General features: G+C 73.2%; 99 protein-coding genes and 3 pseudogenes (1 of these 102 cut by a window edge). 47 read left to right on the top strand and 55 right to left on the bottom strand.

The features are described 5' to 3' along the window. The 13 genes from cobN to cobC form a co-directional block, all read left to right on the top strand. Positions 1-149: the end of a cobaltochelatase subunit CobN gene (cobN, locus tag IQ279_RS02565; protein WP_206346572.1), read on the top strand. It extends 3,550 nt beyond the left edge of the window; 149 of the gene's 3,699 nt are visible here — the last part of the coding sequence; its start codon lies off the left edge, out of view; it ends in the stop codon at positions 147-149. Positions 150-241: 92 nt separating this feature from the next. Beyond that, the gene (locus IQ279_RS02560) at positions 242-2,287 is read left to right on the top strand and encodes a putative cobaltochelatase (RefSeq protein ID WP_206346684.1); all 2,046 of its coding nucleotides are present in this window, start codon (positions 242-244) and stop codon (positions 2,285-2,287) included. Then, complete coding sequence (cobO, locus tag IQ279_RS02555; protein WP_206346571.1) at positions 2,287-2,883, top strand: cob(I)yrinic acid a,c-diamide adenosyltransferase; 597 nt, start codon at positions 2,287-2,289, stop codon at positions 2,881-2,883. The genes IQ279_RS02560 and cobO overlap by 1 nt, the downstream gene beginning before the upstream one ends. Positions 2,884-2,890: 7 nt before the next feature. After that, the gene (locus tag IQ279_RS02550) at positions 2,891-4,309 is read left to right on the top strand and encodes a cobyrinic acid a,c-diamide synthase CobB (RefSeq protein WP_206346570.1); all 1,419 of its coding nucleotides are present in this window, start codon (positions 2,891-2,893) and stop codon (positions 4,307-4,309) included. An 8-nt stretch (positions 4,310-4,317) separates the two neighbouring features. Beyond that, on the top strand, positions 4,318-5,109 hold the full coding sequence (gene cobI, locus IQ279_RS02545; protein ID WP_206346683.1) for a precorrin-2 C(20)-methyltransferase: 792 nt from the start codon (positions 4,318-4,320) through the stop codon (positions 5,107-5,109). A 128-nt stretch (positions 5,110-5,237) separates the two neighbouring features. After that, positions 5,238-6,128 (top strand): precorrin-4 C(11)-methyltransferase, encoded by an 891-nt coding sequence (gene cobM / locus IQ279_RS02540; protein WP_206346682.1) that lies wholly within the window; start codon positions 5,238-5,240, stop codon positions 6,126-6,128. Next, positions 6,121-7,296 carry a cobalt-precorrin-5B (C(1))-methyltransferase gene (locus IQ279_RS02535; protein WP_307792050.1) on the top strand — a complete coding sequence of 392 codons (1,176 nt, stop codon included), beginning with the start codon at positions 6,121-6,123 and terminating at the stop codon, positions 7,294-7,296. The genes cobM and IQ279_RS02535 overlap by 8 nt, the downstream gene beginning before the upstream one ends. Continuing rightward, a complete protein-coding gene (gene cbiE, locus IQ279_RS02530) occupies positions 7,293-8,564 on the top strand; it encodes a precorrin-6y C5,15-methyltransferase (decarboxylating) subunit CbiE (RefSeq protein WP_206346568.1) in 1,272 nt (423 codons plus the stop codon). The genes IQ279_RS02535 and cbiE overlap by 4 nt, the downstream gene beginning before the upstream one ends. Before the next feature lie 23 nt (positions 8,565-8,587). Then, entirely contained in the window at positions 8,588-10,381 is a 1,794-nt protein-coding gene (gene cobJ / locus IQ279_RS02525; RefSeq protein ID WP_206346681.1) for a precorrin-3B C(17)-methyltransferase, read from the top strand. Next, positions 10,378-10,617, top strand: coding sequence for a DUF362 domain-containing protein (locus IQ279_RS02520; protein ID WP_307792048.1), 240 nt, complete (start codon positions 10,378-10,380; stop codon positions 10,615-10,617). Before cobJ ends, IQ279_RS02520 begins: the two co-directional genes overlap by 4 nt. Beyond that, positions 10,614-11,261 carry a precorrin-8X methylmutase gene (locus IQ279_RS02515; protein ID WP_206346567.1) on the top strand — a complete coding sequence of 216 codons (648 nt, stop codon included), beginning with the start codon at positions 10,614-10,616 and terminating at the stop codon, positions 11,259-11,261. Before IQ279_RS02520 ends, IQ279_RS02515 begins: the two co-directional genes overlap by 4 nt. After that, positions 11,258-12,190: a sirohydrochlorin chelatase gene (locus IQ279_RS02510; protein ID WP_206346566.1), complete on the top strand. Its 933-nt coding sequence runs from the start codon at positions 11,258-11,260 to the stop codon at positions 12,188-12,190. The genes IQ279_RS02515 and IQ279_RS02510 overlap by 4 nt, the downstream gene beginning before the upstream one ends. After that, entirely contained in the window at positions 12,174-13,289 is a 1,116-nt protein-coding gene (gene cobC / locus IQ279_RS02505) for an Rv2231c family histidinol phosphate aminotransferase CobC (protein ID WP_241027392.1), read from the top strand. The genes IQ279_RS02510 and cobC overlap by 17 nt, the downstream gene beginning before the upstream one ends. 94 nt (positions 13,290-13,383) lie before the next feature. Here cobC and IQ279_RS02500 read toward each other — a convergent pair whose 3' ends face one another. Then, positions 13,384-14,424, bottom strand: coding sequence for an SCO1860 family LAETG-anchored protein (locus tag IQ279_RS02500; RefSeq protein WP_307792046.1), 1,041 nt, complete (start codon positions 14,422-14,424; stop codon positions 13,384-13,386). Positions 14,425-14,673: 249 nt separating this feature from the next. Beyond that, complete coding sequence (locus IQ279_RS02495; protein ID WP_206346564.1) at positions 14,674-15,771, bottom strand: amidohydrolase family protein; 1,098 nt, start codon at positions 15,769-15,771, stop codon at positions 14,674-14,676. Positions 15,772-15,866: 95 nt separating this feature from the next. On the opposite strand from IQ279_RS02495, the gene IQ279_RS02490 reads away from it, so the two are divergent. The 5 genes from IQ279_RS02490 (at position 15,867) to thpD (ending at position 20,302) form a co-directional block, all read left to right on the top strand. Further along, positions 15,867-16,469, top strand: coding sequence for a SigE family RNA polymerase sigma factor (locus IQ279_RS02490; protein WP_206346563.1), 603 nt, complete (start codon positions 15,867-15,869; stop codon positions 16,467-16,469). Between the two features lie 372 nt (positions 16,470-16,841). Further along, positions 16,842-17,378: a diaminobutyrate acetyltransferase gene (gene ectA / locus IQ279_RS02485; RefSeq protein ID WP_206346562.1), complete on the top strand. Its 537-nt coding sequence runs from the start codon at positions 16,842-16,844 to the stop codon at positions 17,376-17,378. A 79-nt stretch (positions 17,379-17,457) separates the two neighbouring features. Further along, positions 17,458-18,726, top strand: a complete 1,269-nt coding sequence (gene ectB, locus IQ279_RS02480; protein ID WP_206346561.1) for a diaminobutyrate--2-oxoglutarate transaminase — start codon at positions 17,458-17,460, stop codon at positions 18,724-18,726. Positions 18,727-18,860: 134 nt separating this feature from the next. Further along, complete coding sequence (locus tag IQ279_RS02475; RefSeq protein WP_093655460.1) at positions 18,861-19,265, top strand: ectoine synthase; 405 nt, start codon at positions 18,861-18,863, stop codon at positions 19,263-19,265. A 137-nt stretch (positions 19,266-19,402) separates the two neighbouring features. Then, complete coding sequence (thpD, locus tag IQ279_RS02470; protein ID WP_206346560.1) at positions 19,403-20,302, top strand: ectoine hydroxylase; 900 nt, start codon at positions 19,403-19,405, stop codon at positions 20,300-20,302. Between the two features lie 184 nt (positions 20,303-20,486). Here the strand turns inward: thpD and IQ279_RS02465 are convergent. Both IQ279_RS02465 and IQ279_RS02460 read right to left on the bottom strand, forming a co-directional pair. After that, positions 20,487-21,512: pseudogene (locus IQ279_RS02465) on the bottom strand (glycoside hydrolase family 53 protein); the annotation flags it as partial. A 251-nt stretch (positions 21,513-21,763) separates the two neighbouring features. After that, positions 21,764-23,770 (bottom strand): beta-galactosidase, encoded by a 2,007-nt coding sequence (locus IQ279_RS02460; protein ID WP_206346558.1) that lies wholly within the window; start codon positions 23,768-23,770, stop codon positions 21,764-21,766. A 175-nt stretch (positions 23,771-23,945) separates the two neighbouring features. On the opposite strand from IQ279_RS02460, the pseudogene IQ279_RS02455 reads away from it, so the two are divergent. The 3 genes and pseudogenes from IQ279_RS02455 (at position 23,946) to IQ279_RS02445 (ending at position 27,223) form a co-directional block, all read left to right on the top strand. Then, positions 23,946-25,237 (top strand): annotated as a pseudogene (locus tag IQ279_RS02455) (ABC transporter substrate-binding protein). Further along, entirely contained in the window at positions 25,234-26,112 is an 879-nt protein-coding gene (locus tag IQ279_RS02450; RefSeq protein WP_206346557.1) for an ABC transporter permease subunit, read from the top strand. The pseudogene IQ279_RS02455 and the gene IQ279_RS02450 overlap by 4 nt, the downstream one beginning before the upstream one ends. A gap of 79 nt (positions 26,113-26,191) precedes the next feature. Next, positions 26,192-27,223: a LacI family DNA-binding transcriptional regulator gene (locus tag IQ279_RS02445; RefSeq protein WP_206346556.1), complete on the top strand. Its 1,032-nt coding sequence runs from the start codon at positions 26,192-26,194 to the stop codon at positions 27,221-27,223. A 94-nt stretch (positions 27,224-27,317) separates the two neighbouring features. Here IQ279_RS02445 and IQ279_RS02440 read toward each other — a convergent pair whose 3' ends face one another. Then, positions 27,318-28,421 carry an aminotransferase class V-fold PLP-dependent enzyme gene (locus IQ279_RS02440; RefSeq protein WP_206346555.1) on the bottom strand — a complete coding sequence of 368 codons (1,104 nt, stop codon included), beginning with the start codon at positions 28,419-28,421 and terminating at the stop codon, positions 27,318-27,320. Positions 28,422-28,597: 176 nt separating this feature from the next. Then, positions 28,598-30,127 (bottom strand): aldehyde dehydrogenase (NADP(+)), encoded by a 1,530-nt coding sequence (locus IQ279_RS02435; protein WP_307792043.1) that lies wholly within the window; start codon positions 30,125-30,127, stop codon positions 28,598-28,600. A 194-nt stretch (positions 30,128-30,321) separates the two neighbouring features. Here IQ279_RS02435 and IQ279_RS02430 point away from each other — a divergent pair, with 194 nt between their 5' ends. The 5 genes from IQ279_RS02430 (at position 30,322) to IQ279_RS02415 (ending at position 33,918) form a co-directional block, all read left to right on the top strand. Further along, entirely contained in the window at positions 30,322-31,119 is a 798-nt protein-coding gene (locus IQ279_RS02430; protein ID WP_206346554.1) for an IclR family transcriptional regulator, read from the top strand. Between the two features lie 94 nt (positions 31,120-31,213). Beyond that, complete coding sequence (locus tag IQ279_RS02425) at positions 31,214-31,939, top strand: hypothetical protein (protein ID WP_241027391.1); 726 nt, start codon at positions 31,214-31,216, stop codon at positions 31,937-31,939. A 40-nt stretch (positions 31,940-31,979) separates the two neighbouring features. After that, a complete protein-coding gene (locus tag IQ279_RS28610) occupies positions 31,980-32,663 on the top strand; it encodes a hypothetical protein (protein WP_307792041.1) in 684 nt (227 codons plus the stop codon). A gap of 5 nt (positions 32,664-32,668) precedes the next feature. Continuing rightward, entirely contained in the window at positions 32,669-33,247 is a 579-nt protein-coding gene (locus IQ279_RS28605; protein WP_307792094.1) for a sensor histidine kinase, read from the top strand. A 47-nt stretch (positions 33,248-33,294) separates the two neighbouring features. Continuing rightward, a complete protein-coding gene (locus tag IQ279_RS02415) occupies positions 33,295-33,918 on the top strand; it encodes a response regulator (RefSeq protein ID WP_241027514.1) in 624 nt (207 codons plus the stop codon). Between the two features lie 94 nt (positions 33,919-34,012). Here the strand turns inward: IQ279_RS02415 and IQ279_RS02410 are convergent, their stop codons facing one another. From IQ279_RS02410 to IQ279_RS02360, 11 genes are all read right to left on the bottom strand, one after another. Next, a complete protein-coding gene (locus tag IQ279_RS02410) occupies positions 34,013-35,359 on the bottom strand; it encodes a pectate lyase family protein (RefSeq protein WP_206346553.1) in 1,347 nt (448 codons plus the stop codon). A 180-nt stretch (positions 35,360-35,539) separates the two neighbouring features. Continuing rightward, complete coding sequence (locus tag IQ279_RS02405; protein WP_206346552.1) at positions 35,540-36,886, bottom strand: ABC transporter substrate-binding protein; 1,347 nt, start codon at positions 36,884-36,886, stop codon at positions 35,540-35,542. Positions 36,887-37,020: 134 nt separating this feature from the next. Further along, positions 37,021-38,556, bottom strand: a complete 1,536-nt coding sequence (locus IQ279_RS02400; RefSeq protein WP_206346551.1) for a glycoside hydrolase family 43 protein — start codon at positions 38,554-38,556, stop codon at positions 37,021-37,023. Beyond that, the gene (locus tag IQ279_RS02395) at positions 38,553-39,488 is read right to left on the bottom strand and encodes a DUF6807 domain-containing protein (protein WP_206346550.1); all 936 of its coding nucleotides are present in this window, start codon (positions 39,486-39,488) and stop codon (positions 38,553-38,555) included. Before IQ279_RS02395 ends, IQ279_RS02400 begins: the two co-directional genes overlap by 4 nt. Further along, positions 39,485-40,753: a Gfo/Idh/MocA family protein gene (locus tag IQ279_RS02390; protein WP_241027390.1), complete on the bottom strand. Its 1,269-nt coding sequence runs from the start codon at positions 40,751-40,753 to the stop codon at positions 39,485-39,487. The genes IQ279_RS02395 and IQ279_RS02390 overlap by 4 nt, the downstream gene beginning before the upstream one ends. Continuing rightward, positions 40,753-41,661, bottom strand: coding sequence for a carbohydrate ABC transporter permease (locus IQ279_RS02385; RefSeq protein WP_206346548.1), 909 nt, complete (start codon positions 41,659-41,661; stop codon positions 40,753-40,755). Before IQ279_RS02385 ends, IQ279_RS02390 begins: the two co-directional genes overlap by 1 nt. After that, entirely contained in the window at positions 41,658-42,545 is an 888-nt protein-coding gene (locus IQ279_RS02380) for a carbohydrate ABC transporter permease (protein WP_206346547.1), read from the bottom strand. Before IQ279_RS02380 ends, IQ279_RS02385 begins: the two co-directional genes overlap by 4 nt. 195 nt (positions 42,546-42,740) lie before the next feature. Continuing rightward, positions 42,741-44,534, bottom strand: a complete 1,794-nt coding sequence (gene araD / locus IQ279_RS02375) for an L-arabinonate dehydratase (protein ID WP_206346546.1) — start codon at positions 44,532-44,534, stop codon at positions 42,741-42,743. Further along, positions 44,531-45,448: a dihydrodipicolinate synthase family protein gene (locus tag IQ279_RS02370; RefSeq protein ID WP_206346545.1), complete on the bottom strand. Its 918-nt coding sequence runs from the start codon at positions 45,446-45,448 to the stop codon at positions 44,531-44,533. The genes araD and IQ279_RS02370 overlap by 4 nt, the downstream gene beginning before the upstream one ends. Further along, on the bottom strand, positions 45,445-46,122 hold the full coding sequence (locus tag IQ279_RS02365) for a GntR family transcriptional regulator (RefSeq protein ID WP_206346544.1): 678 nt from the start codon (positions 46,120-46,122) through the stop codon (positions 45,445-45,447). The genes IQ279_RS02370 and IQ279_RS02365 overlap by 4 nt, the downstream gene beginning before the upstream one ends. 307 nt (positions 46,123-46,429) lie before the next feature. Next, positions 46,430-47,650, bottom strand: coding sequence for a hypothetical protein (locus IQ279_RS02360; RefSeq protein ID WP_206346543.1), 1,221 nt, complete (start codon positions 47,648-47,650; stop codon positions 46,430-46,432). A 464-nt stretch (positions 47,651-48,114) separates the two neighbouring features. On the opposite strand from IQ279_RS02360, the gene IQ279_RS02355 reads away from it, so the two are divergent. The 3 genes from IQ279_RS02355 to IQ279_RS02345 all read left to right on the top strand — a co-directional run bounded on the left by IQ279_RS02355 (position 48,115) and on the right by IQ279_RS02345 (position 50,189). Further along, positions 48,115-48,387 carry a GlsB/YeaQ/YmgE family stress response membrane protein gene (locus tag IQ279_RS02355; RefSeq protein WP_206346542.1) on the top strand — a complete coding sequence of 91 codons (273 nt, stop codon included), beginning with the start codon at positions 48,115-48,117 and terminating at the stop codon, positions 48,385-48,387. 106 nt (positions 48,388-48,493) lie between these two features. Further along, the gene (locus tag IQ279_RS02350; RefSeq protein ID WP_206346676.1) at positions 48,494-49,675 is read left to right on the top strand and encodes a TerD family protein; all 1,182 of its coding nucleotides are present in this window, start codon (positions 48,494-48,496) and stop codon (positions 49,673-49,675) included. A gap of 322 nt (positions 49,676-49,997) precedes the next feature. Further along, positions 49,998-50,189 carry a hypothetical protein gene (locus IQ279_RS02345; protein WP_206346541.1) on the top strand — a complete coding sequence of 64 codons (192 nt, stop codon included), beginning with the start codon at positions 49,998-50,000 and terminating at the stop codon, positions 50,187-50,189. Between the two features lie 140 nt (positions 50,190-50,329). On the opposite strand, the gene IQ279_RS02340 is transcribed toward IQ279_RS02345, so the two are convergent. Both IQ279_RS02340 and IQ279_RS02335 read right to left on the bottom strand, forming a co-directional pair. After that, on the bottom strand, positions 50,330-51,808 hold the full coding sequence (locus tag IQ279_RS02340) for an alkaline phosphatase PhoX (RefSeq protein WP_206346540.1): 1,479 nt from the start codon (positions 51,806-51,808) through the stop codon (positions 50,330-50,332). A 93-nt stretch (positions 51,809-51,901) separates the two neighbouring features. Next, positions 51,902-53,437, bottom strand: coding sequence for a hypothetical protein (locus IQ279_RS02335; RefSeq protein WP_206346539.1), 1,536 nt, complete (start codon positions 53,435-53,437; stop codon positions 51,902-51,904). A gap of 274 nt (positions 53,438-53,711) precedes the next feature. Between IQ279_RS02335 and IQ279_RS02330 the strand changes: the two genes are divergently transcribed. From IQ279_RS02330 to dapA, 3 genes are read left to right on the top strand one after another with little or no spacing between them, the layout of a single operon-like run. Continuing rightward, entirely contained in the window at positions 53,712-55,538 is a 1,827-nt protein-coding gene (locus tag IQ279_RS02330) for a DUF8508 domain-containing protein (RefSeq protein ID WP_206346538.1), read from the top strand. Between the two features lie 27 nt (positions 55,539-55,565). Next, on the top strand, positions 55,566-55,835 hold the full coding sequence (locus IQ279_RS02325) for a Uma2 family endonuclease (RefSeq protein WP_206346537.1): 270 nt from the start codon (positions 55,566-55,568) through the stop codon (positions 55,833-55,835). Positions 55,836-55,894: 59 nt separating this feature from the next. Then, positions 55,895-56,788 (top strand): 4-hydroxy-tetrahydrodipicolinate synthase, encoded by an 894-nt coding sequence (dapA, locus tag IQ279_RS02320; protein WP_206346536.1) that lies wholly within the window; start codon positions 55,895-55,897, stop codon positions 56,786-56,788. A 25-nt stretch (positions 56,789-56,813) separates the two neighbouring features. Here the strand turns inward: dapA and IQ279_RS02315 are convergent, their stop codons facing one another. The 13 genes from IQ279_RS02315 to IQ279_RS02255 form a co-directional block, all read right to left on the bottom strand. Beyond that, positions 56,814-57,662 (bottom strand): EI24 domain-containing protein, encoded by an 849-nt coding sequence (locus IQ279_RS02315; RefSeq protein ID WP_206346535.1) that lies wholly within the window; start codon positions 57,660-57,662, stop codon positions 56,814-56,816. An 85-nt stretch (positions 57,663-57,747) separates the two neighbouring features. Continuing rightward, complete coding sequence (dapD, locus tag IQ279_RS02310) at positions 57,748-58,746, bottom strand: 2,3,4,5-tetrahydropyridine-2,6-dicarboxylate N-succinyltransferase (protein ID WP_206346534.1); 999 nt, start codon at positions 58,744-58,746, stop codon at positions 57,748-57,750. Positions 58,747-58,988: 242 nt separating this feature from the next. Next, a complete protein-coding gene (locus IQ279_RS02305; RefSeq protein ID WP_206346533.1) occupies positions 58,989-59,975 on the bottom strand; it encodes a CU044_5270 family protein in 987 nt (328 codons plus the stop codon). Next, complete coding sequence (locus IQ279_RS02300) at positions 59,968-60,570, bottom strand: RNA polymerase sigma factor (RefSeq protein WP_206346532.1); 603 nt, start codon at positions 60,568-60,570, stop codon at positions 59,968-59,970. The genes IQ279_RS02305 and IQ279_RS02300 overlap by 8 nt, the downstream gene beginning before the upstream one ends. A 113-nt stretch (positions 60,571-60,683) precedes the next feature. After that, a complete protein-coding gene (locus tag IQ279_RS02295) occupies positions 60,684-61,004 on the bottom strand; it encodes a DMT family transporter (protein WP_206346531.1) in 321 nt (106 codons plus the stop codon). A 169-nt stretch (positions 61,005-61,173) separates the two neighbouring features. Further along, positions 61,174-61,509, bottom strand: coding sequence for a metal-sulfur cluster assembly factor (locus tag IQ279_RS02290; protein ID WP_206346530.1), 336 nt, complete (start codon positions 61,507-61,509; stop codon positions 61,174-61,176). Continuing rightward, positions 61,506-62,006 carry a Fe-S cluster assembly sulfur transfer protein SufU gene (gene sufU, locus IQ279_RS02285; RefSeq protein ID WP_206346529.1) on the bottom strand — a complete coding sequence of 167 codons (501 nt, stop codon included), beginning with the start codon at positions 62,004-62,006 and terminating at the stop codon, positions 61,506-61,508. Before sufU ends, IQ279_RS02290 begins: the two co-directional genes overlap by 4 nt. Before the next feature lie 46 nt (positions 62,007-62,052). Next, positions 62,053-63,309, bottom strand: a complete 1,257-nt coding sequence (locus IQ279_RS02280; protein ID WP_206346528.1) for a cysteine desulfurase — start codon at positions 63,307-63,309, stop codon at positions 62,053-62,055. Between the two features lie 124 nt (positions 63,310-63,433). After that, the gene (gene sufC / locus IQ279_RS02275) at positions 63,434-64,198 is read right to left on the bottom strand and encodes a Fe-S cluster assembly ATPase SufC (RefSeq protein WP_206346527.1); all 765 of its coding nucleotides are present in this window, start codon (positions 64,196-64,198) and stop codon (positions 63,434-63,436) included. Between the two features lie 6 nt (positions 64,199-64,204). Further along, positions 64,205-64,564, bottom strand: coding sequence for a non-heme iron oxygenase ferredoxin subunit (locus tag IQ279_RS02270; RefSeq protein WP_206346526.1), 360 nt, complete (start codon positions 64,562-64,564; stop codon positions 64,205-64,207). Continuing rightward, positions 64,561-65,742, bottom strand: a complete 1,182-nt coding sequence (gene sufD, locus IQ279_RS02265) for a Fe-S cluster assembly protein SufD (RefSeq protein ID WP_206346525.1) — start codon at positions 65,740-65,742, stop codon at positions 64,561-64,563. The genes IQ279_RS02270 and sufD overlap by 4 nt, the downstream gene beginning before the upstream one ends. A gap of 111 nt (positions 65,743-65,853) precedes the next feature. After that, positions 65,854-67,275 carry a Fe-S cluster assembly protein SufB gene (gene sufB / locus IQ279_RS02260; protein WP_206346524.1) on the bottom strand — a complete coding sequence of 474 codons (1,422 nt, stop codon included), beginning with the start codon at positions 67,273-67,275 and terminating at the stop codon, positions 65,854-65,856. Then, positions 67,272-68,063 carry a helix-turn-helix transcriptional regulator gene (locus IQ279_RS02255; RefSeq protein WP_206346523.1) on the bottom strand — a complete coding sequence of 264 codons (792 nt, stop codon included), beginning with the start codon at positions 68,061-68,063 and terminating at the stop codon, positions 67,272-67,274. Before IQ279_RS02255 ends, sufB begins: the two co-directional genes overlap by 4 nt. A gap of 258 nt (positions 68,064-68,321) precedes the next feature. Between IQ279_RS02255 and IQ279_RS02250 the strand changes: the two genes are divergently transcribed. The 3 genes from IQ279_RS02250 to IQ279_RS02240 all read left to right on the top strand — a co-directional run bounded on the left by IQ279_RS02250 (position 68,322) and on the right by IQ279_RS02240 (position 71,253). Next, positions 68,322-69,248 carry an ABC transporter ATP-binding protein gene (locus IQ279_RS02250; protein WP_206346522.1) on the top strand — a complete coding sequence of 309 codons (927 nt, stop codon included), beginning with the start codon at positions 68,322-68,324 and terminating at the stop codon, positions 69,246-69,248. Between the two features lie 151 nt (positions 69,249-69,399). Next, positions 69,400-70,131, top strand: coding sequence for an ABC transporter permease (locus IQ279_RS02245; protein WP_206346675.1), 732 nt, complete (start codon positions 69,400-69,402; stop codon positions 70,129-70,131). A gap of 102 nt (positions 70,132-70,233) precedes the next feature. Then, entirely contained in the window at positions 70,234-71,253 is a 1,020-nt protein-coding gene (locus tag IQ279_RS02240) for a COX15/CtaA family protein (RefSeq protein ID WP_206346674.1), read from the top strand. Positions 71,254-71,653: 400 nt separating this feature from the next. Here IQ279_RS02240 and IQ279_RS02235 read toward each other — a convergent pair whose 3' ends face one another. Beyond that, positions 71,654-72,004 carry a hypothetical protein gene (locus tag IQ279_RS02235; protein WP_206346521.1) on the bottom strand — a complete coding sequence of 117 codons (351 nt, stop codon included), beginning with the start codon at positions 72,002-72,004 and terminating at the stop codon, positions 71,654-71,656. A 114-nt stretch (positions 72,005-72,118) separates the two neighbouring features. Further along, positions 72,119-73,093: a heme o synthase gene (locus IQ279_RS02230; protein WP_206346520.1), complete on the bottom strand. Its 975-nt coding sequence runs from the start codon at positions 73,091-73,093 to the stop codon at positions 72,119-72,121. Positions 73,094-73,515: 422 nt separating this feature from the next. Here IQ279_RS02230 and tkt point away from each other — a divergent pair, with 422 nt between their 5' ends. The 5 genes and pseudogenes from tkt (at position 73,516) to IQ279_RS28745 (ending at position 80,104) form a co-directional block, all read left to right on the top strand. Continuing rightward, a complete protein-coding gene (tkt, locus tag IQ279_RS02225; protein WP_206346519.1) occupies positions 73,516-75,609 on the top strand; it encodes a transketolase in 2,094 nt (697 codons plus the stop codon). A gap of 36 nt (positions 75,610-75,645) precedes the next feature. Next, the gene (tal, locus tag IQ279_RS02220) at positions 75,646-76,764 is read left to right on the top strand and encodes a transaldolase (RefSeq protein ID WP_206346518.1); all 1,119 of its coding nucleotides are present in this window, start codon (positions 75,646-75,648) and stop codon (positions 76,762-76,764) included. Between the two features lie 5 nt (positions 76,765-76,769). Continuing rightward, positions 76,770-78,296, top strand: a complete 1,527-nt coding sequence (gene zwf, locus IQ279_RS02215) for a glucose-6-phosphate dehydrogenase (RefSeq protein ID WP_206346517.1) — start codon at positions 76,770-76,772, stop codon at positions 78,294-78,296. Further along, positions 78,293-79,211: pseudogene (gene opcA, locus IQ279_RS28750) on the top strand (glucose-6-phosphate dehydrogenase assembly protein OpcA); the annotation flags it as partial. The gene zwf and the pseudogene opcA, both read left to right, overlap by 4 nt. 20 nt (positions 79,212-79,231) lie before the next feature. Continuing rightward, positions 79,232-80,104, top strand: coding sequence for a 6-phosphogluconolactonase (locus IQ279_RS28745; RefSeq protein WP_372445063.1), 873 nt, complete (start codon positions 79,232-79,234; stop codon positions 80,102-80,104). Positions 80,105-80,228: 124 nt separating this feature from the next. Here the strand turns inward: IQ279_RS28745 and pgi are convergent, their stop codons facing one another. The 12 genes from pgi to IQ279_RS02150 form a co-directional block, all read right to left on the bottom strand. After that, a complete protein-coding gene (gene pgi, locus IQ279_RS02205) occupies positions 80,229-81,884 on the bottom strand; it encodes a glucose-6-phosphate isomerase (RefSeq protein WP_206346515.1) in 1,656 nt (551 codons plus the stop codon). 134 nt (positions 81,885-82,018) lie between these two features. After that, complete coding sequence (locus IQ279_RS02200) at positions 82,019-82,354, bottom strand: RNA polymerase-binding protein RbpA (RefSeq protein WP_076971064.1); 336 nt, start codon at positions 82,352-82,354, stop codon at positions 82,019-82,021. A 218-nt stretch (positions 82,355-82,572) separates the two neighbouring features. Then, complete coding sequence (secG, locus tag IQ279_RS02195) at positions 82,573-82,809, bottom strand: preprotein translocase subunit SecG (RefSeq protein ID WP_206346514.1); 237 nt, start codon at positions 82,807-82,809, stop codon at positions 82,573-82,575. 150 nt (positions 82,810-82,959) lie between these two features. After that, positions 82,960-83,736 (bottom strand): triose-phosphate isomerase, encoded by a 777-nt coding sequence (tpiA, locus tag IQ279_RS02190; protein WP_206346513.1) that lies wholly within the window; start codon positions 83,734-83,736, stop codon positions 82,960-82,962. 148 nt (positions 83,737-83,884) lie between these two features. Further along, a complete protein-coding gene (locus IQ279_RS02185) occupies positions 83,885-85,087 on the bottom strand; it encodes a phosphoglycerate kinase (protein WP_206346512.1) in 1,203 nt (400 codons plus the stop codon). A gap of 146 nt (positions 85,088-85,233) precedes the next feature. Next, positions 85,234-86,238 carry a type I glyceraldehyde-3-phosphate dehydrogenase gene (gene gap, locus IQ279_RS02180; protein WP_093655368.1) on the bottom strand — a complete coding sequence of 335 codons (1,005 nt, stop codon included), beginning with the start codon at positions 86,236-86,238 and terminating at the stop codon, positions 85,234-85,236. A gap of 263 nt (positions 86,239-86,501) precedes the next feature. Next, positions 86,502-87,479 (bottom strand): DNA-binding protein WhiA, encoded by a 978-nt coding sequence (whiA, locus tag IQ279_RS02175; RefSeq protein WP_093655366.1) that lies wholly within the window; start codon positions 87,477-87,479, stop codon positions 86,502-86,504. Then, complete coding sequence (locus IQ279_RS02170) at positions 87,470-88,489, bottom strand: gluconeogenesis factor YvcK family protein (RefSeq protein WP_206346511.1); 1,020 nt, start codon at positions 88,487-88,489, stop codon at positions 87,470-87,472. The genes whiA and IQ279_RS02170 overlap by 10 nt, the downstream gene beginning before the upstream one ends. Further along, positions 88,486-89,442, bottom strand: a complete 957-nt coding sequence (rapZ, locus tag IQ279_RS02165) for an RNase adapter RapZ (RefSeq protein WP_206346510.1) — start codon at positions 89,440-89,442, stop codon at positions 88,486-88,488. The genes IQ279_RS02170 and rapZ overlap by 4 nt, the downstream gene beginning before the upstream one ends. Positions 89,443-89,492: 50 nt before the next feature. After that, the gene (uvrC, locus tag IQ279_RS02160; RefSeq protein ID WP_206346509.1) at positions 89,493-91,550 is read right to left on the bottom strand and encodes an excinuclease ABC subunit UvrC; all 2,058 of its coding nucleotides are present in this window, start codon (positions 91,548-91,550) and stop codon (positions 89,493-89,495) included. 72 nt (positions 91,551-91,622) lie between these two features. Further along, on the bottom strand, positions 91,623-92,279 hold the full coding sequence (locus IQ279_RS02155) for an MBL fold metallo-hydrolase (RefSeq protein WP_206346508.1): 657 nt from the start codon (positions 92,277-92,279) through the stop codon (positions 91,623-91,625). A gap of 48 nt (positions 92,280-92,327) precedes the next feature. Next, a complete protein-coding gene (locus IQ279_RS02150) occupies positions 92,328-93,062 on the bottom strand; it encodes a maleylpyruvate isomerase family mycothiol-dependent enzyme (protein ID WP_206346507.1) in 735 nt (244 codons plus the stop codon). Between the two features lie 188 nt (positions 93,063-93,250). Between IQ279_RS02150 and uvrA the strand changes: the two genes are divergently transcribed. From uvrA to IQ279_RS02135, 3 genes are all read left to right on the top strand, one after another. Next, positions 93,251-96,097 carry an excinuclease ABC subunit UvrA gene (gene uvrA / locus IQ279_RS02145; protein ID WP_307792037.1) on the top strand — a complete coding sequence of 949 codons (2,847 nt, stop codon included), beginning with the start codon at positions 93,251-93,253 and terminating at the stop codon, positions 96,095-96,097. A 23-nt stretch (positions 96,098-96,120) separates the two neighbouring features. Beyond that, positions 96,121-96,552, top strand: a complete 432-nt coding sequence (locus tag IQ279_RS02140; RefSeq protein WP_206346506.1) for a Rieske (2Fe-2S) protein — start codon at positions 96,121-96,123, stop codon at positions 96,550-96,552. A 239-nt stretch (positions 96,553-96,791) separates the two neighbouring features. Then, complete coding sequence (locus IQ279_RS02135; RefSeq protein WP_372445061.1) at positions 96,792-100,235, top strand: phosphodiester glycosidase family protein; 3,444 nt, start codon at positions 96,792-96,794, stop codon at positions 100,233-100,235. A 62-nt stretch (positions 100,236-100,297) separates the two neighbouring features. Here the strand turns inward: IQ279_RS02135 and IQ279_RS02130 are convergent, their stop codons facing one another. The 4 genes from IQ279_RS02130 to uvrB form a co-directional block, all read right to left on the bottom strand. Beyond that, positions 100,298-101,284, bottom strand: coding sequence for a TerC family protein (locus tag IQ279_RS02130; protein ID WP_206346504.1), 987 nt, complete (start codon positions 101,282-101,284; stop codon positions 100,298-100,300). A 201-nt stretch (positions 101,285-101,485) separates the two neighbouring features. Next, positions 101,486-103,459: a TerD family protein gene (locus tag IQ279_RS02125; protein ID WP_206346503.1), complete on the bottom strand. Its 1,974-nt coding sequence runs from the start codon at positions 103,457-103,459 to the stop codon at positions 101,486-101,488. 87 nt (positions 103,460-103,546) lie between these two features. Further along, positions 103,547-104,125: a TerD family protein gene (locus tag IQ279_RS02120; RefSeq protein ID WP_206346502.1), complete on the bottom strand. Its 579-nt coding sequence runs from the start codon at positions 104,123-104,125 to the stop codon at positions 103,547-103,549. Positions 104,126-104,282: 157 nt separating this feature from the next. Beyond that, positions 104,283-106,439 carry an excinuclease ABC subunit UvrB gene (gene uvrB / locus IQ279_RS02115; protein WP_206346501.1) on the bottom strand — a complete coding sequence of 719 codons (2,157 nt, stop codon included), beginning with the start codon at positions 106,437-106,439 and terminating at the stop codon, positions 104,283-104,285. Positions 106,440-106,611: 172 nt separating this feature from the next. Between uvrB and IQ279_RS02110 the strand changes: the two genes are divergently transcribed. The 3 genes from IQ279_RS02110 to IQ279_RS02100 all read left to right on the top strand — a co-directional run bounded on the left by IQ279_RS02110 (position 106,612) and on the right by IQ279_RS02100 (position 109,816). Next, entirely contained in the window at positions 106,612-107,694 is a 1,083-nt protein-coding gene (locus tag IQ279_RS02110; RefSeq protein WP_206346500.1) for a glycerophosphodiester phosphodiesterase, read from the top strand. A gap of 78 nt (positions 107,695-107,772) precedes the next feature. Next, positions 107,773-108,333: a methylated-DNA--[protein]-cysteine S-methyltransferase gene (locus tag IQ279_RS02105; RefSeq protein WP_206346499.1), complete on the top strand. Its 561-nt coding sequence runs from the start codon at positions 107,773-107,775 to the stop codon at positions 108,331-108,333. A 196-nt stretch (positions 108,334-108,529) separates the two neighbouring features. Beyond that, a complete protein-coding gene (locus IQ279_RS02100) occupies positions 108,530-109,816 on the top strand; it encodes an MFS transporter (protein ID WP_307792091.1) in 1,287 nt (428 codons plus the stop codon). Positions 109,817-109,864: 48 nt separating this feature from the next. On the opposite strand, the gene IQ279_RS02095 is transcribed toward IQ279_RS02100, so the two are convergent. Together IQ279_RS02095 and IQ279_RS02090 are read right to left on the bottom strand one after the other, a co-directional pair. Then, positions 109,865-110,581 (bottom strand): PIG-L deacetylase family protein, encoded by a 717-nt coding sequence (locus IQ279_RS02095; protein WP_206346672.1) that lies wholly within the window; start codon positions 110,579-110,581, stop codon positions 109,865-109,867. A gap of 85 nt (positions 110,582-110,666) precedes the next feature. Then, positions 110,667-111,131 (bottom strand): type II toxin-antitoxin system PemK/MazF family toxin, encoded by a 465-nt coding sequence (locus IQ279_RS02090; RefSeq protein ID WP_206346498.1) that lies wholly within the window; start codon positions 111,129-111,131, stop codon positions 110,667-110,669. A gap of 104 nt (positions 111,132-111,235) precedes the next feature. On the opposite strand from IQ279_RS02090, the gene IQ279_RS02085 reads away from it, so the two are divergent. Then, positions 111,236-111,913, top strand: coding sequence for an AIM24 family protein (locus IQ279_RS02085; RefSeq protein WP_206346497.1), 678 nt, complete (start codon positions 111,236-111,238; stop codon positions 111,911-111,913). 353 nt (positions 111,914-112,266) lie between these two features. On the opposite strand, the gene IQ279_RS02080 is transcribed toward IQ279_RS02085, so the two are convergent. From IQ279_RS02080 to IQ279_RS02070, 3 genes are all read right to left on the bottom strand, one after another. Beyond that, the gene (locus IQ279_RS02080) at positions 112,267-112,647 is read right to left on the bottom strand and encodes a hypothetical protein (protein WP_206346496.1); all 381 of its coding nucleotides are present in this window, start codon (positions 112,645-112,647) and stop codon (positions 112,267-112,269) included. Positions 112,648-112,854: 207 nt separating this feature from the next. After that, positions 112,855-114,123 carry a hypothetical protein gene (locus IQ279_RS02075; RefSeq protein ID WP_206346495.1) on the bottom strand — a complete coding sequence of 423 codons (1,269 nt, stop codon included), beginning with the start codon at positions 114,121-114,123 and terminating at the stop codon, positions 112,855-112,857. Positions 114,124-114,266: 143 nt separating this feature from the next. Further along, entirely contained in the window at positions 114,267-114,965 is a 699-nt protein-coding gene (locus IQ279_RS02070) for a S1 family peptidase (protein WP_206346494.1), read from the bottom strand. Between the last annotated feature and the right edge of the window lie 44 nt (positions 114,966-115,009).

Here is a 115,009-nt window from a genome sequence, read left to right as displayed (position 1 = left end):
GGGGCGTGACCGAGCGGCTGCTGGAGGCCGCCGACCGCGGGCTGTGGGCCGAGCCGGAGGAGCGGACCCTGGAGCGGCTGCGCGAGATCTACCTCGAACTCGAGGGCGACCTGGAGAGCGGCTCCGACGATCTGGAGGGCGACGCGTGACCACCACCGCGAACACGACCACGGCGACCACCGCGACCACCGCGACCACCGGGGCGGCGGCCGCCGCCTATCCGTTCACCGCCGTCGTCGGCATGGACGACCTGCGGCTGGCGCTGCTGCTGAACGCGGTCTCGCCGGCCGTCGGCGGTGTCCTGGTGCGCGGCGAGAAGGGCACGGCCAAGTCCACCGCGGTACGGGCCCTGGCGGCGCTGATGCCGCCGGTCGAGACCGTGCCCGGCTGCCGCTTCTCCTGCGACCCGCGCCGCCTTGACCCCGCCTGCCCGGACGGGCCGCACGAGGCGGGGCCGGGCGAGAGCCGGCCGGCCCGGATGGTGGAGCTGCCGGTGGGCGCCTCCGAGGACCGGCTCGTCGGATCGCTGGACATCGAGCGGGCCCTGGCGGAAGGGGTGAAGGCCTTCGAGCCGGGGCTGCTGGCGCAGGCGCACCGGGGCGTCCTCTACGTGGACGAGGTCAACCTGCTGCAGGACTTCCTCATCGACTCGCTCCTGGACGCCGCCGCGATGGGCGTGGTCCACATCGAGCGCGAGGGCGTCTCGGTGCGGCACTCCTCCCGCTTCCTGCTGGTGGGGACGATGAACCCCGAGGAGGGCGAGCTGCGTCCGCAGCTGCTGGACCGCTTCGGCCTGACCGTGGAGGTGGCCGCCTCCCGGGAGACCGGCGAGCGGATGGAGGTCGTGCGGCGGCGCCTGGCCTACGAGGAGGATCCGGCGGCCTTCGCCGCCCGCTGGGCCGGTGAGGAGAGCGGACTGCGGGAGCGGATCGCGGCCGCGCGGGCACTGCTGCCGAAGGTGCGGCTGGGCGACACCGCGCTGCGGCAGATCGCCGCCACCTGCGCGGCCTTCGAGGTGGACGGGATGCGGGCCGACATCGTGATGGCGCGTACCGCCACCGCGCTGGCCGCCTGGGCGGGGCGCACCGACGTGACGGCCGAGGACGTACGGCGGGCGGCGCTGCTGGCCCTGCCGCACCGCAGGCGCCGCAACCCCTTCGACGCGCCCGGCCTGGACGAGGAGAAGCTCGACGAGACGCTGCGGCAGAACGGCGGCACGGGAGACGGCACGGACGATGATCCGGACCCGGACGGCCCGGACGGCGGCGGGGACGGCGGGGGCGGTCAGCCGCCGCAGGACGGCTCGCCGGAACCGGCCGACACACCCGAGCCCTCCCTGCCCGGGCAGTCGCGCGGCGAGGAGGACACCGGACCGGAGCAGGGCGACGAACGAAGCGGCGGACAGGGCGGCGGCGAGCAGGCCCCCGCCCGCGCCGGCGAGCCGTTCCGCGCCCGCTCGCTGCACGTACCGGGCGTGGGCGAGGGCACGGCGGGACGGCGCTCGCGCGCCCGTACCGCGCAGGGGCGCACCACCGGCGCCCGCCGGCCGCGGGGCGCGCTGTCCCGGCTGCATCTGGCCGCGACCGTACGGGCCGCCGCCCCGCACCAGCGGGCGCGGGGGCGCTCCGGGCCCGGGCTGCTGGTGCGCCGGGAGGATCTGCGCGAGGCGGTGCGCGAGGGCCGGGAGTCCAACCTCGTGCTGTTCGTCGTGGACGCCTCCGGCTCGATGGCCGCGCGGCGGCGGATGGGCGCGGTCAAGGGCGCGGTGCTGTCGCTGCTGCTGGACGCCTACCAGCGCCGCGACAAGGTCGGCCTGGTCTCCTTCCGGGGATCGGGCGCCGAGGTGGCCCTGCCCCCGACCTCGTCGGTGGAGGCCGCCGCCGCACGCCTGGAGTCGCTGCCGACCGGCGGCCGCACCCCGCTGGCCGCCGGGCTGCTGAGGGCCCGCGACGTACTGCGGACCGAGCGGCTGCGCGACCCCTCACGGCGCCCGCTGCTGGTCGCCGTCACCGACGGGCGGGCGACGGGCGGCCCGCAGCCGGTGGTACGCGCCCGGCAGGCCGCCCGGCTGCTGGCCGCCGACGGCACCGCCTCGGTGGTGGTCGACTGCGAGTCCGGGCCGGTGCGGCTCGGGCTGGCCGGCGATCTCGCCGCCGGACTGGGCGGCCCCGCCGTGACGCTGGAGGAGCTGCGCGCCGACGCCGTCACCGGGCTCGTCCGCTCCCTGCAGGCCCCCGGCCGCACTCACAGGATCACCCGCGAGAACACCGACAGGAGGGCCGCGTAGTGCCGAAAGGACAGCCGAGTGTCGTCCCCGACGACGGCCTCACCACACGCCAGCGCCGCAACCGCCCGCTGCTGGCGGTCCACACGGGCACCGGCAAGGGCAAGTCGACGGCGGCCTTCGGGCTGGCGCTGCGCGCCTGGAACCAGGGCTGGCCGATCGGGGTGTTCCAGTTCGTGAAGTCCGCCAAGTGGCGGGTCGGCGAGGAGCGGGCGCTGCGCGTGCTGGGCGCGAGCGGCGAGGGCGGCACCGTGGCCTGGCACAAGATGGGCGAGGGCTGGTCGTGGGTGCAGCGCGGCATCGAGTCCTCCGAGGAGGCGGCGCGCGAGGGCTGGGAGCAGGTCAAACGCGATCTGGCGGCCGAGACCTACCGGCTGTACGTGCTGGACGAGTTCGCCTACCCGATGCACTGGGGCTGGGTGGACACCGACGAGGTGGTCGAGGTGCTGCGGACCCGTCCCGGCGTCCAGCACGTGGTGATCACCGGCCGGAACGCTCCGGAGGCGCTGATCGGCGCCGCCGACCTGGTGACGGAGATGACCAAGGTCAAGCACCCGATGGACGCCGGCCAGAAGGGCCAGCGGGGCATCGAGTGGTGATCGGACCGTGAGTACCGCGCTTCCCCGGCTGGTCGTGGCCGCGCCCTCCTCGGGCAGCGGCAAGACCACCGTCGCCACCGGGCTGATGGCCGCCTTCGCCGCGGCCGGGCTGGAGGTCTCCCCGCACAAGGTGGGCCCGGACTACATCGACCCGGGCTACCACGCGCTGGCCACCGGCAGGCCCGGCCGCAACCTCGACGCGTACCTGTGCGGCCCGGATCTGGTCGCGCCGCTGTTCCTGCACGGGGCGGCCGGTGCGGACGTGGCCGTGGTCGAGGGCGTGATGGGGCTGTACGACGGAGCCGCCGGCCTCGGTGAGCTCTCCTCGACCGCGCAGGTGGCCAAGCTGCTGCGGGCGCCGGTGGTGCTGGTGGTGGACGCCTCCTCCCAGTCCCGCTCGGTGGCGGCGCTGGTGCACGGCTTCGCGTCCTGGGATCCGGAGGTCCGCGTCGCGGGGGTGATCCTCAACAAGGTGGCCTCCGACCGCCACGAGGAGCTGCTGCGCGAGGCGCTGGACGCCTGCGGGGTACCGGTGCTGGGCGTGCTGCGCCGGGCGCCGCTGGTGCACACCCCCTCGCGCCATCTGGGCCTGGTGCCGGTGGCCGAGCGGCGGGCGGAGGCGACCGGGGCGGTGGCGGAGCTGGCGCAGCGGGTGCGGTCCGGCTGCGACGTGAAGGCGCTGCTCGCCCTGGCGCACTCCGCGCCGCCGCTGCCCCAGGAGCCGTGGGCGCCGCCCGTACCCGCGGGCCGGCCGCGCGGGCGCCCGGTGGTGGCCGTCGCGGGCGGGGCCGCGTTCACCTTCTCCTACGCCGAGCACGCCGAGCTGCTGCGTGCGGCGGGCGCGGACGTGGCCGTCTTCGACCCGCTGCGGGACACCGCGCTGCCGCCGGGAACGGCCGGGCTGGTCCTGGGCGGCGGATTCCCGGAGGTGTACGCGCCGGAGCTGTCGGCGAACGAGCCGCTGCGCCGGGCGGTGGCGGAGCTGGCCGCCTCGGGTGCGCCGGTCGCCGCCGAGTGCGCCGGACTGCTTTATCTGACAAGGGAGTTGGACGGCATGCCGATGTGCGGAGTGCTTGACGTCACCGCCCGGATGACCGACCAACTCACCCTCGGCTACCGCGAGGCGGTGGCGGTCGGCGACAGCGCCCTGGCCGCCGCGGGGACGCGGGTGCGCGGCCACGAGTTCCACCGCACGGCGGTGGATCCCGAGGCCGGGGTGCCGCGGGCCGGGAAGCCGGAGGCCGGGGCCGGGGCCTGGGCCGCGCCGGCATGGGGGCTGACCTCGCACGGCTCCCGGCCCGGGCGCCGGGTCGAGGGCTTTGTGAAGGACGGCGTACATGCCTCGTATCTGCATGTGCACTGGGCCGCCGAGCCGTCCGTGGCCCGGCGTCTCGTCGGAAGCTGTGTCGAAGGGTGTGCGGCGTGAGCAGCGGCATGAAGGATGGCGGCGATGGGGTGCGGGAGACCGGCGGGCCACGGCTCGTCGGCGTCGGGGTGGGCCCCGGCGACCCGGACCTGGTGACGGTCAAGGGCGTCAAGGCGCTGCGCTCGGCGGACGTGGTGGTGGTGCCCGTGATGGAGGGCAGCGGCACGGGACGCGCCGAGGCCACCGTCCTGCACTACGTGTCGCGCGAGCGGATCGTGCGGGTGGTCTTCGCGCTCAACGAGCGTGAGGACCGCTCCCGCCGGGAGGCGGCGTGGGACGCGGCGGGCGAACGCGTCGCCGGACTGCTGCGCGCCCACGGCTCGGTGGCGTTCGCGACCATCGGCGACCCGAACGTCTACTCCACCTTCACCTACCTCGCCCAGACCGTCGGCACCCTGGTGCCGGAGGCGGCCGTGGAGACCGTGCCGGGCATCACCGCGATGCAGGACCTGGCCGCGCGCGGCGGGGCGGTGCTCACCGAGGGGACGGAGCCGCTGACGCTGGTGCCGGTGACGGCCGGGACGGAGGTGCTCCGGCAGGCCCTGGAGGGGCCGGGGACGGTGGTGGCCTACAAGTTCGGGCGGCGGGCCCGCGAGGTCGCCGCCGCGCTGCGCGCCACGGGCCGTACCGAGGGCGCGGTGTGGGGCTCGGCGCTGGGGCTGCCGCAGGAGTCGATCCGCCCGGCGGCCGACCTGGAGGCCGCCCCGGGGACCGGCCCGGCCGCCGGGGACACCGAACTCCCCTATCTGTCCACGCTCATCGCCCCCGCTCGCAGGGAGAACCGAGGAGGCAAGCTGTGACCGCCGCAAGAGCAGCCGCAAACGCCGGCACAACCACCGTCACAACCGCCGGTGGAACCGCCGAGGCAGCCGGAGCCGAGCGGGCCGCCGCGCAGACCGCCGGGAGGACCGCGGGGGGCCTCGGGAAGGTGACCATCGTGGGCGCCGGGCCCGGCGCCGCGGATCTGCTCACCTTCCGCGCCGCCCGCGCCATCGCCGAGGCCGACATCGTGGTGTGGGCGGCCAGTCTGGTGCGCGAGGAGGTCCTCGAGCACGCCCGCGAGGACGCGGAGATCCTGGACTCGGCCTCGATGTCCCTGGAGGACGTGATCGCCGTCTACGAGCGGGCGGCCCGCGACGGGCTCAGGGTGGCGCGCGTCCACTCCGGCGATCCGGCGTTGTGGGGCGGCACCCAGGAGCAGGTGGACCGCTGCGCGGAGCTGGGCGTCGAGGTGGAGATCGTCCCCGGAGTGTCGTCGTTCTCGGCGGTGGCGGCCATCGCGGGGCGGGAACTGACGATCCCCGAGGTCGCCCAGTCGGTGATCCTCACCCGGCTCGGCGGCGGCAAGACGCCGATGCCGCCGGGCGAGGAGGTGCGGGAGTTCGCCCGGCACGGCACGACCATGGCGGTCTTCCTGTCGGCGGCGCGCTCCGGGCAGCTGGCGGTGGAGCTGCTGGAGGGCGGTTACCCGACCGACACCCCGGTGGTGATCGCCCACCAGGCGACCTGGCCGGAGGAACTGGTGCTGCGCTGCACGGTGGGAACCCTGGAGGAGACCGTCAAGGAGCACCGGCTGTGGAAGCACACGCTGTTCCTCGTCGGTCCCGCACTGTCCGCCTCCGGCACGCGCTCGCACCTGTACCACCCCGGGCACTTCCACGGGCACCGCCGTGCGCGGCCGGAAGCGCGCCGGGCGCTGCGCGCGGCCCGGGAGCCCCGGGAGGCCCAGGGTGTCCGGGAGATTCGCGGGCAGACCGGTGAGCAGACCGCCGGACAGAGCACCGAACCGGCCGGCCGGGAGGCGGCGGGCCGTGGCTGAGGAGCCGGAGCACGGGCCCGCCCGGGGACCGAGGCTGCGGGAGCCGGACCTGCCGCGTACCGCCAAACAGCGGCCGAGGGCACTGCGCACCGGCTGGACGACCGGCACCTGCGCCTCGGCGGCGGCCCGCGCCGCCGCGCTGCACCTGGTCACGGGCGACCCCCAGCCGTGGGTGGAGGTCGCGCTGCCCTCGGGGCGGCGGGTGACCTTCGCCGTGGAGCGCTCGGCCGAGCTGCGGCCGGGCCGCACCGAGGCGGTGGTGGTCAAGGACGCGGGCGACGACCCGGACGTCACCCACGGCTCGCATCTGACCGCCACTGTGAGCTGGCGCGGCGAGCCGGGCATCGAGCTGCACGGCGGCGTCGGCGTCGGCGTCGTCACCCGGCCGGGGCTCGGCCTGGAGGTGGGCGGCCCGGCGATCAACCCGGTGCCCCGCGCCATGATCAGCCAGGCGGTTGGCGAGGTCGTCGACACCGCGGAGCGCGGCGTGGACGTCACCATCAGCGTGCCCGACGGGGAGAAGCGCGCCCGCAAGACCACCAACGCCCGGCTCGGCATCCTCGGCGGCATCTCCATCCTGGGGACGACCGGGATCGTCCGGCCGTTCTCGACGGCCTCCTGGCGGGCGAGCGTGGAGCAGGCCGTGTCGGTGGCCGCCGCGCAGGGTGTCCCGGCCGTGGCGCTGTGCACCGGCGGGCGCACCGAGAAGGGCGCCATGGAACTGCTGCCCGGGCTGCCCCCGGTGTCCTTCATCGAGGTCGGCGACTTCACGGGCGCCGCGCTGCGGCGGGCGGTGGAGCACGGTGTGGGCCGGGTGGTGTTCGTCGGCATGGTGGGGAAGCTGACCAAGCTGGCCTCCGGGGTGCTGATGACGCACTACACGCGGTCGAAGGTGGACACATCCGTCCTGGCCGACATCACCCGCGCGGTGGGCGGCGCGGAAGCGCTGGCGGCCGAGGTCGCGGCGGCGAACACCGCCCGCCACGCGTACGAGCTGTGGGACGCGGCGGGGCTGCTGCAGTCGGCCGCGCCGGAGCTGTGCCGCCGGGTGGTGGACGTACTGGAGCGCTTCACCGACCACCGGATCACCGCGGAGGCGGCCATGGTGGACTTCACCGGCCGCACGGTGGTCGCCCTGTGCTCCGACGACGGGGGGCTGCTGCCGTGATCACGGTCGTGGGCACAGGAACGGGAACGGGCACGGGGGCGGGGGCGGCGGCCGGGGCCTTCGGATCCGGCGCGCCGTCCTGGCAGGGGGTCCGCCTGGCCGTGGGAGCGCGCCGCCATCTGGAGGCGGCCGACCCTCCCCCCGGAGTACGGCGCGTGGTCCTGGGGCCGCTCGCCCCGGCGCTGGACGCCGTCGAGCGGCAGCTGTCCGAGGACGGGGGGCCGGTGGTGGTGCTCGCCTCCGGCGATCCCGGGTTCTTCGGGATCGTCCGCTCGCTGGCCGAACGCTTCGGCACGCACGCCCTGGACATACGGCCCACCGCGCCGTCCGTCGCGGTGGCCTTCGCCCGCGCCGGGCTGCCGTGGGACGACGCCGTGGTGGTCAGCGCGCACGGACGCGACCCGCGCACCGCCGTCAACGTCTGCCGCGCACACCCCAAGACCGCCGTGCTCACCGGCCCCGGCGCGGGGCCCGCCGAGCTGGGCGCCGCCCTGGCCGCAACCGGGCTGCCGCGCACCCTGGTTGTGGCGAGCGCACTGGGCACGGCGGACGAGCGCGTCGAGCACCTCTCCCCCGCCGAGGCCGCCACCCGCACCTGGCCCGGTGAGGTCAGCGTGGTGCTGTGCCTGGACACCTCCCGCGCTCTGGCCCCCGCACCCCTGGCGCTCGCCGGGCCGCGGCGCCCGCCCGCCGGCTGGGCGCTGCCGGAGGACGCCTTCGCACACCGCGACTCGATGATCACCAAGTACGAGGCGCGGGCCCTGGCGCTGGCCCGGCTCGGGCCGCGCCCGGGCGACCTGGTCTGGGACGTCGGGGCGGGCTCCGGCTCCGTCGCGGTGGAGTGCGCCCGTCTGGGCGCGGCGGCCGTCGCCGTGGAACGCACCGCCGACGGCGCCGAACGCTGCCGCGCCAACGCCGCGGCCCACGGTGTGGACCTCCAGACCGTGCACGGCACGGCCCCCGGCGTCCTCACCGGACTGCCCGAACCGGACGCCGTGTTCGTCGGCGGCGGGGGGCGGGAGCTGGAGGAAATCGTGGCGGCCTGCGCGCTCCGCGCCCGCCGCGCGGTCGTCGTCACGCTCGCCGCGCTGGACCGCGTACCGGCGGTGCGGGCCGCGCTCGGCGCCGCCGGTCTGGCCGCCGACGGCGTGCTGTTGCAGTCCTCCCGGCTGGCCCCCCTGCCCGGCGATGTGGTGCGGCTCGCCGCCGGCAACCCCGTCTTCGTCCTGTGGGGCACCCGCCCCGGCACCGAAGGAGCATCCTCGTGAACGCCCCGAACGCCCCCGCCGGCCTGATCGGCCTCGTCTGCGCCACCGCCGCGGGGCGGCGCGCCCGCGACCGTCTGGCGGCCGCCTGGCCGGGGGCCGTCCGCGTCTACGGCACCGGCGGCGAAGGCGGCACCGACGGCGCGGACGGTGCCGGCACCGTCCGCGAGGCCATCACCCGCGCCTTCGCCGAGTGCGACCGCCTCGTCTGCTTCCTCGCCACCGGCGCGACCGTACGCCTGATCGCCCCGCTGCTGGCGGATAAGGCGGACGACCCGGGCGTGGTGTGCGTGGACGAGGCGCAGCAGTACGCCGTGGCACTGCTGGGCGGCCACGCGGGCGGCGCGAACGACCTGGCGCACGCGGTGGCCGAGGCCCTGCCGGGCTGCCGCCCCGTCGTCACCACGGCCACCGATGCCACGGGTGTCCCCGGTCTGGACACCCTCGGCCTGCCCGTCGAGGGCTCCGTCGCGGCGGTGTCGCGGGCGATGCTGGACGGCGAGCCCGTCCGTCTGGTGCGTCATCACGTCCTCCCCCTTCCTGCACTGCCACCCAACGTAACCGAGGCCACCGACAATGCCACGGAAAGTAACGACGGGGACGACGGGGAAGGCGCGGCCGGCGAGTACACCCTGCTGGTCAGCGACCGTGCGGTGGCGCCCGGCGACCGCACGGCCGTCCTGCGTCCGCCGACCCTCGCCGTCGGCGTCGGCGCCAGCCGGGGGGCACCGGCCGAGGAGGTCGCCGCCCTGGTCGGACAGGCCCTCGCCGATGCGGGCCTGTCGCCGCTGTCCGTCACCGAGCTGGCCACCGTCGAGGCCAAGGCCGGTGAGGAGGGCATCGTGGAGACGGCGCGGCGTCTGGGCGTACCGCTGCGGACGTATCCCGCGGACGAACTGGCCGCCGTGCCCGTGCCCCACCCCTCCGACGCGCCGCTGGCCGCCGTGGGCACCCCGAGCGTCGCGGAGGCCGCCGCGCTGCTCGCCTGCGGCGAGGGCGCCGAACTGGTCGTACCCAAGCGGAAGTCCGCCCCCGAGGGGCGCGCGGCGATGGCGACCTGCGCCGTGGCCCGGCGGCGTCCCCGCGGGCGGCTGGCCGTCGTCGGGCTCGGGCCCGGCGCCCGCGACCTGCTCACCCCGCGCGCCCGCGACGAACTGCGCCGCGCATCGGTGGTCGTCGGCCTCGACCAGTACGTGGACCAGATCCGCGATCTGCTGCGGCCGGGCACCCGTGTGCTGGAGTCCGGTCTCGGCGCGGAGGAGGAGCGGGCTCGCACCGCCGTGGCCGAGGCCCGCGCGGGCCGCGCGGTGGCGCTGATCGGCAGCGGCGACGCGGGGGTGTACGCGATGGCCTCGCCCGCCCTGGCCGAGGCGTCCGCCGACATCGACGTGGTCGGCGTACCCGGCGTCACCGCGGCGCTCGCCGCCGCCGCGCTGCTGGGCGCTCCGCTGGGCCACGACCACGTCTCGATCAGCCTGTCGGACCTGCACACGCCCTGGGAGGTGATCGAGCGCCGGGTCCGGGCGGCGGCCGAGTCCGACCTGGTGGTGACGTTCTACAACCCCCGCAGCCGGGGCCGCGACTGGCAGCTTCCCAAGGCGCTCGCCCTGCTGGCCGAGCACCGCGCCCCGCACACCCCCGCCGGGGTCGTGCGCAACGCCTCGCGCCCCGGCGAGCGCACCACCGTGACTACCCTCGGCGAACTCGACCCGGCCGCGGTCGACATGATGACGGTGGTGACCGTCGGCAACACCGCCACCCGCGCCGTGGCCGGCCGTATGGTCACCCCGCGCGGCTACCGCTGGCAGGAGTCCCGGTGACCGCGCCCGCGACCCCGGCCCCGCCCACGGCCGCGACCGCCCCCGTCTTCGTCACCTCCCGCTGCGCGGGCTGCGGAGCCTGCCTGCTGACCTGCCCGGTCCACGCGATACGCCCGCTGGGCGGCACGCTGCTGGTGCGGGCGGACCTGTGCACAGGCTGCCTGGAGTGCGTCGAGGTGTGCCCGGTCGACGCCGTCGAGGAGACCCCCGTACGCGACCCCCAGGAGCCGTCGTGACGCCTTCCACGCCCCGCGTCGTCCATCCCATCGAAGAGGAGTCGTACCGCATCCTGCGCTCGCGGCTGGACACCTCCCACCTCCCGCCGCTGACCCGGGCCGTGGTGGAACGGGTGATCCACTCCAGCGCCGACCCGGCGTACGCCGAGGACCTGGTCACCGACGAGAACGCGCTGCGCGCCGCGCACACCGCGCTGCACGCCGGTGCGCCGGTCGTGGCGGACGTCGAGATGGTCGCCGCCGGGATCACCCGCCGCGAGACGGTGTGCCGGCTCGCCGACGCCCGCGCGACAGGCGGCCTGACCCGCTCCGCGCACGCGGTGCGGCTGGCCTACGAGCAGGTCGGGGCGGGCGCGGTGTGGGTGGTCGGCTGCGCGCCCACCGCCCTGTTCGAACTGCTCGCCCTGGACGCGGACCCCGCCCTGGTCATCGGCCTGCCCGTCGGCTTCGTCGGCGCGGCCGAGAGCAAGGCGGCGCTGCGCGCCAGCGGCCTGCCGGCCGTCAGCAACGTCTCGGAGAAGGGCGGCAGCGCGGTGGCCGCGGCCGCCCTCAACGCGCTTCTGTACACCCCGGCCGGCGCCGCACACCCCGGTGTCGCCGATCCCCGTACCACCCCCGGAACCTCCAAGGAGAAGACCCAGTGACCAGCCCGCCCGCCCTCCTCCTCGTCGGCCACGGCACCCGTGACGACGCCGGCGCCGAGGCGTTCCGCTCCTTCGTGCGCGACCTCGGCGAGCGGCGGCCCGGCCTCCCCGTCGCGGGAGGCTTCATCGAACTGTCCCCGCCGCCGCTCGCCGACGCCGTCGCCGAACTGGCCGCGGAAGGCGTGCGGAGATTCGCCGCCGTCCCGCTGATGCTGGTGTCGGCCGGGCACGCCAAGGGTGACATCCCGGCCGCCCTGGCCCGCGAGGAGCGGCGCCACCCGGGCACCACCTACGCCTACGGCCGCCCCCTCGGCCCCCACCCGGCGCTGCTGAACGTGCTGGAGCGCCGGGTGGACGAGGCGCTGCGCGGGGCGGACGGCGAGGACGGCACGAGCGGCCGCGCCGACACCACGGTGCTGCTGGTGGGCCGCGGTTCCACCGACCCGGACGCCAACGCCGAGGTGCACAAGGCGGCCCGGCTGCTGTGGGAGGGGCGCGGCTGGGCGGGCGTGGAGACGGCGTTCGTCTCGCTGGCCGCCCCCGACGTCCCCGCCGGTCTGGACCGCTGCCGGGCGCTGGGCGCCCGCCGGATCGTGGTGCTGCCGTACTTTCTGTTCACCGGCATCCTGCCGGACCGGGTGCGGGCGCAGACCGGGAGCTGGGCCGCGGCGCATCCGGAGACCGAGGTGCTCTCGGCCGATGTCATCGGCCCCACCGACGAGTTGGCGGAGCTGGTCTGGGAGCGCTACACGGAGGCCGTTCAGGGTGATCTGCGGATGAACTGCGACTCGTGCGTCTACCGCGTCGCGCTGCCCGGCTTCGAGGAGAAGGTGGGCATGCCCCAGCGGCCCCACCACCACCCGGACGACGACGGACACGGCCACGGGCACCACCATCACCACAATGGTGGCCATGCGCACGCCCACTGAACCTCTGGACTCCCTCCGGCCCCCGCAAACCGCACACGACCTGCGTCACCACGGCGACGCGGAGGTACGCGGCGCCGGCGCGGATCTGGTGGACCTCGCGGTCAACGTCCGCACCGGCACGCCCCCCGCGTGGCTGAAGGAACGGGTGGCCGCCTCGCTCGGCTCGCTGGCCGCCTACCCCGACGGGCGGGCGGCCCGGCGGGCGGTGGCGGCCCGGCACGGGCTGCCACCGGAGTGCGTGCTGCTGACGGCGGGCGCGGCGGAGGCGTTCGTCCTGCTCGCCCGGTTCCTGCCCCCGCCCGGCTCGAGCGCCTGGCGCGAGGGCGGCCCGGTCGTGGTGCACCCGCAGTTCACCGAGCCGGAGGCCGCCCTGCTGGACGCGGGCCACCGGGTGGTGCGCGTCGTCCTGGGCGAACGGGACGGCTTCCGTCTCGACCCCGCCCGCGTTCCGGCCGGGGCCGCCGCGGTGGTCGTCGGCAACCCCACCAACCCCACCTCCGTGCTGCACCCGGCCTCCGCCCTGGCGTCGCTGGCGCGGCCGGGCCGGACCCTGGTGGTGGACGAGGCGTTCATCGACGCGGTCCCGGGTGAACACGAGTCCCTGGCGGGGCTGGTGACCGAGCTTCCCGGCCGCACCGTGGTGCTGCGCAGCCTCACCAAGACCTGGGGGCTGGCGGGGCTGCGCATCGGCTACGTGCTCTCCGACCCGGAGACCGTCGCCGCACTGGCGCGGCACCAGCCGCTGTGGCCGGTCTCCTCCCCCGCGCTCGCCGCGGCCGAGGCGTGCTGCGAGCCCGCGGCCCTGGCCGAGGCGGAGCGGGCGGCACGGCGGACCGCCGCCGACCGGGACCATCTGCTCGGCCGGCTGGCGGAGTTCGGCGAGCTGGGGCCGGCGACGCAGGACCCGCGGGCGCCCTTCGTCCTGGTACGGCACGCGGATGCGGCCGGGCTGCGGGAGCGGCTGCGCGCGGAGGGCATCGCGGTACGCCGCGGGGACACCTTCCCCGGCCTGGACGCCCGGTGGCTGCGGCTGGCCGTACGCGACCGGGCGACGACCGACCGCCTGGTGCGGACGCTGGCCGCCCTCGGAGTGCGCTGACGCCGCGCGAAGCGGCGGTGGGCCCCCGGGCGGGGGCCCACCGCCGCTTCACCGCCGCCGGTCCGGCCCTGGGGCCGGACCGGCGGTGTTCGGGTCAGGCGTCGGCCGCGCCGGAGGCACGGCGGCGGCGCAGCATCAGCAGCCCGCCGCCCGCGGCCACGAGCGCCAGGGCTCCGCCGGCGACGTACGGCGTGGCCGAACTGCCGCCGGTCTCGGCGAGGTTGCCGGTGGGCTTCTCGCCGGACGACTCCGAGCCGGTCTGCGGCCGCGGGTCGTTCCCCTTGCCGTCGGTGGAACCGGCGGAACCGGCCGAGCCGCTGTCACCACCGGTGGAACCCTCGGTCGAGCCCTCGGTGGAACCCCCGGTCGAGCCACCGCTGCCGCTGGTGGAGCCCCCGTCGGCGGAGCCGCCACCGGTGGACCCCCCCTCGATGGAGCCGGTGGAGCCGCCCCCGCCACCGGGCGTCTCGCAGGCCGCCTCCACCAGGGTCACCCGGCCCTCGACCTCGGCCACGCCCAGGTTCGCCGGGTCCACCGCGACATCCAGCCTCAGTGCGGTGGCGGCGGCCGTACGGGTGGTGGTCACGGTCTCGGCCAGCTTCAGCTCGACCGTGCCCACGCCACCCACCTCGACCGAGGTGGTGCCGTCGGCCTTCACCGCGACCTTCTTGCCGAGCACCGTGACGGTGCCGGGGATCTCGGACTCGGCGGTCGGCCGGGCCCCGGCCTCGCACACGGCTCGGGAGGTGACCAGCTCGGTCCTGACCAGGGGCCGCAGCAGTCCCGGCACGTACACCTCGGCCTCGGTCAGGTTGGAGCGGCCCTCGGCCTTCCCCTTCTCCACCGTCGCCTCCGAGGTGGCGGCCTTCGCGTCCAGCATGGTGAACGGCTTGCCGCCGTGCACGCCGTCCACGCGGGCCTCCAGCAGGGTCTCCTCGGCGCTCCGGGGCGCCCGGACCGCGTTGAGCTCGGTCTTCAGCGGTACGGCGGCGCCTCCCTTGAGCAGAGAGACCTCCAGGCTCGCCCGGAGTACGGCCGCGCTCGCCGCGCCCTCGTCGCCGGCGGCGTCCGCGGGCGCGGCGGTGGCCCCCACCAGAGCGGCGGCGGCGAGCAGACCGTAGACAGACTTGTTCACAGGTGAAACCCCCACAAATTGCATGACGTCACCGGCGGCCAATGGGGGACATCGCTCACACCGGTGACTGAGACCACGCCATTGTTGACCCACGTAGTGCGAAAGAGCGAACACACAGCGTTAGTTCACTCGAAAGAGTCACATCGGTCGCAGTTTTCGATTAGCGCATCATGGGTATCGCACCGCGACTCCACAGGGCGGCCGCACAGCCCCTTCCACCGCGGGCCCCGGCGCACCCCGCAGCACGCCTCACCGCACCCGGCGTCCCCTGAGCAGCACCGCCCGCGGCGCGGCCAGCACCCGTACGTCGGCCCGCGGATCCGCCTCGTAGACCACCAGGTCCGCCTCGGCGCCCTCCTCCAGCCCCGGGCGCCCCAGCCAGGCGCGGGCCGCCCAGGTGGTCGCCGACAGGGCCTCCACCGGCGGGATGCCCGCCGCCACCAGCTCCGCGACCTCGTCGGCGACCAGCCCGTGGGGCAGCGAGCCGCCCGCGTCCGTGCCGACGAAGACCGGGATGCCCGCGTCGTAAGCCGCGCGCACGGTGTCGTAGCGACGCTCGTGGAGCCGCCGCATGTGGTCGGCCCAGCGGGGGAACTTCTTCTCGCCACCCTCGGCGAGCCGGGGGAAGGTGGCGATGTTGACCAGGGTGGGGACGATGGCGACGCCCCGCTCGGCGAAGAGCGGGATGGTCTCCTCCGTCAGCCCGGTGGCGTGCTCGACGCAGTCGATCCCGGCCTCCACCAGATCGCGCAGCGAGTCCTCGGCGAAGCAGTGGGCGGTGACCCGAGCACCCTCCTCGTGGGCTGCGGCGATGGCGGCCTCCACCGCGCCGCGCGGCCAGCAGGCGGCCAGATCGCCCCGCTCGCGGTCTATCCAGTCGCCGACGAGTTTGACCCAGCCGTCGCCGCGCCGCGCCTCGCGCCGCACATAGGCAGCCAGGTCCCCGGGCTCGATCTCGTGGGCGTAGTTGCGGATGTAGCGCCGGGTGCGGGCGATGTGGCGGCCGGCCCGGATGATGCGCGGCAGATCCTCGCGATCGTCGATCCACCGGGTGTCGGCCGCCGATCCCGCGTCCCGGATGAGCAGCGTCCCGGCGTCGCGGTCGGTGAGCGCCTGCTTCTCGCTGGTGGCGTCGTCGACGGCGCCGTGGGCGTCGAGCCCGACGTGGCAGTGCGCGTCCACCAGCCCCGGCAGCACCCAGCCCTCGACCGTGGCCGTCTCCAGCGGACCGGTGGGCCGCTCGTAGGTGATCCGTCCGTCCACGACCCACATCTCGCCCTGGACGTCGTCGGGGCCGGGCCCGGTCAGGATCCGTCCCCGGATGTGGAAATTCCCGCACTCGCTCATATGCCGCACTGTACGAGTCCCCTGTTACGCTCACGCAGCCGCAGGGGGTCGTGGCACACCACTTCACAGGATCCATCGAGCCCTGAGGAGGCCGCGTGGACGCCCCCGCCGAAGACTTCCACGCCTTCTTCGACCGGCACTACGCCGACCTGTCCCGCTTCGCCTATCTGCTGCTGGGAGGCTTTGAGGGGGCCGACGACCTCGCCGCCGACGCACTCGTCGCGGTGTGGCGCCGGTGGGACAGCGTGCGTGCCGGCGGGCATCCGCTGGCGTACGCGCGCAGCGTGGTCGCCGGCATGGCGCGCACCCGGCAGCGTAGCCTGCTGCGCGAGCACCGCCGGATCGCCCTGTTCTGGTCGCACCGGCCCGACCGCATCGACGATCCGGACGTGCCCGCGGTGCTGGACGTGCGCGACGCGCTCGCCCGGCTGCCGCTGCGCAAGCGGGCGTGCGTGGTGCTGCGGCACGCCTTCGACCTGTCGGAGAAGGAGACCGCCCGCACTCTGGGCATCTCGGTCGGCACCGTCAAGAGTCAGACCTCGCGCGGCATCGCCGAGCTGGAGCGGATGCTGGCGCCGGCCCGGACGGCCCCCGGCCGTGCGCACGGGACCGTACGGGTACTGCGCGCCGGACCGGTGCCGGCTGAGGAGGGACTTCCGCCGAGTTCCCCGAAGAACCTCACGATCCGGTTTCGCTGAGGTATCTTCCATGAATCGAAGATGAATTTACGGGCATCTCATCAGAATAGAATCCCGAAATCCTTATGCCCGCTCGTACGAGACTTAAACACTAAGATTTGATATCGGCGAACCGCGTATTTCGGACACGTTCCGCGCTCGTTATGGATCTGTGACGGACTCAACATCGGTTCCTCTTTGCCCGGAAAATACGGGGCATACCAGGCATAACGCAGCGCTCTTCGTGCGCGTGCGCACCCACGCGCGATAACACATAACACGCGCCTGCGGAACCCCTTACCTCGATGTGATTTGAGTTCGCTCTGGGTAAATTGGATTTGCATGACCGCCGCACAAGCAGACCATGCAGGTGCCCACAGAAAGACCGTCGAAATGCCGGAGGGACTGAAGCTCGACGCGCCCCGCGTGGAGGACGGCGCAGCGATCTGGCGGATCGCGCGCGACTCCCGGGTCCTCGACCTCAACTCCTCCTACAGCTACCTGCTGTGGTGCCGCGATTTCGCCGCCACCTCGGTGGTGGCGCGCGACGGCGCCGGTGAGCCGGTCGGTTTCATAACCGGCTACGTCCGGCCGCAGCACCCGCGGACCCTGGTCGTCTGGCAGGTCGCCGTCGACCACGGGCAGCGCGGACGCGGCCTCGCCGCGGCGATGCTCGACGGGCTGACCACCCGTGCCGCCGAGGAGCTTGGCATCGACGGGATCGAGACGACGATCACCCCTGACAACACCGCCTCCAACCGACTGTTCACCTCCTACGCCGAGCGCCACGGCGCGCCGGTACGGCGCGAGGTCCTCTTCGAGGGCGCGCTGTTCCCGGAGGAGGGGCACGAGCCCGAGGTGCTGTACCGGATCGGGCCCGTCCCCACCCTGGCCTCCGCCGCGCCTCCACCGGCCGCCGCCGGCGGCTGACCGCCGAGGGGCGCGCCGCACCGCGCCCCGGCCCCCAGACCTCTCACTCCTCTCGCAATCCATCTCCCAGGAGATCGCTGTGACCATGACCCAGCCCGACCTGAGCATCTTCCAGACCCTCGAATCGGAGGTGCGCAGCTACTGCCGCGGCTGGCCCACCGTCTTCGACCGGGCGCGTGGCAGCTACATGTACGACGAGGACGGCCACGCGTTCCTCGACTTCTTCGCCGGCGCCGGATCACTGAACTACGGCCACAACAACCCGGTCCTCAAACGCGCCCTGCTGGACTACCTGGAGCGCGACGGCGTCACCCACGGCCTGGACATGTCCACCACGGCCAAGCGCGCCTTCCTGGAGACCTTCCAGGAGGTGGTCCTGCGGCCGCGCGGCCTGGACCACAAGGTGATGTTCCCCGGCCCGACCGGCACCAACGCCGTCGAGGCGGCCCTGAAACTGGCCCGCAAGGTCAAGGGCCGGGAGTCGATCGTCTCCTTCACCAACGCCTTCCACGGCATGTCGCTGGGCTCCCTGGCCGTGACCGGCAACGCCTTCAAGCGCGCCGGCGCCGGCGTCCCCCTGGTCCACGGCACCCCGATGCCCTTCGACCGCTACCTCGACGGCAAGGTCGAGGACTTCCTGTGGTTCGAGCGGCTGCTGGAGGACTCCGGCTCCGGCCTGAACCGCCCGGCCGCCGTGATCGTCGAGACGGTCCAGGGCGAGGGCGGCATCAACGTCGCCCGCGCCGAGTGGCTGCGCGCCCTGGCCGACCTGTGCAAGCGGCAGGACATGCTGCTGATCGTCGACGACATCCAGATGGGCTGCGGCCGCACCGGCGCCTTCTTCTCCTTCGAGGAGGCCGGCATCGTCCCCGACATCATCACCGTCTCCAAGTCCATCAGCGGCTACGGGATGCCGATGGCGCTGACCCTGTTCCGGCCCGAGCTGGACGTGTGGGAGCCCGGCGAGCACAACGGCACCTTCCGCGGCAACAACCCCGCCTTCGTCACCGCCGCGGCCACCCTGAATACCTACTGGGCGGACGGGCAGATGGAGAAGCAGACGCTCGCCCGCGGCGAGCAGGTCGAGGCAGCCCTGCGCGCCATCGCCGCCGAGCACCCCGAGGAGGTGGCCGACGTCCGAGGCCGCGGCCTGGTGTGGGGCATGGAGCTCCACGACAAGGCCCGTGCCGGCTCCGTGGCCTCCCGCGCCTTCGAGCTCGGACTGCTCATCGAGACCTCCGGCCCCGAGAGCGAGGTCGTCAAGCTGCTCCCGGCACTGACGATCTCCCCCGAGGAGCTGGACGAGGGCCTGCGCATCCTGGCCCGCGCGGTCCGCGAGACCGCCTGACACCCGCGGCACCGCCCGTCCCCGGCGCCCTTCCGGCGCCGGGGGCGTCCGGTCGCCGCACGCACCACCCGAATGGCCCATCCCGCAGGTTTTTCCCGCGGATGGGCCTCTGACCGGAAAGGCACCACTTCACCGTGATCGTCCGATCGCTACAGGAAATCGAGGACACCGACCGCCACGTCAGGTCCGCCTCCGGCACCTGGGAGAGCAAGAGGATCGTGCTCGCGAAGGAGCGTGTGGGCTTCTCGCTGCACGAGACCGTGCTCTACGCGGGCACGGAGACCTCGATGTGGTACGCCAACCACGTGGAGGCCGTCCTCTGCGTCGAGGGCGAGGCCGAGCTCACCAACGACGAGACCGGCGAGAAGCACTGGATCACCCCCGGCACCATGTACTTGCTGGACGGGCACGAGAAGCACACACTTCGTCCCAAGACGGACTTCCGTTGCGTCTGCGTCTTCAACCCGCCGGTCACCGGCCGTGAGGACCACGACGAGAACGGCGTCTACCCCCTGCTCACCGAACCGGACGAGAGCTGACGCACCGCACCGGCCGAGCCAGACGGGCCGGTGCGGACGGCAGCCGAGACCACACGGGAGGCCCTGGCGAGAGAACCCGCAGCGAAGCGGCCACACGCGGGTACAGGGCCGCACGATGAGGAGAGGAAGGCAGAACCATGACCACCGCACCCGAACGCACCGCAGACCTCTACCCGACCCGGGGCGCCTCCGAGGTGATCACCCCGCGGCAGGACCCCACGGTGTGGTCCGCCCCCGGCACCCCGGGGCCGATCGAGACCGCGGACCTGGAGTCCTACGACCGGGACGGTTTCCTGGCGATCGACCAGCTCATCACCCCCGATGAGGTGGAGATCTACAACCGGGAGCTGAACCGGCTGGTCTCGGACCCGCTGATCCGCGCGGACGAGCGTTCGATCGTGGAGCCGAAGTCCCAGGAGATCCGCTCCGTCTTCGAGGTTCACAAGATCAGCGAGGTCTTCGCCAACCTGGTGAGGGACCCGCGGGTGGTGGGCCGCGCCCGTCAGATCCTGGGCTCGGACGTGTACGTCCACCAGAGCCGGATCAACGTCAAGCCGGGCTTCGGGGCCTCGGGGTTCTACTGGCACTCCGACTTCGAGACCTGGCACGCCGAGGACGGTCTGCCGAACATGCGGACGGTCTCCGTCTCGATCGCCCTGACCGAGAACTACGAGACCAACGGCGCTCTGATGATCATGCCCGGTTCGCACCGGACGTTCCTCGGCTGCGCGGGTGCCACGCCGAAGGACAACTACAAGAAGTCCCTGCAGATGCAGGACGCGGGCACGCCGTCCGACGAGGCGCTGACCCGGCTCGCCGGTGACCACGGCATCCGCCTGTTCACGGGCAAGCCCGGTTCGGCGACCTGGTTCGACTGCAACTGCATGCACGGTTCCGGGGACAACATCACCCCGTACCCGCGCAGCAACGTCTTCATCGTCTTCAACAGCGTGGAGAACACCGCGGTGGAGCCGTTCGCGGCGCCCATCCCGCGCCCGGGGTTCCTCGGCACGCGGGACTTCACCCCCGTGAAGTGATCACCTCCCATGAGGTGACCGCTCACATGAGGTGAGGAGCACACCGCACACCGTTCCCCCGCCGGGCCGTCCCGTACGGCCCGGCGGGGACGGGACGCGCAGACGAGGGTGGGGGTGGGACCGCGGCCGCGGTCCCACCCCCACCCTCACCGCCCGCCGGCCCGCGGGCGGGCACCGGCGTGTGTCAGCCGCGGCCGAGCACCTCCAGCGCCGGGAGGGCGCGGCTGTCGTAACCGAAGAGCGCCTGGTTCTCCCAGCCGTTGCCGGAGGCCGGATCGGCCGGGTCCCAGCCGTTGCCGGGCACGGCGGTCCAGGCCGGCTCCCACCAGAACAGCCCCAGGCCCCTCCCGCCCGGCACGGCGGCTACGACCTCCGTGATGTCGCGCAGCCAGGCGGCCTGCCCCACGGGCGTCGCCGGATAGCCGGGGACCAGCTCGGAGGGCCGGTCGATGATGTTCTCCAGGAAGTCCGCGCTGTCCAGCCGGAAGGGATAGGCGGTCTCCGCGACGAAGACACCCTTGCGGTACCGGGCCGAGACGTCGTTCAGGTTGGCCCGGAGATCGGCCGGCGTGCCGTGCCAGTACCCGTAGAAGGACAGGCCGACCGCGTCGAAGGGCACGCCGTGCACCACCGCGTTGTCGAACCACCACCGGGTGTCGGCGCCCCGGCCGCCCTCGGCGAGGTGGAGGGCGACCCCGATACCGGGCGAGGCGGCGCGGGCGGCCTCGGCTCCGGCGGTGAGCAGACCCGCCAGGCGGGGCCAGTTCTCGGCCGAGCCGTCGGGCCACAGCATGCCGCCGTTGATCTCGTTGCCGATCTGGGCCATGGCCGCCGGTGTGCCCTGTGCCCGCAGCGCGCCCAGGATGTCGGCGGTGTGGTCGCGCACCGCCTGCTCCAGCGCGGGTCCGTGGAGGTTCTCCCAGGCGGCGGGCTTGAACTGCTTGCCGGGGTCGGCCCAGGTGTCGGAGTAGTGGAAGTCGACCAGGAGCCTCATGCCCGCCGCGTGCAGCCGCCGGGCCGTCCGCAGGACGTGGGGCTTGGTGTTGTAGCCGTCGGCCGGGTCCACCCAGACCTTCAGACGGCCCCAGTTGACCCCGGCTCCCGCCAGGATCCGTACCGCGTCGCCCCTTCGACCGTCGGCGTGGCGGTAGACGCCGCCGAGGTCCTCGCTCTTGGCGAGGGAGGAGAGGTCGGCGCCGCGGATGCGCAGCCTCGGCGCGGCCGCGGCCGTACCGGGGACGGCGCCGGCCAGGACGGGGGCGGCGAGAGCGGCTGTTCCCAGCCGCAAGGCGGTGCGTCTACGCATGGCTGTGCCCTTTCTTCCGGTGTTCCGACGGGCCCCGGCAGGGCTCTGCCGGGGCTCTGACGTGCTTCTCGCGGGGACTGGGGATCTCGCGCCGCTCCGCGCCCCTCTCCGGCCCGCCCCGGGGAACGGCCCGGCCGTGCGGGGCGGGCCGGGGCTCAGCCGTCGAGGCGGACCACGCGGACCCCGCCCGGGGGGACCTCGAGCCGGCCGGCCACGCGGGCGCCGCCGAGCAGTTCGGTGCCGGACGTCTCCAGCGGCACCTTGGCGTCGGCGCCGGTGTGGTTGAGGACGAAGAGGTAGGTGCCCGACTCCCCGGAGCGGCGCACCACCTCCACGTCACGGGGGATCTCCTCGCGCGGGGCGATGCCCGCGTCAGCGCAGGCCGCGGCCAGCACGGCGTCGAGCCCGCCCGGGCCCAGCCGCGTCGAGACGTACCAGGCGGTGCCCTCGCCCGACCGGTTGCGGGTGACGGCGGGGCCGCCCCCGGCCGGGCCGTCGCAGTAGGACCACACCGCCTCGGCGCCCCGCGCCACGACGGTCTCGGCCCACACGTCGGCCTCCAGCGCACCGGCCCCGGGGCCGCTGACGGTCACGGTCCGACCCGCCCGCAGCGGCTGGAACTCCTCGACCGTCAGCCCCAGCACCTCCCGCAGCGCGCCCGGGTGGGGGCCGGGGTGGACGGCGTCGTGCTCGTCGACGATGCCGGAGAAGTACGACACCACCAGGGTGCCGCCGCCGGCCACGTAGTCGCGCAGGTCCTCCCCGGCCTGTGCCGTGGTCAGGTAGAGGGCGGGGACCACCACCAGCGGATAGGCGGCCAGAGCGGCCGCGCCGGCGTGCGGGGGGACGAAGTCGGCCGTCAGACGGCGGTCGAACAGGGCCGCGTACCAGGCCTCGGCGCGCTCGCGGGCGTCGAGGTCCTGGCTGGGGCGCCACTCCAGCTTCTGCGCCCACCACGACTGCCAGTCCCACACCACCGCCACGTCCGCGACGGTGCGGGTGCCGCGGATCTCCTCCAGCGCCGCTACGTCCGCGCCGAGCGAGACCACCTCGCGCCAGATCCGGCTGTCGGTACCGGCGTGCGGGACCATCGCCGAGTGGAACTTCTCCGCACCGAAGCGGGAGGCGCGCCACTGGAAGAACATCGCCCCCTCCGAACCGCGGGCGATGTGTGCCAGGGAGTTGCGGGCCATCTCGCCGGGGCGCTTGGCGATGCCGCGCGGCTGCCAGTTGACGCCGCTGGTGGAGTGCTCCAGCAGCAGCCACGGCTCGCCTCCGGCGACCGAGCGGGTCAGGTCGGCGGCCATCGACAGATTGACGTGGTTGCGCTCGTCCTCGGCCACCAGGTAGTGGTCGTTGGTGACGATGTCCACCTCGCGGCCCCAGGCCCAGTAGTCGATGGTGTCGCACTGGGTGGGCGAGACCATGAAGTTGGTGGTGACGGGGACACCCGGGGACAGCTCGTGCAGCAGGTCGCGCTCGCGGCGGAAGTTGGCCAGGGCGCTGTCGCTCGCGAAGCGGGCGTAGTCCAGGCGTTGGGCGGGGTTGCAGACGGTGGGGGTGGCCCGGGGCGGGGCGATCTCCTCCCAGTCGCCGTAGGTCTGCCCCCAGAAGGCGGTCCCCCAGGCGGCGTTGAGCTCCTCCAGGGTGGTGTGGCGCTCCCGCAGCCAGGTGCGGAAGGCCGCGGCGGAGGTCTCGCAGTAGCACTCCAGGACGGGTACGCCGTACTCGTTGTGGACATGCCACATCACGACCGCGGGATGCCGTCCGTAGCGCTCGCCCAGCGCGCGGGCGATCCGGGCGGAGGCCTCCTGGTAGGCGGGCGAATTGTGGCAGACCGCGCCGCGTGAGCCGAACTCCCAGCGCACGCCCTCCCGGCTGACGGGCAGCGCCTCGGGATGGGCGCGGTAGAACCAAGCGGGCGGCACCACGGTGGGGGTGGCCAGGTCGACGCCGATGCCGGCCTCGTGCAGCAGATCGAGGATCCGGTCGAGCCGGCCGAAGTCGAAGACGCCCTCGGCCGGCTCGATCATCGCCCAGGAGAAGATCCCGACGCTGACCGTGGTCACACCGGCCTCCCGCATCAGCGCGACGTCCTCGTGCCAGACCTCCTCGGGCCACTGCTCGGGGTTGTAGTCGCCGCCGTAGGCGAGGCGCACCATACGACCTCCTGGGTCGAAGCTCCGGCCCGAGTGGGCCGGAGTGAGACAGAACTGGGAACGTTCACAGTCGCTTGTCGACTGCATCACATAGAAAACATCAAGCTCCGAACCATTGACAAGAGCCAGTTCACTTTCTCCACTGTGCACGTTCACAGCGCCTTGTCAGGGAGGAAAAATGAACCACCGCACCGTCGCGGCGTGCACCGCGGCCGCTGTCGCGGCAGCCGCACTCACCGGCTGCGGCTCCTCGGGCGACGACTCCGCCGCCGGCCCCGCGGAACTGACCTACTGGGCCTGGGCGCCCGGCATGGACAAGGTCGTCGACCTCTGGAACGAGGAGAACCCGGACGTCCAGGTCACGGTCAAGAAGCAGGCCGGTGGCGACGATCTGGTGACCAAGACCATCACCGCCGCCAAGGCGGGCGAGGCCCCCGACCTGGTGCAGGCCGAGTACCAGGCGCTGCCCACCCTGGTCGGCAACGATGTGCTGGCCGACATGTCCGGCGAGGTGGCCGGTGCGGAAGAGGAGTTCGCCCCCGGGGTGTGGCAGCAGGTCACCCTGGGCGGCGACGCGGTCTACGCCCTCCCCAGGACTCGGGACCGATGATGTTCTACTACCGCTACGACCTGTTCGAGGAGTACGGGCTGACGGTGCCCACCGCCTGGGAGGAGTTCGCCCAGACCGCCCGCACGCTCAAGGAGAAGGCCCCGGAGAGGGACCTCACCACCTTCTCCAGCAACGACGCCGGCCTCTTCGCCGGCCTCGCGCAGCAGGCCGGCGCACGCTGGTGGACCACCGAGGGCCAGAAGTGGAAGGTCGCGATCGACGACGAGGCCACCCGGAAGGTCGCCGACTTCTGGGGCTCCCTGGTCGAGGAGGGTGCGATCGACAACCAGCCGATGTACACCCCCGCCTGGAACAAGGCCCTCAGCACCGGCAAGCAGATCGCCTGGGTCAGCGCCGTGTGGGCCCCCGGCACGCTCACCACCGCCGCCCCCGACACCAGGGGCAAGTGGGCGATGGCACCGCTGCCCCAGTGGGCCGACGGCGCGAACACCACCGGCAGCTGGGGCGGCTCGACCACCGCGGTCACGAACGACTCCGAGCACAAGGAGGCCGCCGCACGGTTCGCCACCTGGCTGAACACCGACCCCGAGGCGCTGAACGCCCTGGTGCGCGAGAGCGGCGTCCACCCGGCCGCCAAGGCGGCCCAGAGCGGCGGAGCCCTCGACCGGGCCCCGGACTTCTTCCCCAACCAGCCCGACTTCTACGAGCGGGCCGCAAAGATCGCCCGGGGTACCGCCCCCGCGGCATGGGGCCCGAACGTCAACGTCACCTACAGCACCTTCAAGGACGCCTTCAGCAAGGCCGCCAAGAACCGCTCCGGTTTCGACTCGGCGCTGCGGACCATGCACGAGGCGACCGTGGCGGACCTGAGGAAGCAGGGCTTCGGAGTCGCCGAGTGACACCGGCGGCCGCGGCGACGCGCACGGCACCGGCCCGCCGCGGCGCGCGGGCCGGCGGTGTGCGGCGGGCGCCGTACCTCTTCCTGCTGCCCGCCACCGCCCTGTTCCTGCTCTTCTTCGCCCTCCCCGTCGGGTACGCCCTCCACCTGAGCCTGCGCCGGGTCGAGGTCAAGAGGCTCGGCCTGGGCGCGGGGGCACGCCAGGAGGTGTGGGCCGGCCTGTCGAACTACACGGACGCCCTCACCGACCCCGAACTGGCCGCCGGCGCGCTGCGGGTACTGGGCTACGGCCTGATCGTCGTGCCCGTCATGCTCGCACTGGCCCTGGTCTTCGCCCTGATGCTGGACGCCGACCGGGTCCGGGGCCGCTCCTTCACCCGGCTGGCGATCTTCCTGCCGTACGCCCTCCCCGGGGTGATCGCGGCGCTGCTGTGGGGTTTCCTCTACCTGCCCGACGTCAGCCCGTTCCACTTCGTGCTCGGCGAACTCGGCCTGCCCGCGCCCGATCTGCTCGACGGCGGGGCGCTCTACGCCGCGCTGGCCAACATCGCGGTGTGGGGCGGCACCGGCGAGTGGCGGATCTTCCGCTCCCTGGCGCTGCCGATGATGCTGCCGGGCCTGGTGACGGTCTTCCTCTTCCAGTTCGTGGCGATCTGGAACAACTTCCTGCTGCCGTACATCATGCTCGGCGACGACGAGAAGTTCCCCGTCACGCTCGGACTGTTCACCCTGCTCCAGCAGGGGTCCGCCACCCCGGCCCTGTACACCCTGGTCATCGCCGGGGCCCTGCTGGCCGTCCTGCCGCTGATCGCCCTGTTCCTGGTGGTCCAGCGGTTCTGGAGCCTGGACCTGCTGTCCGGAGCGGTGAAGGCCTGAGGCCGCCAGGTGTGTGAGGATCACGGACAATTGCCCGGAAGCCGGGGAGACGGGGGAGAGAAAAGAGGATGGGTACCGCATGAGCGGCAGTGAGCGGCGGCGCCCGCCGACGATCCACGACGTGGCGCGGGAGGCCGGGGTCTCCCGCGGCACGGTCTCGCGGTTCCTCAACGGCGGACACAACGTCAGCCCGGCCGCGGCGGACGCGGTCAGGGCCGCGATCCGCAGAACGGGCTACGTCGTCAACCGGCACGCCCGCAGCCTGATCACCGGCCGTTCCGACTCGGTGGCCTTCCTGCTCACCGAACCGCAGGAGAAGCTGTTCGAGGACCCCAACTTCAACGTGCTGCTGCGCGGCTGCACCCAGGCGCTGGCCGCGCACGACATCCCGCTGCTGCTGATGATCGCCGGTACGCCCGCCGAGCGGCGCCGTGTCATGCGCTACGTCACCGCGGGCCATGTCGACGGCGTCCTGCTGGTCTCCAGCCACACCGGCGACCCGGTGGCCGAGCAGCTGACGAAGGCCGGCATACCGGTGGTCGCCAGCGGCAAGCCGATCGACCGCAGCGGGCGCACCGCCAGGATCGCCCACGTGGCGGCCGACGACCGCGACGGCGCCCGCGACATCGTGCGGCACCTGGTCTCGCTCGGGCGCCGCCGCATCGCCACCGTCGCCGGGCCGCCGGACACCCCCGGCGGGGTGGACCGGCTGGCGGGCTGGCGCGAGGTGCTGGCCGGGGCCGGGCTCCCCGCCGGCGACGAACTGGTCGCCCACGGCGACTACAGCCGCGACAGCGGCCGGCGCGCCGCCGCCGAACTCCTCGATCGGACACCGGATCTGGACGCGCTGTTCGTCGCCTCCGACCTGATGGCGCGCGGTGCGCTGACCGCGCTGGAGCGGGCCGGGCGGCGGGTGCCCGACGACGTCGCCGTCGGCGGCTTCGACGACTCGCCGGCGGCCGTCGCCGGACTCCCGGAGCTGACCACCGTCCGCCAGCCGTGGGACCGGATCAGCTCGGAGATGGTACGGGTGCTGCTGGGCCTGATCGGCGGTGAGGAGCCGTCGGCGGTGATCCTGCCGACCGAGCTGGTGCGCAGGCAGTCGGCATGACCGCAGGGCCCCGGGCGGCGGCCTTGTTCACGGACCGCGTGACCGGGGCCCGGAGCCCGGGGCAGCGGCCACGCGGTGTCCGCGGCCGCGCGGGTCACCCCCGGGGCAGCGCCGCCAGCAGCCGGTCCACGTCCTCGGCCGTGTTGTACAGGTGGAAGGCCGCGCGCAGGTTCCCCGCCCGGACGGACACCTCCACCCCCGCCTCCCTCAGCGCCTCGGCCGCCCCGCCCAGGCGGGGCACCGCGACGATGGCCGAGTCGCCGGGCACCGGGCGGTGGCCCAGCCCCGCGGCTCCGGCGCGGAAGCGGGCGGCCAGGGCCCTGTCGTGGGCGCCGATCGCCTCCTGCCCGGCCTCCTCGACCAGGCTCAGGGAGCGCTCGGCGCCCAGGTAGGGCAGGAAGGCCGGGGAGAGGTCGAAGCGGCGGGCGGAGCGGGCCAGCTCCTCCACCGTCCCGTAGCAGCTGTCCCAGGGACGCTCCCCCGCGATCCATCCGGCCTGCAGCGGCACCAGGTCCCCGCCGTCCCCGGGCACGGTGAGGAAGGAGGTGCCACGCGGGCACAGCAGCCACTTGTAGGCGCCGCAGACGGTGTAGTCGAAGGCGTCCGCGTCCAGTGGCAGCCAGCCGGCGGCCTGGGTGGTGTCCACCAGGGTGCGGGCTCCGTGGGCCCGCGCGGCCCCGGCGACGGCGGCGAGATCGGCGAGGCGGCCGTCGGCCGACTGCACGGCGCTGACGGCCACCAGCGCGGTGCCTGGCCGGACGGCGTCCGCCAGCTCGTCCAGCGCGGCGGTGCGCAGCTTGAGGTCGGCGCGCACCGCGAACGGGTTGACCAGGGAGCTGAAGTCGCCGTCGGCCACCAGCACCTCGGCGCCGGGCGGCAGCGAGCCCGCCACCAGCGAGACGTGCGCGGAGACGGCCGCCCCCAGTGCCACCCTGTCCGGGGTCAGGCCGGCCAGCCGGGCGAAGCGGGCACGCGCCTGCTCGATCACGGCGAACCAGCGCGTCATGTCGATACGCCCCTCCACCGTCTCCCGCACCGCCTCTCGCAGGACGTCGGCGGTACGGGCGGGTGTCAGGCCGTGCGAGGCGGTGTTCAGATAGGCGGTCGTCGGCGCGAACTCGGCGCGCACGAGGTCGCGCAGAGCCGGCGGACGCGGCGTCTTCGGCTGGTCGGATGCTCCCGGCGTTGAGGTCTCCATGCACGCCACTGTGTCGCCCCGGTTCGCTCCTGTCCATGGCGAATTGTCTTGGGCGACCTCAAAGCATCGCTTATGGCCAGAGGACTTCCCCCCCCCTTCCCCGCCCCCCGGAAGCGCCCGTGGCCGCCCTCCGCGGAGGGCGGCCACGCAGGGAGAGGTCCGAGGACCCCGGGCGCTCAGCCCTCGCGGCGCCCGTCCACCCGGCGCGGCAGACCGAGCGGGTTGTCGTCGCGCAGCTCCTCGGGCAGCAGCGCCGGCGGAGTGTCCTGGTAGGCGACCGGGCGCAGCCAGCGCTCGACGGCCGTGGCGCCGACCGAAGTGGAGGTGGAGGTGGTGGCCGGGTAGGGGCCGCCGTGGTGCTGGGCGGGGGCGACCGCGACACCGGTGGGCCAGCCGTTGACCAGGACCCGCCCGGCCAGCGCCGTCAGCTCGCCCAGCAGCCGGGCCGCGGCGCCGCCCTCCTGCCCCGCCTCCTCCTCGGCGATGTGGAGGGTGGCGGTGAGGTTGCCGGGCAGCTTGGCCAGCACGGCGCTGACCTCGCCGGCGTCCCGGTAGCGGGCGACGACGGTGACGGGCCCGAAGCACTCCTCCAGCAGCAGGGCGTGCCGCTCGGAGCCGACGAGCCGCTCCGCCGGGACGGCCAGGAAGCCCGCACCCACGCTCTGCTCCTCGCCCCCGGCCGCGGCGACCGGCGCCGTCACGTCCTCCAGCTCCGCCCGTGCCCTCACCCCCGCCAGGAACGCCTCGCGCATCCGGGTGTCCAGCAGCGGCCCGCGGGCGGCCCCGGCGACGGATTCGGCCAGGGCCTTCAGCAGCCGGTCGCCGGCCTCGCCCTCGGGGGCGAGGACCAGCCCCGGCTTGGTGCAGAACTGCCCCGAGCCCAGCGTCATCGACCCGGCCAGCCCGCCGCCGATCTCCTCGGCGCGCTCCTTCGCCGCCGCCTCGGTGACGACGACCGGGTTGAGGCTGCCCAGCTCGCCGTGGAAGGGGATGGGGACCGGACGGGCCGCGGCGGCGTCGAACAGCGCCCTGCCGCCCCGGATCGAGCCGGTGAAGCCGGCCGCGGCGACCAGCGGATGCCTCACCAGCTCCACACCCGCGTCGAAGCCGTGCACCACACGGACGACGTCCTCGGACAGACCTGCGCGGACGGCCGCCCGGCGCAGCGCGGCCGCGCACAGCTCGGAGGTGGCCGGATGGTCGGGGTGCGCCTTGACCACGACCGGGCAGCCCGCCGCGAGCGCGCTGGCGGTGTCGCCGCCGGGGACGGAGAAGGCCAGCGGGAAGTTGGAGGCCGCGTAGACCGCCACGACGCCCAGGGGGATCTTGTAACGGCGCAGATCGGGCCGGGGCGGGGCGAGCGAGGCGTCCGCGTGGTCGATGACGACGTCCAGGTACGCGCCGTCGGCGACCTCGTCGGCGAAGGCGCGCAGCTGGTAGGTGGTGCGGCCCAACTCGCCGTTCAGCCGGACCTCGCCGAGAGCGGTCTCGGCGTCCGCGGTGGCGACGATCTCACCGCGTGCGGCCTCCAGCTCCTCGGCGGCCGCACGCAGCAGGGCGATCCGCGCGGTGCGGCCCGCCAGCCCGCCGCGGACGGCGTGGGCCGCGCGTACGGCCGCGTCGACATCGGCCGCCGTGGCCTCGGCCGCGACCTGTTCACGCCGCTTCCCCGTCCTGGGGTCGACACTCCACACTGGTACTGCCACCGCTGAACTCCTTCTTCGAAACGGCCGCCGACCGGACGACGGCAGGGGGCGACGGGACCGGCGGGGGCGCGTCCGGGATCCCGGACTCCTGAGACTGTCCCCCCGGAGACCTTGTTCGATATACTGAACGCCGTCCCTATGTGTGAATAACCATATGGGACTCTATGGCCGGTCGAGCGAAAGGGTCAAGGTCGATGCCTTCTGCGCACGGGGACGCCCCCGGCAGGAAACCGGAGGCGGGCGGGGCACAGGTCAAGTCGGCGGTACGCACCGTGGAACTGCTGGAGTTCTTCGCCGGCAAGCCCGGCATGCACACCCTCGCCGCCGTCCAGGAAGCCGTCGGCTACCCCAAGTCCAGCCTCTACATGCTGCTGCGCACACTCGTGGAGCTGGGCTGGATCGAGACCGACGCCACCGGCACCCGCTACGGCATCGGCGTGCGCGCCCTGCTGGTGGGCACCTCCTACATCGACGGCGACGAGGTCGTGGCCGCCGCCCGTCCCACCCTGGACCGGCTCTCCGACGACACCACCGAGACCATCCACCTCGCCCGGCTGGACGGCACCAACGTCGTCTACCTCGCCACCCGCCAGTCGCAGCACTACCTGCGCCCCTTCACCCGGGTGGGACGGCGCCTGCCCGCGCACTCCACCTCCCTGGGCAAGGCCCTGCTGGCCACCTACGGCGACGACCAGGTCCGCGCGATGCTCCCCGAGAGCCTGGCACCACTGACCGAACACACCATCACCGACCGCGAGAAACTCATCGCGGAACTGCACCAGATCCGCGAACAGGGCTACGCGGTCGACCGCGAGGAGAACACCCTGGGACTGAGCTGCTTCGGCGTCGCCATCCCCTACCGCACCCCCGCACGGGACGCCATCAGCTGCTCGGTCCCGGTCGCACGGCTGACCCCCGCCCACGAACAGACCATCAAGGACGCCCTGTTCGACGCACGCGACCGGCTCGCCCTGGCCACCCGCCACCTGTAGCCCCACAAGTCGCAGACCGCCTCCCCCGCACGGGGGAGGCGGTTCCACTCCCGGCAGGAAGCGCGGCGCAGGGCCGGGGCGGGAACGTGGAGCCATGACACCCACGCACACCACCCCGGACCCCGACAGCGCCGGCACCGCGCCCCGCACCACCCGCACCGGCCCCCTGCGCCGGCTGCTGCGCGCCACCACCATCGCCGCCTGCCTGCCGTACCTGGCCCTCAAGACCGCCTGGCTGTGCGGCCTCCACATCGGCATCCCGGAGGGCAGCGCACCGCGCGCCCCCGAGAACACCACCTCACTGGCCCTCGCCAACTCCCTGACCGTGGCGATGGACGCCGCGGTCGTCGCCCTCGTCCTCGTCCTCGCCCTCACCCTCCCCCGAGGCAGGCGACTGCCCGCCTGGCTGACCGCCCTGCCCCTGTGGACCGCCACCGGACTGCTCACCCCCATCGCCATCGCCGTCCCCGTCCTCTCACTGCTGGCGGCCGCCGCCGCGACGGGCGTGCTGCTGCTCGCCTTCCCCACCGGCCGGGCCGCATCGATACGGCTGCGCACCGCCGTCGCCCTGGCCTGGACCGGAAGCAGCGTTCTGGCCACCAGAGGCGGCTGGTCCCTGCTGACCGGCGTCTTCAACGACGGCATGGTGGATCCGTCCCGGCAGGACACCGCCCTGATGACACTGACCTACTCTGTGGAGGTGCTCGCCGGGATGCTCGTACTCGCCACCGGAGCCCACCTGTTCGCCGAGCGGGCCGCCCGGCCGGCCACCGGGCGCACACCGGCCGCCGCACACCCCCGGCACACCGCCGCCGAGTGACCGGAGGGCCAGGACGACCAGGACTGTCGGGGTGGGCAAGGTGAGCGGGACGCGCGCGGAACACCTCCGGCGGCTGCGGCTGCGCTGGGTCCACCTGCTGCTGGGCGGCGCGCTGCTGATGCCGTACTTCCTGCTGACCACCGTGGTGATCTCCGTCGCCGTACCCGGCGCCGACCCCCTGCGGCAACCGGGCTGGCAACTCGCCGCATACGGACTGTCCCTGCCACCGGCCGCCGCCACCGCGCTCCTCCCGCTGACCCGCACCCTGGAGAGCACCGCCGCACGGACACTGTGCCGCACCCCCGGCGAGGAACCCACCACCGCACCGGCCACCTCCTGGGCCGCCCGGCGACGCACAGCGGTGTGGTTCACCCTCCACCTCGGGCTGGGCGCACCGGTCAGCGGCGCCACCCTGGCCATCCCGCCCACCGCGGCGGTGCTGACGGCCATGCCCTTCTCCCCCGAACTGCGCGAAAGCCGCTGGCAGTGGCACTGGAACACACCGGACACGGCCCTGTGGACAGCACCGGCGACCGCGGCCGCCCTGCTCGCCGCCCTGGTGGCGGCGGTGTGGGCAGCGGGCGCCCTGCTGGCCCGCTGCGCCCCCGCCCTGCTCGGCCCGCACCCGCGGACCGGCTGGCCGCCGCCGAGGCCCGCGCCGCCGCGCTCGCCGCCCGCGACCGGATCGCCCGCGAACTGCACGACTGCGTCGGCCACGCACTGAGCGCGGTGGCACTCCAGGCGGGCGCGGCCCGCACCGTACTCGGCTCCGACCCGGAGTTCGTCCGCCGGGCACTGACCGCCATCGAGGAGACCGCCCGGCACACCACCGGCGAACTCGACACCGTGCTGGGAATGCTGCGCGAGGACGGCGAGACACCCTCGCGCACCCCGGCCGGACCGACCCTCGCCCAACTCGGCGCCCTGCTGGAGCGGACCCGCGCCGGCGGCACACCCGTGACCCTCACCACCGGCCCCGCCCCCTGGCGGGAGACGCCGAAGCTCCTGCCCGAGACGGTGTCCCGGGAGGCGTACCGCATCATCCAGGAGGGCCTGTCCAACGCACTGCGCCACGCGGGCCGGGCACCAGTCACCCTCTCGCTCACCCTCCGCGACGAGGAACTGCTCATCACCATGGACAACCCGCTGCGCCCCCGAAGCCGCCCGCACCGGCCCCGCCCCGGCGGCGGCACCGGCCTGCACGGCACGGCCGAACGGGCCGCCGCACTCGGCGGCCGCGCCCAGGCCGGCCCGCTGGAGGGCAACTGGCGGCTGACCGTACGCCTGCCCCTGGGAGGAGAACGGTGAACGACACCGGCACCTCCCCGCTGCGGATCGTCGTCGCCGACGACGAGATGCTGGTGCGCACCGCACTGCGGGCCATCCTCGGCGCGCAGGACGGCATGGAGGTCACCGGCGAGGCCGCCACCGGCGCCGAGGCCGTCTCCACCGTCCGCGCCCTGCGCCCCGACGTGGTGCTGATGGACGTGCGCATGCCCGAACTCGACGGCATACGCGCCACCGAGCACCTGCTGGAGACCATGGGCGAGGACGCACCCCGGATCCTGGTGGTGACCACCTTCGAGAATGACTCCTATGTCTACGACGCCCTGCGCGCGGGCGCCGCGGGCTTCCTCCTCAAACGCTCCGCGGCCGAGGAAATGGTCGCGGCCGTAAGGCTGGTGGCCCGCGGCGACTGCCTGCTGTTCCCCGCCGCCGTGCGCTCCCTGGCCGTCCGTTACGCACCGCACCACCGCGGCCGGAGCCTGCGCACCCGGCTTACCGGACGCGAGGCGCAGGTGCTGCGGCTGATGGCAGGCGGCCTGACCAACGCCGAGATCGCCGACCGGATGGCGGTGGGAGCCGCCACCGTCAAGACCCATGTGGCCGCCGTCCTCGCCAAACTCGGCGCACGCGACCGCACCCAGGCGGTCATCACCGCCTACGAGAGCGGCTTCGTCACCCCCGGCCCGCACTGACCCGATGGGTGCCGCGTCCGGCCCCGGTGCCGCACCGGGGCCGGACGGACGGTGGCGCCGGCTCCGGCCGGGAGCACACCGCGTCAGGCGGCGCTCACCTGCGGCCCTTTCCGTCCCTGACCTTGATCTCCCCGGCTCCGGCGTACCAGTCCACCAGGTACGGGACGGCCAGCGGGTGGTGGACGCGGGTGCGCAGGGCCGGGGTCCAGCCCGCGTCGTCGCCCAGGAGGCGGTCGGGGTTGGCGGCGTTGTAGGCGCCCAGCAGGTCCACGTACCGGCCGTTGACCCAGTTGTTCCGCTCGGTCATGGAGGTGCCGGGGGTCCACTGGCGGATGGTGTCGGCCGGGGTCAGGCCCTTGTGGAGGGTGAAGGCGTTGTGCTCGGCGACGAGCGCGGCCTCCTTGCCGATGCCCCAGGTGTAGCCGTACTTGGCGTCCTCGTTCTGCTTGAAGTGGTTGTTGTAGGCGTCCACCTGGCCGAAACGCACACGCGGGGCGCGCTCGTTGACGTCCTCGAAGAGATTGTGGTGGAAGGTGGTGCGCAGCTTGCCGCGGTCGTCGGCCTCGGCCTTGTCGCTGTTGCCCAGCAGGATGGTCTTGTCGTGCTCGGTGAAGACGTTCCAGCTCACCGTCACCAGATCGGCGCCGCGCACGATGTCGAGCAGGCCGTCGTGCTGCTGGAAGAGCTGCCCGAAGTAGCGCGGCTGCCCGCTGTCGGGGCGGCGGCCGTCGGTGAAGGTGTTGTGGTCGATCCAGACGTGGCGGGAACCGTAGACGACGACGTTGTCGTACTCGGAGTTCCAGGCTCCGCTCTCCCCGTCGGTGGGGTCCCACTGCGGGAAGCAGTCGTAGGTGTCCTCGAAGGTGATGTTGCGGACGATGACGTTCTCCACGCCCCGGATCTGGAGGCTGGCGCCGAGGATGGTGGCGTCATCGCCCACGCCGATCAGGGTGGTGTTGGAGCCGACGTTGAGCTTGACCCGCTTTTCCTGCTCGTCGGCCGAGGCGGCGCGGGCCTCCTCCATCGGTCCCGAGGGTTCGGTCTCGCCCCAGACGTCGGGATCGTACGCCTGGAGGTACTTCTCCAGGGTGTAGCCGTCGCGCTGGTAGTCCTCGCAGTTCAGCGGCCGTCCCTGGTCATCGGCGTTGCCGTGGACCGTGCCCTTGACCTTGATGATCTTCGGCGTGTCGTCGCTGTCGTTCAGCGCCGCGGCCAGCTCGGCGCGGTTGGTGACGGTGAAGACGTGGTCGGCGTCGGCGGCGGCGCCGCCGGTGGTGCCGTCCTCGGCCGAGGCCCAGCCGTCGTTCTTCGACAGGACGGCGCGGGTCTGGTCACCGCCGTGGCGCGGTGCGGCCTGGGCGGGTACGGCGAGGGCCGCCAGGACGAGTGAGGCACATCCTGTCAGGGCTATGACACGTGCTTGGCACACTTTTCTCTGCACTGCGACTCCTTCAGACGTGTTCGGTCGTGCGGGTCGTGCGGGTCGTGCGGGGTATGTCCGGGTTCCGGGTACATCCGGGGCTCCGTGGGCTTCCGGTGGGCGCGGACGGCGCGGCGGGCCGGCCCCCGGGCGGGTGCGGCGGGGCGGTCCGGTGCGGTGCCGCCCCGCCGCGGAGGGGCGTCAGCCCTTCTGCTCGCTCCACTCGGCCTGGGCCTCGTTGAGCCGCTTCGCCAGGTCGTCGGCGAACTCCTTGGCCGTCATCCGCCCCAGCAGCAGCTTCTGGAAGTTGGGCTCGGTGTCGGCCTTGCTGATGCTGTTCCAGTCCGGCAGGTAGTACGGCAGCTGGACGATCTTGGTGTTCGGGTCGTCGAGCGACTCCATGGCCGCCTTGGTGGGCTTGGCCTTGTTGATCCACTCGTCGTCCGCGGCGTCGGTGTGGGCGGGGATGGCGCCCGCGGACTCGTTCCAGAGGCTGTTCATCTCGGCGGACGCGGCGAACTCGATGAACTTCCAGGCCGCCGCCTTGTTCCCGCTGGACTTGAACAGCCCGAGCCCGTCGACCGGGTTGGACACCAGGGTGCGCGGGCCGCCCTCGGAGGAGGGCGGCATCGGCAGTCCGTCGACGCCGTCCTCGCCGAACGCCTTCACGTGGTCGGTGTAGGAGCCCAGGTTGTGCTGGAGCATGCCGACCTCGCCGCCGGTGAAGGTGGCGACCATCTTGGTGAAGTCGTTGTTCAGGTCGGCCTTGGGCGTGTACTTGTTGTACAGGCTGACGTACTCCTCCAGCGCCTTGACGTTCTCGGGGGCGTTGACGGTGGTCCTGTCGCCGTTCCAGAAGCTCTCGACGCCGGACTGGGCGTACATCATCTCCAGCGCCTGGGCCACGGAGCCCGCACCGCCGCGGATGGTGAAGCCGAACCGGTTGTTCTTCCTGTCGGTCAGCTCCTCGGCGGCCGTGTAGAAGTTCTCCCAGCTGGTGGGCCCCTCCAGACCGGCCGCCTCGAACAGGTCGGTGCGGTACCACAGCACGCCCTGGTTGGCGGAGGTCGGGACGGTGAACATCTGGTCCTTCTCGCCACCGGCGGCCTTGACGCTCTCGACCATGCCGTTGACCAGCTTGCCCTTCAGGGGGCCTTCCTCGATCCGGTCGCCGACCGGGTCCAGGGCGCCCTGGGCGACCATGTTGGCGAGGTAGGCCGTGCCGACCATGCCGACGTCCGGCAGGCTGTCGCCGCCGCCCTGGATGGCGGTGTCGTACTTGGACTGCACGTCGGCGATGGGTATGCCGACGTACTCCACGTCGATCTCCGGGTTCTCCTCCTCGAACCTGGTGATGATCTTCTTCCAGACCTCGGTGCGCACACCGCCGTTGTTGTCCCAGAAGACGATCTTCCCCTCGCCCTCGCCCTCGCTGCCCGTCTCGGTGCCCGAGCCGCCGCAGGCGGTGGCGGTCAGGGCCAGGGACGCGCTGATACCCAGGGCCAGCAGGGTGCGGGCACGGGGTCTGCGGCTGTTGTTTCCACTCATCGTCGAGTCTCTTTCCTGGTCGTGCGTTTCCGCTTGGGTGTTCGTGGGTCGGGGATGCGGGTTGTCCTGGGGATGGATCGTGCGGGGGTGTCCGGGTTCGGTTGTCCGGGTGCGGAGGTGTCCGGCGGACCGGATCAGGTGACGCGGAACCGGTTGAAGTCCGCGGTTCCGGCCGGCTCGCCGCCTTCGGGAGCGGCGGCGAACAGGCCGAGCTGGGCGCCCACCCAGCGCCAGGGGGTGGCGGCGAAGGGCGGGCCGGAGGGGATGAAGCCGCCGTCGTCCCCGGTGCGCGCCGAGAACAGGCAGCGGGCGCCGGGGAGGAGTTCGACGCGCAGGCGGGCTCGGCCGCTCGGCGCGGGCCGGGAGCGGGCGGCGTCCCGCTCGTGCGCGGCGGCGGGTTCGGCGAAGCGGTGGACCAGACGGGTCGTCCCCGAGGCGTCCCGCTCCAGGCCGATCCAGGCGAACGCGTCGCCCAGGACGGCCAGTCCGGCCCTGGCGCCGGCGCCCGCGCCGTCCAGCCGCAGCTCGGCCTCGACCGCGCACGGGCGGCCGGGCATCCGCTGGACCAGTACGTTCGGCAGCCGGCGCAGGTCGTGGGCGTCGGCGGTGCGGCGGCAGACCAGCCGCAGCCCGTCACCGCCGTGGGCGACCGTCCAGCCCTGCCCCGGGTTGGCGGTCCAGGACCACTGGTGGCCGAAGCGGCCGCCGGGGAAGTCGTCGTCGGTGGCGGGGGCCGCGGGGCGCTCGGCGGGGACGGGCGGGCGGTGGGCGGCGACGGGTTCGCCCCCGTCGCCGATCACCGGCCAGCCGTGTCCGTCCCAGTCCATCGGCTGCAGGTGCACCACCCGCCCGTACGCGCCGCGCTGCTGGAAGTGGAGGAACCAGTCGGAGCCGTCGGCCGCCCGCACCCACGCCCCCTGGTGCGGGCCGTTGACGCCGGTGCGGCCCTGGGCGAGCACGATGCGCTCCTCGTAGGGGCCGAAGAAGTCCCGGGAGCGGAACGCGCCCTGCCAGCCGGTCTCCACTCCCCCGGCCGGGGCGAAGATCCAGTACCAGCCGCCGTGCCGGTAGAGCTTGGGGCCCTCCAGGGTGAACCAGCCGGGCAGCGCGTCGCCGTCGACGACCGTGCGGCCGGCGTCGAGCAGTTCGCGGCCGTCGGGGCTCATCCGGTGGCCGGTCAGCCGGTTCTTGACCCCCGAGCGGGACTTCGCCCAGGCGTGCACCAGGTAGGCGCGGCCGTCGGTGTCCCACAGCGGGCAGGGGTCGATCAGTCCGCGGCCGGCCTTCAGCAGGTGCGGTCTGCTCCACGGGCCCCGCACGTCCTCGGCGCTGATCTGGTAGATGCCGTGGTCGGGGTCGCCCCAGAAGATCCAGAAGCGGCCGGCGTGGTGGCGGATGGACGGCGCCCACACCCCGCAGTCGTGGCGCGGGGCGGTGAACGCCTGCTCGGGCTCCAGCCGCTTCAGGGCGTGGCCGATGATCCGCCAGTTGACCAGGTCGCGGGAGTGGAGGATGGGCAGGCCGGGGGCGCGGCCGAAGCTGGAGGCGGTCAGGTAGTAGTCGTCGCCGACGCGGATGGCGTCGGGGTCGGGCCAGTCGGCGTCCAGCACCGGGTTGCGGTACGTGCCGGCCGGGGCGGTGGGAGCCGGGGTCTCGGGCGGGGCCGTCATCGGGGCGCCTCCTTCCCGGTGAGCCGGGCGGCGACCTCGGCGGCGGCGGCCCGCTCCAGTTGCCCGTCGGCGACACCGGTGACCACCCGCCGCACCACCGCCCGCCCGGCCGGCAGCGGCAGTCTGCCGTCCCAGGCCAGCGCGGACCCGACCCCCGGGTACTCGGCGGCGCGTACGAACCACCGGTCGCGGCGGGTGTCCTCGGTGGCCCCGGCGAACACCAGCGTCCAGGCGTCGGTCGCCATGGCCAGCCAGGGCGCCCGTGAGCCGTGCACCGCCTCCTCGCCCTCGGCGTCCCCGGTGAACACCCGCGGCGGGCGGGATCCGACGGGCGGGCGCCAGAAGAAGCCGCCGTAGCCGGCGCCGGGGCGGCCGTTGGTGGCCGGGCTGCCCACCGACAGCTCCTCGCCGCAGACGTTGGTGAGTTCGGTGGTGAAGTCCAGCGCCCAGCAATTCGCGTCCAGCGTCCGCGCGGTGACGGTGCGGCGCTCGGTCAGCAGCCGCCGCCCGCCCCGCTGCCAGGCGATCTCCTCGGTGAAGCCGTCCTCGCGCAGGTCGGTCCAGCCCAGGTGGTTCTGGTGCCCGTGGTTGTCCAGCTCGACCGGTCCCCGGTCGCGGACGAAGGTGCGCCCGCCCCAGAAGTTGGCGCCGCCGACGTCGGGGACGGCCACGCTCACCCCGAGGTGGTGCACATGGTCGGCGGGCCGCAGCTCGGTGACGGCGGTGCCGCCCAGGGTGCGGACGGGGTGCAGGTAGGGGCGCGGCGACTCCCTCCCGGCCAGGCGCGGCCGGTACTCGTAGCGGGCGACCGCCCGTCCGCCGCAGCGCAGTTCGACGGATCCGGCGGTTTCGGAGACGTCCGGAGTTTCGGCGGTGCCCGGAGTTTCGGCGGTGCCCGGGGTTTCGGCGGTGTGCGGGTGCGGTGCGCTCATGCCACGGCTCCCTTCCGCTCGGGCTGCCGCTCGGGCTGCCGTCCGGGCTCCGCCACCGGGGCGGCCCAGGGCGCGCGCGGGCCGGAGCCGTCGGACAGCTCGGAGTACAGGGCCAGCTCCTCGGCCCCCGCCGCGACCAGCTCGTCGACGCCGGTGACGATCCGCCGGGCGGATGCCTCCCCGGCGCCGCCGCCGACGCCGGGCTCGGTGCGCCAGGCGCTGCCGGGCAGCGGGCGCGGCTCGGGCGCGGTGCGCACGGCCTCCACCAGCCGCATGAAGGCGCCGGTGCGCTCGGGCGGCACCAGCAGCTCCTCGCCGTCGGTGAGGTGGGCCACCAGGTTGCGCAGCAGATCGGTGCGGGCGTGCTCGGTGGTCTCGGGCGCGTGTCCGTCGCGCTCCAGCAGCAGGCGGTCCTGCTTGTACCAGAAGGTGATCCGGCCGCCGGTGCCGTGGACGACGACGTAGGGCTCGCCGGGCCGCTCGGCGCACAGGGTCACGGCCGCGGTGATCTCGCCCGCCGTCCCGTCGCCGTGCGCGGTGCGCAGCCGGACGCATGAGGTGTCGTCGGACTCGATGGCGTTGGCGCGGTACAGCTCCAGCTCGATGCCGGCGACGTCCTCGGCGCGGTCCGCGCCGTCGATGCGCAGCGCGGTGGCCACCGCGTGGGCCAGGGGGTTGGTCAGGACGCCGTCCACCACGTCCCGGCCCTCCAGGCGGCGCCGGCCGGCCCAGGGGGCGCGGTCCCAGTAGGCCAGGTCGCGGCTCCACGCTCCGGCCGCGCCGATGCCGCGCACCGTGCCGATCGCACCGTCGGCGATCAGTTCGCGCGCCGCGGTGACGGCGTGCGAGCCCAGCGACTGGAAGCCGATCTGGCAGGCGACGCCCGCCGCCCGCACCCCCTTCACCATCCGCTCGAACTCCGCGTACGAGGGCGCGGGCGGTTTCTCCAGCAGCAGGTGCACGCCCCGTTCGGCGGCGGTCAGCGCCAGGTCGGTGTGGGTGTGGATCGGGGTGCAGACTACGGCGATCCGAGCGCCGGTGCTCTCCAGCAGGGCCGCGAAGTCGGCCGACTGCTCGGGGCCGCCGAGGCCGGCCAGCTCGTCGCCGTCCAGCGGGGTCAGCTCGCAGATCCCGGCCAGGCGGACCAGGCCCTCTCGCACGAGGCGGCGGATGTTGTCCAGGTGCCAGCGGCCGTGGCCGCGGGCACCGGCCAGCACGACCGGCAGGGGGCGGGCGGTGTCGAAGGCGGGGGCGGGGGGAGTCATCAGCCCTTCACCGCCCCCGCGCTGAATCCGGTGATCAGCCATTTCTGGATGAAGGCGAAGATGATCACCACGGGCACGGCGGCGACCACGCCGCCCGCCGCGAGCGCGCCCAGGTCCACGCTGTCCGAGCCGATGAGGGTGTTCAGGCCCACCGGGATCGTCTGCTTCTCCTGCGAGGAGAGGAACATCAGGGCGAACAGGAAGTGGTTCCAGCTGTGCACGAAGGCGAAGGAGCCCACCGCGATCAGCCCGGGCCGCAGCATCGGCAGCACGATGGCCGCGAACGCCCGCAGCCGGGAGCAGCCGTCCACCCAGGCGGCCTCCTCCAGCGACTCGGGGACGTTCTTGATGAAGCCGCTGATCAGGATCATCGACAGCGGAAGCTGGAAGACCGTCTCCGCGATGATCACGCTCCACATGGAGTTGATGAGCTGGAGGTTGCGGAAGGTCTCGAACAGCGGGACCAGCATCAGCGCGCCGGGGATGAACTGCGAGCACAGCAGCGCCAGCATGAAGGCGTTCTTCATCCGGAACCGGAAGCGCGCCAGGGCGTACCCGCCGGCCAGGGCCACCGCCATCGTCATCACCATCGAGGCGATGCCGACCTGGGTGCTGTTGAGGAAGTAGGTGCCGAAGCTGCGCTCGTTCCAGACCTTCTCGAAGTGCTCGCCGGTCATCGGCCAGGGCACCAGCGAGGTGGATCCGGAGGGGCGGAGCGCGAACAGCAGCATCCAGTAGAAGGGGATGAGGGTGAAGAGCAGGTAGATGCCCAGGGGCAGGTAGATCTGCCAGCGCGGCGGCCCGTCGTCGAGCTTGCGCTGCCGTGCCTTCCTGCCGGCCGGGGGCGGGGTCTCCCCGTCGGCCGGGGCGGGCGTCTGGACGCCCTTCTCCACGATCGCCGCGGTCACTTGTCGTCGCCTCCGAACTTGCTCAGGCGCAGATAGAGGATCGAGCAGAAGAGCAGGATCACGAAGGCCACGGTGGTCAGCGCGGAGGCGTAGCCGAAGTCGTGGCCCTCGATCCCGGTGTTGGCGACGTAGAGCGGGAGCGTGGTGGTCACGCCGGCCGGTCCGCCGCCGGTGAGGGTGTAGAGCAGGTCGACGTTGTTGAACTCCCACACCGCGCGCAGCAGGGTGGAGAGGATGATCGCGTCCTTCAGGTGCGGCAGGGTGATGTGCCAGAACTGCCGGAAGCGGCTGGCGCCGTCCACCGAGGCCGCCTCGTACAGGTCCTTGGAGATGGACTGCAGGTCGGCGAGGATGAGGATCGCGAAGAAGGGCACGCCGCGCCACAGTTCGGCCAGCACCGCGGCCCAGAAGACGGTTCCGGTGTCGGAGAGGACGGAGGTGCCGTACTCGCCGATGCCGGCGTCCGCCAGATAGCGGCTCAGGCCCGTGGAGGGGTTGTACAGCAGGATCCAGATCGTGGTGGTGAGCACACCGGAGACGGCCCAGGGCGAGAAGACCAGGGCCCGGGCGATGCCGCGGCCGACGAACGTCTGGTTGACGATCAGCGCGAGCGCCAGGCCGAAGACGAGCTGGAGGCCGACCTCGGCGACGACCCACTTGGCGCTGAAGGCGAGGGTCTGCCAGAACAGCGGGTCCTCGAAGAAGATCTCCCGGAAGTTGTCCAGACCCGCGAAGCCGTTCCGCCAGGGCTTGGTGACGTTGTAGTGCTGGAGGCTGTAGTAGAGGACGCTGAGCATCGGGTAGGCGATGAAGCCCAGCATCAGCAGCCCGGCGGGCGCGATCAGTACGTACGGCAGGCCGCGCTTACCGGTGAGCCTGGGCATCCCCTGCTTCCCCGGCTTCCCCGGTTTCCCCGGTTTCCCCGGCCTCCCTGGTAGGGGGCGCTTCTTCGGCACGGCGGTGAGGGCCATTGCCGGTGCTCCGTTCTGTCGTCGAATGACTGTCGAACGTCGTTCGAGATGTCGTGTCGGCGGGTGGTTGGGACGGTCTGTGGTGCGGTGGCGGTGCGGTGCGGGCGGTCAGCCCGCGTAGGGTTCGGGGACCTCGCCGGGGCGGGCGAGGAAGGCGAAGTCGCAGCCGGTGTCGGCCTGGGTGATGTGCTCCTCGTACAGCGCCCCGTAGCCGCGCCCGTAGCGCCGCCCGGGCGGGCGCCAGGCGGCGCGCCGGCGTTCCAGTTCGGCGTCGTCGACCTCCAGGCGCAGGGTGCGCGCGGCCACGTCGAGGGTGATCAGATCTCCGGTCTCCACCAGGGCCAGCGGCCCGCCCACATGGGACTCGGGGGCGATGTGCAGGACGCAGGCGCCGTAGCTGGTGCCGCTCATCCGGGCGTCGGAGAGGCGGACCATGTCGCGCACGCCCTGCTTGAGCAGGTGGTCGGGGATCGGCAGCATCCCGTACTCCGGCATGCCCGGTCCGCCCAGCGGTCCGGAGCCGCGCAGCACCAGCACGCTCTCGGCGGTGATGCCCAGGTCCGGGTCGTTGATGGTGGCCTGCATGGTGCGGTAGTCGTCGAAGACGACCGCCGGGCCGGTGTGCTTCATCAGGTGCTGCTCGGCGGCGATGTGCTTGATGACCGCGCCGTCCGGGGCGAGGTTGCCCCGCAGCACGGCCACGCCTCCCTCGGCCGCGAGCGGGTCGCCGGCGGTGCGGATGACGTCGTCGTCGTGGACGAGGGCGCCGGCGATCTGCTCGCGCAGCGTGTCGTGGGCGACGGTGGGCCGCTCCAGGTGGAGGTGGTCCCGCAGCCGGGAGAGGAAGCCGGGCATGCCGCCCGCGTAGTGGAAGTCCTCCATCAGGTACTTCCCGCCGGGCCGGAGGTTGGCCAGCACGGGCGTGGTGCGGGCGATCCGGTCGAAGTCGTCCAGGGTGAGGCCGATGCCCGACCGCCCGGCCATGGCGATCAGATGGATGACGGCGTTGGTGGAGCCGCCCAGCGCGCACACGGCGGCGACGGCGTCCTCGTACGCCTCTCGGGTCAGGACGGTGGAGAGCCTGCGATCGGTCCATGCCATCTCCACGATCCGGCGCCCGGCCGCGGCGGCCATCCGGGAGTGGCCGGAGTCGACGGCGGGGATGGAGGACGCCCCCGGCATGGTCACGCCCAGCGCCTCGGCCGCGCCGGTCATGGTGGACGCGGTGCCCATGGTCATGCAGTGGCCGGGCGAGCGGGCCAGGCCGCACTCCAGTTCGGCCATCTCGCAGTCGCCGATGAGGCCGGCGCGCTTGTCGTCCCAGTACTTCCACATGTCGGTGCCCGAACCGAGGGTCTCGCCGCGCCAGTGGCCGCGCAGCATGGGCCCGGCGGGGACGAAGACGGTGGGCAGGTCGGCGCTGGCCGCGCCCATCAGCAGGGCGGGGGTGGTCTTGTCGCAGCCCCCCATCAGCACCGCGCCGTCCACCGGGTAGGAGCGCAGCAGCTCCTCGGTCTCCAGGGAGAGCAGGTTGCGGTAGAGCATGGGGGTGGGCTTCTGGAAGGTCTCCGAGAGGGTGGAGACGGGGAACTCGAGCGGGAAGCCGCCGGCCTGCCACACCCCGCGCCTGACCGCCTCGGCGCGCTCGCGCAGGTGCTGGTGGCAGGGGTTGATGTCGGACCAGGTGTTGAGGATCGCGATGACCGGCTTGCCCAGGTGCTCCTCGGGGAGGTAGCCGAGCTGCCGGGTGCGGGCGCGGTGGCTGAAGGAGCGCAGCCCGTCGGTGCCGTACCACTGGTGGCTGCGCAGCTCCTCGGGCGCGCGGCGGGCGCGGGGGCCGCCGCTTCGGCCGTGCTGCCCGGGCCGCTCGTGCTGTTCATTCCGGTCGTGCCGCTCGGTCATGCCGTCTCCCATCCCTTGACGATCCCGGCGATCTCGGCGCGCTGCTCCTCGGGCAGCGTCCGGCTCGGCGGGCGGACGTCGCGGCGGCACAGGCCGAGATGGGCCAGGGCCTCCTTGACGACGGAGACGTTGTTGGCCGACTGCTGCGCGGCGCGCAGGTCCTCGAAGACGCGGATGCTCTCCCACACCTCCATCGCGGCGCCGAAGTCCCCCGCCCGCAGGGCGCGGAGCATCTCCAGCGAGATCCGCGGGGCCACGTTGACCAGGCCCGAGGTGAAGCCGGTGGCGCCGCAGGCGAAGTAGGCCGGCGCGTACAGCTCGGCGAGTCCGGCCACCCACACGAAGCGGTCCCGGCCGGCGTCGCGGGCGAAGGCGGCGAAGCGCGCGGCGTCGGGGACGGCGTACTTGACGCCGATGACGTTGGGGCACTCCTCGCCGAGCCGGGCGAGGGCCGAGCCCTCGATGAGGGGGTTGCGCAGGTAGGGGACGACCCCCACCTCCGGGACGGCCTCGGCGACGGCCCGGTGGTAGTCCACCCAGCCGCCCTGCGAGACGTAGGGGTTCACGGGCTGGTGGACCATCACCATGCCGGCCCCGGCGTCACGGGCCTGCTCGGCGGCGGCGACCGCGGTGGCCGGGTCGTGGCCGACGCCCACGACGACCTCGGCGCTCCCTCCGGCCTCCTTCACCTCGGCCACGGTCAGTTCGACCTCCAACCGCCGCTCGTCGGGGGTGAGGGAGTAGAACTCGCTGGTGTTGCCGTTGGGGGTGACGGCGCGGATTCCGGCGTCCAGCAGCCGGCGGACCAGGGCCCGGTAGGTGCCGGCGTCCAGCCGGCCCCGCTCGTCGAACGGTGTGACCGGGATCGCCACGACGTCGGCGAGCGCGGCCCGCCGGTGGGAGAAGTCCGTCATACCTGGACCTGACCTTCCTGGTTCTCCACGGCCGGGAAAGCCCGGCGGACGAATCCCTCGATGTGGTCGCGCAGCAGCCGGGCCGCGCCGTCGGCGTCCCCGTCCAGGGCCCGGGCGAGGATCTCCCGGTGCTCGGCGGCCTCCTGCTCCCAGGAGGGCACGGCCTCCCATGCGACGGTGGACACCAGGGCCGCCTGGTCGCGCAGGTCGTCGAGCATCCGCGTCAGCAGCGGGTTGCCGCAGGACAGGTACAGGGCCCGGTGGAAGTCCCGGTTGGCCAGCGAGCGGTCGGCCCGGTCGGCGGCGGCGTCGGCCCGCTCCAGCGCGGCCCGGGCCCCGGCCAGGTCCGCCTCCGCCGTGACGGCGCGGCGCAGCGCCTCCGGCTCCAGCAGCAGCCGCACGTCGTAGACCGAGCGGGCCATCGAGGCGTCCACGGTGCGCACGGTGGCGCCCTTGTACTCGCTCATCACGACCAGCCCGCGGCCCGCGAGGGTCTTCAGCGCCTCGCGGACCGGGGTCTTGGACACGCCGAATCTCGCGGCCAGCTCGGTCTCCACCAGCGGCTGCCCGGGCGGGAGCTGTCCGGTGAGGATGGCGTGGGTCAGATGCTCCATGACGTACTGCGTCCTGGAGGGGACGGGTACCGGTGCGAGACCGGTCAGGGGGGCTCTCATGCGGTCGGCTCTCAGGTCGGCTGTGGCGACGGGCGTACGGGCGGCGGTGTGCGCGGCACCTCGGGTGCCGCGCACACCCGCATACGGCATCTCATATATGACGCACGAGATATGGCGTATGACGTATCGCGTACGACGTGCGGTGGGATGAAAGTAGGGCGACCCCCGGGCTCCGTCAACGGTTCCGACAGAACTTTCGGGGACCGGCCTGAAAGCGCTTACTGCACGCGACGGCGAGTGCATGGGTGATCACGGGGAGCTGCCGCGCGCCGCGCTCGGACGCCGGCCCGGTACCGCCCGGTACGGCTCAGCCCAGACGCGGCAGCGCGGCGCGCACGGCCGCCAGATCCGCCTCGCACGCCAGACCGGCGTGGTACAGCCGCAGTTCGGTCGCCCCCAGCTCCCGGGCGTGCGCGGCGTCCCCGGCCAGCTCCGCGGGGCGTCCGCCCATACCGCCGACCACCGTGAAGTTGGCGGCCAGCACGGTGGAGGGGCTCCGGTGCCGGGCGAAGGGCGCCAGGACGGCCTCGCGTTCGGCACCGTCCCCGGTGCACGGCAGCACCACACCATCGGCCAGGGCGAGGACCGCGGCGGGGTCCACACCGACGTTGGCACCGCAGCGGTGGGGCGCCGGATCGGCGTGCAGCAGCACCCGGAATCCTTCCGCCCGTTGGGCCTCGGCGGCCTTCCGCACGGCCGTCACGACCTCCGATTGGAAAGCGCTCGCTACCTGGTCTCGCCAGGCGGCCGCAGCCCCGGCGAGCTCCTGTCCCAGCGCTTCCCCCACCTCCCGCCACTCCCCGGCGCGCCCGCCGGCCGCCTTCCCGCTCCCCCCGCGCTCTCCGCGCCACAGCGGCTCCAGCGCGTCGGCCACGGCGCCCCGCAGCCGCTCGGGGTCGGCGCCGTGCCCGGCGTACCCCGCCTCGCACTCCGGGCAGAAGCACAGCGACATCAGGTACTGGCCGGCTCCGCCCAGCCGCACCCCGCCGGTCTTGTCGTGGGCGCTCAGGTGCCCCAGCCCGTACCAGCCGCAGGACTCCAGCTCCACCCCGCGCGCACCGGGCCGCACGGCGGCCTCGGCCGCCAGGGCGGCGGCGTAGACGCGCACCTCCTCCCGCGCGATGCAGGGCGCCCAGGGGTAGCGGTCGCCGTAGGCGTTGCGCACGGTCAGATCCGGGTGCTCACCGCCGAGGCGGGTGTTGTGGGCGAGGATCACCCAGGAGTGCACCTCCAGTCCGGCGTCGGCCAGAGCCGCCGCGGCCTCACCGTACGGGTCCTCGCCCGCGACCCAGTCCTGCGCGTACGGGCGCAGCCGCCGGCCCTCCCAGCGGGCCGGGTCGACCGGGTAGTAGACGGCGGAGTGCCGGGCGGCGACGACGCGGTGGCGCGGATGACGGGGCGTGAGCGCCCTGGTGGAGTGGTAGGCGGAGGCGAGAGTGACCTGCTCGACACCGAGGTCGGCGATCCGGCGGGCGGCGGCCGGGTCGCCGACGACGTCCCAGGGGTAGACGAACGCGGAAGCTCTCATCGGCGGTTCCTTGGTGTGAGGCGGATCCGGTCCCGCGGACCGGACGGACGGACCGGCCGGAGAGGAAGGGCCGGACGGGCGAAGGCTAGATCAGGGAACCGGACCGCGACAGCCTCGTTCCGCTCCCGCTCGATCGTGCACGATCGTGGCGCACGTACGCGTATCTGAACAGCGCGTGGATTACCTCCGCTTACCGTAGTTCGAGGCCTGAACGGCGGGTCCGGGCCGTGGTGCGCCCGGACGGGGAAAGGCGGGGTTTTCCGCCACTCCCACGGATGTGAACCAGATTCGGTGGAGAGGAAGCCAGCGCCCGCCCCCACGCGGCGCGCCCACCGGAGCGGTGTGTCCCGCACCGCCCCCGGCCGCCCGACCGGACGGTGTTCCAGAGCGCCCCCGTTCGGGCATGATGGCCCGCGAAGATCACGGACCGCGGGCGGAGTCCCGCGGCGGGGAGGGGTTCGATCGTGGACATCGTGAGCTGGCTGGTGCTGGGACTGGTCACGGGGGTCGTCGCCAAGGTCCTGCTGCCGGGCCGCGACCCGGGCGGACTGGTGGGCACCACGCTCATCGGCATCGTCGGGGCGTTCGTGGGCGGCTGGCTGTCGGCGACCTATCTGGACCGCCCGGTGGAGCGGGACTTCTACGACCCGGCCCTGTGGGTCTCGGCGGTCGCCGGTTCCCTGGTGCTGCTGATCGCCTACCGTCTGCTCTTCGGCCACTCGCGCCCGTCCCGCTGAGGCCGGCCCGCGCGCCCCCGCCCCGCCGGCACGGAGCGTGTCCCCGTACGGCGCAGGGTAATGGAACCGTAAAGCCGCCCGGTCCGTTATCCGGACCATGACTGCAATGACTCCCGGTTCGAACCTTCCGCTGTCCACCGCGCGCGTGGCGGTGGACGTCACCGCGCCGGCGCGGCTCGACGTCTCCGGCCTGCTGATCGCCGCCGACGGAAAGGTGCGTTCCGACGACGACTTCGTCTTCTACAACCAGCCCTCCGCCCCGGGGGTGGCCCACGGTTCCGCGGGCGGCCTCGACACCATCACCGTGGACACCGCCGCGGTGCCCGCCGACGTCGAGAAGGTCGTGGTGACGGCCAGCCTCGACGCCCCGGGCACGACCTTCGCCGGCACCGAGCCCACCGCGACCGTGCGGGACGCGGCGAGCGGCGCGGTGGTGGCCACCTTCACCCCGCCCCGGTTGGGTCCGGAGACGGCGCTGGTGGTCGTCGAGGTCTACCGCAGGGGCGGCGTCTGGAAGGTCCGCGCGGTCGGCCAGGGGTACGCGAACGGTCTGGCGGGCATCGCCACGGACTTCGGCGTGACGGTGGAGGAGCCCGCCGCTCCGGCCGCGCCCGCCGCACCCGCGGCTCCTCCCGCCGCGCCCACCGCACCTGCGGCTCCGGCCATGCCGGCCGCGCCGCCCGCCACTCCTCCCGCTCCCGCCGCCACCGGGAAGATCAACCTGGACAAGGGCCGGGTGGACCTGCGGAAGCACGAGACCGTCTCCCTGGTCAAGGGCGGAAAGCCGCTGCTGGCCTCGGTCCGGATGGGGCTGGGCTGGGAGCCCGCCTTCCGCGGCAAGGACGTCGACCTCGACGCGTCGGTCATCGCCTATGACGCCAACCGCAAGAAGATCGACAACTGCTACTTCGGCAGGCTCGCCATCCTGAACGGAGTTATCCAGCACTCCGGCGACAACCTCACCGGCGAGGGCGCGGGCGACGACGAGGCCATCACCGTCCACCTGGGCGGCCTGCCGCCGCAGGTGACGGGTCTGGTCTTCACGGTCAACTCCTTCTCCGGGCAGAAGTTCACCGAGGTCGCCAAGGCGTACTGCCGCCTGCTGGACGCCGCCACCGGCGAGGAACTGGTCCGTTTCGACCTGACCGGTTCCGAGCCGCGCACGGGCGTGCTGATGTGCAAGCTGATCCGGCAGTTCTCGGGCGAGTGGGAGATGACGGCGCTGGGTGACTACGTGGACTCCCGCACCGTCCGCGGCATGGTGAAGCCGGGCGGCGCGGCCCTTTAGGAGAGCCGGCGGCCGAGGGGCCGGCGGCGGGAGCACCGGGCGCGAAGGAGCGGAAAGGAGGCGGAGGGGTCGCGCGGGAGTCGCACGGGAGTCGTGAAGACACTTGCCGCAGAGCACCGACCGCACCACGGGAGAGACGGCGGACGTGATATCCGTCGCATCCGCCGACGGTCCCGATGGGGCCAACTCCCCGCACCGGCGGCCATATTCGCAGGTCAGCGACCATTTCGGGCATTTGCGGAGCGATTGAGGTTTGAACTATGCGGCGGGAGGGAAACCACAGGGACCTGCCGCTGTCATACCCAGCCTCTACGCTGGTCATATGTCCACCACTCCCGAGCAAGGACCCCCGGCTCCCGGGCCCCAGACCCCCGCCCAGGCGAACGAGGCGCTCCGCGCCTTCGTCCGCGCCCACGGAGACCGCCCCTGGTCCCGGGCGGAGCTCGCCGAGCTGGACCGGCTGCGGAGCCTGTGGCGGGCGGCCGAGCGGCACGGGATGACCACCGCGGCCTGAAACCGCCGGCGCGACACCGCCGCAACACCGGCACGACGCCGACACGGAAGGGCCCGCGGGAGACGATCTCCCGCGGGCCCTTCCGCGCGGTCACGGCCTTCGGTCCGCTCCCCCGGCGGGAGCCGCGGCGCGGCGGCGGCTCAGTGGCGCCGCCAGGGGCCGGTGATCGCCAGCAGGATGCCGGGCTCCTGGATCCCGGCGAACAGCGTCCGGCCGTCCCCCGAGAAGCAGACCCCGGCGAACTCGCTGTACTCCGGCTCCTCCTCGGTGCCGATGTTCACCTCGTTGCGTGCGATCGGGAACGCCCTGCCGCGGTCGTCCGCGGCCATCAGGTGCTGGAGCCCCTCGCCGTCCTCGGCGATGATCACCCCGCCGTACGGCGAGACCGTGATGTTGTCCGGACCGTCGAGGCCGCCGGGCTCGTGCGGGTCGCGGTTGACCCCGAAGCGCAGCCTGAGGGTGAGGGTGCGGCGCCGGGGGTCGTAGAACCACACCTGGCCGTCGTGGGGCTCACCGGGGCTGTCCTCGTCACGGGCGTAGGAGGCCACCACGTACGCGCCGCCGTCGGCCCACCACATGCCCTCCAGTTTGCGGGCGCGGGTGACCTCGTCCCCGGCGAACTGCCTGCGGACGGGCACCTCTCGGGCGTCGCGGTCGGGGACGTCCACCCAGTCGACCCCGTAGACCGTGCCGGGACGCACCGCGCGGGAGAGGTCGTCGACGAACCGGCCGCCGGAGTCGAAGCAGCGGAACGCCTGGAGGACGCCCGCGTCGTCGGCCAGTGAGCGCAGCCTCCCCCGTCCGTGCCGGAAGCCGTGCGGCGGCACCCACCGGTAGAGCAGGCCGTTGGGGTCGGAGTCGTCCTCCGTCAGATACATGTGACCGCGCCGCGGGTCCACGACGACGGCCTCGTGGTCGAAACGGCCCAGGGCCCTGAGGGGCCTGGGGTCTCGGTTGGCGCGCCGGTCGCGCGGATCGACCTCGAAGACGTAGCCGTGGTCGCGGGTCATGCCCCTCTCGCCGGCCCGGTCGGAGTTCTCCTCGCAGGTCAGCCAGGTGCCCCAGGGGGTCACCCCGCCCGCGCAGTTGGTGGAGGTGCCGGCGATGCCCACCCACTCGGCGAGCTTCTCTCCGTCGTGCGAGACCTCCACGACCGTGCAGCCCCCCGCGGCGGCCGGATCGTAGACCAGCCCCTCGGCGAGCGGCACCGGGTGCTCCCAGTCGCCCCGGGGGCCCTTCAGCTCGTGGTTGTTGACCAGCAGCGTCCTGCCCCTGGGCCCGTCGAAGGCGGCGGTGCCGTCGTGCCTGGCGGGGGTGTACTCGCCGCTCTCCAGCCGGGTGACGCCGCAGTGCGTGAGGACGCGGTACGAGAAGCCCGCGGGCAGGGCGATCACCCCTTCGGGATCGGGCACCAGCGGACCGTAGCCCCGCGGTGCGCCGTCCTCCCGCCGTCCGCGGTGCCCGTCGCGGGCATCACGGTCGTCGTCGCGGCCCGGGGCGCCGAACGCACCCGCGGTGCCGGCCAGGATGCCCGCACTGCCGGTGAGGGCGATCCCGGCCCCGGCCACGACCGACCGTCTGCTGAGGTCTGGGCGGCTGACTTCGCTGCTGGTCGGCATCGTCTCTCCCGTCGGCTCTGCGCGGTGGCACGGCGCCGACCACGATCCCGCCCTGGGGCGAACGCGGGTTGAACACGGGCCGAACCGGTCGGCTCAGCCGCGCGACCGCGCCCTGTACGCCGCCTTGCGGGCGTCCTTGGCCGCCTTGCGGTCGGGGTGCACACGGCTCATCGCCTCCAGCACCTCCCCGGTCGCCGGGTGGTCGACGCGCCACGCCTTGTCGAAGAAACCGCTGTGCTGGTCGACCAGGCCCCGCACAAGCTCGCGCAGTTCCTCCGAGTCGCCCCCGCCCTCCTCGGTGGCCAGCTGGGCGGCCAGGGTGTCCACGGTCAGCCAGAACACCATCTCCTCCGACGGCGCGGGCACGTCGGCGAAGCCGCGCTCGGAGAGCCACACCCTGGCCAGTCCGCCCAGATGGCCGTCGTCGAGGACCTCGCGCAGGGCCGGCTCGGCCTCCGCACCGGTGATCGAGAGGGCCTGCTGGCAGGCCAGGCGGCGGCGCGGCGCCTCCCGGTCGTCGCCCCGGGCGGCGGCGAGGAGTTCGCGGGCGGCCTCCAGGGGGGCGCGCCGGGCGAGCCACAGCTCGATCTCGTGGCGGGCCGCCTCCTCCCCGTGGCCGGGCAGGGCGGCCAGCAACTCCTCGGCGCTCTCCCGCGCCAGATCGCCCACGACCGGGGCGTGGACGCCCGCCTCCAGCAGCCGCTGCCGCACGCCGTACAGGCCGAGCGGGGTCAGGCGGACCATGCCGTAGCGGGTCAGGTCCTCCTCCTCCGGGCCGCCGGAGTCGTCCGGTGCGCCGAGCCCGTCGGCCTCGCCGCCGTCGGCTTCCTCGATCAGGGCCTCGTCCACGGGGCGGTAGTCGACGATCCCGATCGGCTCCAGCATCCGGAACTGCTCGTCCAGCCTCACCATCGCCGTCGAGACGTCCTCCAGAACGGAGTCGGTGGGGTACTCCATGTCCTCCGGGGCGACCATCGAGGCGGCGAGCACCGGCAGCGGCACCATCGCACCGCCCGTCACGGCGGGGTCGGTCGCGGTCAGGACGTAGAGGTTGCCCAGGGCGCCGTCGAGGAAGTCGGCCTCCTCCTCCGGGTCCCAGTCGAGCGCGTCGAGGTCGAGGGAGTCCGGGTCGATCCGGCCGTCCTCGCCCTCGGCGTCCAGTTCGCCGAGCAGATCCTCCAGGGCGGGGGCGGCGGCGTCCGCGAGGGCCGCCTCCAGGCCGTCGCGCCAGATGTCCAGTACGTCGGCGGGGGCGCCCCCGGTGAGCATCGACAGCTCCTCGCCCGGGGCCGCCGTGCCGTCCCCGGCTTCTCCGTCCTCGCCGGTCCCGTCGTCCCCGTCCGTCCCGTCGTCCTCGCGGATCTCCAGCAGGCCGGTGTCCAGGGCCGTGTCCCAGGCCCGCTCGGCGTCCGCGAGCCCGTCCTCCCCTCCGAGGCCGAGGTGGGCGGCGGCCCGCTCCAGCGACTCGTCGGACAGCTCGCCCCCGGCGCCGACCCGGACCCCCTCCCCGGCCCAGCGCGCGAGCCGGGCGGCCCGGGCCAGCAGTGGCGAGGCCAGCGCGTCCCGTGCCAGTTCGGCTTCGGCGGGCAGCCGTACGGGCGGCACGGTGGAACGGTCGTCACCGGTCATGGGGGAGGCGCTCCTCGATTCGATGAGGCGGGCGTTGTGATCGCCGCCCCAGCGTAGACGGCTTCCGTGCCCGCCGTCGGGTTCACCGGCCCTTCCGCCCGCGTACACCGGCAGCCGCTTGACAAGCACCTGACCAGAGCGGCACGTTACGCGCGTAGAAACCGAACAGTGCGAACCACGGGCGGCGTCACCGGCCTCCCGGCACCGCACTTCGGCTTCCCGCCCGGCGCGTCCAGCACGTCCGGCTCCCACAGCACCGTCCCGGAGGGACCCCTTGAGCAGATCCCAGGCGGCCCGTACCGCCGCACTCACCGTCGCAGCCCTGACCTCGACGCTGCTGGCCGTCCCCGCCTCGGCGGCGGAGCCGGCCGACACGGTCCGCATCCACGACGTCCAGGGCACCACCCGCCTCTCCCCGCTGGCCGGCGAGCGGGTCTCCCAGGTCTCCGGCGTCGTCACCGGCGTGCGCACCTACGGCTCGCGCGGCTTCTGGATACAGGACACCGCCCCCGACGGGGACCCGGCCACCAGCGAGGGCCTCTTCGTCTACACCGGCTCCGTCCCCCAGGTGGCCGTCGGCGACCTGGTGAGCGTCTCGGGCACGGTCACCGAGTACCGCCCCGGCGGCAACTCCTCGGGCAACCAGACCCTCACCCAGATATCCCGCCCCCAGGTGACCGTCGTCTCCTCCGGCAACCGGCTGCCCACCCCGGTGGTCCTGGACTCCGCCTCCGTCCCCGAGGCGTACGCGCCCCAGGGCGACCCGGCCGCGGACGGGAGCATCGAGGGGCTTCGACTGCGCCCCGGCACCTACGCACTGGACCTGTACGAGTCCCTGGAGGGCATGAACGTACAGATCCGCGACGCCCGCGTGGCCGGCCCCAGCACCCGGTACGCCGAACTGTGGGTGACCGTCAGGCCGGAGCAGAACCCCTCGGCGCGCGGCGGCACCGTCTACGGCGGCTACGACGAGCAGAACTCCGGCCGGCTCAAGGTCGAGTCGCTCGTCCCGTCGGCCCAGGAGCCCTTCCCCACCGCGAACACCGGCGACGTGCTGGCCGGCGCCACCACCGGCCCGCTGGACTACGAGCAGTACGGCGGCTACCTGGTGGCCGCCCGCGAGCTGGGCGAGGTCGAGGACCGCGGCCTGGAGCGCGAGCGCACCCGCGCCCAGCGCCGCGGCGAACTGGCCGTGGCCACCTACAACGTTGAGAACCTCCACCCCGGCAACGACCAGGAGAAGTTCGACCGGCTGGCGCGGGGCGTGGTGGAGAACCTCGCCTCCCCCGACATCATCGCCCTGGAGGAGATCCAGGACGACAACGGCCCGGTGAACGACGAGGTGGTCTCCGCCGACGCCACGCTCGCGAAGTTCACCGACGCCATCGCGGCCGCGGGCGGTCCGCGCTACGAGTGGCGCACCGTCGATCCCGTCGACGACGCCGATGGCGGCCAGCCCGGCGGCAACATCCGCAACGTCTTCCTCTTCGACCCCGGGCGGGTCTCCTTCGTCGACCGCCCCGGCGGCGACGCCACCACCGCGGTCGGCGTGGAGCGCGAGCGCGGCCGGGCCGTACTCACCCACTCCCCCGCCCGCGTCGCGCCGAACGACACGGCCTGGGAGGACAGCCGCAAGCCGCTGGCCGGCGAGTTCCGCTTCCGCGGCCGCACCGTCATCGTGGTCGCCAACCACTTCGCCTCCAAGGGCGGCGACCAGTCCCTGCACGCGGCCGTCCAGCCGCCCGAGCGCTCCTCCGAGGTCCAGCGCACCGCGCAGGCGAGGGTGGTCAACCACTTCGTGCGGCAGGTGCTGGCGGTGCAGCGGAAGGCGAACGTCGTCGTCCTCGGCGACATCAACGACTTCGAGTTCTCCGCCACCACCCGCGAGCTGACCGCGGGCGGCGCGCTGCGCAGCGCGGTGCTCTCGCTGCCCGAGGACGAGCGCTACACCTACGTCTACGACGGCAACGCCCAGGTGCTGGACCAGACCCTGGTCTCCCCGGGCATCCGCCGCTTCGACTACGACATCGTGCACGTCAACGCGGAGTTCGCCGACCAGGCGAGCGACCACGACCCCCAGGTGATCCGCTTCCGTCCCTGAGGCGGGGCGTCCCCGTGGGGACCGGCCGTGCCGCCCGCCCGCTTTCCGGGCGGGCGGCACGGCCGGCGCGTTCCGCCGCGCGGGGCGTACGCCGCCGCCGGGGTCCCCGCCCGTCTGATCGTCGATCCGTACACCGCACGGTGCCACCTGTTCACCCGGCCCAGGGAGGGCGAGTACAGCAGCCACCTCACCGTCGACTTCGGCGAGGCGGTCGACATGACGGGCACCCTCGCCGACCTCGTGCCGCACACCCGGGGCTTCCCCCGGGAACGCGCCTCGGGCCGGGGCGACCGCTGACCGGAACGGTCGGACGGCCGGTTGGACCGGCCGCTTCGGCGTGGGCCAGACTCGCCCCCATGCCCGACTCCCCCTTCGGCCGCGTCGCCGCCGCCATGATCACCCCGTTCGACTCCTCCGGCGCGCTGGACCTCCCCGGCGCCCGGCGGCTGGCCGCCCATCTGGTGGACCGGGCCGGCTGCGACGCCCTGGTGCTCAGCGGCACCGCCGGCGAGTCGCCGACCACCTCCGGCGACGAGAAGACAGCACTGGTACGGGCCGTGGCCGACGAGGTCGGCGACCGGGCCCGGATCGTCGCCGGGGTCGGGTCCGCCGACACCCGGCACTCGGCGGAACTGGCGCGGGCCGCCGAGGAGGCCGGTGCCCACGGCCTGCTGGTCGTCACGCCGTACTGCTCCCACCCCGCCCAGGAGGCCGTCGCCCGCCATCTGGCCACCGTCGCCGACGCCACCGCCCTGCCGGTGATGCTCCACGACGTCCCCGACCGCACCGGGGCGGGCACCGCGCTGACGGTGGAGACGCTGACGCGGCTCGCCGAGCACCCGCGCATCCGCGCGGTCGAGGACTGCGGCCGCGACCTGATGAAGACGGCGAGGGTGCTGGGCTCCACCGGGCTGGTCCACTACTCCGGCTGCGACGAGACGACCCTGCCGCTGCGCGCGATCGGCGCCCACGGCTGTGTGAGCACGGTCGCCAACGTGGCGGGGCCCGCGGTGCGCGGCGTCCTGGACGCCTTCGACGCCGGCGACCACGCCGGGGCCGCCCGGCGCCACCAGGCCCTGGTGCCGCTGGTCGACGCGATGACGTCCCAGGTGCCCGGCGCGGTGTCGGTCAAGGCGCTGTTCGCCGCGGCGGGGCTGCCGGGCGGGCCGGTGCGCCCACCGCTGCTGCCGGCCGACGAGGCGCTGACCGCGCGGCTGGCCGAAGCCCTCAGGGCGGCGCTGTCCCGGTGATACGGCCCGGCGGCCCCGGACGTGATCAGGCCGGTCCGGCCGGACCGGCGGGTCCGCCTTGGTGGCCCGGCTCGGCCCACATCCCCTGCGGCCCGTGAGGCCCCCGCGGCTCCCCCGCGGCCGGCTGTCCGTCCGCGGGCGCGTCCGTCAGATCACGTACCAGGAGGGCGGCGCCCGCGACCGCGCCCGGCATCAGCAGGACCGCGACCAGCGGCACCAGGAAGCACAGTGCCAGCGGCGCCCCGAAGCCGACCGCGAGTGCCTTGCGTCCGCGCAGCATCCGCAGCCGCTCGCGGACGGGGATGTCACGGCGCTGCATGGCGACCGAGGTGAGTTCCAGCGTCAGGAAGAACCCCGAGACGAGGAGGCCGAGGACGGGGACGACGGTCTGGCCGGCGACGGGCACGAAGCCGAGCAGGAACAGCACCACGCCGAAGGCCAGGGCCCGTACCAGTACGTAGAGGCTGTCGCGCAGGGAGATCCACAGCCCGCGCAGCAGCGAGACGTCCGGGCCCTCGGGACAGCCGCCCTCGGACTCCTCGACCTTCTCCGACAGGGACTCGTAGAAGGGGTCGCCGATCAGCAGGGTGACGGCGGTGAAGGTGAGCACCGCCATCAGCAGGCCGCCGGCGAACAGCAGCACGGTGAAGGTGCCGCGCAGCAGCCCGGCCCAGGGCGAGGACCAGTCGTCGGCGAACGGCGTGGCCCAGGCGGCCAGGTCGTCGGCCCAGAAGCCGAGGACGATCAGAGCCGCCGCGTAGAGCACCAGGGTGATGAGCGCGGGCAGCAGCCCGAAGCCGAACCACCGTCCGTTGCGCAGGACCCACTTCTGCCCCTGCCACAGGTACCGCGCTCCGGTCATGAGATCGCTCATGACCGGACAGCGTAACGGGCCCGCCACCCGGTGGGGGCGGCGGGCCCGGCCGGTCCCCGGCACCGGGGGTGTACCCGGTGCGGCGTCAGTTGTGGCTGTGCAGGGCCTCGTTCAGACCGCCCCAGGAGCCGGAGCGCTGGAGGGCCTCGACGGCTCCGGTGGTGGAGTTGCGGCGGAACAGGAGGTTGTTCGCGCCGGACATCTCCAGCGCCTTGACGACCTCGCCGTCGGGCAGGGTGACGCGGGTGCCGGCCGTCAGGTAGAGGCCCGCCTCGACGATGCAGTCGTCGCCCAGCGAGATGCCGATTCCGGCCTCGGCGCCCAGCAGGCAGCGCCGGCCGATGGAGATGGTCTGCTTGCCGCCGCCGGAGAGGGTGCCCATGATCGAGGCGCCGCCGCCGATGTCGGAGCCGTCCTCGACGACCACGCCCGCGCTGATGCGGCCCTCGACCATGGAGGTGCCCAGCGTCCCGGCGTTGAAGTTGACGAATCCCTCGTGCATCACGGTGGTGCCGGAGGCGAGGTGAGCGCCCAGGCGCACCCGGTCGGCGTCGCCGATGCGCACGCCCTTGGGGATGACGTAGTCGGTCATGCGGGGGAACTTGTCGACGCTGGTGACCGTGAGCTGCCTGCCCTCGGCGCGGGCGGCGAGGCGGACCTGCTCGACCCTCTCGACGGGGACGGGGCCGAGGCTGGTCCAGGCAACGTTGGCGAGCAGGCCGAAGATCCCGTCCAGGTTCTGGCCGTGCGGCCTCACCAGGCGGTGGCTGAGCAGGTGCAGCCGCAGATAGGCGTCGTGCGCGTCCAGAGGCTTGTCGTCCAGCGAGGCGATGGCGGTGCGGACGGCGATGACCTCCACTCCGCGGACCCGGTCCGGGCCCAGGGCCTGCGGCGCGGCGTCGCCCAGCAGCTCGGCGGCGCGCTCGGCGCTCAGCCGCTCGGTGCCGGCGGGGCCGGGTGCCTCGGTCAGCTCGGGCGCGGGGAACCAGGTGTCGAGGACGGCTCCCCCCTCCAGCGCGACGGTGGCCAGTCCGGCGGCGATCGCGCCGGTCGTACGGGGTGCGGATGCGGGTGCTTCGGTCATGGCCAAACGCTAACCGGACACCTTCCGCGAGCGCGAACCGGTCCCACCGGCCGGACGCGTACGGCCTTCCTCCGCGCGCCGTTCCTCCCGCCGTCCGTGCCCTCCCGCGGCCCGGTTTCCGGCGCACTGCGGCAGCCCGCCACCCCGTGGGCGGGCTGCCGCAGCGCTCGTGCGCCGCCGTGTCCGGTCGGCGCCGTGTCCAGCGGGCGCCGGATCGAAGGCGTCTGCTCAGGGGCGTCTGCTCAGGGGCGCCGCCCCTCGGCGTCGACGAGGGCGGTGCGCAGGATGGCGGTGTCCCACAGGACCTGCCCCTCCCTCATCCCGTGCTCGGTACCGTCCGGGAGTTCCTCGGAGAAATCCTCGGCCACAGTCGACCGTGTCCCGAGGTAGGTGTAGGTGGTCGGGTCGATCAGCAGCAGGTCCCTGGTCGCGGGGAATCCGGCCGGTCCCTTCCCGCCGTCCTCGAAGTACAGGGCGATGGCGTCCCGTCCGGCAGCGTCCTCCACCAGGTGGTCCACCACCTTCACCCCGTCGACCGTCGCCAGGGCCCGGTAGAGCCTGGCCAGCCCCTGGTGCGCCATCGGGTAGGACTTGATGAGCACGCCGGCCGCCCGGTAGTGGTGCGCGTCGTCGGGCGCCTCCGGCGCGTCGTCGGAGGGCCTGGCCCCGTTGGAGGGGTAGAACCAGCGGATTCTCTCCAGCACCTTCTCCGGGTCCTCGGGCAGGGAGGCCAGGAAGCGGAAGCGCTCGCGCGGGGAGTGGTCGTCGCCCTCCTTCCAGTTCTCGAACTCGGGGTCGTCGTAGCGGTACCAGCTCTCCTGGGTGCTGGGCTCCTGGTAGCCCCCGTTCTCCGCCGCCCCCTGCCGGGTCTTGATGTAGGTCCACTGGCCGTCGCGGGGCTCGGGGTCGGGAAGCTGCTCGACGGTGTCGGCGGCGCGCCGCAGCACGGTGGCCGCGTCCGCCAGGTCCGCGTGCGGCCGGACCGAGGAGGCGGCCGGAGGCGCGGCGGTGTCGGCGCCTCCACCCACCAGCTGGCTTCCGGCGAGCGCCGCCGCGGTGACCGCGACGGCCGCGCCGGCGACGGCCAGCCTCCAGTCGGCCCGCAGCCGCCGGGGACGGGCCCGGTGTCCCGCCGCGTCCAGCAGCCGCTGCCGTCCGGGGGCGAGGCGAGCCCGGTCGGGGGTCGGGGCGTCGGCGCGGAAGTCGCGCACCCGGGTCATCTCATCCATGGCTGGACACCTCCGCTGTCTCGCGGGCCAGAGTCGGATCTCCGCCGAGCGCGGTGCGCACCTTGCGGCGGGCCCGGTTGAGTCGTGAGCGGACCGTGCCGACGGGGATGTCCAGCGCGTCGGCGACCTCCTGGTAGGTCAGGTCGGCCCAGGCCACCAGGAGCAGTACGTGCCGGTCCGCGGCGGAGAGCCCGGCGAGCGCGGCGGCCAGGGGGCCGGAGGCGGCCTGGGCGGCCATCCGGCTGTCGGCGCCGTCCACCCAGTCCGTCCAGGAGTCGGCGACCCGGTCCCGCCCGGTGCGGGCGAGGGCACGCAGGGAGCGGACCTCCTGGCGGCGGTGCCTGCCGATGAGGTTGGCTGCGATGCCGTACAGCCAGGGCCGGGCCCCGGGCCGGTCGGTGTCGTAGCGGGAACGCTGCCCGAAGGCTATGAGGAAGGTCTCCGCCGTGAGGTCGTCCGCCATCCCGTCGCCCAGCCGCCGCGCCACATAGCGGTGGATGTCGGCGGCGTGCCGGTCGTAAAGGCGCGCGAAGACCTCGGGCCGTTCTCTGGAGTCGTCGATGATGGCGGCGTCGTCCGCCGGTGGATCGGCCATGAAGTTCCCCCGTCTCTGCCGTGTGGGTGGTCCGTCACCTGTTGTTGCCCGACGGGGGCGAGGGGGTTCACGGTGACTTCGGGACGGCTTCGGACGGCTTCGCGGCGGTGCCGTCAGTGGCCGCCGCCGAGGTTGAGGACCACAACTCCGGCGACGACCAGGAGGATCCCGGTGATTCTGGCGGCGTTGACCGCTTCGCCGATGAAGACCATGCCGATCACGGCGATGGCGGCGGTGCCGACCCCCGACCAGATCGCGTACGCGGTGCCGACCGACATGGTCTTGAGCGTCTGCGCGAGCAGGGCGAACGCGACGAGGTATCCGGCGGCGGTGCCCAGGGTGGGCCACAGCCGGGTGAAACCGTCGCTGTACTTCATCGAGGTGGTCGCCAGCACCTCGGCCAGGATCGCGCAGGCCAGCATCAGATACGCCATGTGCCGAGGCTACGCAGCGGTGCGCAGGGGCCGCCGACCGCCCCGTCGCCTGCGCACTCCTCCGGCCGGGCGCGCACACGCCGCCGGCCGGGGCCCACGGAGGGGCCCCGGCCGGCGGGGAAGGCGCTGGGCGCCGGGGTCCGGCCCGATGCCTCGGGCGTTCGGTGCCTCAGACGTTGAAGCCGAGTGCGCGCAGCTGCTCGCGGCCCTCATCGGTGATCTTGTCCGGACCCCACGGCGGCATCCAGACCCAGTTGATGCGCAGTTCGTTGACGATGCCGTCGGTCGCCGACTTCGCCTGGTCCTCGATCACGTCGGTCAGCGGGCAGGCCGCGGACGTCAGCGTCATGTCCAGTGTGGCGGTGTTGTCGTCGTCGATGTGGATGCCGTAGATCAGGCCCAGGTTGACGACGTCGATGCCCAGCTCGGGGTCCACCACGTCGTACAGCGCCTCGCGGACCTCGTCCTCGCTCGCCGGCTTCGTCGTGGTCGGCGTCTCGCTCATGCGGTCCTCTCCTCGGCCTTCTGCCCGGCCTTCTTCTCGGCGTGCTCGGCGGACCCGTCGCCCAGGGCCTGGGCGGTGGCGTCCTTCCATGCCATCCAGCTCAGCAGGGCACACTTCACGCGTGCCGGGTACTTGGAGACCCCGGCGAACGCGACCGCGTCCTCCAGGACCTCCTCCATCTCGTCGTCCGGCTCGATCCGGCCCTTGGACTGCATCAGCTCCAGGAAGGTCTCCTGGACCCGGCGCGCCTCGGTCAGATCCTTGCCGACCAGCAGGTCGTTCAGCACCGAGGCGCTGGCCTGGCTGATGGAGCAGCCCTGCCCCTCGTAGCTGACGTCCGCGACGGTGGAGCCGTCCATCCTCACCCGCAGGGTGATCTCGTCGCCGCACGTCGGGTTGACGTGGTGCACCTCGGCGTCGCCCTCGCGCAGCCCCCGTCCGTGCGGGTGCTTGTAGTGGTCCAGGATCACGTCCTGGTACATGGAGTCAAGCTTCACGAGTCACCTTCAGCCGCTGCGGTCGTCCGTCGTCGGTCACGGAACATCAACCGAAGAAGTTCCGTACGTGTTCCAGTCCCTCCACCAGGGCGTCGACTTCCGCCGGAGTGGAGTACAGATAGAACGACGCCCGGGTGGTCGCGGGAATTCCGTACCTGAGGCAGACGGGCCTGGCGCAGTGGTGGCCGACCCGGACGGCGATGCCCTGCTCGTCGAGCACCTGGCCCACGTCGTGGGGGTGGATGTCGCCGAGCGCGAAGGAGATCGCGGCGCCGCGGTCCTCGGCCGTGGACGGGCCGATGATCCTCAGGGAGGGGATCTCCTGGAGCCTGCGCACCGCGTACTCGGTGATCGCGTGCTCGTGAGCCGCGATGCGGTCCATGCCGATCGCGCTCAGGTAGTCCACTGCGGCACCCAGCCCGACGGCCTGCGCGATCGGCGGGGTGCCCGCCTCGAACTTGTGGGGCGCGGGGGCGTAGGTGGAGGAGTGCATCGAGACGGTCTCGATCATCTCGCCGCCGCCGAGGAACGGCGGCAGGTCCTCCAGCAGCTCCTGGCGGCCCCACAGCACGCCGATGCCGGTCGGCCCGCACATCTTGTGGCCGGTGAAGGCCACGAAGTCGGCCTGCAGCGCCTGGACGTCCACCGTCATGTGCGGGGCGGCCTGGGAGGCGTCGACCACCACCAGCGCGCCGACCTCCTGGGCGCGCCGGACGATCGTCTCGACCGGGTTGACCGTGCCCAGAATGTTGGAGACCAGCACGAAGGAGACGACCTTGGTCCGCTCGGTGATGATCTCGTCGATGTTCGACAGGTCCAGGCGGCCGTCGTCGGTGAGGCCGAACCACTTCAGCTTCGCGCCCGTGCGCTGCGCCAGCAGCTGCCAGGGCACGATGTTGGAGTGGTGCTCCATCTCCGTGATGACGATCTCGGTCCGGTCGTCGACGCGGTAGGGCTCGTCGGCCCAGCCGAGCATGTTCGCCACGAGGTTGAGCGACTCCGAGGCGTTCTTGGTGAAGATCACCTCGTCGCGGCTCGGGGCGTTGACGAAGGCGGCGACCTTGTCGCGCGCCCCCTCGTACAGCGCCGTGGCCTCCTCGGCGAGCACGTGGACGCCGCGGTGGACGTTGGCGTTGTGCCGCGCGTAGTAGTCGTTCAGCGCGTCGAGGACCTGGTTCGGCTTCTGGGAGGTCGCCGCGTTGTCCAGGTACACGACCTTCTTCCCGTCGTGGACCGTGCGGTCCAGCAGCGGGAAGTCCTTGCGGATCGCGTCCGTGTCGAGAAGGCCCGGCAGCTGTGTCACTCTCGTGTTTCTCCGTTCTCCCCCGTGGCCTCACGTCCCGGAGGTACCCCATTGCGCGCCCGTCCGGCCGGGCCGGGGGCGCCCTCGGTGCGCGGGGCCGCCGGGGCGGCCCCGCGTATACGGCTCACGCCGTCCGGTCGCCCTTGACGTAGGCCTCGTAGCCCTCTTCCTCCAGCTTGTCCGCCAGTTCCGGGCCGCCGGACTCGGCGATCCGGCCGGCCGCGAAGACGTGGACGTGGTCGGGCTTGATGTAGCGCAGGATGCGCGTGTAGTGGGTGATCAGCAGGGTGCCCACCTCTCCGCTCTCGCGGACGCGGTTGACGCCCTCGGAGACGATGCGCAGCGCGTCGACGTCCAGGCCGGAGTCGGTCTCGTCGAGGATCGCCATCTTCGGCCGGAGCAGCTCCAGCTGGAGGATCTCGTGGCGCTTCTTCTCACCGCCGGAGAAGCCCTCGTTGACGTTGCGCTCGGCGAAGGCGGGGTCGATGTTGAGGCGCTCCATGGCCTCCTTGACCTCCTTCACCCAGGTGCGCAGCTTGGGGGCCTCGCCGCGGATGGCGGTGGCGGCGGTGCGCAGGAAGTTGGAGACGGACACGCCGGGCACCTCGACCGGGTACTGCATGGCGAGGAAGACGCCGGCGCGGGCGCGCTCGTCGACGCTCATCTCCAGGACGTCCTCGCCGTCCAGGGTGACGGTGCCGCCGGTGATCGTGTACTTCGGGTGGCCCGCCAGCGAGTAGGCGAGGGTGGACTTGCCGGAGCCGTTCGGGCCCATGATGGCGTGCGTCTCGCCCTGCTTCACGGTCAGGTCGACGCCGCGCAGGATCTCCCGGGGGCCGTTCTCGGCCTCGACGGAGACGTGCAGGTCGTGGATCTCAAGCGTTGCCATGGGGCTTCAGGACTCCTGGGTGGTGGAGACGAGCACGGCCGCGTCGGGGCCGTCTCCTTCGATCTTGACGGGGTATACGGGGACGGGGCGCGTGGCGGGCGGTCCGTCGGGCTTGCCGGTGCGCAGGTCGAAGCTGGACCCGTGCAGCCAGCACTCGATGTGGCAGTCCTCCACCTCGCCCTCGGAGAGCGAGACGTTCGCGTGCGAGCAGATGTCGTTGATCGCGAAGACCTCTCCCCCCGTACGGACGAGCGAGACCGGAACACCGCCGACCTCCACCCTCCTGGGGGTGTCCTCCTCCAGCTCGCCGAGCGAGGCGACGCGGACGAAGCCCGCGCTGCCCACCGTGCTTTCGCCGGTGCTCATGCGACCGACTCCTCCAGCTCCTCGTCGATCCTGGCGATGAGGCGGTCCCGCAGGTCGGGCAGGCCGATCTGCTGGACCAGCTCGGCGAAGAAGCCGCGCACCACCAGGCGGCGGGCGTCCTGCTCCGGGATGCCGCGCGCCATCAGGTAGAACAGCTGCTCGTCCTCGAAGCGGCCGGTGGCCGAGGCGTGGCCGGCTCCGACGATCTCGCCGGTCTCGATCTCCAGGTTGGGCACCGAGTCCACCCGCGCGCCGTCGGTGAGGACGAGGTTGCGGTTGAGCTCGTAGGTGTCGGTGCCGGTGGCCGAGGCGCGGATCAGCACGTCGCCGATCCACACCGCGTGCGCGTCCTGGCCCTGGAGGGCTCCCTTGTAGACCACGTTGCTGCGGCAGTTGGACGCCTCGTGGTCGACGAAGAGGCGGTGCTCCTGGTGCTGGCCGTCGTCGGTGAAGTACAGGCCGTACAGCTCGGCCTCGCCGCCGGGGCCGGCGTAGTTGACGCGCGGGTGGAGGCGCACCACGTCGCCGCCGAAGGTGACGACCACGGACTTGAAGGTGGCGTCCCGGCCGACCAGCGCGTTGTGCTGGGAGCAGTGCACGGCGGTGTCGGCCCAGTCCTGCACGGAGACGACCGTCAGCTTCGCGCCGTCGCCCAGCACGTACTCGACGCCTGCGGCGCGCACGCCGTCGCCGGTGTGGTCGATGACGACGACGGCCTCGGCGAAGGCGCCCAGCTCGAAGACGGTGTGCCCGAAGGAGACGCCGCCCTGGCCCTGGATGTTCACCCGGATGGGCTCGGTGAGCACGGTCTCCTTGGGCACGGTGACGACGGCGGCCTTCTCGAAGGCGCTGTAGGCCTGGGCGGCGACCCTGTCGACGGGCTTGCCCGCCCGGCCCAGCCGGGCGTCGTCGCGGCCGACGGTCTCCACCGTCACGCCGTCGGGCGCCGAGACGTCGACCTTGACGCCGCCGCCCGCCTCGGCGGTGCCGTCGTGCAGGCCCCGCAGCCGCTCCAGCGGAGTGAAGCGCCACTCCTCCTCGCGGCCGTGCGGCACCGGGAAGTCCGCCACGTCGAAGGACGGCGGGGCGCTCATCCGGGTGGCGACGGTGGACTCGGCCGCCACCGCGATGGATCCGGCGGTCGTGGACCCGGCCGGAATGTTCTGAGCCTCAGCCATGGCTGTCGTGTTGCTCGCTCTCTGTCTTCTGTGTTCGCCGGTCCCCGGGCTTCTTCTGCGCCCGGGAACCGGCTCACGGTCACGGAGGGGGAAGGGCGGGTGGCCGGGCGGTCAGCCGACCGCGCCCTCCATCTGCAGCTCGATCAGCCGGTTGAGCTCCAGGGCGTACTCCATGGGCAGCTCCTTGGCGATCGGCTCGACGAAGCCGCGCACGATCATCGCCATCGCCTCGTCCTCGGACAGACCGCGCTGCATCAGGTAGAACAGCTGGTCGTCGCTGACCTTGGAGACCGTCGCCTCGTGGCCCATCGTCACGTCGTCCTCGCGGACGTCGACGTAGGGGTAGGTGTCCGAGCGCGAGATGGTGTCCACCAGCAGCGCGTCGCACAGCACGTTGGACTTGGAGTTCTCCGCGCCCTCGCCGATCTCGATCAGACCGCGGTAGGAGGTGCGGCCGCCGCCCCGCGCCACCGACTTGGAGACGATGTTGGAGGAGGTGTTGGGCGCCATGTGCACCATCTTGGCGCCGGCGTCCTGGTGCTGGCCCTCGCCCGCGAAGGCGATCGAGAGGGTCTCCCCCTTGGCGTGCTCGCCCATCAGGTAGACGGCCGGGTACTTCATGGTCACCTTGGAGCCGATGTTGCCGTCGACCCACTCCATCGTCGCGCCCTCGTAGGCCACGGCGCGCTTGGTGACCAGGTTGTACACGTTGTTCGACCAGTTCTGGATGGTCGTGTAGCGGCAGCGGGCGCCCTTCTTGACGATGATCTCCACGACCGCCGAGTGCAGCGAGTCGGACTGGTAGATCGGCGCGGTGCAGCCCTCGACGTAGTGGACGTAGGCGTCCTCGTCGACGATGATCAGCGTCCGCTCGAACTGGCCCATGTTCTCGGTGTTGATCCGGAAGTAGGCCTGGAGCGGGATGTCCACGTGGACGCCCTTGGGCACGTAGATGAACGAGCCGCCGGACCACACCGCGGTGTTCAGCGCGGCGAACTTGTTGTCGCCGGCCGGGATGACGGTGCCGAAGTACTCCTGGAACAGCTCCGGGTGCTCCTTGAGCGCGGTGTCGGTGTCCAGGAAGAGGACGCCCTGACTCTCCAGGTCCTCGCGGATCTGGTGGTAGACCACCTCGGACTCGTACTGGGCGGCGACACCGGCTACCAGGCGCTGCTTCTCGGCCTCGGGGATGCCCAGCTTGTCGTAGGTGTTCTTGATGTCCTCCGGCAGGTCCTCCCATGTCTGGGCCTGCTTCTCGGTGGACCGCACGAAGTACTTGATGTTGTCGAAGTCGATGCCGCTCAGGTCCGAGCCCCAGTTCGGCATGGGCTTCTTCTCGAAGAGCTTCAGGCCCTTCATGCGGAGCTTCAGCATCCACTCCGGCTCGGACTTCTTGTCCGAGATGTCGCGGACGACCTCCTCGGAGAGGCCGCGCTTGGCCGATGCGCCGGCGGCGTCCGGATCGGCCCAGCCGTACTCGTACTTGCCCAGGCCCTCCAGCTCAGGGTGGGCAGTCTCCGTGGGGAGAGTCATGCGGGGTTCCTCCCGGCTGTACTTGCAGATGCTGTCGCTGCGGTGGTCTTGGATGTCTTGGGTGTCCCGGGTGCGGCCCCGGAGGCCCCTTTGGGGATGAACGTCGTGCACACCCCGTCGCCGTGGGCGATGGTGGCCAGACGCTGCACATGGGTGCCGAGCAGGCGGGAGAAGACCTCCGTCTCCGCCTCGCACAGCTGCGGGAACTGCTCGGCGGCATGCGCCACCGGACAGTGATGCTGGCAGAGCTGCTCTCCGCTGGAGGCGGGCGCGCCGCGCGCGGTGGCAGCGTACCCGTCCCTGGACAGGGCCTCGGCCAGAACCCTGGCCTTCTCTCCGGGTGCGGCCCTCTCCAGTTCGGCGCGGTACCGCTCGGCCTGGGCGGCGACCCGGGCGCGGGCGAAGTCCGCGACCGCGGCACGCCCCTTCTCGCCGCCGCCCGCGGCCTTGGCTATCCAGCGCATGGCGTCGACGGCGAGCTGGTCGTAGGCCTGGTCGAAGGCGCTGCGGCCGTAGTCGGTGAGCGCGAAGGACCTGGCGGGACGGCCCCTGCCGCGCGAGCCGTAGACCCGCTTCTCCCGGGGCTCGACGACACCCTCGGAGACGAGCGCGTCCAGGTGGCGCCGGACGGCCGCCTGGGTGAGTTCCAGCCGCTGGGCCAGCTCGGCCGCGGTGGACGGACCGTGGTCGAGGATGGAGCGCGCGACCTTGTTGCGGGTGCCGTGGTGCTCGTCGGGGACCGGATGTACGGGGGTGCGGGTGTCACCGCCGCCCTGGTGGACCGCCATGTGCTCTCGCGCCTCCTCACTCCGCCCCGGATCCGCAGCGCTCCCGCCCGCCGCGGCCGGGCCGCCGGTGACGGCGGGTGCGCTTTTTCACAACGCCATTGTTGCGTAATTCCGAGGAGGCGGGCAAGCCGCGCCCTGACCTGCCCGGATGGGATGCATCACGTAAGGCGTGCCTTACCCGGACACCGGCCGGCGCGGGCAGGGCGACGGCGCGGCCCGGCGGGGGCGGCACGCGGACGGACTCCTAGACTCGCCCGTATGCGAGACACGGCGGCCGTCGAGGTCGCGGGACTGGTGAAGCGGTACGGCAACAGGACGGCGGTGGACGGACTGGACCTCACCGTCGAACGCGGCACGGTCACCGCCGTCCTCGGCCCCAACGGGGCCGGCAAGACCACCACCATCGAGACCTGCGAAGGCTACCGGCACGCGGACGCGGGCACCGTACGCGTCCTGGGCCTGGACCCGGTCACCGACGCCGCCGCGCTGCGGCCCCGGATCGGCGTGATGCTCCAGAGCGGCGGGGTCTACCCCACCGTCCGCGCCGCGGAGATGCTGCGCCACATGGCCGCGCTGCACGCCCGCCCGCTGGACCCCGCCGCCCTGATCGAACGGCTGGGACTGGCCGGCTGCGGCCGCACCCCCTACCGGCGGCTGTCCGGCGGCCAGCAGCAGCGCCTGGCACTGGCCATGGCCGTCGTCGGGCGGCCCGAGCTGGTCTTCCTGGACGAGCCGACCGCCGGCCTGGACCCGCAGGCCCGCCGCTCCGCCTGGGACCTGGTGCGGGAGCTGCGCGCGGACGGCGTGACGGTGGTGCTGAGCACCCACTTCATGGACGAGGCCGAGACCCTGGCCGACGACGTCGCGATCATCGACGAGGGCCGGGTGATCGCGCGGGGCAGCCCCGAGGAGCTGTGCCGCGGCGGCGCCGAGAACACCCTGAGTTTCACCGGGCGTCCCGGCCTCGACCTGGCCTCGCTGCTGAAGGCGCTGCCGCCGGACACCGCCGCCGCCGAGACGGCCCCGGGCTCGTACCGCCTGACCGGCACCGTCGACCCGCAGCTCCTGGCCACGGTGACCTCCTGGTGCGCGCAGAACGGGGTGATGCCGGACGGCATCGCGGTGGAGCGGCACACGCTGGAGGACGTCTTCCTGGAGCTGACGGGGAAGGAGCTGCGGTCGTGAGGCGGTACGCACACACCGGCCGGGGGCCTGGGGGCCGCGCCCCGGGAGGACACGGCCCGGAGCCGACGGGCAAGGAGCCGCGGTCGTGAACACGGAGAACACCGGGCCGGGCACATACGCACCCGCCCCCGGCGCGGCCCCGCTGCCCCGGATGATCGCCGCGCAGGCCGCGCTGGAGACGCGGCTGCTGCTGCGGCACGGCGAGCAGTTGCTGCTGACGGTCGTCATCCCCACCCTGCTGCTGGTGCTGTTCGGCGCCGTGGACATCGTGGACCTGGACGGGGAGGGAGGCGGGGGAGGCGAACGCGTGGACTTCCTGGCGCCGGGCGTGCTGGCGCTGGCCGTGCTCTCGACCGCCTTCACCGGCCAGGCGATCTCCACCGGCTTCGAGCGGCGCTACGGCGTCCTCAAACGGCTGGCCGCCTCCCCGCTGCCCCGCTGGGGGCTGATGACCGCCAAGACGTGCGCGGTGCTGGTCACCGAGGTGCTTCAGGTGGTGCTGCTGACGTCGGTGGCCCTGGCGCTGGGATGGTCGCCGCACGGCAGTCCGCTCGCCGTGGCGCTGCTGCTGGTCGCCGGGACGGCGGCGTTCTCCGGTCTCGGACTGCTGATGGCCGGGACGCTGCGGGCCGAGGCGACGCTGGCGGCGGCCAACCTCGTCTTCGTCCTGCTGCTGGTCGGCGGCGGGGTGGTGGTGCCGCTGGAGAAGTTCCCCGAGCCGGTGCGCGCGGTGCTGGAACTGCTGCCGATCTCCGCGCTCTCCGAGGGGCTGCGCGAGGTGCTGCGGGACGGGGCCGGGATGCCCTGGGCGAACCTGGCGGTCCTGGGTGTGTGGGCGGTGGCGGGCCTGGCCGCCGCGGCGCGCTTCTTCCGGTGGGAATGACCGCCTTTGCCTTTCGTGCGGACGGCACGCGGAAGGAGCGCGGGGAGTGCGACCGGCCTCCCCGCGCCCCCTCGTGAAAGCTTGCACAAGCGCCCGCCTACCATGGTGGCCGTGCCCAATCTGCTCGAATTCGCGCGAAACCCCGTCGCGTACGTCGCCAGGCGCTGGACCCCCGCCCAGCGCACCGTGGAGCGCGCCACCCTGACCGCGCTCGTCCTGAGCGTGCTCATCGTGGTCACCGGCGGGGTGGTGCGGCTGACCGGCTCGGGGCTGGGGTGCGACACCTGGCCCAAGTGCAGCGGGGACAGCCTGATCGCCACACCCGAGATGGGGCTGCACGGCGCCATCGAGTTCGGCAACCGCCTGCTGACGTACGTGCTGTGCGCCGCTGTCGGCTGGGCGATCGTCGCGGTCCGCTCGGCGGAGCCGCGCCGCCGGGGCCTGTCGCGGCTGGCCTGGTCGCAGTTCTGGCTGGTCGTCGCCAACGGCCTGCTGGGCGGTGTGACGGTGCTGCTGCGGCTGAACCCCTACACCGTCGCCGCGCACTTCCTGCTCGCCAGCGTGCTCATCACGGTCGCCGCCGTCACCTGGCTGCGCGCCCGCGAGGGCGACGACGTGCCGCGCCCGCTGGCCGGGCCGCGTATCCGGCAGCTCGCGGCGGCGCTGACGGCCGTGTCCGTGGTGCTGATCGTCGTCGGCACCATGGTGACGGGCGCGGGCCCCCACGCGGGCGACAGCAGCGATGTGCCGCGGATGGGCGTGGACTGGGAGACGACCGCCAGGGTGCACGCCCTGCTGGCCTGGGCCGTGGTGGCCCTGACCGTGCTGCTGTGGCTGGCGCTGCGGGCCGTGGACGCGCCCCGGCGTCCTCGAGTCCGCACCCGGGACCTCTTCCTGGTCCTGCTGGCGCAGGGCGTCATCGGCTACGTCCAGTACTTCACCGAGCTGCCGGAGGTGCTGGTCGCGGCGCACCTGCTGGGCTCCTGCCTGGTGTGGGTCGCCACCCTGCGGGTGCTGCTGTCGCTGCGCGAGCGCGGTCTGCCGCCGGTGGCGGACACCGGCGCCGCGGCCTCCGCGCCCGCAGACCGGCCGGCTCCGGCTCCGGCCGTCTCCGGCCTGTAGGACCCCGGCGGTGCGTTCCGGGCGGGGGGCTCCCGCCCGGAACGCCTGCGCGGCAGGCACCGTGAACGCCGTCCGGCCCTCCGGGCCCAGCCGAAGGCGGTGTTCCGGTTCGCCCCCGGCTCACGCGCCACCACGGTCACGTTCCCCACGGCATCCAGCCGCGCGGGGAAACGCTCCCGCAACCCCGCAAGATCACCACGCTCAGCACCCGCGGTCCTCGCGGCCCCCCACGGATCGCGGGTGCTGCGAGGACCGTTGGAACTCAAGACGGCCGCACCGGGGCCTCGCGCGCCTGTGCCGGGCGGCGGACGAGCACCGGAAGGCGGCGTCGGAACGCGGTGGGCCGGCGGGCCCTCGCGGCCGTCCCGCCGCGCTCCCGCCTCGGCGGTCCTCGGGCGCGTCAGCGGTCCTTGGGTCCTCCGACCTGGATGCCCGCCATCCGCTCCCACTCGTAGGGGCCGGTGCGGATCCGGGCGGCGAGGTCCCCGTCGAGGGTCTCGTGGACGGTGACCCCCGCCTTCTGCGCGGCCTTCTGCGCGACCTCGTGCGAAGGGGCCACCAGGTCGCCCCAGCCGCCGTCCTCGCCGACGAGGACGATGCGCACGCCGCGCTCGCCGAGGTAGGAGATCTGGGCGTCGGCACCGCCGCCGTGCTCCTTGGCGAACGCGGTGATCTCCTTGGCGAGCTTGGTCACCCAGCGCTGGGCCTTGGCGTCGGGCCCGGTCTCTTCCGCCTGCTGTGTGCTGTCCATGAACAGGATGCTACCGATGGGTAGATCGCCTGGCGACCGCCGCTCCGGGTGGCCTGCGCCACGCCCGGACACGGCCCGGCACCGGCCCCGGGGCGGTACGGAACCGGCGCGGGATCAGCGCAGGAAGGGGTCCACCGCCACCGCCACGAACAGCAGCGACACATATGTGATGGACCAGTGGAACAGCCGCATCTCCTTGAGTTTGGCGCCCGTGACCCCGGCCTTGGCCCTGGCCTGGAGGGCGTGCGCCTCCCACAGCCACCAGCCGCCCGCGGCGAGCGCGACCAGCGGGTAGAACCAGCCGACGTAGCCCAGCGGCCACAGGGCCAGCGAGACGGCCACCATGACCCAGCTGTAGACCACGATCTGCCGGGCCACCGCGCGGTTGCCCGCGACGACCGGGAGCATCGGGACCCCGACGCGGGCGTAGTCGTCCTTGACCTTCATCGACAGCGGCCAGTAGTGCGGCGGCGTCCAGAAGAAGATGACCAGGAAGAGGACGACGGCGGCCCAGCTCACCTCGTTCTTCACCGACGACCAGCCGATGAGCACGGGCATGCACCCGGCGATGCCGCCCCAGACGATGTTCTGGGCGGTGCGCCGCTTGAGGATCATCGTGTAGACGACGACGTAGAACAGCAGCGCGCCCAGGGACAGCGCCGCCGAGAGCCAGTTGACCGTCCAGCCGAACCACAGTGTGGAGACCGCGGCCAGCGTGACGCCGAAGACCAGGGCCTCGCGCGGGGTCAGCACACCGGTGACCAGGGGGCGCTGCTCGGTGCGGTGCATCAGCGCGTCGATGTCGCGGTCGATGTACATGTTCAGCGCGTTGGCGCCCCCCGCCGACAGGTAGCCGCCCAGGCAGGTCGCCAGGACCAGCCACAGGTCGGGGACACCCTGTTCGGCGAGGAACATCACCGGAATGGTGGTGATCAGCAGCAGTTCGATGATCCGCGGCTTGGTCAGCGCCACATAGCCCTTGATACGGGCCCCGAGCGGCCGGTGTGCTGGGCTCTGATCGAGCTCCCCCACAACCCCTCGGGTGTGGGCGGTATCCCCACCCGCGGGACGGGATTCGACGGCCGTCACGGACACCCCTGATCACGATGCGACATGCGCGGCTCGCGCCGCGTGGGAACAAGCGAGTCCGGACCTTCGCAGGTCCCCTCACGACTCGCACCTACCACGCCACTGTAGACGCTGGCCATACGCCGCTCGCCCCGGGGGTCGCCCGTGTCGGTGCGCCCCGCCGGGGGTGCGCCGGCGGGGCGCGGGCGGGGGGTGCGCGGGGCCTCGCGCGGCATCGCGAGGTCGCGCTCATGTGCGCCCGGCGTCCCACAGATGCCCAGGTGAGGCCCATGGAGCACCCGATTTCAAATGGTTCGTTCCCCCCGCTTCCCAAAGGGTGAGCGGGCCGAAAGAGGGAACCCTGGCGGGGGTACGCTCGACACCGCCCGGTGTGACCTGACAGACACCGGCCTTCGACATGTGGAGAGGAGCCCTGACGCAGGGTGAGCACCAAGCCGACCACCACAGATCTCGAGTGGACCGAACTGGATCAGCGGGCTGTCGACACCGTACGGGTCCTGGCGATGGACGCCGTGCAGAAAGTCGGTAACGGACACCCCGGTACCGCCATGAGCCTCGCTCCGGCGGCGTACCTGCTCTTCCAGAAGCTGATGCGGCACGACCCGTCCGACGCGCGGTGGACGGGCCGGGACCGGTTCGTCCTCTCCCCCGGCCACACCAGCCTGACGCTGTACATCCAGCTGTACCTGTCCGGCTACGGGCTGGAGCTGGACGACCTGAAGGCCTTCCGCACCTGGGACAGCAGGACCCCGGGCCACCCGGAGTACGGCCACACGGTCGGGGTGGAGACCACCACCGGCCCGCTGGGCCAGGGCATCGCCAACGCCGTGGGCATGGCGATGGCCGCCCGCTACGAGCGCGGTCTGTTCGACCCGGAGGCCGCCCCGGGCGCCTCTCCCTTCGACCACACCATCTGGACGATCGTCTCCGACGGCGACCTGGAGGAGGGGGTCTCGGCCGAGGCGTCCTCGCTGGCCGGCCACCAGAAGCTGGGCAACATCGTCGCCCTGTACGACGACAACCACATCTCCATCGAGGGCGACACCGCGACCGCGCTGTCCGAGGACGTCCTGGGGCGCTACGAGGCCTACGGCTGGCACGTCCAGCGCATCGAGCAGGCGTCCAGCGGCGACTTCGATGTCCAGGCGCTGTACGCGGCGCTGAAGGCGGCGCGTGAGGAGACCGAGCGGCCCTCCCTGATCGCCGCCCGCACGATCATCGCCTGGCCCGCGCCGAACGCGCAGAACACCGAGGCCTCGCACGGCTCCGCGCTGGGCGATGAGGAGGTCGCGGCCACCAAGCGGGTACTGGGCTTCGACCCGGAGAAGGACTTCGAGGTGGCCGAGGAGGTCCTTCGGCACGCCCGCAAGGTCGTGGACCGGGGCCGCGAGGCGCGCCGGGCCTGGGAGGACGGGCTCGCCGAGTGGCGCGGGGCCAACCCCGACCGCGCCGCCGAGTTCGACCGGATCAGCGCCGGGAGGCTGCCCGAGGGCTGGGAGAAGGCGCTGCCGTCCTTCCCCGCCGGCAAGGACATGGCCACCCGCAAGGCGTCCGGCGCGGTTCTCAAGGAGCTGGGCGGGGTGGTCCCCGAGCTGTGGGGCGGCTCCGCCGACCTCGCGGGCTCCAACAACACCACCATCGACGCCTCCTCCTCCTTCCTCCCGGCGGACAACCCGCTGCCGGAGGCGGACCCGTACGGCCGCACGGTGCACTTCGGCATCCGCGAGCACGCCATGGGCTCGACCATGAACGGCATCGCGCTGCACGGCAACACCCGGATCTACGGTGGCACCTTCCTGGTGTTCTCCGACTACATGCGCCCGGCGGTGCGGCTGGCGGCCCTGATGGGGCTGCCGGTCACCTACGTGTGGACGCACGACTCCATCGGCCTGGGCGAGGACGGCCCGACCCATCAGCCGGTCGAGCACCTGGCGGCGCTGCGCGCCATCCCGGGCCTGAACATGGTCCGCCCGGCCGACGCCAACGAGACCGCGATCGCCTGGCGCGAGATCATGCGCCGCCACGGCGACCGCCCGGCCCCGCACGGCATCGCGCTGACCCGCCAGAACGTGCCGACCTACGAGCCGAACGAGGACGCCGCCCGCGGCGGGTACGTGATGTTCGAGGCCGCGGACTCCCAGGGGCACGAGTGCGAGCCGCAGGTGATCCTCATCGCCACCGGCTCGGAGGTGCAGCTCGCCGTGGCCGCGCGCGAGTCGCTCCAGGCCGAGGGCGTGCCCGCCCGGGTGGTGTCGATGCCGTGCCTGGAGTGGTTCGAGGAGCAGGACCGGGCGTGGCGCGAGCGGGTGCTGCCGCCGTCGGTCCGGGCACGCGTGGCCGTCGAGGCCGGTGTCGGCCTGACCTGGCACCGCTACGTCGGCGACGCCGGCCGGATCGTCTCCCTGGAACACTTCGGCGCCTCGGCCGACTACAAGGTGCTCTACCGCGAGTTCGGCCTGACCGGCGAGGCGGTCGCCGCCGCCGCCCGGGAATCCATCGCCGCCACCGCACGCTGACGCCCACAGGCAACGAGATCAGGAGATGCATCCCTCATGACAGACGCACTCAAGCGCCTGAGTGACGAAGGCGTGGCGATCTGGCTGGACGACCTGTCCCGCCAGCGCATCACGTCCGGCAACCTCGCCGAGCTGCTGAACGAGCAGCACGTCGTGGGTGTCACCACCAATCCGTCGATCTTCCAGAAGGCGATCTCCGAGGGGCACGGCTACGACCGGCAGCTCACCGACCTCGCCTCCCGCGGTGTGACGGTGGAGGAGGCGATCCGGATGATCACCACCGCCGACGTCCGCGACGCCGCCGACATCCTGCGCCCGGTCTTCGACGCCACGAACGGGCAGGACGGCCGGGTCTCCATCGAGGTGGACCCGCGGCTGGCCCACGCCACACGGCCCACGGTCGCCGAGGCCAGGCAGCTCGCCTGGCTGGTGGACCGTCCCAACACCCTGATCAAGATCCCCGCCACCACCCCCGGGCTTCCGGCGATCACGGAGACCATCGCCGCGGGCATCAGCGTCAACGTCACGCTGATCTTCTCGCTGGAGCGCTACCGGATGGTGATGGATGCCTACATGGAGGGTCTGGAGCAGGCGAAGGCCAACGGGCTGGACCTGTCGGAGATCCACTCCGTGGCGTCCTTCTTCGTCTCCCGGGTGGACACCGAGATCGACAAGCGGCTGACGGCCCTGGGCACCGACGAGGCGCTGGCGCTGCGCGGCAGGGCGGCGCTGGCCAACGCACGGCTGGCCTACCAGGCGTACGAGGAGGTCGTCGCCTCCGACCGCTGGACGGCCCTGGAGGCCGCCGGCGCCAACCGGCAGCGCCCGCTGTGGGCCTCCACCGGTGTGAAGGACCCCGACTACCCCGACACCCTCTACGTCACCGGGCTGGTCGCGCCGAACACGGTGAACACCATGCCGGAGGCCACCTTGGAGGCCGTCGGCGACCACGGCGAGATCACCGGCGACACCGTGCGCGGCACCTACGAGCAGGCCCGCGCCGACCTGGACGCGATCGCGAAGCTCGGCATCGGCTACGACGAGGTCGTCGAGCAGCTCGAGGTCGAGGGCGTGGACAAGTTCGAGCAGGCCTGGAACGATCTGCTGGCCTCCACCGAGGCCGAGCTGAAGCGCCTCGCGCCGAAGGAGGCATAGAGCAGGTGAGCAGCGCAGCCAACCCGCTGCGTGACGCACAGGACCGGCGGCTCCCGCGCATCGCGGGGCCGTCGGGACTGGTGATCTTCGGCGTCACAGGCGATTTGTCACGAAAAAAGCTGATGCCAGCCGTCTATGACCTGGCGAACCGGGGCCTGCTCCCGCCGGGTTTCTCCCTCGTCGGCTTCGCCCGCCGCGATTGGGCGGACCAGGACTTCTGCCAGGTCGTGCACGACTCGGTCAAACAGTACGCCCGCACCCCCTTCCGCGAGGAGGTCTGGCGGCAGCTCGGCGAGGGGATGCGCTTCGTCCCCGGTGTCTTCGACGACGACGACGCGTTCGCCCGGCTGAAGTCCACCATCGAGGAGCTGGACAAGTCCCGCGGCACCGGGGGCAACTTCGCGTTCTACCTCTCGGTGCCGCCGAAGTTCTTCCCCAGCGTCCTGGAGCAGCTCAAGAAGCACCAGCTGTCCGAGGCCCCCGACGGGTCCTGGCGCCGCGCGGTCATCGAGAAGCCCTTCGGCCACGACCTGGCCAGCGCCCAGGAGCTGAACCGGGTCGTCCACCGGGTCTTCCGCCAGTCCGACGTCTTCCGGATCGACCACTACCTGGGCAAGGAGACCGTCCAGAACATCCTGGCGCTGCGCTTCGCCAACACGCTGTTCGAGCCTCTGTGGAACCGCTCCTACGTGGACCACGTGCAGATCACGATGGCCGAGGACATCGGCATCGGCGGCCGCGCGGGCTACTACGACGGCATCGGCGCCGCGCGCGACGTCATCCAGAACCACCTGCTCCAGCTGCTGGCCCTGACCGCGATGGAGGAGCCCGTCTCCTTCGACGCCAAGGCGCTGGTCACCGAGAAGCTGAAGGTGCTCAACGCGGTGCGGCTGCCGAAGGACCTGGGCCGGCACACCGTGCGCGGCCAGTACCGGGCCGGCTGGCAGGGCGGCGAGAAGGTGCCCGGTTATCTGGAGGAGGACGGCATCGACCCGGCCTCCCGGACGGACACCTACGCCGCCATCAAGCTGGAGATCGACAACCGCCGCTGGGCGGGGGTCCCCTTCTACCTGCGCACGGGCAAGCGGCTGGGCCGCCGGGTCACCGAGATCGCGGTGGTCTTCCAGCGCGCCCCCTACTCCCCCTTCGACGCCACCGACACCCGGGAGCTGGGCCAGAACGCCCTGGTCATCCGGGTGCAGCCGGACGAGGGCGTCATGATCCGGTTCGGCTCCAAGGTGCCCGGCACCTCGATGGAGATCCGCGACGTGACGATGGACTTCGCCTACGGCGAATCCTTCACCGAGTCCAGCCCCGAGGCGTACGAGAGGCTCATCCTGGACGTGCTGCTGGGCGACGCCAACCTCTTCCCCCGGCACCAGGAGGTCGAGCGCTCCTGGGAGATCCTGGACCCGGTCGAGGAGTACTGGGACGCGCACGGCAGGCCCGAGCCGTACACCGCCGGGACCTGGGGTCCCCAGGCGGCCGACGAGATGCTCGCACGCGACGGACGGAGCTGGCGGCGGCCATGAACATCGACCTCACCGACACCACGTCCGGCCGGATCAACGCGGCTCTGGTACGAGCACGGCGGGCTATGGGCAGCCCGGCCGTCGGGATGGTGCTCACGCTCGTCATCGTCACCGACGAGGGCAGCCACTACGACGCGCTGAAGGCGGCCAGCGACGCGTCGAAGGAGCACCCCTCGCGCATCCTCGTCGTGGTTCGGCGCCCGGGCCGCTCGCCCCGCGACCGGGCCATGGCCCGGCTCGACGCCGAGGTGCGGGTGGGCGGCGAGACCGGCACCGGAGAGACGGTCCTGCTGCGCCTCCACGGCGAGCTGGCGAGCCACGCCCACAGCGTCGTCCTGCCCCTGCTGCTGCCGGACGCGCCGGTCGTGGTGTGGTGGCCGGCCGACCCGCCCGAGTACCCCTCGAAGGATCCGCTGGGCGCCCTGGCGCAGCGGCGCATCACCGACGCGGCGGAGACGGAGGACCCGGTCGCGGCCCTCAGGGGGCGTGCCTCCTCCTACGCGCCGGGCGACACCGACCTGGCCTGGACCCGTGTCACCCTGTGGCGCAGCGTGCTGGCCGCCGCCCTGGACCAGAAGCAGGCCCGTGTGACCCGGGCGGTGGTCGAGGGCGAGGAGTACAACCCCAGTTCGGAGCTGCTGGCGCTGTGGCTGGCCGACCGTCTGGGCGTCCCCGTCGAGCGCGTGCTCTCCGGCGGTCCCGGCATCACGGCGGTGCGGCTGGCCACGGAGGAGGGCGACGTCTGCCTGGAGCGCGGCGACGGTTCGCTGGCGACGCTCTCGGTGCCGGGCCAGCCGGACCGGAGCGTGGCCCTGCACCGGCGCTCCACGGCCGAGCTGATCGCCGAGGAGCTGCGGCGCCTGGACCCGGACGAGACCTACGCCGGCGCCGTCCGCTTCGGCCTCGACCACCTGGTGCGCGGGCAGGTCGCCGAGATGGAGGCGGCCGAGGCGGCGCAGGCGGAGGCCGCGCGGGCCACGGGCGAGGAGCAGGCTCCCCCGCAGATCGTCGTCCACCCGGACAAGGAGCGGATGGCCCGGGCCACGGCCGCACGCCTGATCACCGCGATCGTGGACGCGCAGACCGCCCGCGGCCGGGCCCACATCGCCCTGACCGGAGGCCGCAACGGCAACGCTCTGCTCGCCGCCCTGGCGCAGGCCCCGGGACGGGACGGCGTGGACTGGTCCCGCGTCGACGTGTGGTGGGGCGACGAGCGGTTCCTGCCCGACGGCGACCCGGACCGCAACCACACCCAGGCCCGCGAGGCGCTCCTGGACGCGCTCCCCCTGGAGCCGTCGCGCGTCCATCCGATGCCCGCCGGCGACGGTCCGCACGGCGACGACGTGGACGCGGCCGCCGAGGCGTACGCGGCGGAGCTGGCCGCGGCCGCCGGTGAGGGCGGTACCGGTGACGGTGCTCCCGAGGGCGGCGGTACGGGCGACGGCGGCACGGGCGCGGCGGTGCCCGCCTTCGACGTGCTGCTGCTGGGCCTGGGCCCGGACACCCACGTGGCCTCGCTCTTCCCCGGCCACCCGGCCGCGGAGGAGGCCGGGCGCACGGTCGTCGGCGTACGGCGGGCGCCCAAGCCGCCGCCGACCAGGATCTCCCTCACCATCCCGGCCCTCCGGGCGGCCCGGGAGGTCTGGCTGCTGGCGGCGGGCGAGGACAAGGCCGAGGCCGCCGCCGGTGCGCTGACCGCCGGCGACCCGGCGCGGACCCCCGCGGCGGGCGCCCGCGGGCGCGAGCGCACACTGTGGATCCTCGACGGGCAGGCGGCCGCCCTCCTGCCCGAGTCGGTCCGGGGCTGACCGGGCACCGCGGGAACCCGTACCGAACGCGGCGGCCCCGCTCCCCCGGGAAGGAGGGGAGCGGGGCCGCCGCCGTGGGCGCGATGGGCCCCCAGGGGGCCGCCGGCCCTCCGGGCCTGCCGTGTCAGTCCCGGCCGCGCAGCGAGCGGTAGCGGGCCACCAGGGCCGCCGTGGAGACGTCCAGCCCCTCCACCTCGGCCCCCTCGGTCAGCGCGGGCTCGATGCGCTTGGCGAGCACCTTGCCCAGCTCCACGCCCCACTGGTCGAAGGAGTCGATGTCCCACACCGCGCCCTGGACGAACACCTTGTGCTCGTAGAGGGCGACCAGCTGCCCCAGCACCGACGGGGTCAGCTCGGAGGCCAGGATCGTCGTCGTCGGGCGGTTGCCGCGGAACGTGCGGTGCGGGACCTGCTCCTCGGCGACGCCCTCGGCGCGGACCTCCTCCTCCGTCTTCCCGAAGGCGAGCGCCTGCCCCTGGGCGAAGAGGTTGGCCATCAGCAGGTCGTGCTGGGCCGCCAGCGCGGGCTCCAGGTCCGCCACGGGCCGCGCGAAGCCGATCAGGTCCGCCGGGATCAGCCTGGTGCCCTGGTGCAGCAACTGGAAGTAGGCGTGCTGGCCGTTGGTGCCGGGTGTGCCCCACACCACCGGACCGGTCTGCCAGTCCACCGGCTCGCCCCGCCGGTCCACGGACTTTCCGTTGGATTCCATGTCGAGCTGCTGGAGGTAGGCGGTGAACTTCGACAGGTAGTGGCTGTAGGGCAGCACCGCGTGCGACTGCGCCCCGAAGAAGGCGCCGTACCAGACGCCCAGCAGACCCAGCAGCAGCGGGGCGTTCTCCTCGGGCGGCGCGGTGCGGAAGTGCTCGTCGACGGTGCGGAAGCCCTCGAGCATCTCGCGGAAGCGTTCGGGACCGATGGCGATCATGAGGGAGAGGCCGATGGCCGAGTCGTAGGAGTAGCGCCCGCCGACCCAGTCCCAGAACTCGAACATGTTCGCGGTGTCGATGCCGAACTCCGCCACCGCCTCCGCGTTCGTCGACAGCGCCACGAAGTGCTTGGCCACCGCCTCCCTCCCCGCGCCCAGACCGGCCAGCAGCCAGTCCCTGGCGGAGGTGGCGTTGGTGATGGTCTCGATCGTGGTGAAGGTCTTGGAGGCGACGACGAACAGCGTCCGGGCCGGGTCCAGGCCCTGCAACGCCTCATGCAGGTCCGCGCCGTCCACGTTGGAGACGAAGCGGACGTCCAGCTCCCGGTCGGTGTAGGCGCGCAGCGCCTCGAAGGCCATCGCCGGGCCCAGGTCGGACCCGCCGATGCCGATGTTGACGATGTGCCTGACGGGCAGACCGGTGTGCCCGTCCCACTTCCCGGCCCGCACCGCCTCGGCGAAGGCGGACATCCGGTCGAGCACGGCGTGCACGGCGGGCATGACGTTCTCGCCGTCCACCTCGATCACCGCCTCGCGCGGGGCGCGCAGGGCGGTGTGGAGGACGGCCCGGTCCTCGGTGGTGTTGATCCGCTCACCGCGGAACATCGCCTCCCGCAGCCGCGCCACTCCGGTCGCCTCGGCCAGCTCGCGCAGCAGCCGCAGGGTCTCGTCCGTGACCAGGTTCCTGGAGTAGTCCAGGTACAGGTCGCCGACCCGGACGCCGTAGCGCTCGCCGCGCCGGGGATCGGCGGCGAACAGCTCGCGCAGGTGCACCTCCCCCAGTTCCTCACGGTGCCTGGCCAGCGCCTGCCACTGCGGCATCCGGTCGAGCCTGCCGCGGCCTTCAGCGTTCATCTGGGAAATCAGTCCATTCCTGTCGTACGGACCCCGCCGCGTCCCAACCTAATGGAACGACGGCCCGGCCGCGCGCCCCGTCAGGGCGTACGGCCGGGCCGTCGTGCGCCGTTGTCCGGCCGGTCGGCCGGTGTTCAGATCTCCCCGCGGAGCTTGGCCAGCGCCTCGGCGAGGATCGCCTCGCCGTCGGCGTCGCTGCGCCGCTCGCGCACGTACGCGAGGTGGGTCTTGTACGGCTCGGTGCGCGGCGGGTCCGGCGGATTGTCCCGGTCCTTGCCGGCCGGGAAGCCGCAGCGCGGGCAGTCCCAGGTGTCCGGGATCTGCGCGTCGCTGGCGAAGCTGGGTTGGGTCTCGTGCCCGTTGGAGCACCAGAAGGAGATGCGCAGGCGCGGTGCGGACTCGCCTCGCTCGGCCTCCCCCATCGGCCCCGCTCCGACCCGGCTTCCCCGGATCGCGTTGCCACTTGCCACGGTCGTAACTCCCTGCCTTCACGGTGCCGCGGAGCGTCGACGGGCAGCTCCGCTGCGGGTGCCCCAGTGTACGTAGGGCCCAACGCGCGTCCACAGACCCGAGTTGCGGCCCCTTCGGGCGCTGCGGGCGCGAGCCTCATGATAGGCCGGGAAGCCGACACGGCGTCAGAGCGCGGCGTCCGCCATCCCGTGGCGGACGCCGGCGGGTGCCGGCGGCCTCAGCCGTCGAGCTTCATCAGGACGCCGAGCGCCACGATGATGGCGAACCAGATCAGACCCACCACGACCGTGATGCGGTCGAGGTTGCGCTCGGCGACCGAGGAGCCGCCGACGGAGGACTGCATGCCGCCGCCGAACATGTCGGAGAGGCCGCCGCCCTTCCCCTTGTGCATCAGCACGAGCAGCATCAGCAGCAGGCTGAAGACGATGAGGGCGATGGAGAACCCCAGGATCACGGCTGGACCAACTCTCTCGGACGGATGACGGGAACTGTCGGGACTTGCAGGGTACGGGGCCGGGAGGCGTCGTGCGTGCTCGCTCCCGGCCCCGACAGGGTACGACGTGGACGGCCCGCCGTCACTCGCCGGCGGCGGCCGCCGGCAGCCCTACTGGTCGCGGAAGCGGACGATCTTCACGAACTCGTCCACGTCCAGCGCGGCCCCGCCGACCAGGGCGCCGTCCACGTCCGGCTGCGCCATGATCGCGGCGACGTTCCCGGACTTCACCGAGCCGCCGTACTGGATGCGGACCCCGTCGGCCAGCTCGCGGTCGTACAGCTCGGCCAGGCGGCCGCGGATCGCGCCGCACACCTCCTGGGCGTCCTCGGGGGTGGCGACCTCGCCGGTACCGATCGCCCACACCGGCTCGTACGCGATCACGATGCGGGCGGCCTGGTCGGCGGGGATGTCCGCCAGGGCGCCGTCGACCTGGGCGAGGGTGTGTGCGACCTGGTCGCCGGCCCTGCGGACCTCCAGGCCCTCTCCGACGCACAGGATCGGAGTCAGGTCGTTCAGGTAGGCCGCCTTGACCTTGGCGTTGCACAGTTCGTCGGTCTCACCGTGGTACTGGCGCCGCTCGGAGTGGCCGACGGCCACATAGGTGCAGTTGAGCTTCGCCAGCATCGCCCCGGAGACCTCGCCGGTGTACGCGCCGGAGACGTGCGCCGAGATGTCCTGGGCGCCGTAGCGGATCTTCAGCTTGTCGCCGTCGACCAGGGTCTGCACCGAGCGCAGGTCGGTGAAGGGCGGCAGGACGGCGACCTCGACGGCCTCGTGGTCCTTGTCGTTCAGGGCGAAGGCGAGCTTCTGGAGGTGGGCGATGGCCTCCAGGTGGTTGAGGTTCATCTTCCAGTTGCCCGCCATCAGCGGGGTGCGGTTTGCCATGGGTGGAGGTGCCTTTCAGTTCGCTCCGCCGCGGCAGCGGCTCGTGTCGCCGGCGCCCGCGCGGCGCGGGGGCGCGGGCTTCGTGGTCGTTCGCGGCCCGGCGGCCGCGTGTGTTCCGCCGGTGCGCCGGAAGGCCCGGCGCGCCAGGTCAGTCCTCCAGCGCGGCGAGGCCGGGAAGCGTCTTGCCCTCGAGGTACTCGAGGCTGGCGCCGCCCCCGGTGGAGATGTGGCCGAAGGCCTCCTCGTCGAAGCCCAGGATGCGGACGGCCGCCGCGGAGTCCCCGCCGCCGACGACGGTGAAGGCCGGGCTGTCGATCAGGGCCCGGGCCACGGCCCGGGTGCCCTCGGCGTAGTCCGGGTGCTCGAAGACGCCCATCGGGCCGTTCCAGAAGACGGTGGCCGCGTCCGCGAGCCTGGCGGCGTACAGCTCCTGGCTGCGGGGTCCGATGTCCAGTCCCATCAGGCCGGACGGGATGGCGTCCGCGGCCACGGTGACGGGCTCGGAGGGCGCCTTGGTCCTCAGGTCCGGGAATCCGGCGGCGGCCACCACGTCGACGGGGAGGACGAACTCCACGCCGCGCTCCTCGGCACGCTTGAGGTAGCCCTGGACGGCCGGGATCTGGTCCTCCTGGAGCAGCGAGGCTCCGATCTCGTGCCCCTGGGCCCTCAGGAAGGTGTAGGCCATGCCGCCGCCGACGAGGATGCGGTCGGCGCGCTCCAGCAGGTGGTCGATGACGCCGAGCTTGTCGGAGACCTTCGCACCGCCCAGAACCACGGCGTAGGGGCGCTCGACGTCTTCGGTGAGCTTGCGCAGGACGCCGACCTCGGTGGCGATGAGGCCGCCCGCGGCGTGCGGCAGCCGCGCCGGGAGGTCGTAGACGGAGGCGTGGCGGCGGTGCACCGCGCCGAAGCCGTCGCCGACATAGACGTCGGCGAGAGCCGCCAGGCTGTCGGCGAAGGCGCCGCGCTCGGCGTCGTCCTTGCTGGTCTCCCCGGCGTTGAAGCGCAGGTTCTCCAGTACCGCGACCTGTCCGTCGGCGAGGGCGCCGACGGTGGACTTCGCGGACCCGCCGACGGTGTCGGTGGCGAACGCGACGTCCCTGCCCAGCAGTTCACCCAGCCGCCCGGCCACGGGGGCGAGGGAGAACCGCGGGTCCGGGGCGCCCTCGGGGCGGCCCAGGTGGGAGGCGACGATCACCCTGGCGCCGGCCTCGGCCAGCTTCCCGATCGTCGGGACGGCGGCGCGGACACGGCCGTCGTCGGTGATGGCCCCGTTCTCCAGCGGCACGTTCAGATCGGCGCGGACGAAGACCCGCCTGCCCGCGACACCGAGGTCGTCGATCGTCTTCATGGTGTGGCTCCGTGGTGGTCTGCTCGGTGGTTTGCACGGTCGCCGGCCCTGCGGCCGGTCATCGCGAGGCGGGGCCCGCGGGGCGCGTCATCGCGCCCCGCGAACCCCGCCGCGTCACGTCTCGGCGCTGCTGTCCGGCAGCGCGGTCAGAGCCGCTCGCCGACGTAGACCGTCAGGTCCACGAGGCGGTTGGAGTAGCCCCACTCGTTGTCGTACCAGCCGACGACCTTGACCTGCTTGCCCTGGACCATGGTCAGGGAGGAGTCGAAGGTGCAGGAGGCCGGCCAGTTGACGATGTCCGAGGAGACGATCGGGTCCTCGGTGTACTCCAGGACGCCCTTCAGCCGGCCCTCGGCGGCCTTCTGGAAGGCGGCGTTGACCTCGTCCTTGCCGACCTCGCGGTCGAGCTCCAGCACGAGGTCGGTGACCGAGCCGGTCGGGACCGGGACGCGCATGGCGATGCCGTCCAGCTTGCCCTTGAGCTGCGGCAGGACCAGGGCGGTGGCCTTGGCGGCGCCGGTCGAGGTCGGGATGATGTTCTCGGCCGCGGCGCGGGCCCGGCGCAGGTCCTTGTGCGGGAAGTCCAGGATGCGCTGGTCGTTGGTGTACGCGTGGACGGTCGTCATCATGCCCTTGACGATGCCGAAGTTCTCGTCCATCACCATGGCCATCGGCGCCACGCAGTTGGTGGTGCAGGAGGCGTTGGAGACGACGTGGTGCTTCTCGGCGTCGTAGGACTCGTGGTTGACGCCCATGACGACGGTGATGTCCTCGTTCTTGGCCGGGGCCGAGATGAGGACCTTCTTCGCGCCCGCCGCCAGGTGCTTGGCGGCGTCCTCGCGCTTGGTGAAGATGCCGGTGGACTCGATGACGATGTCGGCGCCGAGCTCGCCCCACGGAAGGGCGGCCGGGTCGCGCTCGGCCATCGTCCTGAAGGTCTGGCCGCCCACCGTGATGGTGTCGGCGGTGTGGCTGACCTCCTGCTTCAGACGGCCCAGGATGCTGTCGTACTTCAGCAGGTGGACAAGGGTCGCGTTGTCGGTCAGGTCGTTGACACCGACGATCTCGACGTCCGCGCCCTGCTCCAGGAGGGCGCGGAAGTAGTTCCGTCCGATGCGGCCGAAGCCGTTGATGCCTACGCGGATCGTCACGAACCGATCTCCTCGCTAGGTACGCCGGTGCGGACACCGGCGAAGCTGTTTGGGATGTCCCCGACCATCTCCGACCCTACCGCGCCGGGTGCTCGCGAGTGACATCGGCCACCCCGCCGTGTGCGGTGTGGCGCACCGGTGGCAGGACGTACCCGCGAAGGCGCCCGGCAGACATCCCGGGCGCCCGGGTCCACGGCCGCGGAGCGAGGAGGGCGCGGTGCGGGGGGGCGGGCGACGCGGAGGACCGGGCTGTCCGAGCCCGCTCAGCCGACCATCTCCTCCGTCAGGTTCGACTCGGTGCCCGGGATCCCGAGGTCGGCGGCGCGCTTGTCGGCCATGGCCAGCAGCCGCCGGATGCGCCCGGCGACGGCGTCCTTGGTCAGCGGCGGGTCGGCCAGCGCTCCCAGTTCCTCCAGGGACGCCTGCTTGTGCTCCATGCGCAGCCGGCCGGCCGCGGCCAGGTGCTCGGGCACCTCGTCGCCCAGAATCTCCAGCGCGCGCTGCACCCGGGCCCCGGCGGCGACGGCGGCGCGGGCCGAGCGGCGCAGGTTGGCGTCGTCGAAGTTGGCCAGGCGGTTGGCGGTGGCCCGCACCTCGCGGCGCATCCGCCGCTCCTCCCACGCCAGCACCGACTCGTGGGCGCCCAGGCGGGTCAGCAGCGCGCCGATGGCGTCGCCGTCGCGGACGACGACCCGGTCCACGCCGCGCACCTCGCGCGCCTTGGCCGCGATCTGCAGGCGGCGGGCGGCGCCGACGAGGGCGAGGGCGGCCTCGGGGCCGGGGCAGGTGACCTCCAGGGAGGAGGAGCGTCCGGGCTCGGTGAGCGAGCCGTGCGCCAGGAAGGCGCCGCGCCAGGCGGCCTCGGCGTCGCAGGTGGCCCCGGAGACCACCTGCGGCGGCAGGCCGCGCACCGGGCGGCCGCGGCCGTCGACCAGCCCCGTCTGCCGGGCGAGCTGGTCACCGCCCGCCACCACCCGTACGACGTAGCGGCTGCCGCGGCGCAGTCCGCCGGGGGCCATGACCACCAGGTCGGAGGCGTGGCCGAAGATCTCCAGGATGTCCTTGCGGAGTCTGCGGGCGGCGATGCCGGTGTCCAGCTCGGCCTCGATCACGATGCGGCCGCTCACCAGGTGCAGTCCGCCGGCGAACCGCAGGATGGAGGAGACCTCCGACTTCCGGCAGCAGGTCCGGGTGACGGGTAGCCGGGAGATCTCGTCCTTCACCGCTGCCGTCATCGCCATGGGCCGATCCTTCCATGCATTCGAAAAATCCGGTCGTACGCGGCGGCCAGCAGCTCCGGGTCGTGCCGGGGGGCTCCGCCCGGAGCGGCCACCGGCGCCAGTTCGACCGTGCCGCCGAGGCGCCGGGCGGCGTCGCGGAGGCCCTCCTCGTCGGGCACGGCGGCCCGGTCGGCCAGCACCACGTCGAAGGCGAGTTTAGGGGCGTGTCGGGCCAAAACCTCCAAATGACGCTGCGGGGAGAAGCCGTCGGTCTCCCCCGGTTGCGGCGCGAGGTTGAGCGAGAGCACCCGGCGCGCCCTGGTCTCGGTGAGCGCCTGGAGGAGTTCGGGCACCAGCAGGTGGGGGATGACCGAGGAGAACCACGAGCCGGGGCCGAGCACCACCCAGTCCGCGTCGAGGACCGCCTCGACGGCCTCGGGGACGGCGGGCGGGTCGTGCGGGACGAGGTGCACCTGCTGCACCTCGCCGGGGGTGAGGGCGACGGTGGCCTGACCCCGGACGGTGGTGACCTCCCGCGGGCGCGCCGGATCGTGGCCGCGCACCAGGGCGCGCAGCTCCAGCGGGACGGCGGACATCGGCAGCACCCGGCCGTGCGCGCCCAGCAGCTTGCCCACCAGGTCCAGGGCCTGGACGTGGTCGCCGAGCTGCTCCCACAGGGCGACGATCAGCAGGTTGCCCACCGCGTGCTCGTGCAGGTCGCCCCTGCTGGCGAAGCGGTGCTGGATGACCCGGGCCCAGGTCTGGCCCCACTCGTCGTCGCCGCACAGCGCGGCCAGGGCCTTGCGCAGGTCGCCGGGGGGCAGGACGCCCAGTTCGTCGCGGAGCCGCCCGCTGGAGCCGCCGTCGTCGGCGACGGTGACCACGGCGGTCAGGTCGCGGGTGATCCGGCGCAGCGCGGCCAGCGAGGCGGACAGGCCCATGCCGCCGCCGAGCGCCACCACCTTCGGGGTCCCGCCGCGGGCCCTGCGGGTGGTACCCAGGCGCCGCAGTCTGCGGGTGCGGACGGTCACTCGCGTCCCATGTCCCGGTGCACGACGACCGTCTCGACGCCCTCGGCGGCCAGCCGGGCGGCCAGCTTCTCCGACATCGCCACACTGCGGTGCTTGCCGCCGGTGCAGCCGACCGCGACGGTCACGTAGCGCTTGCCCTCGCGGCGGTAGCCGGTGGCGATGAGCTGGAGCAGTTCGGCGTAGCGGTCCAGGAACTCCTTGGCGCCGGGCTGGTTGAAGACGTACTGGGCGACCTCCTCGTTGAGGCCGGTGTACGGCCGCAGTCCCGGCACCCAGTGCGGGTTGGGCAGGAAGCGGCAGTCGACGACGAGGTCGGCGTCGACGGGGAGGCCGTACTTGTAGCCGAAGGACATCACCGTCGCCCGCAGTTCGGGCTCCTCCTCACCGGCGAACTGGGCGTCGAGCTTGGCCCGCAGCTCGTGGACGTTGAGGGCGGAGGTGTCGATGACCAGGTCGGCGTCGCCGCGCAGCTCGCGCAGCAGGTCGCGCTCGGCGGCGATGCCGTCCACGATGCGCCCGTCGCCCTGGAGCGGGTGGGGGCGGCGCACCGACTCGAAGCGGCGCACCAGGGCGTCGTCGGACGCCTCCAGGAAGACGATCCGGCGGGTGACGTTCTTGGCGTCGAGATCGGCGAGGGACTCGCGCAGGTTGTCGAAGAAGCGGCGGCCGCGGACGTCGACGACGACGGCGATCCTGGCCACGTTGCCCTGCGAGCGGGCGCCGAGGTCGACCATGGTCGGGATCAGGGCGGGCGGCAGGTTGTCCACCACGAACCAGCCGAGGTCCTCCAGGCACTTGGCGGCTGTGCTGCGGCCGGCGCCCGACATGCCGGAGATGATCACCAGCTCGGGGATGGCGGCGGCGCCGTCGCCTCCGTTTCCCGCGGTCTCCGTGACCGCGCCCGTACTCGTACCCGTGGCCACCTGCGCTCCGTCTCCCATGTGATCGTTCATCGCACTCTCCCCCGCCCGCCTGTGCCGTTCCGCTTGCCGTCGCCGGTGCGCTACTGGTCTTCCCGGTCCTCCAGGATCTCACCTGTGGCGGTGTTCACCGCCGGAGCGGCCGGAGCCGCCTGCGCCAGGGCCGCGGCGACGGCCTCGGCGGTCTTGCGTCCGACGCCCGGGACCTCGCAGATCTGCTCGACGGTGGCGGCCCGCAGCCGCCTGACCGAGCCGAAGTGCTTGACCAGGGCCTGCTTGCGGGACTCCCCCAGGCCGTGGACGGCGTCCAGGGGGCTCGCCTTCAGCGCCCGCGACCGCTTGCCGCGCTGGTAGCGGATGGCGAAGCGGTGCGCCTCGTCGCGGACCCGCTGGAGCATGTACAGGCCCTCGCTGGTCCGGGGCAGGACGACCGGGTCGTCCTCGCCGGGCAGCCACACCTCCTCCAGGCGCTTGGCCAGCCCGCACACGGCCACGTCGTCGATCCCCAGCTCGTCCAGGGCCCGCCGCGCGGCGGCGACCTGCGGCTGCCCGCCGTCGACCACGACCAGCTGCGGCGGGTAGGCGAACTTCGGCGCCCGTCCGCGGCCCGCGTCCTCGGACGGGGCCGGCCCGTCCGCCCCGTCCGCCCCGTTCACGCCGGGCGCGCCCCCCGGTGCGCTCCCGGGCACCTCGCTCCCGTGGACCTCACCGTCCTCCGCGGTGGCCCACTCGCCCGTGCGCTGCCTCTCCTGGAGGTAGCGGCGGAAGCGGCGGGAGACCACCTCGTGCATGGAGCGGACGTCGTCCTGCCCGGCGAAGCCCTTGATCTGGAAGCGGCGGTACTCGCTCTTGCGGGCCAGCCCGTCCTCGAAGACCACCATCGAGGCCACCACGTCCTCGCCCTGGAGGTGGGAGATGTCGAAGCACTCGATGCGCAGCGGGGCCGACTCCAGCCCGAGGGCCTCGGCGATCTCCTCCAGCGCGCGTGAGCGGGTGGTCAGGTCGGAGGCGCGCTTGGTCTTGTGCAGGGCCAGGGCCTGCTGGGCGTTGCGCCGCACCGTCTCCATCAGGGCGCGCTTGTCGCCGCGCCGCGGCACGCGCAGGTCCACGGCCGCGCCGCGCCGGCCGGCCAGCCACGCGGTGAGCGGTTCCACCGGGTCGGGCAGGGCGGGGACCAGGACCTCCCGGGGCACGGCGTCGCCGCTCTCCTCGCCGTAGAGCTGCTGGAGGGCGTGCTCGACCAGGCCGGCGGTGGTGACCTCCTCCACCTTGTCGGTGACCCAGCCGCGCTGGCCGCGCACCCGGCCGCCGCGGACGTGGAAGATCTGGACGGCCGCCTCCAGTTCGTCCTCGGCGACCGCGACAAGGTCGGCGTCGGTGGCGTCGGTGAGGACGACGGCGTTCTTCTCCATCGCCCGCTTCAGCGCCTCGATGTCGTCGCGCAGCCGGGCGGCCCTCTCGTACTCCATCTCCTCGGCCGCCCGCTGCATCTCCCGCTCCAGCCGGCGCAGGTGGGCGCCCGTGCGCCCGGCCATGAAGTCGCAGAACTCCTCGGCCAGCCGCCGGTGCTCCTCGGCGTCGACCCGGCCCACGCAGGGCGCCGAGCACTTGCCGATGTAGCCGAGCAGGCAGGGGCGGCCGATCTGTGCGGAGCGCTTGAAGACCCCGGCCGAGCAGGTGCGCACCGGGAAGACGCGCAGCATCAGGTCGACGGTCTCGCGGATCGCCCAGGCGTGCGCGTACGGCCCGAAGTAGCGCACGCCCTTCTTCCTGGGCCCGCGCATCACCTGCACGCGCGGGAACTCCTCGTTCATCGTGACCGCGAGGGAGGGGTAGCTCTTGTCGTCGCGGTACTTGACGTTGAAGCGCGGGTCGAACTCCTTGATCCAGGAGTACTCCAGCTGGAGCGCCTCGACCTCGGTGGAGACCACCGTCCACTCCACGGAGGCGGCCGTGGTGACCATGGTGCGGGTGCGCGGGTGGAGGCCGGTCAGGTCCTGGAAGTAGTTGGCCAGGCGCTGGCGCAGGCTCTTCGCCTTCCCGACGTAGATCACCCGGCCGTGTCCGTCGCGGAACTTGTAGACCCCCGGGGAGTCGGGGATCTCTCCAGGCCTGGGGCGGTAGCTGGAGGGGTCTGCCATGGCGCCCACCTTACTGGCGGCGTACGACACACGGGCCGCGCGGTGGCGCGTCCCGCCGCCGCGCGGCCCGTGTCACCAGCCGCGTTCGCGCCACTGAGCCAGGTGCGGGCGCTCGGCGCCCAGGGTGGTGTCGGCGCCGTGGCCGGGGTAGACCCAGGTCTCGTCGGGGAGCTCGCCGAAGAGCTTGGCCTCCACGTCGTCCAGCAGCGTGGTGAACGCCTCCGCGTCGCCGCGGGTGTTGCCGACTCCGCCGGGGAAGAGGCAGTCGCCGGTGAACAGGTGCGGGTGGCCGTGGGGGTCGTCGTAGACCAGTGCGATGGAGCCGGGGGTGTGGCCCCGCAGGTGGCGGGCGGTGAGCGTGATGCGGCCGACGGTCACGGTGTCGCCGTCCTCCAGGGGCACGTCGGTGGGCACCGGGATGCCCTCGGTGTCGTGGCGCCCGGCGCAGGTGCGCGCGCCGGTGGCCCGGACGACGGTGTCGAGCGCCTGCCAGTGGTCGCCGTGCCGGTGGGTGGTGACGACCGTGCCGATGCCGTCCTCGCCGATGAGGCCCAGCAGGGTGTCGGGCTCGTTGGCCGCGTCGATCATGAGCTGCTCGCCGGTGGCGCGGCAGCGCAGCAGGTAGGCGTTGTTCTCCATGGGGCCGACCGCGACCTTGGAGATCACCAGGTCGGTCAGCTCGTGGACGTCCGGCGGACCGCCGACCGCGACTTTTCCTGTGTACGGCATGGGCTGTGCGGCTCCTTCCGGGAGGGGGCGCGGTCGGCGATCAGTGTGTCAGAGGGGTGGCAGCGCGGGCAGGGACGCGGCGGAGGCGGTGAGTCCGGTGCCGTCGGTGCGGCCCGTGAGCCAGCCGACGAGCGCGGTGGGCGAGCCGGCGACGGTCACCGCCCGCTCCCCCCGTCCGGCCGCGCGGCCGGTGCGCAGGACGCGGCCGTCCTCCACCCTCAGCTCCACGGGTTCCACATCGGGGTGCCCCGCGAACCGCCTGGCCATGTTCTCCAGCTCGCGGTCGGTGAAGGAGGCCGGCATGTCCGCCAGCCCGTACCCGACGCCGAGGTCGACGTGGTGCAGCTCGACCTCGATCCGGCGGCGGAAGGGGATGGAGGAGGCGAGGTCGGTGACGCCGTTGCGCAGTTCGACGGTGGCGCCCCACTGCTCGCCGGTGAGCCGGGCCATCGCCTCGTCCAGACGGGCGGCGCTGCCGCTCAGGTCCTCCAGCTGGGCAGCCTGGGGGCGGGGGGCGTCGCGCTCGATGTCGGCCTCGCGGGCCTCGGCGCTGGAGTACATGGGGCGGCCGGCCAGCACGTTGACCAGGGCGTCGGCGTTGCGGGCGAGGTGGGCGAGGACATGGCCGCGGGTCCAGCCCGGCAGCTTCGAGGGGGCGGCCAGGGCGGCGTCGTCCAGCTTCCGGACGGCGGCCAGGAGGCGGTCGGTGGACTCCCGCAGGGCGGCGGTGTCGGCGACGGGGTCTGCGGTGGGACCGGCGGGGCCGGCGGCGGGCACAGTCATGATCCAAAGCTATCGCCACCACTCGTTCGGGTGAAGGAGAGGCGGAAGGCCCGTAAATCGAATACACGTGCTATAAGCTCGCGGTGCGCCCCGGGCACGACACCAAGGCGGCGCTACCCCATACCCTTGGGCAGGGGCTCCGGGCAGGCGTCCGGCCCCTACATCCCACACGAAAGGTGCCAATCGGCGTGGCCGACCGTCTCATCGTCCGTGGGGCTCGCGAGCACAATCTAAAGAACGTCTCGCTCGACCTCCCCCGCGACTCCCTCATCGTCTTCACCGGGCTGTCCGGGTCGGGCAAGTCCTCGCTCGCCTTCGACACCATCTTCGCCGAGGGGCAGCGTCGCTACGTGGAGTCGCTGTCCTCCTACGCCCGGCAGTTCCTGGGCCAGATGGACAAGCCCGACGTGGACTTCATCGAGGGCCTGTCCCCGGCGGTCTCCATCGACCAGAAGTCCACCTCCCGCAACCCCCGCTCGACGGTCGGCACCATCACGGAGGTCTACGACTACCTGCGGCTGCTGTTCGCCCGGGTCGGCAAGCCGCACTGCCCCGAGTGCGGGCGCCCGATCGCCCGGCAGTCCCCGCAGGCGATCGTGGACAAGGTGCTCTCCCTGACGGAGGGCAGCCGTTTCCAGGTCCTCTCCCCGCTGGTGCGCCAGCGCAAGGGCGAGTTCGCGGACCTCTTCGCCGAGCTGCAGACCAAGGGCTACAGCCGCGCCCGGGTGGACGGCGCCACGGTCCAGCTCTCCGACCCTCCGAAGCTGAAGAAGCAGGAGAAGCACACGATCGAGGTGGTCATCGACCGCCTGACGGTCAAGGAGAGCGCCAAGCGGCGGCTGACCGACTCCGTCGAGACCGCGCTGGGCCTGTCCGGCGGCATGGTCATCCTCGACTTCGTCGACCTGGACGAGGACGACCCGCAGCGCGAGCGGATGTACTCCGAGCACCTGTACTGCCCCTACGACGACCTGTCGTTCGAGGAGCTGGAGCCGCGCTCGTTCTCCTTCAACTCCCCCTTCGGCGCCTGCCCGGAGTGCAGCGGCATCGGCACCCGTATGGAGGTGGATCCGGAACTGGTCGTCCCCGACCCGGACAAGTCGCTGGACGAGGGCGCGATCCACCCCTGGTCGCACGGTCACAGCAAGGAGTACTTCGGGCGGCTGATCGGCGCCCTGGCCGACGCGCTCGGTTTCCGCACCGACGTCCCCTTCGGCGGACTGCCGCAGCGCGCGAGGAAGGCCCTGCTCAACGGCCACCGCACGCAGATCGAGGTCCGCTACCGCAACCGCTACGGCCGGGAACGGTCGTACACCACGGCCTTCGAGGGCGCGGTCCCGTTCGTGCGGCGGCGGCACTCGGAGGCGGAGACGGACTCCAGCCGGGAGCGCTTCGAGGGCTACATGCGCGAGGTGCCCTGCCCCTCCTGCGAGGGCACACGGCTCAAGCCGATCGTCCTGGCCGTGACGGTGCAGGGGAGGTCGATCGCCGAGATCTCCGCGATGTCGATCAGCGAGTGCGCCGACTTCCTGAGCGCCATGGAGCTCAGCGAGCGCGAGAAGGCCATCGCCGAGCGGGTCCTGAAGGAGGTCAACGAGCGGCTGCGGTTCCTGGTCGACGTCGGCCTGGACTACCTCTCCCTCAACCGCGCCGCCGGGACGCTCTCGGGCGGCGAGGCGCAGCGCATCCGGCTGGCGACCCAGATCGGCTCCGGCCTGGTGGGTGTGCTCTACGTGCTGGACGAGCCCTCCATCGGGCTGCACCAGCGCGACAACCACCGGCTGATCGAGACCCTGGTGCGGCTGCGGGACATGGGCAACACCCTGATCGTCGTCGAGCACGACGAGGACACCATCAAGACCTCCGACTGGGTGGTGGACATCGGCCCGGGCGCGGGCGAGCACGGCGGCGAGGTGGTGCACAGCGGACCGCTGAAGGAGTTGCTGGCCAACGAGGCGTCGGTGACCGGGCAGTACCTGTCGGGACGGAAGGCCATCCCGACACCCGAGGGGCGCCGCCCGGTGGACCGCAAGCGGGTGCTGACCGTCCGCGGCGCCAAGGAGAACAACCTGCGCAACATCGACGTGTCATTCCCGCTGGGAGTGTTCACCGCGGTCACGGGCGTCTCCGGCTCGGGCAAGTCCACCCTGGTCAACGACATCCTCTACACCCACCTGGCCCGCGAGCTGAACGGCGCGAAGTCGGTGCCGGGCCGGCATGTGCGGGTGGAGGGCGACGGGAACGTGGACAAGGTCGTGCACGTCGACCAGTCCCCCATCGGCCGCACCCCCCGCTCCAACCCGGCCACGTACACGGGCGTCTTCGACCATGTGCGCCGGCTGTTCGCGGAGACGACGGAGGCGAAGGTGCGCGGCTACCTGCCGGGGCGCTTCTCCTTCAACGTCAAGGGCGGCCGCTGCGAGAACTGCTCCGGCGACGGCACGATCAAGATCGAGATGAACTTCCTGCCGGACGTGTACGTGCCGTGCGAGGTCTGCCACGGAGCGCGCTACAACCGGGAGACCCTGGAGGTGCACTACAAGGGCAAGTCCATCGCCGAGGTGCTGGACATGCCGATCGAGGAGGCGCTGGGGTTCTTCGAGGCGGTGCCCGCCATCGCCCGCCATCTGCGCACCCTCAACGATGTCGGTCTCGGCTACGTGCGGCTCGGCCAGCCCGCCACCACGCTCTCCGGCGGCGAGGCGCAGCGCGTGAAGCTCGCCTCGGAGCTCCAGAAGCGCTCCACCGGCCGTACGGTCTACGTCCTGGACGAGCCGACCACGGGCCTGCACTTCGAGGACATCAGCAAGCTGATCGAGGTGCTGTCCGGGCTGGTGGACAAGGGCAACACGGTGATCGTCATCGAGCACAACCTCGATGTGGTCAAGACGGCGGACTGGGTGGTGGACATGGGCCCGGAGGGCGGCAGTGGCGGTGGCACGGTCGTCGCCCAGGGCACCCCGGAGCAGGTCGCGGTGGTTCCCGGGAGCCACACCGGCAAGTTCCTCCAGGACGTCCTGCCGCTGAAGCCGTGAGCGGCCGAGAGGAGAACACGACCATGAGCGACGCAGCCCCCGCTCCCCTGGGCCGCCGCACCGTGCTGTGCGGCGTGGCCCTGACCGGGGCCGCGGGCCTCGGCCTGACCGCCTGCTCCGGCGGGGGAGGCGAGCGGACCCCGGCGGTCCCGACCGCGCCCGTGGAACTGGGCGCGGCCGACGCCGTACCCGTGGGCGGCGCCCGGCTGTACCGCGAGAGGAAACTGGTGGTCTCCCAGCCCACCGAGGGCGAGTACAAGGCGTTCAGCGCGGTGTGCACCCACGCGGGCTGTGTACTGACCTCGGTGAAGGAGCTGAAGGCCGACTGCACCTGCCACGGCAGCCTCTTCGACACCACCAGTGGCGAGGTGCTGGCGGGCCCGGCGGGCGCGCCCCTGCCCTCGGTCCCGGTCAGGGTCGAGAACGGCCGCCTCGTCGCCGGACCCGGCGACTGAGCGCAGCCGGACCCGGCGACTGAGCGCAGCCGGACCCGGCGACTGAAGACAGCCGGGCGCGGCCCGGTCCGCTCCCGTACATCCCCCGTGCGTCCGTTCGGTCCAACGGACGCACGGGGGATGCGTGTTGTTCCGGCGATGTTCGCGCACGCCCTCTGGTGCAGACCGGTCGGCCTTGCCACCCTGTGGCGCTGGGCGCGCAGAGAGCGCGTCTCCTCGCAGCGTCTGTGGGTGATGTCGTGTCACGAAGGTCACAGGGCAGAAGACCCTCCGGGCGGACCGCGGTGCGCCTCGCCGCCGTCCTGGCGCTCGGGCTGGGACTGGCGCCACCGGTCGCCGCCGTCCCCGTCACCGCTCCGCCTTCCCCCGCCGTACGCACCGCCACCGCCACCACCACAGCCACCGGTGACGGCATCGAGCTGTCCCGCACCGTACGGCCCGTGGCACCCGGCACCACACTGACCTCGTTCGACCGGCTGGAGCCGGACAAGTGGCTGCGCGCCGACGCCCTCAGCGTCGATCTCGACGGCGGCGCGGAGGTCGACTACCTGTCGCCGGGCTCGGTCTCCGACCGCGCCACCGTCTCCGAGCTGGCCGTCGCGCACGACCCCGGTCCCGGGCGCCGCACCGTCGCCGCCCTCAACGCCGACTTCTTCGACATCAACCAGACCGGCGCCCCGCTCGGTCCGGGCCTGGACGACGGCGAGATCACCCACTCCCCCGCCCCCGGCGTCCACGAGGCGGCCGGTTTCGGCGCGGACGGCGCGGGCCGCGTGCTGGATCTGTACTTCGAGGGCACCCTCACCCTGCCCGACGGGACCGAGCCGCTGGCCGCCTACAACGCCGCGAACGTCCCCGCCGACGGCATCGGCGCCTACAACGCCCGGTGGGGGGCCGCCGACCGCGCCCTGGCCGTGGACGGCGCGTCGCAGGTCACCGAGGTCACCGTCGCCGAAGGCCTGGTCACCGGGGTGGAGGACTCCCCCGGAAGCGGCCCGGTGCCCGAGGGCGCCACCGTGCTGCTCGGCCGGGACACGGGCGCGAAGGCGCTGGCCGCGCTGGCCCCGGGGGATCGGGTGAGCTGGGAGTACGAGCTGCGCACCGACGGCGGCGAGATGCCCCGCACCGCGGTCGGCGGCCGCGGCGTGCTGGTCGAGGACGGCGAGCCGCGGAACTGGGACGGGCGGCCCAACAACACCGCCGCCCCCCGTACCGCCGTGGGCTTCTCCCGGGACGGATCCACGATGCACGTGCTGACCGTGGACGGCCGCCAGGCCGCGTCCGGCGGTGTCACTCTCACCGAACTCGCCGTGATGATGGACGAGCTGGGTGCCCACAACGCGCTCAACCTCGACGGCGGCGGCTCCTCGACGCTGGTCGCCCGCGAGCCCGGCTCGGACACCCCGCAGGTGGAGAACAGCCCCTCCGACGGCTCTGAACGGGAGGTCCCCAACGGGCTGGCCGTCACCGCACCCGACGGCAGTGGAGACCTGGAGGGCTTCTGGGTGGAGACGGCCGCCGAGCCGGCCGAGGCCCCCTCTGCGGACAACGTGCCCGGCGGTCATCCGGAGCGGGTCTTCCCCGGTCTGACCCGCGCGCTCACCGCCGCGGGCCACGACGAGACGTACGGCCCGGCGAACGGCCCGGCAGGACATCCGGAAAGAACGGCCCCCCGCTGGCGCAGCTCCCGCCCCGAGGTCGGCCGGGTGGACGGCGACGGCGTCTTCCACGCCCGTGCGGCGGGTACGGCCGAGGTCGTCGCGCGCCGCGGCGACGCCCGCGGCTCCACCACCCTGACGGTTCTGGGCCCGCTGGAGCGGATCGCCCCCACCCGGGAGCGGGTCGGGCTCCCCGAGCCCGGTGTGGAGGCCGCCTTCGGCTTCACCGGTTTCGACGCCGAGGGCCACAGCGCCCCCGTCGATCCCTCGGACGTGGTGCTCGGCTACGACCGCTCGCTGTTCCGCGTCGACCCCGACCCGGCGCGCGGCGGCTTCACCGTCGCCGCCACCGACGGCACCGAGTCCGCCTCCGGGCTGGTCCGGGCGACCGTCGCGGGGAGGAAGACGGTCCTGGCCGTCACCGTCGGCCTGACCGACCGCGACGTGGCGCGCTTCGACGACGCCGGAAGGTGGACCTTCAGCGCCGCACGCGCCTCCGGCTCCCTGGCCGCCGACCCCGCCGGGCAGGAGGGCACCGGGCTGCGGATGGAGTACGACTTCACTCGCTCCACCGCGACCCGCGCCGCCTACGCCGGCCCCCCGGAGCAGATCCCCGTCCCCGGCCAGCCGCAGAGCTTCACCCTGTGGCTGAAGGGCGACGGCAACGGCGCCTGGCCCTCGCTCCACCTCACCGACGCCGCCGGCACCTCGCAGATACTGCGCGGCCCGCACGTCACCTGGACCGGCTGGCGGCAGATCTCCTTCGAGGTGCCCGAGGGCGTCGCCCATCCGCTGAAGGTGCGGCGGTTCTACCTGGCCGAGACCCGGCCCGGCGAGCTGTACCGCGGCGAGGTCGTACTGGACGAACTGGCCGCCCGGACCCCGCCGGACGTCGACCTGCCCGCCGCCGGCCCCCACCGGGACCCGCTGATCTCGACGGCCGCCGGCACGGCCGGGCGCGACTGGCGGTTCGCGGTGGTCTCCGACGCCCAGTTCGTCGCCCGTGACCCGGACGGCGAAGCGGTGCGCAAGGCCCGGCGCACCCTGCGGGAGGTGAGGGCGGCCCGGCCCGACTTCGCCGTGGTGAACGGGGACTGGGTGGACGAGGGCTCACCCGAGGACCTCGCCTTCGCCCGCCGGGTGCTCGACGAGGAGCTGGGCGGGGAGGTGCCCTGGTACTACGTGCCGGGCAACCACGAGGTGATGGGCGGTTCCATCGACGGCTTCCGTGCGGAGTTCGGCGACGCCCACCGCTCCTTCGACCACGAGGGCACGCGTTTCATCACCCTCGACACCTCCTCGCTGACCCTGCGCGGCGGCGGCTGGGAGCAGATCCGGATGCTGCGGGAGCGGCTGGACGCCGCCGCCCGCGACGAGGGGATCGGCTCGGTCGTGGTGCTGGCGCACGTACCGCCGCGTGACCCGACCCCGCAGCGCGGCAGCCGGCTGACCGACCGGCTGGAGGCGGACCTCCTGGAGGACTGGCTCGGCGACTTCCGCCGCCGCACCGGCAAGGGGGCGGCGTTCATCGGGGCGCACGTCGGCGTCTTCCACGCCTCCCGGGTGGACGGCGTGCCGTATCTGGTCAACGGCAACACGGGCAAGGCGCCGGCCGCGCCCGCCGGCGAGGGCGGCTTCAGCGGCTGGTCGCTGGTCGGGATCGACAAGGGTTCCGGCCGGGACTGGATCTCGGTCCAGACCCGTGCCCATGTGGACGGGCTCTCCCTGACCGCACCCGGTTCCGTGGTGGCGGGCGGCGCGCCGGGGAGGGTCACCGCGACGGTCGTCCAGGGCGACGGGAGCGGCACGCGTACGGTGCCGGTGGGCTGGCCGCTGAGCGCGGACTGGACCGGCTCGCGGGGCCTGTGCACCGGGGACGCGGAGCGGGCACGGGCGCGGGCGGGCTGCGTCGCCCTCCTCGATCCGGTGGCGGGCACCCTGACGGGGCTGCGTCCGGGGACGGTGACCGTGGCGGTGGCCGTGAGCGGCGAGCGGCTTCAGCGGCGGGTCGCGGTGGTGCGGTGACGCACGGCGGCGGTACGGCCGGGCGCGGGCCCGGCCGTACCGCCGCTTCGAAACGGGCCGGCTCAGTCGCGCGGCGCGGCCTGCTCCTGCTCGCGCCCCAGCTTCCGGGAGGCGCGCAGGCTGGTGATCGTGGTGACGACCAGAACGCCGCAGATGACGGCCAGCGACACCGGGGTGGAGATCTCCGGGACGTGCACGCCCTGCTCGTGGAGGGCGTGCAGCACCAGCTTGACGCCGATGAAGCCGAGGATGATCGACAGCCCGTAGGACAGGTGCACCAGCTTCTTGAGCAGTCCGCCGATGAGGAAGTAGAGCTGGCGCAGGCCCATCAGGGCGAAGGCGTTGGCGGTGAAGACGATGTACGGGTCCTGGGTCAGGCCGAAGATCGCCGGGATGGAGTCCAGGGCGAACAGCAGGTCCGTGCTGCCGATGGCCAGCATGACGATCAGCATCGGCGTCATCAGCCGCTTGCCGTTCTCGACGACGAACAGCTTGGTGCCGTGGTACTGGGAGGTGGAGGGGAAGCGCCGCTCGACCATCTTCAGCAGGCGGTTCTCCTCGTACGCCTCCTCCTCATGGCCCTCGGCCTCGGCGCGGGCCTCGCGCACCAGCTTCCAGGCCGTCCAGATGAGGAAGCCGCCGAAGATGAAGAAGATCCAGGAGAAGGTGGAGATCAGCGCGGCGCCGGCCGCGATGAAGATCGCGCGCATCACCAGGGCCATGAGCACACCGACCATCAGCACGCGCTGCTGGTAGATGGTGGGCACCGCGAACTTCGCCATGATCAGGACGAAGACGAAGAGGTTGTCGACGCTGAGCGACTTCTCGGTGATGTAGCCCGCGGCGAACTCGCCCGCCGCCCGGCTCTCCCCGGCGGCGTACAGGCCGGCGCCGAAGAGGATCGCCAGGACGACCCAGACGATCGTCCAGGTGCCCGCCTCCTTCATGGAGACCTCGTGCGGTTTGCGTCCGCCGATGAAGAAGTCGGCGGCGATGAGGGCGCACAGGCCGACGATCGTCAGCGCCCAGGTGGTCGTGGAAACGTCCATGCAGGAATCCTCCGGCTCCGGTTGCCGGAGGTCTCCTCCGCCCTGGGCCCGGCCGGGCCGCGGGCCGGCGCCCCGGGGCCGGTCACACCCGGCCCGTACTGACGGGAACGCCGCATACGGGAGTACTCCCCTCCGCTCAAGGCAGAGTAAAGCAGAGCCAAGAAAAGGCAAAGCCGAAGGGGCGGTCGCGGCTTCGCCCCGTCAGCGCCCGTGCCGCCGGCGGGCCTCGGCCACCCGCCCCAGCGCCCTGGACAGGACCGGGCTGCCGGCCGGCACCAGCGGCGGCTCGTACGTCCACGCGTGGCCGACCCATGGGTCGGCGAGGTGGTCGTCGGGCACGGGGGTGATCCGCAGCAGCGACCGCCACAGCGGGTCGAGCACGGGGCCGTACTCCCGCGCCTCCTCCCGGTCGGCGACCATCATCAGATGGACCCCGGCGGACGGCCCCTCGTCCGCGAGGTAGCGCAGCAGGTTGACGGCGCGGTCGTCGAAACCGTGCGGGAAGTCGTGGACGATCAGCAGCTGCCCGGTCAGGTCCACGTCCGGCGGGAGCGCGTCGGTGGCGCGGGTGCGCACCGCCATCCGCACCAGATCGACGCGGCGGGTCAGTCCGGCGAGCACCCGGGCGACGCCCTGCGGGCCCGTGGCGGGCGGCTCGCGCAGCGCGCCGGACTCCGTCAGCGGGGCCAGGGCGGACGCCGCGGCGCCGGTGGGGTCGAGCACGTGCACGGTGAGATCGCCGGCCGGGTGGACTGCGAGCAGCCGGCCGGCGACGGCGGTGGCAAGCTCACCGGCCAGGCGGCGCCTTCGGTGCGGGTCGGCCGTGAGGGAGGCGGCCGAGGAGGTACGCCCGGCGTCGATCCACAGTCCCCGCTCCAGGGGCAGCCGTATCAGCATGGGGATGCGCAGGCCGCTGTGCTCGGGGAGGCCGAGGTCGCCCAGGCGCACTGCCATCGGCGCCTGGGCGGGCACCCGGTAGGCGTCCCAGACGGGGCTGTCCCAGCGGGCGAAGGCGGGCGGCAGGGCCGGTTCGACGACCTCGGACTCGGCGGTGAGCTGGGCGAGGTCGCGCTCGAGGGCGGCACGGGCCCGGCCGACGAGTTCGGCGCGGCGCTTCCCGGCCCCGGCGCGGGCGGCGTCCGTGCCGGGGCCGAGCCTGGAGCGCGGGTCGGCCAGCGCCTTGTCCAGTTCCCGTTCCATGCGCGAGTCGGCGAAGTCGACCGCGCCGCGGTAGGCGGCGGTGGTGCGGGCCAGGTCCTCGAACATGCCCCAGACCTGGTTGTAGAGCCGCTCCTCCATGCTCCAGCCCGGTCCGTCGCCCGCCACGGGCCGGTCGGGCGTTCCGGGCCGGCCGGAGGGCGCGGAGGGCGGCGGCCCGGCCGTCGCACGGGGCGCGCGGCGGGGGTGGCGGTAGTCCACCGGCCCCGAGGCGGCGGACGTGGGCGGTGCGGACGGTGCGGACGGCACCGCGGGAGCGGGCCGGGGCGCCGTAGCGGATTCCGGCGGCGTGTCCGGGAGTGTTCCGGAGAGCGTCTCCGGTGCGATACCCGGCCCGCCGGCCGGCACGGTACGCCGGCTCCGCCCCCCGCCCCCGGCACGGGCCGGCGGCGCCGCGGCACGGGACGCGCCCGGGGCGATGGCCTCCTCCACGGCGGCGGCCGTCTCACGCGCCCGGGGCAGTCCCTGGTCCTCCAGCAGGGCCGCGAGCCCACCCGCGTAGCCCTGGCCGACCGCGCGTATCTTCCAGGCGCCCTGCCTGCGGTAGAGCTCCACCGCGACGACGGCGGACTCGGCGCCGAGTCCGGTGACGGTGTAACCGGCGACCTCGGTGCCGTCCGGGCCGGTGACGGCCACGACGGGGGCGGCCAGCGTACCGAAGGAGAGCGGCCCGCCGGCCCCGGCGGGCAGGACGAGAAGCACGCTGACCCGGTGTACGGCCTCCGGGAGCGCCTCCAGGTCCACCGCGATCCGGTGGTCGGCGGCGGCTTGCCGGGAGACCTCCACTCCGGGCGGCCGGGGAGAGCCGGGATGGGCGATCCAGCCCGGCTCGCGCAGCCGTCCGGCCTCGTCGCCCAGCGTCGCCCCGGCGACGGCCGGCCCTTCCGCCGACACCCGGATCTCCAGACGGCTACCGGGCAGTGGGTGGTTCTGTCCCCGGACCAGTTCGGCCGCCATCACCGCGCCCCCTCCTGCGTGTGTTCCGCTGTGCTCCGCCGCGGGCCGGCGCCTCGCCCCGCCGAGGGCCCCGGCCGCTCGCCCCTCCTACAGCAGGGGGGTGATCGAGGGCATCAGGTCCTGGAAGGTGCGGCCGTTGGCCTCGGTGCCCAGAGCGGTCATCTGCCAGCCCTCGCCCTGGCGGTGGACCTTGGCCATGATCTGCGCGGTGTGCCCGCCACCGCCGGTGAGGGTGTAGCGCGCCAGCTCCTGACCGTTCGTCTCGTCCACCAGCCGGCAGAAGGCGTTCTGCACCTCGGCGAAGGTCTGACCGGTGAAGGAGTTCACGGTGAAGACGATCTGGTCGATGTGGACCGGCACCCGCTGGAGGTCCACCAGGATCGCCTCGTCGTCGCCGCCCTGCCCGGCGCCGCCGACGAGGTTGTCGCCGGTGTGCCGCACGGAGCCGTCGTCGCTCACCAGATGGCGGAAGAAGACGACGTCCACGGGCTGCTGACCGGCGAAGAGCACGGCCGAGGCGTCCAGGTCGATCTCCTGGGTGCGGCGGCCGAACAGGCCCCGGCGGGGAGCCGCCTGCCAGCCGAGCCCCATCCGCACCGCGGTCAGGGTGCCCCCGTCGGACTTCTGCAGGCTGACCGCCTGCCCCTTGGACAAGTTGACCGTCACGTGCGTTCCCCTCTTTCCAGCCATTGCGATCGGCCGCCGTCCGAGGCGACCGCCACGAACCCTACGCACCGCCGTCGGCGGCGCGGACGGGGCGGGTGGGCTTTGTGTCGTTCCTGCAACACTCGCCCGCGCTCCGCCGACCCGCATCGCCCTCACATCACCGCAGGCCCGCCTCCTTCATCTGCCGCAGCTCCTTCTTCAGTTCGCCGACCTCGTCGCGCAGCCGGGCGGCCACCTCGAACTTCAGCTCGGCCGCCGCGGCCCGCATGCGCTCGGTCATCTCCTCGATGAGTTCGGCGAGTTCCGCGGCGGGCCGGTCGGTGGGCCGGCCGGCCTCCCGGCCCCTGCCCGCCGCGCCCCGTGCGCGGTCGCCGTCCGCGCCCGCCGCGCGGCCGAGGTCGGGCACCGGGGCCTTGGCCCGGCGTTCCTCTCCCGCGCCGGCCTTGCGGTAGCCGCTGTCCAGCAGTTCCCGGGTGTCGACCTCCTCGCGGGCGATCGTCGCCACGATGTCGCCGATCTTCTTGCGCAGGGGCTGCGGGTCGATGCCGTTCGCCTCGTTGTAGGCGATCTGCTTGACCCGGCGCCGGTTGGTCTCGTCGATGGCCTTGGCCATCGCCGGGGTGATCTTGTCGGCGTACATGTGCACCTGACCCGAGACGTTGCGCGCCGCGCGGCCGATGGTCTGGATCAGGGAGGTGCCCGAGCGCAGGAAACCCTCCTTGTCCGCGTCGAGGATGGCCACCAGCGAGACCTCCGGCAGGTCCAGGCCCTCGCGCAGCAGGTTGATGCCGACCAGCACGTCGTACTCGCCGGCGCGCAGCTCGCGCAGCAGCTCCACCCGGCGCAGGGTGTCCACGTCGCTGTGCAGGTAGCGGACCTGGATGCCCAGCTCCAGGAAGTAGTCGGTCAGGTCCTCGGCCATCTTCTTGGTCAGCGTGGTGACCAGGACGCGCTCGTCCCTCTCGGTGCGGGTGCGGATCTCGTGCACCAGGTCGTCGATCTGGCCCTCGGTGGGCTTGACCACGACCTCCGGGTCGACCAGGCCGGTGGGGCGGATGATCTGCTCCACCACGCCGTCGGAGCGCGACAGCTCGTACTGCCCCGGTGTCGCCGACAGATAGACCGTCTGCCCGATGCGCCCCAGGAACTCCTCCCACTTCAGCGGACGGTTGTCCATCGCGGACGGCAGCCGGAAACCGTGGTCGACCAGGGTCCGCTTCCGCGAGGCGTCGCCCTCGTACATGGCGCCGATCTGCGGGACGGTGACGTGGGACTCGTCGATGACCAGCAGGAAGTCGTCGGGGAAGTAGTCGAGCAGGGTGTGCGGCGGCGAGCCCTTCTCACGGCCGTCGATGTGCAGCGAGTAGTTCTCGATGCCGGAGCAGGTGCCGATCTGCCGCATCATCTCGATGTCGTACGTCGTCCGCATCCGCAGCCGCTGCGCCTCCAGCAGCTTGCCCTGCTTCTCCATGCGGGCCAGGGTCTCCTCCAGCTCCGCCTCGATCCCCGCGACGGCCCGCTCCATGCGCTCGGGGCCCGCGACGTAGTGGGAGGCGGGGAAGACGAACAGCTCCCGGTCCTCGGAGACGACCTCGCCGGTGAGGGGGTGGAGCGTGGAGAGGGCCTCGATCTCGTCGCCGAACATCTCGATGCGGACGGCCAGCTCCTCGTAGACCGGGAAGATCTCGACCGTGTCGCCGCGCACCCGGAAGGTGCCGCGGGTGAACGCCATGTCGTTGCGGGTGTACTGGATGTCGACGAAACGGCGCAGCAGCGCGTCCCGGTCGATCTCCTCGCCGACCCTCAGCGGCACCATCCGGTCGACGTACTCCTGCGGCGTGCCCAGGCCGTAGATGCACGAGACGGAGGCGACCACGACGACGTCGCGCCGGGTGAGCAGCGAGTTCGTCGCGCTGTGGCGCAGCCGCTCGACCTCCTCGTTGATGGAGGAGTCCTTCTCGATGTAGGTGTCCGTCTGCGGAACGTACGCCTCGGGCTGGTAGTAGTCGTAGTACGACACGAAGTACTCGACGGCGTTGTTCGGCAGGAGTTCGCGGAACTCGTTGGCGAGCTGGGCCGCGAGCGTCTTGTTCGGCGCCATCACCAGAGTCGGCCGCTGGAGCCTTTCGATCATCCACGCGGTGGTCGCCGACTTGCCGGTGCCGGTCGCGCCCAGCAGGACGACGTCCTTCTCGCCTGCCGTGACGCGCCCGGCCAGCTCGTCGATGGCCGCCGGCTGGTCGCCGCTGGGCTGATAGGGACTGACGACCTCGAAGGGCGCCGTCCTGCGTTCGATCTGGGTCTGGGGCCGCATGTCCACCACGTTACGTCCCGCGACTGACAACCGGGGGCGGCTTCCGGAGCGCGGCCGGGGCAACGGCCGGGGCAGCCGGTGGCCGGCCGCGGCCGGCCACCGGCGAGGGGTTTCCCTGAAGCGTTCAGGTTCTGTCCACTTCCCGCCCATGTAACCGGCCGCCGATGCCGGAATGCTTCTGAGGTCAGTGCACCGAAGACGTGAGGAGTCCCCCGTGCCCCTACGCCCCGCTGCCACCGTCACCGGTTCACTCGCCGGCCTCTGCGCGCTCGTCCTGTCAGCCGTCCCCGCCCAGGCCGCACCGTCGGCCGCGCCGACGGCGGGGGCCCCCGTCCCGGTCGCGCACCGCGGTGCCTCCGGTTACGCGCCCGAGAACACCCTGGCCGCCGTCGACGCCGCCCGTGCCCTGGGCGTCAGGTGGGTGGAGAACGACGTGCAGCGCACCAGGGACGGCGAACTCGTCGTGATGCACGACGCCACCCTGAGCCGCACCACGGACGTCGAGGAGGTCTTCCCCGACCGCGCGCCCTGGAGGGTCGCGGACTTCACCGCCGCCGAGATCGCGCAGCTGGACGCGGGAAGCTGGTTCGACCCGCTGTACGCGGGCGAGCGGGTGCCCACCCTGGAGCAGTACCTGCGGCATCTGGACCGCACCGGCCAGAATCTGCTGCTGGAGATCAAGCGGCCCGAGCTCTACCCGGGGATCGAGGCCGACATCCTGGGCGAGCTGCGCGGCGAGGGCTGGCTGGACCGGCGGCACGTGCGGAGCAAGCTGGTGATCCAGAGCTTCGGGGCCGACTCGGTTCGGGCCGTGCACGAGCAGGCGCCGGCCGTCAGGACCGGTTTCCTGGGCACCCCCTCCGTCGAGGAACTGCCGCTGTACGCGCGGTTCAGCGACCAGATCAACCCGCCCCACACCACCCTGACCGGGGAGTACGTGCGGCGGGTCCAGGCGCTGAAGGGCCCCCACGGCAAGCCGCTGGAGGTCTTCACCTGGACGGTGAACAGCGCGGAGGCGGCCCGCCGGGTCGCGGCCATGGGCGTGGACGGGATCATCTCCAACTACCCGGACGTCATCCGGGACGCCACCCGGTCCGGTGCCGGGGACGCCGCCCGGGACGGCGGGCGGGAGGAGTCTGCGGAGGCGGCCCGCGAGGAAGCGCTGCAGGAGTCCCGGGAAGAGGAGCTGGAGGAGGCGATGGAGGAAGCGCGGGAGGCGGCGCGTGAAGCGGGGGCCGCCTTCCCCGCCGCCTGACCGGACCACGGCCGGGCCCGCCGCGGACCGCGTCCGCGTACCGGCCCGCGGCGGGGGGCGTTTCCGTAGACTCGCCCCATGACCGAGACACCGGCCGGGGGCGCCGCCACGGCCACGGCCTGGACCGTACGGGACACCCCGATCGGCCCTCTGCTGCTCGCGGCGACCGGACAGGGACTGGTGACCGTCGTCCTCCACGCCGGGGAGCGGACGGTGCGCCGGTGCCTGGCCCGGCTCGCCGCGCGGCTGGGTGCCGAGCCGGCCCCCGGCGGGGACGATCCGGTCCTGGCCGAAGCGGCCCGGGAGCTGGAGGCGTACTTCGGCGGCGGGCTGCGGGAGTTCTCCCTGCCCCTGGACTGGTCCCTGACCTCGGGGTTCAACGAGCGGGTGCTGCGGGCGCTGGCCGACTCCGTGCCCTACGGCAGCACCGTCGGCTACCGGACCCTGGCCGACCGCGTCGGCGAGCCGGGCGCGGCACGCGCGGTGGGCGTCGCCATGGGGTCCAACCCGCTGCCGGTCGTGGTTCCGTGCCACCGGGTGGTGGAGAGCGGCGGCGGGCTGGGCGGCTTCGGCGGCGGGCTGGAGACCAAGCGGGCGCTGCTCGCGCTGGAGGGGGTCCTTCCGGCGCCGCTGTTCTGAACGCCCGTCCCACGTCACCCCGTGTTCCGCCCGCGGGCCCCGGGCGGGGGGGCTTCCCCGGCCCGGTCCCGCTCGAGTTCCTCCTGTGGCGAACCTCGCTTGCCGCGCGTCCTCCCCCGGCCACCTCCGGCTGGCAGACTGCCTTCTCGTGAAGGACACCTCCCAAACCGCCGACGCTGCTGACGGTCTCCCCGGCATACCCGGCCCCCGCGGCACCGCCGCGGACCCCCGCTCGGCGGGCCTGGCCGCGCTGCGCCGCCGCACCACCGCCGTGCTCGTGGCGGGCCAGATCCTGGGCGGGCTGGGCGTGGCCACGGGCATCGCGCTGGCCGCCGTGCTGGCCGAGGAGATCAGCGGTTCCGAGGGGTTGGCCGGTCTGGCGATGACGTCGTCGGTCCTGGGCACGGCCGTGCTGTCCCTGCCGTTCGCCGCCCTGACCGCCGCGCGCGGCCGCCGCGCGGGCCTCGCCCTGGGCTATCTGGTCGGAGCGGTGGGCGGGGGCGTGGTGGTGCTCGCCGCCGTCCTGGGCAGTTTCCCCCTTCTGCTGCTGGGCACGGCGGCCTTCGGCGCGGGCTCCGCCGCCAACCTCCAGGCCCGCTTCGCCGCCGCCGACCTCGCCGAGCCCGCCCACCGCGGACGGGCCATCTCCACGGTGGTGTGGGCCACGACCATCGGCGCGGTCCTCGGTCCGAACATCGCCGCCCCGGCCGGGCGGAGCGTCGGGGGCCTGGGCATCCCCGAGGCGGCGGGCCCGTTCCTGTGGGGCGCGGGCGTCTTCCTGCTGGCCGCGGCGCTGGTGTTCGTCCTGCTGCGGCCGGACCCCCTGCTCACCGCCCGCGCCCTGGCCGCCGCCGACGGGCACGCACCGGAGTCCGCCGAGAGCCGCTCGCTGCGCGCCGGGTTCCGTGCCGTGGCCGTCTCGCCGCGGGCCCGGCTGGCCCTGGTGGCCGTCGCGGCCTCCCACGCCACCATGGTCTCGATCATGGTGATGACCCCGGTGGACCTCGGCCACCACGGCGCCGGCATCGAGCTGATCGGTCTGGTCATCAGCGTCCACATCGCGGGCATGTACGCCCTCTCCCCGCTGATGGGCTGGCTGTGCGACCGGATCGGCCGGATCTCCGTCATCCTGGCCGGCGTCGCGGTACTGGCGTGCGCGGCGCTGGTCGCCGGTACGGCGGACGGCGACCACCTCCGAAGCGCCACGGGCCTGTTCCTCCTCGGGCTGGGCTGGTCGGCGGGGCTGGTGGGCGGTTCCACGCTGCTCACCGACTCGGTGCCGCACAGCGCCCGCGCGGCCGTCCAGGGGCTGTCCGACCTGTCCATGAACGCCGCGGCCGGCGCGGGCGGCGCGCTCGCCGGCCTGGTCGTCGCGCAGGCGGGCTACGGCTGGCTCAACGCGATGGGAGCGGCCCTGCTCCTACCGGTCGCCACACTCGCCCTGCGCCTGAGGCTCGGCCCGCCGGCCCCGGACGGCCGGTGACGCCCCGCCCCTGCCGCACCGCCGCGGCGCACGGGCCGGGCGCCGCGGTCATCCCCTGGGGTACACCTGGAAGGCCACGGCCCGCCGCCCGCCGGTGTGTTCGGCGAGCATGTCCATCACGCCGGTGACGAACTCGCGGGCGTACTCGGCGGGCTCCTTGTCGCTGAGCGCCCCGATGTACGCGCGGTGCTCGGCGAGGGAGGCGACGGCCCGGTCCACGTCCTCCTGCGCCACCTCCACGGCGTGCGTCGGCTGCGGCGACCCCGCGACCGCCACCCAGCGCACCCCGTCCCACGGCTCCAGACCCCGGTCCGCCAGGTCGGTGAAGATCCAGCGGTTGCCCGCGTCCCCGGCCGCGTCCAGCACCGCGCGGCCGACGGCCCGGTGGTCGGGGGTGTTCCAGTTGACGCCGCCCCAGGTCTCGTGGTGATTGAGGGTGATGAGCAGTTCGGGCCGGTGGCGGCGGATCGCGGCGGTCAGGTCGCGGCGCAGGGCGACGCCCTCCTCGACGACCCCGTCCCGGTGGTCCAGGAACTCCACCTCCTCCACCCCGACCACGGCCGCGCTCGCCAGCTGCTCCGCCTGGCGCACCCGTGCCGCCCGCTCGGGCTCCATGGTGTCGATCCCGGCCTCGCCCCGGGTGGCCATCACATAGGCGACCTCCCGCCCGGCGGCGGTCCACCGGGCGATCGCGGCGGCGGCGCCGTACTCCAGGTCGTCGGGGTGCGCGACGATCGCGAGCGCGCGGTTCCAGTCCTCGGGCATGGGGCTGAGCCGACCGTCCACGGTGGCCTCCTTCGCGGCAGCGCTGTGAGCCGGATGTGCCGTACCGGGCCAGTATGCGCCCGGGTCAGCGCCAGCCGTACCGCCGCTGGAGGCTGTGCGCGACCCGGGCGAACCTCGCCCGGTCCAGTGCGCACGCCTCGCGCCGCATCCCCTGCGGGTGGACGCGCAGCACCCGGTCCAGGTCCACCCACGAGTCCCGCCCGGAGCGGTCCCAGGGGCCGGATCCCAGCGGCACCCAGTCATGCTGGCCGTCCCGCCGCCTGCTGGAGAGCTGGACGGCCAGCAGGGTGCCGGCCGTCTCGCGCGCCACGACCAGGACGGGCCGGTCCTTGCCCCGTCCGTCCATCTCCTCGTACGGCACCCAGGTCCAGACGATCTCGCCGGGGTCGGGGTCGCCGTCCGGATCGGGCGCGTACGCCATCCGCACGGCGCCCACCTCGTCCGCCCGCGCCTGTGTCGTCGCGGTCGGCCCCACGCTCCCCGGAGCGTCCCCGAGCCCGTCGGCCGCCCTCGTCCCGTCAATCGCCATGGGCACACGCTATCGGCACCGCCGCCGCTCCCCGCCGCGCGGTCCGCCGACCGGGCCGAGCGCGGCGTCTTGGCGGGATCCCGGGTTCCGGGGAGCATACGCCCATGCGCAGCGACCTCTTCGCCTCCGAGAACACGGTCCGGCCGGCCACCGCCCCCGGCATGTCCCTGCAGAACCCGCAGTCGATCCGGTACGTGGTGGACGGCGAGTGCTACGCCCGGCAGGGCGCGATGATCGCCTTCCGCGGAGACCTGAGGTTCGAGAGGAAGGGGCAGGGGGTGGGGAACTTCCTCAAACGCTCCGTCACCGGCGAGGGTCTCGCCCTGATGTCCGTCCGCGGCCGGGGCGAGGCGTGGTTCGCCCACGACTCCGCCAACTGCTTCCTCGTCGACATCGGCCCCGGCGACAGCCTCACCGTCAACGGGCGCAACGTCCTGTGCTTCGACGCGACCCTCCAGTACGAGGTGAGGACGGTCAAGGGCGCCGGTATGGCCGGCGGCGGCCTGTTCAACAGCGTCTTCACCGGACAGGGCAGGCTGGGGGTGGTCTGCGAGGGCACGCCCATCGTCATCCCCGTCTCCCCGGGCAGCCCGGTCTTCGTGGACACCGACGCGGTCGTCGGCTGGAGTGCCCGGCTGGACACCTCGCTGCACCGCTCGCAGAGCTTCGGTTCGATGATCCGCGGCGGTTCCGGCGAGGTGGCCCAACTCAGGCTGGACGGCGACGGATTCGTGATCGTGCGTCCGAGCGAGTCGCGTCCGGGCGGCCAGTCCTCCGGCTGACGCGGCACAAGTCCCGTACTCCGTGCGGCCGGTGTGCCGGTACTCACACGGCGGGTCCGGAAACGGGCCGGGGCCGATACGGTGTGAGCGTGTTGCCTTCCCCCCGCTTTCTGTCCCGGTCCCCGCACAGGCTCTGCTGTTTCAACGGATCCCTCCACCGGCGCCCCCCGCGGGCGCGGTGCCGTCCGGCGGCCGGGAGTGAGCACGCCCGGCGCCCGCCTGCCGGGACCGGCGCGGCACCCGGACGGACGGTCGTCTGCCCGCGGCTGTGCGGCCACCTGCCGCCCCCGCCGCCGCCCGCGGCCCACTGACCACCGCCCGCACCGGCCGCGGGAGCCGAACCGGCCCCGGGCTCAGGAGTACGGGCAGTGGCGGACTCCGTCGAGATGCAGGCAGCCGCCCTCCCCCACCCTCCAGGTGTACTCCTTCGGTTTCCCCTCCTCGGGGAAGGTCACGAGCGTGCCGTCCCTGACCTCGTAGCGGCCCGTGACCATGCTCGTCCCGGCCTCCTGGGTGAAGAAGCCGTCCTCGTAGAAGCTGAAGACGGTCGTGTCGAAGTTGGCGGACCGCTCGGTGCTCCAACTGCCCACCAGCTCCGCGGGGAGGGACCGGCCGGCTCCGGCCTCCCCGGCGCCGGCCGGTCCCCCGGTGCCGTCCGTCTGACCGCATCCGCCCAGCAGCAGCACACCGGCCGCCACCAGTGCGGCCGCGACCGTTCGCCGTGTCGTGCTCACGACCCCCGCCTCCAGTCCGTTCGTTCGGCGACGCACGGTACCCCCGTGGTCACCGTGACGACGGCGGTATGCGTGATTACGGCCGTCCTCGCGGGAAAGTCGGTCGGTTCGTCTCCCCGTCCGGGCTCCCGTCGGCGTACTCCGTCTACGACCGCGGCCCGGCGGCCGCACCGCACCGCGCTCCGGCGGTGCGGTCGGCGGGGTGCCTCAGCACCAGCCGCTGACCGGGCCGTTGACGCCCGACCACACATAGGCGTCGCTGATCCAGGTGCCGTCGCTCAGTCTGTTCCACAGGCTCGTGGTTCCGTAGCGGCCGGTGTGCGAGGTGCCGGAGGCGGAGCAGGAGACGGTGACCGTGGCTCCGTCCGCGGCCGAGCCCGTGACCGCGTAACCGGTGCCGGGGCCGGTGCGCTTGTTGACGTGGCCGCCCCCGTTGGCGTCGATCACGGCCTGGTTCAGGCCCAGCGCGCCGTAGTTGTACAGCGTTCCGCCGGCGCCGACCCGCCGGCTTCCGTGCATCGCCGATCCCTGGTAGGCGGCGGAGCCGTTGTAGATCACCCACTTGCCCAGGTTGTGGCCCGCGACCGGGATGTACGAGCCGTTCTGGATCAGGCCGAAGTGGACGTGGCGGCCGTACGCGGCGCCGCCGCAGGTGACGTCCGTGCCCGTGTGGCCGAGGAACGCGCCGGCGCCGACCCAGCCGCCGTCGGTGCTGATGCTGTTCCACAGGTGGTAGTAGTCGGTGGCGTAGCCGCGGTCGTGGACGACCCGTATCCAGCCCCGGCACATGGTGTAGGCCGTGCCCTGCCGGGCGGCGCGCACCACCTCGTCGCCCCCGGCGAAGTCCAGCGAGCTCCACGGCGCCGCGCTGCCGCTCCAGCCGTGGGGGCCGCTGGTCATGACCGTGTCGGCGCCGACGGTCGTCGGCAGCGCCATGCCGGTGCGGTAGTCGCCCGCGCCGTACGCGACGGCCTCGCCGCCGCCCGGGCCGCCGCCTTCCGGGGGCTTGTCCCGACCGCCCTGCCCGTCCTGCCTGCCCTGCCTGCCGTCGAGTCCGGCGAACAGGGGCTTCTCCCGGGGTCCGACCAGCGGGGAGCGCCGGGACAGCTCGGCGAACCGCTCCTCGCCCTCCAGGGCGACCCGCCAGCTTCCGCCCTCGCGCTCGGCGAGGAACAGCCAGCCCCTGGGCATCCGCTGCGAGCCGGGCTCGGTCGCCAGCACGGCCGTGCCGAAGGCCCATCCTCCCGCGTCGCGGGTGACGTTGACGCGCGTAGCGTCGTGCGCCGACGCGGCGGCGGTCTCGGCGCGCCCGCGCTCGGCGAGGCGTTCGGCCACGGCCGCCTCCGGGCCGGCGCCCTGCCGGTCACCGGCGGCGGCCCCCGCCGGGGCGGCCAGGGACAGCGCTCCCGCCAGGGTCAGCACGGCGGTGGCGATGCCGGTGATCCGACGGGCCTGAGGTCTTCTCCAGCCGAACATACGGTCCTCCTCGGCGGCCGGAGGCACCGCTTGCGACGGCACCTCCGATTTGAATGAACACCGTCAAACTAAAAGGTGTCGCATCCCCTGCCAAGTACGCCTCCGGGAGCCCGGCGTCTCCCGTCCGGGTGCTCCCGCCGGCCTCAGTACAGGCTCAGCCCGTACGCGGCCAGGATCTCGGTGACGGGCTGGTAGTACGTGGCGCCGCCGTAGACGCAGTTGCCGCTGCCGCCCACGATGACGCCGAGGGCCGTGGTGCCGGAGAAGGCGGGGCCTGCGGTGTCACCCGGCTCCGAGCAGGCGTTCGACCTGAACAGCCCGTAGACGATGCCGCCGGGGTAGTTGACCGTGACGTTGACCGCGGTGACCGTGCCGCAGCGCAGCCCGGTGGCCCGGCCCACATGACAGACGGACTGGCCCACACGGGGGGAGGCGGCGCCGGTGATGTCCCGGACGGCCCCGCCGCCCAGACTCACCTCCCCGGGGTAGGACAGGGTGGTGTTGGTGTAGCGGATGATCCCGTAGTCGTTGCCGGGGAAGCTCCGGGCCGCGGTGGTGCCGACCGGCACGGTCCGTGCGGCGTCGGCGTACCAGGTGGTGGGCTCCGAACCCATGCAGTGCCCCGCGGCGAGGCCGTAGTACGCGGTGCCGCGGCGGGCGTTGAAGGCCACCATGCAGCGGTGCCCCTGACTGTCGTACAGCACGTCGCCGCCGCGGACGGCGATCGGCGCCGCCGAAGCGGAGGTGGTGGAGGCGGCGGAGGCCGCGGGCGCGCCGAGGAGTACGGTGGCGAGGGCGGCCAGTAACGCCAGGACGGTCGCGGGTGCGGGCGGGCGTCTCATGGTTCCTCCCGGTGGGGACGGTGCCGGCGGATACTGCCGGTACC

The organism is Streptomyces verrucosisporus (genome assembly GCF_017114865.1).
GTDB lineage: Bacteria > Actinomycetota > Actinomycetes > Streptomycetales > Streptomycetaceae > Streptomyces > Streptomyces fenghuangensis.
Note: the sequence above shows the minus strand (reverse complement) of the source record. Positions and strands in the feature narration are given on the sequence as shown.

Bases quoted from the DNA above. Each gene is read 5' to 3' on its own strand.
- tpiA (WP_206346513.1), bottom strand. From the start codon at position 83,736: ATGGCAAACCGCACCCCGCTGATGGCGGGCAACTGGAAGATGAACCTC.
- rapZ (WP_206346510.1), bottom strand. From the start codon at position 89,442: ATGAACGATCACATGGGAGACGGAGCGCAGGTGGCCACGGGTACGAGT.
- pgi (WP_206346515.1), bottom strand. From the start codon at position 81,884: ATGAACGCTGAAGGCCGCGGCAGGCTCGACCGGATGCCGCAGTGGCAG.
- IQ279_RS02460 (WP_206346558.1), bottom strand. From the start codon at position 23,770: ATGGTGCGCCTCGCCTACGGCGGCGACTACAACCCCGAGCAGTGGCCC.
- IQ279_RS02240 (WP_206346674.1), top strand. From the start codon at position 70,234: ATGGTGGCCGTGCCCAATCTGCTCGAATTCGCGCGAAACCCCGTCGCG.
- cobI (WP_206346683.1), top strand. From the start codon at position 4,318: ATGAAGGATGGCGGCGATGGGGTGCGGGAGACCGGCGGGCCACGGCTC.
- IQ279_RS02305 (WP_206346533.1), bottom strand. From the start codon at position 59,975: ATGGATGAGATGACCCGGGTGCGCGACTTCCGCGCCGACGCCCCGACC.
- IQ279_RS02075 (WP_206346495.1), bottom strand. From the start codon at position 114,123: ATGTTCGGCTGGAGAAGACCTCAGGCCCGTCGGATCACCGGCATCGCC.
- IQ279_RS02130 (WP_206346504.1), bottom strand. From the start codon at position 101,284: ATGGACGTTTCCACGACCACCTGGGCGCTGACGATCGTCGGCCTGTGC.
- IQ279_RS02070 (WP_206346494.1), bottom strand. From the start codon at position 114,965: ATGAGACGCCCGCCCGCACCCGCGACCGTCCTGGCGTTACTGGCCGCC.
- IQ279_RS02235 (WP_206346521.1), bottom strand. From the start codon at position 72,004: ATGGACAGCACACAGCAGGCGGAAGAGACCGGGCCCGACGCCAAGGCC.
- uvrC (WP_206346509.1), bottom strand. From the start codon at position 91,550: ATGGCAGACCCCTCCAGCTACCGCCCCAGGCCTGGAGAGATCCCCGAC.
- IQ279_RS02415 (WP_241027514.1), top strand. From the start codon at position 33,295: ATGCTGGTGCGCACCGCACTGCGGGCCATCCTCGGCGCGCAGGACGGC.
- IQ279_RS02430 (WP_206346554.1), top strand. From the start codon at position 30,322: ATGCCTTCTGCGCACGGGGACGCCCCCGGCAGGAAACCGGAGGCGGGC.
- sufD (WP_206346525.1), bottom strand. From the start codon at position 65,742: ATGGCTGAGGCTCAGAACATTCCGGCCGGGTCCACGACCGCCGGATCC.
- IQ279_RS02095 (WP_206346672.1), bottom strand. From the start codon at position 110,581: ATGCCCGAGGACTGGAACCGCGCGCTCGCGATCGTCGCGCACCCCGAC.
- IQ279_RS02110 (WP_206346500.1), top strand. From the start codon at position 106,612: ATGCTTCTGAGGTCAGTGCACCGAAGACGTGAGGAGTCCCCCGTGCCC.
- IQ279_RS02360 (WP_206346543.1), bottom strand. From the start codon at position 47,650: ATGAGAGCTTCCGCGTTCGTCTACCCCTGGGACGTCGTCGGCGACCCG.
- sufB (WP_206346524.1), bottom strand. From the start codon at position 67,275: ATGACTCTCCCCACGGAGACTGCCCACCCTGAGCTGGAGGGCCTGGGC.
- IQ279_RS02105 (WP_206346499.1), top strand. From the start codon at position 107,773: ATGACCGAGACACCGGCCGGGGGCGCCGCCACGGCCACGGCCTGGACC.
- IQ279_RS02370 (WP_206346545.1), bottom strand. From the start codon at position 45,448: ATGACGGACTTCTCCCACCGGCGGGCCGCGCTCGCCGACGTCGTGGCG.
- IQ279_RS02425 (WP_241027391.1), top strand. From the start codon at position 31,214: ATGACACCCACGCACACCACCCCGGACCCCGACAGCGCCGGCACCGCG.
- ectA (WP_206346562.1), top strand. From the start codon at position 16,842: ATGCCGGAGGGACTGAAGCTCGACGCGCCCCGCGTGGAGGACGGCGCA.
- IQ279_RS02560 (WP_206346684.1), top strand. From the start codon at position 242: ATGGACGACCTGCGGCTGGCGCTGCTGCTGAACGCGGTCTCGCCGGCC.
- IQ279_RS02295 (WP_206346531.1), bottom strand. From the start codon at position 61,004: ATGGCGTATCTGATGCTGGCCTGCGCGATCCTGGCCGAGGTGCTGGCG.
- IQ279_RS02085 (WP_206346497.1), top strand. From the start codon at position 111,236: ATGCGCAGCGACCTCTTCGCCTCCGAGAACACGGTCCGGCCGGCCACC.
- IQ279_RS02340 (WP_206346540.1), bottom strand. From the start codon at position 51,808: ATGCCGACCAGCAGCGAAGTCAGCCGCCCAGACCTCAGCAGACGGTCG.
- uvrB (WP_206346501.1), bottom strand. From the start codon at position 106,439: ATGCGGCCCCAGACCCAGATCGAACGCAGGACGGCGCCCTTCGAGGTC.
- IQ279_RS02405 (WP_206346552.1), bottom strand. From the start codon at position 36,886: ATGAGTGGAAACAACAGCCGCAGACCCCGTGCCCGCACCCTGCTGGCC.
- IQ279_RS02185 (WP_206346512.1), bottom strand. From the start codon at position 85,087: ATGAAGACGATCGACGACCTCGGTGTCGCGGGCAGGCGGGTCTTCGTC.
- IQ279_RS02125 (WP_206346503.1), bottom strand. From the start codon at position 103,459: ATGGCGGCCGAACTGGTCCGGGGACAGAACCACCCACTGCCCGGTAGC.
- dapD (WP_206346534.1), bottom strand. From the start codon at position 58,746: ATGACCGAAGCACCCGCATCCGCACCCCGTACGACCGGCGCGATCGCC.
- IQ279_RS02090 (WP_206346498.1), bottom strand. From the start codon at position 111,131: ATGGCGATTGACGGGACGAGGGCGGCCGACGGGCTCGGGGACGCTCCG.
- cobC (WP_241027392.1), top strand. From the start codon at position 12,174: ATGCGCACGCCCACTGAACCTCTGGACTCCCTCCGGCCCCCGCAAACC.
- thpD (WP_206346560.1), top strand. From the start codon at position 19,403: ATGACCACCGCACCCGAACGCACCGCAGACCTCTACCCGACCCGGGGC.
- tal (WP_206346518.1), top strand. From the start codon at position 75,646: ATGACAGACGCACTCAAGCGCCTGAGTGACGAAGGCGTGGCGATCTGG.
- IQ279_RS02150 (WP_206346507.1), bottom strand. From the start codon at position 93,062: ATGACTGTGCCCGCCGCCGGCCCCGCCGGTCCCACCGCAGACCCCGTC.
- IQ279_RS02250 (WP_206346522.1), top strand. From the start codon at position 68,322: ATGCGAGACACGGCGGCCGTCGAGGTCGCGGGACTGGTGAAGCGGTAC.
- IQ279_RS02350 (WP_206346676.1), top strand. From the start codon at position 48,494: ATGACTCCCGGTTCGAACCTTCCGCTGTCCACCGCGCGCGTGGCGGTG.
- sufC (WP_206346527.1), bottom strand. From the start codon at position 64,198: ATGGCAACGCTTGAGATCCACGACCTGCACGTCTCCGTCGAGGCCGAG.
- IQ279_RS02380 (WP_206346547.1), bottom strand. From the start codon at position 42,545: ATGCCCAGGCTCACCGGTAAGCGCGGCCTGCCGTACGTACTGATCGCG.
- IQ279_RS02365 (WP_206346544.1), bottom strand. From the start codon at position 46,122: ATGAGAGCCCCCCTGACCGGTCTCGCACCGGTACCCGTCCCCTCCAGG.
- IQ279_RS02315 (WP_206346535.1), bottom strand. From the start codon at position 57,662: ATGAGCGATCTCATGACCGGAGCGCGGTACCTGTGGCAGGGGCAGAAG.
- whiA (WP_093655366.1), bottom strand. From the start codon at position 87,479: ATGGCGATGACGGCAGCGGTGAAGGACGAGATCTCCCGGCTACCCGTC.
- araD (WP_206346546.1), bottom strand. From the start codon at position 44,534: ATGACCGAGCGGCACGACCGGAATGAACAGCACGAGCGGCCCGGGCAG.
- IQ279_RS02290 (WP_206346530.1), bottom strand. From the start codon at position 61,509: ATGAGCGAGACGCCGACCACGACGAAGCCGGCGAGCGAGGACGAGGTC.
- IQ279_RS02400 (WP_206346551.1), bottom strand. From the start codon at position 38,556: ATGACGGCCCCGCCCGAGACCCCGGCTCCCACCGCCCCGGCCGGCACG.
- IQ279_RS02245 (WP_206346675.1), top strand. From the start codon at position 69,400: ATGATCGCCGCGCAGGCCGCGCTGGAGACGCGGCTGCTGCTGCGGCAC.
- IQ279_RS02390 (WP_241027390.1), bottom strand. From the start codon at position 40,753: ATGACTCCCCCCGCCCCCGCCTTCGACACCGCCCGCCCCCTGCCGGTC.
- IQ279_RS02445 (WP_206346556.1), top strand. From the start codon at position 26,192: ATGAGCGGCAGTGAGCGGCGGCGCCCGCCGACGATCCACGACGTGGCG.
- IQ279_RS02395 (WP_206346550.1), bottom strand. From the start codon at position 39,488: ATGAGCGCACCGCACCCGCACACCGCCGAAACCCCGGGCACCGCCGAA.
- IQ279_RS02440 (WP_206346555.1), bottom strand. From the start codon at position 28,421: ATGGAGACCTCAACGCCGGGAGCATCCGACCAGCCGAAGACGCCGCGT.
- IQ279_RS02255 (WP_206346523.1), bottom strand. From the start codon at position 68,063: ATGGCGGTCCACCAGGGCGGCGGTGACACCCGCACCCCCGTACATCCG.
- IQ279_RS02335 (WP_206346539.1), bottom strand. From the start codon at position 53,437: ATGACCGGTGACGACCGTTCCACCGTGCCGCCCGTACGGCTGCCCGCC.
- IQ279_RS02300 (WP_206346532.1), bottom strand. From the start codon at position 60,570: ATGGCCGATCCACCGGCGGACGACGCCGCCATCATCGACGACTCCAGA.
- IQ279_RS02345 (WP_206346541.1), top strand. From the start codon at position 49,998: ATGTCCACCACTCCCGAGCAAGGACCCCCGGCTCCCGGGCCCCAGACC.
- dapA (WP_206346536.1), top strand. From the start codon at position 55,895: ATGCCCGACTCCCCCTTCGGCCGCGTCGCCGCCGCCATGATCACCCCG.
- IQ279_RS28745 (WP_372445063.1), top strand. From the start codon at position 79,232: ATGGAGGCGGCCGAGGCGGCGCAGGCGGAGGCCGCGCGGGCCACGGGC.
- IQ279_RS02270 (WP_206346526.1), bottom strand. From the start codon at position 64,564: ATGAGCACCGGCGAAAGCACGGTGGGCAGCGCGGGCTTCGTCCGCGTC.
- IQ279_RS02155 (WP_206346508.1), bottom strand. From the start codon at position 92,279: ATGCCGTACACAGGAAAAGTCGCGGTCGGCGGTCCGCCGGACGTCCAC.
- IQ279_RS02140 (WP_206346506.1), top strand. From the start codon at position 96,121: ATGAGCGACGCAGCCCCCGCTCCCCTGGGCCGCCGCACCGTGCTGTGC.
- IQ279_RS02495 (WP_206346564.1), bottom strand. From the start codon at position 15,771: ATGAGCGAGTGCGGGAATTTCCACATCCGGGGACGGATCCTGACCGGG.